The 114,821-nt window shown below is 69.9% G+C and carries 96 protein-coding genes and 10 pseudogenes (2 of these 106 running past the window's edge); 59 read left to right on the top strand and 47 right to left on the bottom strand.

The features are described 5' to 3' along the window. Together QF027_RS38155 and QF027_RS38150 are read left to right on the top strand one after the other, a co-directional pair. A pseudogene (locus tag QF027_RS38155) lies at window positions 1-366 on the top strand (Gfo/Idh/MocA family protein); it begins 775 nt to the left of the window's first position. 27 nt (window positions 367-393) lie between these two features. Further along, window positions 394-2,526 (top strand): alpha-galactosidase, encoded by a 2,133-nt coding sequence (locus tag QF027_RS38150; RefSeq protein ID WP_306974417.1) that lies wholly within the window; start codon window positions 394-396, stop codon window positions 2,524-2,526. 93 nt (window positions 2,527-2,619) lie between these two features. Here QF027_RS38150 and QF027_RS49790 read toward each other — a convergent pair whose 3' ends face one another. The 6 genes and pseudogenes from QF027_RS49790 to QF027_RS38115 all read right to left on the bottom strand — a co-directional run. After that, window positions 2,620-3,942, bottom strand: coding sequence for a glycoside hydrolase family 31 protein (locus QF027_RS49790; RefSeq protein ID WP_373432517.1), 1,323 nt, complete (start codon window positions 3,940-3,942; stop codon window positions 2,620-2,622). Between the two features lie 206 nt (window positions 3,943-4,148). Next, window positions 4,149-4,442: pseudogene (locus tag QF027_RS49785) on the bottom strand (TIM-barrel domain-containing protein); the annotation flags it as partial. 265 nt (window positions 4,443-4,707) lie between these two features. Continuing rightward, a complete protein-coding gene (locus QF027_RS38135; RefSeq protein WP_307082638.1) occupies window positions 4,708-4,986 on the bottom strand; it encodes a hypothetical protein in 279 nt (92 codons plus the stop codon). A gap of 311 nt (window positions 4,987-5,297) precedes the next feature. Next, the gene (locus QF027_RS38130; protein ID WP_307079825.1) at window positions 5,298-5,798 is read right to left on the bottom strand and encodes a hypothetical protein; all 501 of its coding nucleotides are present in this window, start codon (window positions 5,796-5,798) and stop codon (window positions 5,298-5,300) included. A gap of 45 nt (window positions 5,799-5,843) precedes the next feature. Further along, on the bottom strand, window positions 5,844-7,370 hold the full coding sequence (locus QF027_RS38125) for an alpha-N-arabinofuranosidase (RefSeq protein WP_306974421.1): 1,527 nt from the start codon (window positions 7,368-7,370) through the stop codon (window positions 5,844-5,846). A gap of 748 nt (window positions 7,371-8,118) precedes the next feature. Continuing rightward, window positions 8,119-8,759, bottom strand: a pseudogene (locus QF027_RS38115) (glycoside hydrolase family 3 N-terminal domain-containing protein); the annotation flags it as partial. Here QF027_RS38115 and QF027_RS38110 point away from each other — a divergent pair. The 3 genes from QF027_RS38110 (at window position 8,679) to QF027_RS38100 (ending at window position 11,251) form a co-directional block, all read left to right on the top strand. Continuing rightward, entirely contained in the window at window positions 8,679-9,071 is a 393-nt protein-coding gene (locus tag QF027_RS38110; protein ID WP_307082796.1) for a hypothetical protein, read from the top strand. The pseudogene QF027_RS38115 and the gene QF027_RS38110 overlap by 81 nt on opposite strands. A 65-nt stretch (window positions 9,072-9,136) precedes the next feature. Next, window positions 9,137-9,646, top strand: a complete 510-nt coding sequence (locus tag QF027_RS38105; protein ID WP_306974422.1) for a hypothetical protein — start codon at window positions 9,137-9,139, stop codon at window positions 9,644-9,646. A gap of 54 nt (window positions 9,647-9,700) precedes the next feature. Further along, entirely contained in the window at window positions 9,701-11,251 is a 1,551-nt protein-coding gene (locus QF027_RS38100; RefSeq protein ID WP_307079823.1) for a glycoside hydrolase family 43 protein, read from the top strand. A gap of 241 nt (window positions 11,252-11,492) precedes the next feature. On the opposite strand, the pseudogene QF027_RS38095 reads toward QF027_RS38100, so the two are convergent. Beyond that, a pseudogene (locus QF027_RS38095) lies at window positions 11,493-11,648 on the bottom strand (IS5/IS1182 family transposase); the annotation flags it as partial. Window positions 11,649-12,013: 365 nt separating this feature from the next. Here QF027_RS38095 and QF027_RS38090 point away from each other — a divergent pair. From QF027_RS38090 to QF027_RS38080, 3 genes are all read left to right on the top strand, one after another. Next, complete coding sequence (locus tag QF027_RS38090; RefSeq protein WP_307079821.1) at window positions 12,014-13,444, top strand: non-reducing end alpha-L-arabinofuranosidase family hydrolase; 1,431 nt, start codon at window positions 12,014-12,016, stop codon at window positions 13,442-13,444. Window positions 13,445-13,634: 190 nt separating this feature from the next. Further along, window positions 13,635-15,146, top strand: coding sequence for an arabinofuranosidase catalytic domain-containing protein (locus QF027_RS38085; protein ID WP_307079819.1), 1,512 nt, complete (start codon window positions 13,635-13,637; stop codon window positions 15,144-15,146). A gap of 439 nt (window positions 15,147-15,585) precedes the next feature. Beyond that, window positions 15,586-17,313, top strand: coding sequence for a family 43 glycosylhydrolase (locus tag QF027_RS38080; protein WP_307079817.1), 1,728 nt, complete (start codon window positions 15,586-15,588; stop codon window positions 17,311-17,313). A 103-nt stretch (window positions 17,314-17,416) separates the two neighbouring features. Here the strand turns inward: QF027_RS38080 and QF027_RS49780 are convergent, their stop codons facing one another. Beyond that, window positions 17,417-18,790 carry a hypothetical protein gene (locus tag QF027_RS49780; protein ID WP_373432516.1) on the bottom strand — a complete coding sequence of 458 codons (1,374 nt, stop codon included), beginning with the start codon at window positions 18,788-18,790 and terminating at the stop codon, window positions 17,417-17,419. Between QF027_RS49780 and QF027_RS49775 the strand changes: the two genes are divergently transcribed. Both QF027_RS49775 and QF027_RS38065 read left to right on the top strand, forming a co-directional pair. Further along, on the top strand, window positions 18,680-18,907 hold the full coding sequence (locus QF027_RS49775) for a hypothetical protein (protein ID WP_373431089.1): 228 nt from the start codon (window positions 18,680-18,682) through the stop codon (window positions 18,905-18,907). The two genes, QF027_RS49780 and QF027_RS49775, sit on opposite strands and share 111 nt — an antisense overlap. A gap of 275 nt (window positions 18,908-19,182) precedes the next feature. After that, a pseudogene (locus QF027_RS38065) lies at window positions 19,183-19,465 on the top strand (IS5/IS1182 family transposase); the annotation flags it as partial. A 596-nt stretch (window positions 19,466-20,061) separates the two neighbouring features. On the opposite strand, the pseudogene QF027_RS38060 reads toward QF027_RS38065, so the two are convergent. After that, window positions 20,062-20,280: pseudogene (locus QF027_RS38060) on the bottom strand (YceI family protein); the annotation flags it as partial. Window positions 20,281-20,388: 108 nt separating this feature from the next. Further along, complete coding sequence (locus tag QF027_RS38055) at window positions 20,389-22,104, bottom strand: LPXTG cell wall anchor domain-containing protein (protein WP_307079815.1); 1,716 nt, start codon at window positions 22,102-22,104, stop codon at window positions 20,389-20,391. Between the two features lie 827 nt (window positions 22,105-22,931). Here QF027_RS38055 and QF027_RS38050 point away from each other — a divergent pair. From QF027_RS38050 to QF027_RS37980, 16 genes are all read left to right on the top strand, one after another. Next, window positions 22,932-24,401 carry a non-reducing end alpha-L-arabinofuranosidase family hydrolase gene (locus tag QF027_RS38050; RefSeq protein WP_307079813.1) on the top strand — a complete coding sequence of 490 codons (1,470 nt, stop codon included), beginning with the start codon at window positions 22,932-22,934 and terminating at the stop codon, window positions 24,399-24,401. 174 nt (window positions 24,402-24,575) lie between these two features. Beyond that, window positions 24,576-25,757, top strand: coding sequence for an NUDIX hydrolase (locus QF027_RS38045; protein WP_307079811.1), 1,182 nt, complete (start codon window positions 24,576-24,578; stop codon window positions 25,755-25,757). A 4-nt stretch (window positions 25,758-25,761) separates the two neighbouring features. Continuing rightward, window positions 25,762-27,243 (top strand): NUDIX domain-containing protein, encoded by a 1,482-nt coding sequence (locus QF027_RS38040; RefSeq protein WP_307079809.1) that lies wholly within the window; start codon window positions 25,762-25,764, stop codon window positions 27,241-27,243. A 40-nt stretch (window positions 27,244-27,283) separates the two neighbouring features. Then, a complete protein-coding gene (locus QF027_RS38035) occupies window positions 27,284-27,547 on the top strand; it encodes a hypothetical protein (protein ID WP_307079807.1) in 264 nt (87 codons plus the stop codon). Window positions 27,548-27,922: 375 nt separating this feature from the next. Then, window positions 27,923-28,099: a hypothetical protein gene (locus QF027_RS38030; RefSeq protein ID WP_306974441.1), complete on the top strand. Its 177-nt coding sequence runs from the start codon at window positions 27,923-27,925 to the stop codon at window positions 28,097-28,099. Between the two features lie 170 nt (window positions 28,100-28,269). Continuing rightward, complete coding sequence (locus tag QF027_RS38025) at window positions 28,270-29,418, top strand: radical SAM/SPASM domain-containing protein (RefSeq protein ID WP_307079805.1); 1,149 nt, start codon at window positions 28,270-28,272, stop codon at window positions 29,416-29,418. A gap of 323 nt (window positions 29,419-29,741) precedes the next feature. Continuing rightward, window positions 29,742-31,874, top strand: a complete 2,133-nt coding sequence (locus tag QF027_RS38020) for a carbamoyltransferase C-terminal domain-containing protein (RefSeq protein WP_306974449.1) — start codon at window positions 29,742-29,744, stop codon at window positions 31,872-31,874. A 3-nt stretch (window positions 31,875-31,877) separates the two neighbouring features. Next, window positions 31,878-32,954 carry a hypothetical protein gene (locus QF027_RS38015; RefSeq protein ID WP_306974452.1) on the top strand — a complete coding sequence of 359 codons (1,077 nt, stop codon included), beginning with the start codon at window positions 31,878-31,880 and terminating at the stop codon, window positions 32,952-32,954. Window positions 32,955-33,102: 148 nt separating this feature from the next. Beyond that, window positions 33,103-34,014 carry a hypothetical protein gene (locus QF027_RS38010; protein ID WP_307079803.1) on the top strand — a complete coding sequence of 304 codons (912 nt, stop codon included), beginning with the start codon at window positions 33,103-33,105 and terminating at the stop codon, window positions 34,012-34,014. After that, window positions 34,002-35,081, top strand: coding sequence for a hypothetical protein (locus tag QF027_RS38005; protein WP_306974455.1), 1,080 nt, complete (start codon window positions 34,002-34,004; stop codon window positions 35,079-35,081). Before QF027_RS38010 ends, QF027_RS38005 begins: the two co-directional genes overlap by 13 nt. Further along, complete coding sequence (locus QF027_RS38000; protein WP_306974457.1) at window positions 35,078-36,325, top strand: MFS transporter; 1,248 nt, start codon at window positions 35,078-35,080, stop codon at window positions 36,323-36,325. Before QF027_RS38005 ends, QF027_RS38000 begins: the two co-directional genes overlap by 4 nt. Before the next feature lie 45 nt (window positions 36,326-36,370). Further along, window positions 36,371-37,045 carry a pentapeptide repeat-containing protein gene (locus QF027_RS49770; protein ID WP_373432456.1) on the top strand — a complete coding sequence of 225 codons (675 nt, stop codon included), beginning with the start codon at window positions 36,371-36,373 and terminating at the stop codon, window positions 37,043-37,045. Next, window positions 37,039-37,764, top strand: a complete 726-nt coding sequence (locus QF027_RS37995) for an MBL fold metallo-hydrolase (protein ID WP_306974459.1) — start codon at window positions 37,039-37,041, stop codon at window positions 37,762-37,764. The genes QF027_RS49770 and QF027_RS37995 overlap by 7 nt, the downstream gene beginning before the upstream one ends. Before the next feature lie 385 nt (window positions 37,765-38,149). Then, complete coding sequence (locus QF027_RS37990) at window positions 38,150-38,458, top strand: transposase (protein WP_307079801.1); 309 nt, start codon at window positions 38,150-38,152, stop codon at window positions 38,456-38,458. Beyond that, window positions 38,455-39,312: an IS3 family transposase gene (locus QF027_RS37985; RefSeq protein ID WP_307079799.1), complete on the top strand. Its 858-nt coding sequence runs from the start codon at window positions 38,455-38,457 to the stop codon at window positions 39,310-39,312. The genes QF027_RS37990 and QF027_RS37985 overlap by 4 nt, the downstream gene beginning before the upstream one ends. Before the next feature lie 23 nt (window positions 39,313-39,335). Beyond that, entirely contained in the window at window positions 39,336-39,695 is a 360-nt protein-coding gene (locus QF027_RS37980; protein ID WP_307079797.1) for a hypothetical protein, read from the top strand. 7 nt (window positions 39,696-39,702) lie between these two features. Here QF027_RS37980 and QF027_RS37975 read toward each other — a convergent pair whose 3' ends face one another. Continuing rightward, entirely contained in the window at window positions 39,703-41,124 is a 1,422-nt protein-coding gene (locus QF027_RS37975; RefSeq protein ID WP_307079795.1) for a PHB depolymerase family esterase, read from the bottom strand. A gap of 413 nt (window positions 41,125-41,537) precedes the next feature. On the opposite strand from QF027_RS37975, the gene QF027_RS37970 reads away from it, so the two are divergent. Beyond that, the gene (locus tag QF027_RS37970) at window positions 41,538-41,936 is read left to right on the top strand and encodes an enoyl-CoA hydratase/isomerase family protein (protein WP_307079794.1); all 399 of its coding nucleotides are present in this window, start codon (window positions 41,538-41,540) and stop codon (window positions 41,934-41,936) included. 215 nt (window positions 41,937-42,151) lie between these two features. Further along, window positions 42,152-43,795: a subtype B tannase gene (locus tag QF027_RS37965; protein WP_307079792.1), complete on the top strand. Its 1,644-nt coding sequence runs from the start codon at window positions 42,152-42,154 to the stop codon at window positions 43,793-43,795. A gap of 72 nt (window positions 43,796-43,867) precedes the next feature. Here the strand turns inward: QF027_RS37965 and QF027_RS37960 are convergent, their stop codons facing one another. The 10 genes from QF027_RS37960 to QF027_RS37915 all read right to left on the bottom strand — a co-directional run bounded on the left by QF027_RS37960 (window position 43,868) and on the right by QF027_RS37915 (window position 57,694). Continuing rightward, window positions 43,868-45,295, bottom strand: coding sequence for a GntP family transporter (locus QF027_RS37960; RefSeq protein WP_307079790.1), 1,428 nt, complete (start codon window positions 45,293-45,295; stop codon window positions 43,868-43,870). Next, window positions 45,292-46,236, bottom strand: a complete 945-nt coding sequence (locus QF027_RS37955; RefSeq protein WP_307079787.1) for an NAD(P)-dependent oxidoreductase — start codon at window positions 46,234-46,236, stop codon at window positions 45,292-45,294. Before QF027_RS37955 ends, QF027_RS37960 begins: the two co-directional genes overlap by 4 nt. 339 nt (window positions 46,237-46,575) lie before the next feature. Beyond that, window positions 46,576-47,439, bottom strand: coding sequence for a class II fructose-bisphosphate aldolase (locus QF027_RS37950; RefSeq protein WP_307079785.1), 864 nt, complete (start codon window positions 47,437-47,439; stop codon window positions 46,576-46,578). Then, on the bottom strand, window positions 47,439-48,887 hold the full coding sequence (locus tag QF027_RS37945; protein ID WP_307079784.1) for a four-carbon acid sugar kinase family protein: 1,449 nt from the start codon (window positions 48,885-48,887) through the stop codon (window positions 47,439-47,441). The genes QF027_RS37950 and QF027_RS37945 overlap by 1 nt, the downstream gene beginning before the upstream one ends. Window positions 48,888-48,935: 48 nt before the next feature. Further along, window positions 48,936-49,634: a FadR/GntR family transcriptional regulator gene (locus QF027_RS37940; protein WP_307079782.1), complete on the bottom strand. Its 699-nt coding sequence runs from the start codon at window positions 49,632-49,634 to the stop codon at window positions 48,936-48,938. A 124-nt stretch (window positions 49,635-49,758) separates the two neighbouring features. After that, entirely contained in the window at window positions 49,759-52,137 is a 2,379-nt protein-coding gene (locus QF027_RS37935; protein WP_307079780.1) for an SWIM zinc finger family protein, read from the bottom strand. Beyond that, on the bottom strand, window positions 52,134-55,001 hold the full coding sequence (locus QF027_RS37930; RefSeq protein WP_307079778.1) for a DEAD/DEAH box helicase: 2,868 nt from the start codon (window positions 54,999-55,001) through the stop codon (window positions 52,134-52,136). The genes QF027_RS37935 and QF027_RS37930 overlap by 4 nt, the downstream gene beginning before the upstream one ends. Before the next feature lie 86 nt (window positions 55,002-55,087). Then, a complete protein-coding gene (locus tag QF027_RS37925; protein ID WP_306974483.1) occupies window positions 55,088-55,672 on the bottom strand; it encodes a sugar kinase in 585 nt (194 codons plus the stop codon). Continuing rightward, window positions 55,669-56,817 carry an ROK family glucokinase gene (locus tag QF027_RS37920; RefSeq protein ID WP_031051879.1) on the bottom strand — a complete coding sequence of 383 codons (1,149 nt, stop codon included), beginning with the start codon at window positions 56,815-56,817 and terminating at the stop codon, window positions 55,669-55,671. The genes QF027_RS37925 and QF027_RS37920 overlap by 4 nt, the downstream gene beginning before the upstream one ends. Window positions 56,818-56,956: 139 nt before the next feature. Next, complete coding sequence (locus QF027_RS37915) at window positions 56,957-57,694, bottom strand: GntR family transcriptional regulator (RefSeq protein WP_306974495.1); 738 nt, start codon at window positions 57,692-57,694, stop codon at window positions 56,957-56,959. Window positions 57,695-57,824: 130 nt separating this feature from the next. Here QF027_RS37915 and QF027_RS37910 point away from each other — a divergent pair, with 130 nt between their 5' ends. After that, on the top strand, window positions 57,825-58,847 hold the full coding sequence (locus tag QF027_RS37910; protein WP_306974496.1) for a Gfo/Idh/MocA family protein: 1,023 nt from the start codon (window positions 57,825-57,827) through the stop codon (window positions 58,845-58,847). Between the two features lie 122 nt (window positions 58,848-58,969). On the opposite strand, the gene QF027_RS37905 is transcribed toward QF027_RS37910, so the two are convergent. The 3 genes from QF027_RS37905 to QF027_RS37895 form a co-directional block, all read right to left on the bottom strand. After that, complete coding sequence (locus QF027_RS37905; RefSeq protein WP_307079776.1) at window positions 58,970-60,157, bottom strand: cytochrome P450 family protein; 1,188 nt, start codon at window positions 60,155-60,157, stop codon at window positions 58,970-58,972. A gap of 38 nt (window positions 60,158-60,195) precedes the next feature. Continuing rightward, the gene (locus tag QF027_RS37900) at window positions 60,196-60,885 is read right to left on the bottom strand and encodes a response regulator transcription factor (RefSeq protein WP_307079773.1); all 690 of its coding nucleotides are present in this window, start codon (window positions 60,883-60,885) and stop codon (window positions 60,196-60,198) included. 81 nt (window positions 60,886-60,966) lie between these two features. After that, on the bottom strand, window positions 60,967-62,226 hold the full coding sequence (locus tag QF027_RS37895) for a sensor histidine kinase (protein WP_307079771.1): 1,260 nt from the start codon (window positions 62,224-62,226) through the stop codon (window positions 60,967-60,969). 169 nt (window positions 62,227-62,395) lie between these two features. Between QF027_RS37895 and QF027_RS37890 the strand changes: the two genes are divergently transcribed. Continuing rightward, the gene (locus QF027_RS37890) at window positions 62,396-62,596 is read left to right on the top strand and encodes a hypothetical protein (protein WP_307079769.1); all 201 of its coding nucleotides are present in this window, start codon (window positions 62,396-62,398) and stop codon (window positions 62,594-62,596) included. 144 nt (window positions 62,597-62,740) lie between these two features. Beyond that, window positions 62,741-63,130 (top strand): ribonuclease domain-containing protein, encoded by a 390-nt coding sequence (locus QF027_RS37885; RefSeq protein ID WP_266557571.1) that lies wholly within the window; start codon window positions 62,741-62,743, stop codon window positions 63,128-63,130. Window positions 63,131-63,768: 638 nt separating this feature from the next. On the opposite strand, the gene QF027_RS37880 is transcribed toward QF027_RS37885, so the two are convergent. Continuing rightward, complete coding sequence (locus QF027_RS37880; RefSeq protein WP_307079766.1) at window positions 63,769-64,689, bottom strand: alpha/beta hydrolase; 921 nt, start codon at window positions 64,687-64,689, stop codon at window positions 63,769-63,771. 503 nt (window positions 64,690-65,192) lie between these two features. Between QF027_RS37880 and QF027_RS49765 the strand changes: the two are divergent. Both QF027_RS49765 and QF027_RS37870 read left to right on the top strand, forming a co-directional pair. Next, window positions 65,193-65,374 (top strand): annotated as a pseudogene (locus tag QF027_RS49765) (hypothetical protein); the annotation flags it as partial. Between the two features lie 42 nt (window positions 65,375-65,416). Further along, window positions 65,417-65,980, top strand: a complete 564-nt coding sequence (locus tag QF027_RS37870) for a CGNR zinc finger domain-containing protein (protein ID WP_306974513.1) — start codon at window positions 65,417-65,419, stop codon at window positions 65,978-65,980. A 394-nt stretch (window positions 65,981-66,374) separates the two neighbouring features. On the opposite strand, the pseudogene QF027_RS49760 reads toward QF027_RS37870, so the two are convergent. Then, window positions 66,375-66,632: pseudogene (locus QF027_RS49760) on the bottom strand (osmotically inducible protein OsmC); the annotation flags it as partial. A gap of 340 nt (window positions 66,633-66,972) precedes the next feature. On the opposite strand from QF027_RS49760, the gene QF027_RS37860 reads away from it, so the two are divergent. Continuing rightward, window positions 66,973-67,755, top strand: a complete 783-nt coding sequence (locus QF027_RS37860; protein ID WP_307079764.1) for a sulfite exporter TauE/SafE family protein — start codon at window positions 66,973-66,975, stop codon at window positions 67,753-67,755. Window positions 67,756-68,257: 502 nt separating this feature from the next. On the opposite strand, the gene QF027_RS37850 is transcribed toward QF027_RS37860, so the two are convergent. After that, window positions 68,258-68,458, bottom strand: coding sequence for a hypothetical protein (locus QF027_RS37850; protein WP_306974517.1), 201 nt, complete (start codon window positions 68,456-68,458; stop codon window positions 68,258-68,260). Between the two features lie 526 nt (window positions 68,459-68,984). Further along, on the bottom strand, window positions 68,985-69,125 hold the full coding sequence (locus QF027_RS37845; RefSeq protein WP_307079762.1) for a hypothetical protein: 141 nt from the start codon (window positions 69,123-69,125) through the stop codon (window positions 68,985-68,987). A gap of 80 nt (window positions 69,126-69,205) precedes the next feature. Here QF027_RS37845 and QF027_RS37840 point away from each other — a divergent pair, with 80 nt between their 5' ends. Beyond that, window positions 69,206-69,952, top strand: a complete 747-nt coding sequence (locus QF027_RS37840; protein ID WP_307079760.1) for an SDR family oxidoreductase — start codon at window positions 69,206-69,208, stop codon at window positions 69,950-69,952. Window positions 69,953-70,048: 96 nt separating this feature from the next. Here the strand turns inward: QF027_RS37840 and alc are convergent, their stop codons facing one another. Together alc and allB are read right to left on the bottom strand one after the other, a co-directional pair. Then, a complete protein-coding gene (gene alc, locus QF027_RS37835) occupies window positions 70,049-71,164 on the bottom strand; it encodes an allantoicase (protein ID WP_307079757.1) in 1,116 nt (371 codons plus the stop codon). A gap of 38 nt (window positions 71,165-71,202) precedes the next feature. After that, window positions 71,203-72,540 (bottom strand): allantoinase AllB, encoded by a 1,338-nt coding sequence (gene allB, locus QF027_RS37830; protein WP_306974524.1) that lies wholly within the window; start codon window positions 72,538-72,540, stop codon window positions 71,203-71,205. 263 nt (window positions 72,541-72,803) lie between these two features. On the opposite strand from allB, the gene QF027_RS37825 reads away from it, so the two are divergent. Further along, window positions 72,804-73,598, top strand: a complete 795-nt coding sequence (locus tag QF027_RS37825; protein WP_306974526.1) for an IclR family transcriptional regulator — start codon at window positions 72,804-72,806, stop codon at window positions 73,596-73,598. Between the two features lie 333 nt (window positions 73,599-73,931). Here the strand turns inward: QF027_RS37825 and QF027_RS37820 are convergent, their stop codons facing one another. Continuing rightward, a complete protein-coding gene (locus tag QF027_RS37820; RefSeq protein WP_266509844.1) occupies window positions 73,932-74,216 on the bottom strand; it encodes a DUF5955 family protein in 285 nt (94 codons plus the stop codon). Between the two features lie 203 nt (window positions 74,217-74,419). Here QF027_RS37820 and QF027_RS37815 point away from each other — a divergent pair, with 203 nt between their 5' ends. Both QF027_RS37815 and aceB read left to right on the top strand, forming a co-directional pair. Next, a complete protein-coding gene (locus QF027_RS37815) occupies window positions 74,420-75,019 on the top strand; it encodes a nucleotidyltransferase family protein (RefSeq protein WP_307079755.1) in 600 nt (199 codons plus the stop codon). A gap of 184 nt (window positions 75,020-75,203) precedes the next feature. Then, complete coding sequence (aceB, locus tag QF027_RS37810) at window positions 75,204-76,829, top strand: malate synthase A (RefSeq protein WP_307079753.1); 1,626 nt, start codon at window positions 75,204-75,206, stop codon at window positions 76,827-76,829. On the opposite strand, the gene QF027_RS37805 is transcribed toward aceB, so the two are convergent. From QF027_RS37805 to QF027_RS37795, 3 genes are read right to left on the bottom strand one after another with little or no spacing between them, the layout of a single operon-like run. Beyond that, a complete protein-coding gene (locus QF027_RS37805; RefSeq protein ID WP_307079751.1) occupies window positions 76,819-77,130 on the bottom strand; it encodes a SelT/SelW/SelH family protein in 312 nt (103 codons plus the stop codon). The genes aceB and QF027_RS37805 overlap by 11 nt on opposite strands. After that, on the bottom strand, window positions 77,127-78,032 hold the full coding sequence (locus QF027_RS37800; protein WP_306974536.1) for a HipA family kinase: 906 nt from the start codon (window positions 78,030-78,032) through the stop codon (window positions 77,127-77,129). Before QF027_RS37800 ends, QF027_RS37805 begins: the two co-directional genes overlap by 4 nt. A 22-nt stretch (window positions 78,033-78,054) precedes the next feature. Next, window positions 78,055-79,551, bottom strand: coding sequence for an IucA/IucC family protein (locus QF027_RS37795; RefSeq protein WP_373432455.1), 1,497 nt, complete (start codon window positions 79,549-79,551; stop codon window positions 78,055-78,057). A gap of 92 nt (window positions 79,552-79,643) precedes the next feature. On the opposite strand from QF027_RS37795, the gene QF027_RS37790 reads away from it, so the two are divergent. From QF027_RS37790 to QF027_RS37780, 3 genes are read left to right on the top strand one after another with little or no spacing between them, the layout of a single operon-like run. Continuing rightward, window positions 79,644-81,128: an IucA/IucC family protein gene (locus QF027_RS37790; RefSeq protein WP_307079747.1), complete on the top strand. Its 1,485-nt coding sequence runs from the start codon at window positions 79,644-79,646 to the stop codon at window positions 81,126-81,128. A 45-nt stretch (window positions 81,129-81,173) separates the two neighbouring features. Then, on the top strand, window positions 81,174-82,439 hold the full coding sequence (locus QF027_RS37785) for a VWA domain-containing protein (RefSeq protein WP_306974542.1): 1,266 nt from the start codon (window positions 81,174-81,176) through the stop codon (window positions 82,437-82,439). Beyond that, a complete protein-coding gene (locus tag QF027_RS37780; protein ID WP_307079745.1) occupies window positions 82,439-83,251 on the top strand; it encodes a hypothetical protein in 813 nt (270 codons plus the stop codon). Before QF027_RS37785 ends, QF027_RS37780 begins: the two co-directional genes overlap by 1 nt. Before the next feature lie 173 nt (window positions 83,252-83,424). Here the strand turns inward: QF027_RS37780 and QF027_RS37775 are convergent, their stop codons facing one another. Continuing rightward, window positions 83,425-84,051, bottom strand: coding sequence for a winged helix-turn-helix transcriptional regulator (locus tag QF027_RS37775; RefSeq protein WP_307079743.1), 627 nt, complete (start codon window positions 84,049-84,051; stop codon window positions 83,425-83,427). An 87-nt stretch (window positions 84,052-84,138) separates the two neighbouring features. On the opposite strand from QF027_RS37775, the gene QF027_RS37770 reads away from it, so the two are divergent. From QF027_RS37770 to QF027_RS37740, 7 genes and pseudogenes are all read left to right on the top strand, one after another. Then, entirely contained in the window at window positions 84,139-85,347 is a 1,209-nt protein-coding gene (locus tag QF027_RS37770; RefSeq protein ID WP_306974547.1) for a pyridoxal phosphate-dependent aminotransferase, read from the top strand. A 102-nt stretch (window positions 85,348-85,449) separates the two neighbouring features. Next, window positions 85,450-87,753 carry a hypothetical protein gene (locus tag QF027_RS37765; protein WP_306974548.1) on the top strand — a complete coding sequence of 768 codons (2,304 nt, stop codon included), beginning with the start codon at window positions 85,450-85,452 and terminating at the stop codon, window positions 87,751-87,753. 9 nt (window positions 87,754-87,762) lie between these two features. Beyond that, the gene (locus QF027_RS37760) at window positions 87,763-88,158 is read left to right on the top strand and encodes a DUF5955 family protein (protein ID WP_307079741.1); all 396 of its coding nucleotides are present in this window, start codon (window positions 87,763-87,765) and stop codon (window positions 88,156-88,158) included. Window positions 88,159-88,274: 116 nt separating this feature from the next. Beyond that, window positions 88,275-88,565 (top strand): annotated as a pseudogene (locus QF027_RS37755) (histidine phosphatase family protein); the annotation flags it as partial. Between the two features lie 387 nt (window positions 88,566-88,952). Next, window positions 88,953-89,131: pseudogene (locus QF027_RS37750) on the top strand (histidine phosphatase family protein); the annotation flags it as partial. Window positions 89,132-89,201: 70 nt separating this feature from the next. Then, the gene (locus tag QF027_RS37745; protein ID WP_307079739.1) at window positions 89,202-89,837 is read left to right on the top strand and encodes a hypothetical protein; all 636 of its coding nucleotides are present in this window, start codon (window positions 89,202-89,204) and stop codon (window positions 89,835-89,837) included. A gap of 55 nt (window positions 89,838-89,892) precedes the next feature. Then, window positions 89,893-90,309, top strand: coding sequence for an acyl-CoA thioesterase (locus QF027_RS37740; protein ID WP_306974554.1), 417 nt, complete (start codon window positions 89,893-89,895; stop codon window positions 90,307-90,309). A 1-nt stretch (window position 90,310) separates the two neighbouring features. Here the strand turns inward: QF027_RS37740 and QF027_RS37735 are convergent, their stop codons facing one another. Beyond that, the gene (locus QF027_RS37735; protein WP_123994649.1) at window positions 90,311-90,706 is read right to left on the bottom strand and encodes a winged helix-turn-helix transcriptional regulator; all 396 of its coding nucleotides are present in this window, start codon (window positions 90,704-90,706) and stop codon (window positions 90,311-90,313) included. 110 nt (window positions 90,707-90,816) lie between these two features. Between QF027_RS37735 and QF027_RS37730 the strand changes: the two genes are divergently transcribed. Then, window positions 90,817-92,247, top strand: a complete 1,431-nt coding sequence (locus QF027_RS37730) for an MFS transporter (protein ID WP_307079737.1) — start codon at window positions 90,817-90,819, stop codon at window positions 92,245-92,247. Between the two features lie 43 nt (window positions 92,248-92,290). Here QF027_RS37730 and QF027_RS37725 read toward each other — a convergent pair whose 3' ends face one another. Beyond that, window positions 92,291-93,184 carry an SDR family oxidoreductase gene (locus tag QF027_RS37725; protein ID WP_307079735.1) on the bottom strand — a complete coding sequence of 298 codons (894 nt, stop codon included), beginning with the start codon at window positions 93,182-93,184 and terminating at the stop codon, window positions 92,291-92,293. An 87-nt stretch (window positions 93,185-93,271) separates the two neighbouring features. Here QF027_RS37725 and QF027_RS37720 point away from each other — a divergent pair, with 87 nt between their 5' ends. Further along, window positions 93,272-94,072, top strand: a complete 801-nt coding sequence (locus QF027_RS37720) for an AraC family transcriptional regulator (protein WP_307079733.1) — start codon at window positions 93,272-93,274, stop codon at window positions 94,070-94,072. Continuing rightward, window positions 94,072-94,890, top strand: a complete 819-nt coding sequence (locus tag QF027_RS37715; protein WP_307079731.1) for a chitosanase — start codon at window positions 94,072-94,074, stop codon at window positions 94,888-94,890. Before QF027_RS37720 ends, QF027_RS37715 begins: the two co-directional genes overlap by 1 nt. Window positions 94,891-95,118: 228 nt before the next feature. Here QF027_RS37715 and QF027_RS37710 read toward each other — a convergent pair whose 3' ends face one another. The 6 genes from QF027_RS37710 to QF027_RS37685 form a co-directional block, all read right to left on the bottom strand. Further along, complete coding sequence (locus QF027_RS37710) at window positions 95,119-96,498, bottom strand: 8-oxoguanine deaminase (protein ID WP_307079729.1); 1,380 nt, start codon at window positions 96,496-96,498, stop codon at window positions 95,119-95,121. A 102-nt stretch (window positions 96,499-96,600) separates the two neighbouring features. Next, window positions 96,601-97,503 (bottom strand): factor-independent urate hydroxylase, encoded by a 903-nt coding sequence (gene pucL / locus QF027_RS37705; protein WP_307079727.1) that lies wholly within the window; start codon window positions 97,501-97,503, stop codon window positions 96,601-96,603. A 4-nt stretch (window positions 97,504-97,507) separates the two neighbouring features. Continuing rightward, complete coding sequence (gene uraH / locus QF027_RS37700) at window positions 97,508-97,906, bottom strand: hydroxyisourate hydrolase (RefSeq protein WP_306974573.1); 399 nt, start codon at window positions 97,904-97,906, stop codon at window positions 97,508-97,510. A gap of 2 nt (window positions 97,907-97,908) precedes the next feature. Further along, window positions 97,909-98,421 (bottom strand): 2-oxo-4-hydroxy-4-carboxy-5-ureidoimidazoline decarboxylase, encoded by a 513-nt coding sequence (uraD, locus tag QF027_RS37695; protein WP_306974575.1) that lies wholly within the window; start codon window positions 98,419-98,421, stop codon window positions 97,909-97,911. Window positions 98,422-98,504: 83 nt separating this feature from the next. Continuing rightward, window positions 98,505-98,813 carry a helix-turn-helix domain-containing protein gene (locus QF027_RS37690; RefSeq protein ID WP_062037242.1) on the bottom strand — a complete coding sequence of 103 codons (309 nt, stop codon included), beginning with the start codon at window positions 98,811-98,813 and terminating at the stop codon, window positions 98,505-98,507. A gap of 47 nt (window positions 98,814-98,860) precedes the next feature. After that, the gene (locus QF027_RS37685) at window positions 98,861-99,112 is read right to left on the bottom strand and encodes a hypothetical protein (protein ID WP_306974576.1); all 252 of its coding nucleotides are present in this window, start codon (window positions 99,110-99,112) and stop codon (window positions 98,861-98,863) included. 145 nt (window positions 99,113-99,257) lie between these two features. Between QF027_RS37685 and QF027_RS37680 the strand changes: the two genes are divergently transcribed. The 3 genes from QF027_RS37680 (at window position 99,258) to QF027_RS37670 (ending at window position 101,656) form a co-directional block, all read left to right on the top strand. Then, window positions 99,258-100,097: a TIM barrel protein gene (locus QF027_RS37680; protein ID WP_307079725.1), complete on the top strand. Its 840-nt coding sequence runs from the start codon at window positions 99,258-99,260 to the stop codon at window positions 100,095-100,097. A gap of 27 nt (window positions 100,098-100,124) precedes the next feature. Then, window positions 100,125-101,015 carry a 2-hydroxy-3-oxopropionate reductase gene (locus QF027_RS37675; RefSeq protein WP_307079723.1) on the top strand — a complete coding sequence of 297 codons (891 nt, stop codon included), beginning with the start codon at window positions 100,125-100,127 and terminating at the stop codon, window positions 101,013-101,015. Between the two features lie 401 nt (window positions 101,016-101,416). After that, window positions 101,417-101,656, top strand: a complete 240-nt coding sequence (locus tag QF027_RS37670) for a hypothetical protein (protein WP_307079721.1) — start codon at window positions 101,417-101,419, stop codon at window positions 101,654-101,656. Between the two features lie 228 nt (window positions 101,657-101,884). Here QF027_RS37670 and gcl read toward each other — a convergent pair whose 3' ends face one another. Beyond that, a complete protein-coding gene (gene gcl / locus QF027_RS37665; RefSeq protein WP_307079719.1) occupies window positions 101,885-103,669 on the bottom strand; it encodes a glyoxylate carboligase in 1,785 nt (594 codons plus the stop codon). A 191-nt stretch (window positions 103,670-103,860) separates the two neighbouring features. Here gcl and QF027_RS37660 point away from each other — a divergent pair, with 191 nt between their 5' ends. Continuing rightward, window positions 103,861-104,538, top strand: coding sequence for a hypothetical protein (locus QF027_RS37660; RefSeq protein ID WP_307079717.1), 678 nt, complete (start codon window positions 103,861-103,863; stop codon window positions 104,536-104,538). A gap of 715 nt (window positions 104,539-105,253) precedes the next feature. Here QF027_RS37660 and QF027_RS37655 read toward each other — a convergent pair. Further along, window positions 105,254-106,840, bottom strand: coding sequence for an AMP-binding protein (locus tag QF027_RS37655; protein ID WP_307079715.1), 1,587 nt, complete (start codon window positions 106,838-106,840; stop codon window positions 105,254-105,256). Continuing rightward, window positions 106,837-108,504, bottom strand: a complete 1,668-nt coding sequence (locus QF027_RS37650; RefSeq protein WP_307079713.1) for an AMP-binding protein — start codon at window positions 108,502-108,504, stop codon at window positions 106,837-106,839. The genes QF027_RS37655 and QF027_RS37650 overlap by 4 nt, the downstream gene beginning before the upstream one ends. A gap of 123 nt (window positions 108,505-108,627) precedes the next feature. Here QF027_RS37650 and QF027_RS37645 point away from each other — a divergent pair, with 123 nt between their 5' ends. The 4 genes from QF027_RS37645 to QF027_RS37630 all read left to right on the top strand — a co-directional run bounded on the left by QF027_RS37645 (window position 108,628) and on the right by QF027_RS37630 (window position 114,210). Beyond that, window positions 108,628-109,452, top strand: a complete 825-nt coding sequence (locus QF027_RS37645) for a response regulator transcription factor (RefSeq protein ID WP_373431052.1) — start codon at window positions 108,628-108,630, stop codon at window positions 109,450-109,452. A 162-nt stretch (window positions 109,453-109,614) separates the two neighbouring features. Continuing rightward, window positions 109,615-112,440 (top strand): helix-turn-helix transcriptional regulator, encoded by a 2,826-nt coding sequence (locus tag QF027_RS37640; RefSeq protein WP_307079712.1) that lies wholly within the window; start codon window positions 109,615-109,617, stop codon window positions 112,438-112,440. A 213-nt stretch (window positions 112,441-112,653) separates the two neighbouring features. Next, a complete protein-coding gene (locus QF027_RS37635) occupies window positions 112,654-113,445 on the top strand; it encodes a S1 family peptidase (protein WP_266509784.1) in 792 nt (263 codons plus the stop codon). Between the two features lie 117 nt (window positions 113,446-113,562). After that, window positions 113,563-114,210: a LysE family translocator gene (locus QF027_RS37630; RefSeq protein WP_307079710.1), complete on the top strand. Its 648-nt coding sequence runs from the start codon at window positions 113,563-113,565 to the stop codon at window positions 114,208-114,210. Window positions 114,211-114,228: 18 nt separating this feature from the next. Here the strand turns inward: QF027_RS37630 and QF027_RS37625 are convergent, their stop codons facing one another. Further along, window positions 114,229-114,821: the 3' portion of a winged helix DNA-binding domain-containing protein gene (locus QF027_RS37625; RefSeq protein ID WP_307079708.1), read on the bottom strand. The gene runs 568 nt beyond the window's last position; only the last 593 of its 1,161 coding nucleotides appear in the window; its start codon lies beyond the right edge, outside the window; its stop codon occupies window positions 114,229-114,231.

Genomic DNA, 114,821 nt, shown 5'->3' with positions numbered 1-114,821 from the left:
CTGCCGCACATCGAGATCTACGGAACGGAAGGCTCGCTGTCCGTCCCCGACCCCAACCACTTCGACGGCCCGGTGCGCCTCTTCCGGGCCGGCGCGGAGACCAAGGACTGGGAGGACGTCCCCGTGCGGGGCGGCTACCCGGGCGCCGAGCGCGGCTACGGCATCGCTGACCTGGCAGCCGCCCACGCCACAGACACCCCGCACCGCGCGGACGGCTGCCTCGCCTATCACGTCCTGGAGGCCATGGAGGCGCTGCTCGCCGCGGCCGAAGCCGGACAGCCGGTCCACATCACCAGCACCCCCGTGCGGCCCGCTGCCGTACCGGCGCACGCGGGCCGGGCGCTCGCCGCGCACACCAGCCGCTGACACCGAAGAAGCGAAGGAACACTCATCATGATCGACACCCGCGTTCTCCTCGACTGGGGCCACGACGCCCTGCGCCTGATCATCGACGCCGACCAGGACGGCCGTCCGCGACTCCGTCACCTCGGCGCCCCCGACACCGTGCCCAGGCCGGCCGGTTCGAGGGAGTCGCTGCCGCTGGTCGAGGCCGTCGTGGGCGCCCAGGACCCGGACTCGTCGAGCCGGCGCCTGGTCGACAGTGTCGGCGCACGGCTGCGCTACCTCAGCCACGACGCCCGGCGCGACGGGGACTGGCACCAGCTGACCGTCCGCCTGCACGACCCCGAGACGGACCTCGCCGCCGACGTGGTCTACCGCTCGCCCGACGGCATCCCGGTCCTGCGTGCACACGTGGAGCTGCGCAACGGGGGCAGCAACCCACTCGACCTGGAGTCGGTCACCTCCCTCGTCCTCGGCGTCCTCACCACGGACCCCGCGCAGCTGGAGACCGCGGACCTGCTGTGGGCGGAGCACGACTGGATCAACGAGCACCGCTGGCAGCGGCGCCCGTTGCGCCAGGCCGTCCCGCACATCAACGGCCGCGTCCACCAGCCCTACCGCATGGGGACCCTCACCATCGCCGGGAAGGGTTCCTGCTCCAGCGGCGGTCACCTGCCGATGGGCGCGCTGAGCGACCGCGAGACGGGGCGGACCTGGCTGTGGCAGCTGGAGACCAACGGCGGCGGCTGGCAATGGGATTGCGGGGAGAACATGGACACGGGATTCCTGTCCCTGTCCGGCCCCACCAACGTCCGGCACGGCTGGTCGCACCGTCTTGAGCCGGGGGCGAGCTCCACGACCGTCCCCGTGGCCCTCGCCCTCACCGAGACCGGCGGCATCGACGAGGCGTTCGCCGCCCTCACCCGATACCGGCGGGCGATCCGCCGCCCGCACCCCGACCACCAGCACCTTCCCGTCATCTTCAACGACTACATGAACTGCCTGATGGGCGACCCGACCACGGCCCGCCTGCTGCCGCACATCGACGCCGCCGCCGAGGCGGGCGCCGAGTATTTCGTCATCGACGCCGGCTGGTACGACGACGGGGACGGCGGCTGGTGGACCACCGTCGGCGCGTGGGAGCCCGCCCCCTCCCGCTTTCCCGGCGAGGGCGGCCTGGGGGAGGTCATGGATCGGATACGGGAGCGCGGCATGGTGCCGGGACTGTGGCTGGAACCCGAAGTGGTGGGCGTGCACAGCCCGATCGCCACCGCCCTGCCTGACGAGGCGTTCTTCCGCCGCCACGGCGCCCGCGTCAACGCCAACGGCCGCTACCACCTCGACCTGCGCCACCCCGCCGCCCGCGCCCACCTGGACGAGGTGGTGGACCGGCTCGTCGACGGCCTGGGCATCGGCTACTTCAAGCTCGACTACAACGTGGACGCGGGTTCCGGCACCAGCAGTCACCCCGGTGAGTCCCCGGCGGACGGCCTGCTCGGCCACAACCGCGCCTTCCTCGACTGGCTGGACGGCGTGTTGGACCGCCACCCGGGCCTCGTCCTGGAGAGCTGCGCCTCCGGCGGCAAGCGCTCCGACTATGCCCTTCTCTCGCGCGTCCAGCTGCACTCCACCAGCGACCAGCAGAACCTGGAGTTGTACGCCCCGATCGCGGCGGCCGCACCCACCGCGGTCACGCCGGAACAAGGGGCGGTGTGGGCCTACCCGCTGCCCGACGACTCCCTCGACGAGGTCGCCTTCACCATGGCCAGCGCCCTCCTCGGCCGCATCCACCTCTCCGGCCTCCTCCCCGAACTCGCCCCCGACGCTCTCGCCCTGGCGCACGAGGCGGTCGCCGTCCACAAGACGATCCGCGGCGACCTGGCAACCGCCGTCCCCGCCTGGCCGCTGGGCCTACCCGGCTGGTACGACCCGTGGATCGCCCTGGCCCTGCACACCCCCGACACCACGTACGTCACCGTGTGGCGCCGTCCCGGTGACGACTCCGCCGAGTCGGCCGTTCTCCCGTTCCCGACCCTTCGCGGCGCCCGGGTCGGCGTCGTCGTGCTGTACCCCTCCACCACCAAGGCGCAAGCCACGTGGGACCCGAAGGCCGCGACGCTCGACGTCTCCCTCCCGTCGGCCCCTTCGGCGGTGCTGCTCCGTCTCTCCACCCGCCCGGAGTGAACCGACAGAACACATAGCGACGGCTCCGCACCGGGGAAGTGCGGAGCCATTCATTCTCGGTACGGACAGGGGGACGCGGGGCAGCGCCCCCGGTCAGGACCGCCGCGACGACGATCGCGACGGTCGCAAGGGAATCCGCAGCTCCTGGCGCTGCTGCTCGGCAGTGAGCCACAACGCCGATGCTTCGGCCCAGCCCCGGCCGGGCTCGACCAGCCGGGCGCGTACCACGCGACGGACCGGGCGCCCGGGGTAGTCGCGCACCGGGCGGCCGACGGTCAGGGTGCCGTTCGCCTCGTCCCAGCGCAGCTCGGTGCGGGCGCCGGCGCCCTGCTCGTAGCCCCAGCCGTCGCCTTCGTCCTCGTACAGCACGAACGAGCCGTCCGCGCCCGGGAAGACGAGGTCGAAGGCCAGCGGACGGAACATCGTGCTGTCCTCGGAGTGCACCTGCCAGGCGAGGGAGTAGAGGTAGGGGACCAGAGCCTTGCGCAGGCGGATGAACCGGACCAGCGTCTCGTACACAGGGTCACCCGGCTCGCCGTAGTGCCAGATCTCGCGCGGCGTGCCGGTGCCGTGCGTGCGCAGCATCGGCAGGAAGGTGGCGTACTGGAACCAGCGCAGGAACAGTTCGCGGTAGCCCAGGTCTTGTGCTCCCGCGTCGAAGTCGCCGCGCAGGAACGACGCCCCGTCCAAGCCGGGGCAGACCTTGCCGGGGAAGAAGGCTCCGACGCCGGTGGTCCAGTACGGCAGGCCGGAGGCGGCGAAGCTCAGCCCCTCGGCGACCTGCCGGCGCAGTGACTCCCAGGTCGCGACGATGTCACCGGACCAGCTGTACGTGCCGTAGCGCTGCCGGCCGGGATAGGCGGACCGGGTCAGGTTGAGCACCCGCTTCGGGCTGCCGGTGGCCCGCTGCCCCTCCCAAATTCCGCGGCTGTGCAGGAGGGAGTAGGCGTTCCTGCGGTCCGGACCCAGGTAACGCTCCACCTCGGTGGTGTTGATGCGCATCCGCTCCTCGGGGGACGGCTCCCTCGCACCGTTCCAGTCGGCCTCGAAGGGTTCCGAGCAGTCGGTCCACCAGGCATCGACCCCTTTGGCGAACAGAGCCGTCTCGGCCTGCTTCCAGTACAGGGCGCGGGCCTTCGGGTCGAAGGCGTCGTACGTGGTTCCGTTCGCCAGCATCGCGTCGGCCGCGGCGAGTTCGAGCCGGTCGGTGCCGTCGCCGTGAACGTGCGGCCAGATGGAGACCATCAGTTTGGTGCCCATGTCGTGCATACGGCGGCACAGGTCCTCGGCGTCGGGGAAGCGCGCGGGGTCGAGGGACTTCTGTCCCCACAGGCCGTCCGGCCAGGACATCCAGTCCAGCACGATCCCCTCAAGGGGCAGCCCCAGTTCGACGTAGCGCCGGGCGACCGCAAGCAGTTCCCCTGGTCGTGGTAACGCTCCGTGGACTGGATGAAGCCGAAGGCCCAGCGTGGCGGCATCGACGCGGCCCCGGTCAGCCGCCGGTAGCGGCGGACCACGTCATGGAGTCCGGGTCCCGCCAGCACTAAGTAGTCCAGTTCCGGTACGCATTCGGCTTGGAGCCGGCAGCCCGCCGCGTCATCCTGGAAGATCATCGCGCTGTATCCGTGCCACAACAGACCCCAGCCGCGGGTGGATGCCAGAAAGGGGACACTGACCTTGAGGTTGTGCTGGTATAGGTACTGCGTCGTGCCCCGCCGGTCCAGCCGGCCCTCCTCGTGCTGGCCGAGGCCGTACAGCGCTTCGCCATCGGTGAGCCGCAGTCCGAGGCGGGCACGGTAGCCGGGAGCGGAGTCGGTCGCGCCGGCCGGCGTGCGGCGCTCCAGCTGGACCGCGTCCGCCTCCAGCTCGCTGAAGAGTGGTTCCCCGGACGGGCCGCGGTAGCTGAGCCGTCCGGTGGCGAGGTCGACACGAGGGTCAACGAGCCATCGGACATGACCAGTTCATCGTCCTTCTCGATGAGCGTGAAGGTTCCGGGTCGTCGTCGCTCGCGCAGCGGATCGAGCATCGGGCCATCGGCCAGGACGGGGCCGCCGTCGGACGCGGGGCGGGCCGCGACCCGCAGGATGCCGGGCCCCTCCCAGACCGCCCGCATGGACAGTCCGCGGCAGGTCAGCCGCACTCCGTCCGCCGACTGCTCCCACCGCACACGGCGACTGCCGGTCACCGTTCCGCTCGCACGTCGACGATCTGCTCGAAGAAGAACTCGTGCTTGAGGAAGGAGACGTCGTACTCGCCCCCCGGACAGGGCGGGATCAGTTGGGCGGCCTGGATCAACCGCCAGCCGTCGCGAAGGGCCTCCACGCCCGACTCGTACGGCGGCTCGTCGCTGTCTCCCGTGGTCGGGGAGGTGCGGCCGGTCCCGTCGTAGCGTGCCCAGCCGACGACCGGGGAGTCCAGGGCCGAGGTGGACAGGTACAGCACCAGCACCCGCTGCCGCAGCACCGGGGCGCTGCCCGCCTGCGCGGCGGGTAGCCCGACAGGTTGTGCTGCTGTCTGAGGCCGGGCAGCGGACCGATGGTGTCCACCACCGGTACATGTTCGCCAGGCAGCCCCGTGCGCCACACAACCGCCGGGAAAGCGAGCGAATTTGGGCTTCAGATCAGCGATAGCCTCGGCCAGGTCGGCGCGCAGTCCGCCCGGTCAGCCCCAGAACGTCGCCTGGGGGAAGAGGGAGACCAGGTCCGCTTGGCCGGTGCCGACACCGGTCGACGTGGGAGTGAACCGGGCTTCCGGGTCCGTAACGGCGCAGGTCAGCACGCTCGCATGCCGCTCCCAAGATCCGTCGACCGGACGCACCCCCCCTCTGCGTATGCCCGTTCGCCGTCACGGCTCTCGATCACCGCCACCAGCCGGACCGCCGTGCCGTCTGACGAGCCTGGCGTAGACACTGACGTCGTAGTGTGCACCTTCCTGGACGGGGATGCCGTCGAAGCCCTCGTTGCGCAGCCCGGCGCCGAGGCGGCCGTGCCGGTGGCCGTGGTGTGCAGGACGGCGTGCTGCGGGTTGGCCGAGTGCAACGGAGCCTCAGCCGACACGGCGACCGCCCCGGCGGCGCCCTCCCGCTCCAGTACCTCCCACGCGGTCAGGGCATGCCAATCAAGCCGGTCGGCGCGGCTGTACGCGAAGGAACGGTTCTGGATCAGCTCGGCGTACAGACCGCCGTCCGCCGCATGGCTGAGGTCCTCGAAGAACGCCCCGAAGAGATCGGGCGAGATGGCGGTGCCGGACGCCACGGTGTCGCCGTGGATCACCGTCCCCACAGCGATGTCGGGCGTCCGGCTCGTTATGTCGGCTCCTCAGTGCGTGCGGGCCACGGGGGCCTGGACGGTGATGAACGAGTGGGGAGGCAGCGTCAGAACGAGCCCCTGACCTGTTGGCTTCACGCCGTCGAACGGGCGCGGAACCACCGCCTCGGGTGAGTCCGGGGAGTTGTGGACCTGGAGTCTGTCCGCGGTCAGCAGACGAGCGGTCGGCTCGCCGACCGCTCCCCCGCGCAGGTCGAGTGTCACCTCGACCGGTTCCTCGGCGTCGAGGTTGGACACTGAGATCAGCACCGTGCCGTCCTTGATGCTGGCCGAGGCGGACAGCGTGTCGAGCTCGGCGTCCCCCACCCGGCGCCGGGCATCCTCGGTGCGCAGGTGCACGGCGAGTGAGGTGGCGTCCTGATGGCCCTTGTTCATCTCGAAGACGTGGTAGGTCGGGGTGAGGACCAGCGCGTCGCCGTCGGTGAGGAGCATGGCCTGCAGGACGTTGACGGTCTGCGCGATGTTCGCCATGTACAGACGTGCGGCGTGCTTGTGGAAGATGTCGAAGTGGGTGCTGGCCACGAGCGCGTCGCGCAGCGTGTTCTGCTGGAACAGGAAGCCCGGATTGGTGCCCGGCTCGACGTCCCACCAGGTGCCCCACTCGTCCAGGACCAGGCCGACCCTGCGGCCCGGGTCGTAGATGTCCATGACGGTGGAGTGGCCGGTGAGGATACGGTCGATCCGCTGGGCCGAGGCCATGGTGCGGTAGTAGTCGTCGGTGTCGAAGTCGGTGGCGCTGCCCTTCGCCTCCCAAGTGCCGGACATCGTGTAGTGGTGGACGGATATGCCCTGGAAGAAAGTGCGCGGGGTGGCCTCGCAGCCGAAGCAGTTGATCTGCTCCATCAGGGTGCGGGTCCACTTGTAGTCGTCGCCGGTCGCGCCCGAGGCGATGCGGTACAGCTTGTTGTCGCCGTGGTCGCGGCAGTACGTGGCGTACTGCCGGGCCAGATCTGCGGAGTACTCGGCGCGCATGTTGCCGCCACAGCCCCACGTCTCGTTGCCGATGCCCCAGAACTTCACCCGCCAGGGCTCGTCGCGGCCGTTGGCCCTGCGCAGCCTGGCCATGGGGCTGTCGCCGTCGCGGGTCAGATACTCGACCCACTCGCTCATCTCCTGCACGGTGCCGGAGCCGACGTTGCCGCTGATGTAGGGCTCGGTGCCCAGGAGTTCGCACAATGCCATGAACTCGTGGGTGCCGAAGTGGTTGCTCTCCTCGACGTCGCCCCAGTGGGTGTTGACCATCCGGGGGCGCTGGTCACGGGGGCCGATGCCGTCCTTCCAGTGGTACTCGTCGGCGAAACAACCACCCGGCCAGCGGAGGTTGGGGATGTTCAGGGCACGCAGCGCCTGGACGACGTCAAGGCGGATGCCGCCCTCGTTCGGGATCGTCGAGTCCTCCCCGACCCAGAAGCCGCCGTAGACGCAGCGGCCGAGGTGCTCGGCAAAGTGACCGTAGAGATGTCGGCTGATCGTCGGACCCTCGATGTCGAGGTCGACGATGGCGGTAACGGTGGACATGGGGGCTCCAAGGGGCTCGGGAGAATTCTGTATCGGTAAGAGAGTTGGGGGGTACCTGGAGGGGAGGCCGTCAAGAGACCGGGGTGAAGGGTGGCCGCGCACCTCCCCGTACGGAGCCTTCGAGACAGCTGTCGAGGAACTGGTGGACGCGACCGACCCGCTCGTTGCCGGTGTCAAAGGTGTGTGGTCGGCCCCGGCGTCGCCTGAGGAAGACGCCGGGGCCGGGCGCCGGCGGTTACAGAGCCGCGGCCTCCTCGGTGGTGAGGAAGCGGAGGTTGTGAACGTGCTCGTTGGCGAACATGGGCACGCCGTCCGAGGCCAGGTACCAGGCCGGCTTGCCCCGCTGTCGCGGATGACCCGCCCGTTGGCGACGAGGTTCTCGAACGTGACGTCCTTGATGAGGTGGTCCCCGTCGAGGCCCAGGAGCAGCGACGTACCGGCGTGAGTGCCGGTGTAGGTGAGGTCCTTGATGTAGACGTTCTCGATGCCGCGGCCGGGTGCGGTGTTCCACTTCGGCATGTAGGTGACCCGCATCTGGACGAGCTGGCCCCAGCGGATGTCCTCGACGCGGATGTTGTCGCACCTGACGTCGCGGATGAGGTTGCCGTCGCCGGGGTTGAGGGCGATGCAGCGCTGGGCGCTCACCTGCGGCTCACGGTGGTCGAGGATGTCGATGTTCTCGAAGCGCAGGTTCTCCAGCACCTCGAAGTTGTCGGGATCGGGGTTGCCGTGGATGCCTATGTTGCTCGGGGGGCCACGTCTGCCCAGAGGCTGCAGTTTCCTGGTCCGTCCAGGTCCGAAGGTGTTCCCGCAGGTACGGCGAGACATGGTTCGGCCGCCCGTTGACGAGGTTGTACGCGGGTATCACCCCGGCGACGGCTGCGGCCTCGACGGGGCGGCGGAAGGCGCGCATGTCGTACTCGTGGAGGACCCTCGGCCGTACCGAGGAGGACGAAGTCGACCTGTCCGTCTCGTTGTTGTGGGCCAGCCAGTGCTTGAGGACGGGGGCCGTCATCCAGTACGCCGGGTCGTCGCCGCGTAGGCCGCGGGTGTACGCCGTGGCGATCGCCGCCGTCAGGTGCGGGTCCTCGGCGTAGCCCTCCTCGTTCCTGCCCCACAGCGGGTGCCGCAGCAGACTGATCGTCGGCGCCCACACGTTGAGCCCCACCCGGTCGTCGCGTGCGCGCATCGCCCGCGTCTCCTGGGCGACGGCGTCGCCGACCCGGCGGACGAGGCCGTCGTTCCAGGTCGCGCCGAGGCCGACCGCCTGCCGGGAAGACCGTCGCCGGGCCCCATCCAGGCCACACCGTGCAGTGCCTCCTGCCCGGTGCGGAAGGCGGCGAGACCGAGACGGTCCACCGCGGGGGTGAACTGGTGCAGGAATGCGATGCGTTCGTCGAGTGTGAGGCGGGAGAGGAGGTCGTCGACGCGCTGGTCCAGGGCGGCGGTGGGGTCACGGAAGAGGGGCGGCGAGCTTTCGGTCACGTACTCAGATCCCTTGAGGAGGAGAAGCAGGATGCGAAGCAGGAAGAAGACCTGGAGGCCGAGCTGGAGGTGGTGCGGGAGCAGATGCGTCGAGGTTCGAAGCGCTTCGATGTTCCGTCACCCCGACCCAGGCGTCAAGGCGTTCACCCAAGCTCACGCAGACCCGCAGAAGACCCCGTCGACCTCCCACTCTCCAATGGTCTCAGGGAAAGTTGACGCGAGCCTTGTGGCCCCACAGGTGGCCCCTTAACCTCACTGCAATATCGAAGCGCTTCGAAGACTTGTACTCCTGCCCGCTCTGCTCGTTCCGCAGTGTCCCGCCACGCATCACCACCCGCGAACGCGCCGGCCACCTCACCCTGCACGCCCTCGGCCGGAGCCTCGACGCTCCCGATGTCACCTTCCTCGGCCGCCGCCAGGCGCACCTCTCCTGCCGGACCAGGGCCGAACTCGACGTCTCCGGCGGAAGCGGCGACCTCGCCGTCCGCCTCGACGAAGTACGCGTCATCGCCCGTATCGGCCCGCTGCGCAGCGTCGTCGCCCGGTCCGACAAGGCGCCGGGCCCGTCGTCCTCGGCCTCGACATCACCGCCCGCACCGCCCTCGACGACGCCCGCACCGGACCCGACGTCGTACGCTTCGGGACCTGCCAGGAGGACGGCACCTTCACCGAACTCGCCGCCCTGGACGGCCGCTACCTCACCACCGAGGTCGCCGGCGGATTCACCGGCCGCGTCATCGGCCCCTACGCCACCGACGGTCGCGTTCACCTACGAGCCGCTCACCCCCTGACCCCTCTCGCCCCTTCGGCTCTCGGTCGCCCACACGTGAGGAAGCTGATCTCGAATGTCCCGGCTCCAACACCCCCACAGCCGCCGGAAAGACACGACGGCCCAGCAGGAGCAGTTCACCAACCCGGTGATCTGGCAGGACTTCGCCGACCTGGAGGTCATCCGCGTCGGCGACACGTACTACTACACCGGCTCGACCATGCACTACTCGCCGGGCGCGCCCGTCCTGCGCTCCTACGACCTGGTCAACTGGGAGTTCATCGGCCACTCGGTGCCGGTCCTCGACTTCGGCGACGCGTACGACCTCAACGGCGGACGGGCGTACGTCCAGGGCATCTACGCGTCCTCGATGCGCCACCGCCCCAGCGACGAGACCTTCTACTGGCTGGGCCAGATCGGCAACCAGCGGTCGTACGTATACAGCGCCACCGACGCGGCGGGCCCCTGGACCCGGCACGCCGAGATCGGCAGCATCTACTACGACGCGGGGCTGCTCTTCGACGACGACGGCACCCCGTACGTGGCGTACGGCGCCAACGAGATCCGCGTCGCACAGCTCTCCCCGGACATGCGCACCGAGGTCAGGTCCGAGTACGTGCTCACCAAGCCCGACGAGTTGCACCTGATGGAGGGCTCCCGCTTCTACAAGATCAACGGGAACTACTACATCTTCGTCACCCGCCCGCCCAACGGCCAGTACATCTGGAAGTCCACCTCAGGCCCCTTCGGCCCGTACGAGATGCGAGAGGTGCTGTTGAACCTGCCCGGCCCGATCCCCGGCGGCGGCATACCGCACCAGGGCTCGCTGGTCGACACCCCGAACGGCGACTGGTACTACATGGGCTTCATCGACGCCTATCCCGGCGGCCGCGTCCCCGCCCTGGCCCCGGTCACCTGGAACGCCGAGGGCTGGCCCGAGCTCCAGACCGTCGGCGGCACGTGGGGCGAGACATACCCCTACCCGGTCACCCCGCACCCGCTCCCGCCGATGACCGGCGCCGACACCTTCGAGGGGGCGGCGCTGGCGCCGTACTGGGAGTGGAACCACAACCCCGACACCGCCGCGTTCACCGTCGACAACGGGCTCACCCTCAGGACCGCCACCGTCACCGACGACCTCTACAACGCCCGTAACACCCTCACCCGCCGCATCCAGGGCCCCGCCTCCACCGCGACCGTCGTGCTCGACTGCTCCGGGATGGCGGACGGCGACCGGGCCGGGCTGGCGATGCTGCGGGACTCCTCCGCCTGGATCGGCGTCACGCGGCAGGACGGCGCCAGCAGGCTGGTGATGTTCGACGGCCTGACCATGGACACCGACTGGAACACCACCGGCACCGGCACCGAGCAGGCCGGCGCCGACCTCCCCGCGTCCGGCAGCCGCGTCTGGCTGCGCGCCACCGCCGACATCAGCCCGGGGCCGGGCCGCCAAGCGACGTTCTCCTACAGCACCGACGCCACCACCTTCACCCCGCTCGGCCCGGCCTTCACCATGAACGAGAGGCCTCATTTCTTCATGGGCTACCGCTTCGCCGTCTTCAACCACGCCACCCAGGCCCTGGGCGGCGAAGTGCTGGTGGAACGCTTCGAGTTGAGCACGCCCTGACCATCCGATGCGGTCCGGCCCTCAGTCGAACAGCGCGGTGTGCACGATGCGTTGCACGGCCATCGCGTCGTGCCGGAACTGCGCCTCGCGGGCCGTTTGCAACTGCAGGCGGGCAGACACGAATGGGCTCTTCTGCACTGAGCACTGTGCATCGTGAAGTTGCTGGTCACGGGGCTGGTGTGTGCGGGGTTCGGGATGCTCGTGCTGGTCGTGGGTGGATGACTTCGGTGAAGATCGTCGGTCACCGGGAAACGTCGCGGTTTGTGAGGACGAGCAGGGACCCCACCAAGGCGGTCGCCCACGTCGGGTTGGTGCGGACCTTGCCGAACACGCGCCAGTTCTTGAGGTGGGCGAAGCCGTGCTCCCCCGGTGCCCGGACCGCTGCCAGTGCGGTGTTCCTGAGTGCCACCGGCCCCGCCGCGAGCGCGGGTCGGGCACCGAGCCGAACCAGAGGCTCAGGTGAGCGACCTGGTCGGGGTCCGTAATGATCACCAAGCCCGCGCCCGCACCGCTACCTGCACCTGACGCCGAAGACCCGTACAACCACGGGACTTGAAGCCGCCTGGTTTCAGCCTGCGAACGTTTCTGCCTGCGGATTTTGCGAGAAGCATTGACGTCTTTCATGGGATGTCTAGCATTCTCTCGATCGGTACTTCGACCCTTGTTCGGTATACCGAACAGCCGGGGTCGTATCACACCGGCATCCGGACAGCCTCTGACGGGGAAGACCGGAGTCGCTTGCTCAAGGATGACGAGGTCCTTATGCGCAGACGTAGTTTCAGCCGCAGACGCCCGCCTGCGGTGCTCGCCGCCGTGGTCGCGGCCCTGGCCGCGTTGGCGGCGCTGCTCGTCGCCGGCCCGGCTCAGGCGGCCACCACCAGCGAGGTGCGCGGTGTTGATTCCGGCCGCTGTCTCGATGTGGAGGGCTTCAGTCAGACCGACGGCGCGAACGTGCACATCTGGGACTGCCACGGTGGAGTCAACCAGCAGTGGACGTTGACGGACAGCAGCCAGCTGACCGTGTACGGCAACAAGTGCCTGGATGTCCGCGGCGCCGGTACCACGGCCGGGACCCCGGTGCAGATCTGGACGTGCAACGGCAGCGACAACCAGCAGTGGCGGGTGAACCCCGACGGCACCATCGTCGGCGTGCGGTCCGGGCTGTGTCTGGAGGTCGCGGGCTGGGGCAAGGACAACGGCACGGGGGTGCAGATCTGGTCGTGTACCGGCGGCGCCAACCAGAAGTGGACCGGCCTGTCCGGGGCAAGCAACGCGTGTGCCCTTCCGTCGACCTACCGGTGGACCTCGACCGGCCCGCTGGCGGAGCCGGCGAACGGGCAGCTCGCGCTGAAGGACTTCACCACCACCACGTACAACGGCAAGCACCTGGTCTACGCGACCACCTCCAACGGAACTAAGTGGGGCTCGACGGGGTTCAGTACCTTCACAAACTGGTCGGACATGGGGGCGGCCACCCAGACCCAGATGAACGACGACGCGGTGGCGCCCGAACTGTTCTACTTCGCGCCCAAGAACATCTGGGTGATGGTGTCCCAGTGGGGTCAGTGGCCGCTCCACTACCGCACGTCCAGCGACCCCACCAACCCCAACGGCTGGTCCGCCCGGCAGCCGCTGTTCACCGGCAGCCTCCCCGACGGCCCCGACGCGAACCAGAAGAACGCCCCGATCGACCCGACCATGATCGCCGACGACCAGAACATGTACCTGTTCTTCGCCGCTGACAACGGCAAGATCTACCGGGCGAGCATGCCGATCGGGAACTTCCCGGGCAACTTCGGCTCCTCGTACACGACGGTCATGAGCGACGCAAGGGACCTTCTGTTCGAGGCGCCGGAGGTCTACAAGGTCCAGGGGCAGAACCAGTACCTCATGATCGTTGAGGCGCAGGGGACGAAGCGCTACTTCCGCTCGTTCACCGCCTCCAGCCTGAACGGTCCGTGGACCGTCCAGGCCGGCAGCGAGAGCAGCCCCTTCGCGGGCCAGGCCAACAGCGGTTCCACCTGGGCCCAGGGCGTCAGCCACGGTGACCTGGTCCGCAACAACCCCGACCAGACCATGACCATCGATCCCTGCAACCTGCAGTTCCTCTACCAGGGCCTCCCCAACAACACACAGGAACCCAACTACCTGAAACTGCCGTACCGGCCGGGCCTGCTCACCCTGCAGCGCTGACCCGCCTGACCCACGGTGATCGCGATGGGGTGCGGTCCGCCGACGCGTGGACGAGCTGTTCACCGCGTGGGCGATTCCACCGGCACTCCACAGTGAAGTCATCCTGACCACCGCAACCAAGCGGTGCCACGATTTCGGGCGCGTCCAGCGCTGAGCCCACTCGGGCTGACGAATCAGAAAGATGGTGAACATGGGCAGTCGAACAACGGTGATCGGCATGGTCACCGCCCTGATGGCCGGTTTACTGGTCGTGATCGGAGCGCCGGCGGCGCAAGCGGCCCCTGTGGACACGAACGCCTGGTACGTCATGGTCAACCGGAACAGCGGCAAGGCGCTGGACATGGCGGACGCGAGCTCCGCGGACGGCGCCGCGATCACGCAGTGGGCCCGGCACGACGGGACCAACCAGCAGTTCCAGTTCGTGGATTCCGGCGGCGGCTACTACCGGCTCAAGGCACGCCACTCGGGCAAGGTGATCGACGTGTCCAGCTGGTCCACAGCCGACGGCGCCGCCATCCACCAGTGGACCGACCACGGCGGCGCCAACCAGCAGTTCCGGCTCGCCGACTCCGACAGCGGCTACGTCCGGCTGATCAACCGCAACAGCAACAAGGCGGTCGAGGTCCAGAACGCGGCGACCAACGACGGCGCCAACGTCGTGCAGTACAGCGACTGGGGCGGCACCAACCAGCAGTGGCAACTCGTCCAGGTGGATGCGGGCACCGGCTCCGGCCCGTGCGACATCTACGGCGCAGGTGGTACGCCCTGCGTGGCGGCGCACAGCACAACGCGCGCCCTCTACAGCGCCTACACCGGAGACCTGTATCAGGTCAGACGCTCCTCAGACAACACAACCCGCAACATCGGCGTACTGACCCCTGGCGGCGTCGCCAACGCGGCGGGCCAGGACTCCTTCTGCGCAAACACCACGTGTATCATCACGGTCCTGTTCGATCAGTCCGGGCATGGCAACGACCTGTGGTACCAGGGTTCCAGCGTGGTCCCGGGCTCACCACAGACCCGCCCGGCCGTAGCGACCACCGAATCGCTGACGGTCGGCGGCAGCAAGGCCTACTCGCTGTACATCAACCCCGGGACCAGCTACTGGCGCGACGGCCACCTGACGGGTGTCCCGACGGGCAGCGCACCCGAGGGCATGTACATGGTCACCAGCGGTACGCATGTCAACAGCGGCTGCTGCTTCGACTACGGCAACAGCGAAACCACCCGCAAGGCCGACGGGCCAGGTGCCATGGACGCCATCTACTTCGGGACGAGCTGCTGGTTCGGCGGCTGCTCCGGAACCGGACCCTGGGTGCAGGCCGACCTCGAATGGGGCCTGTTCCCAGGTGGCGGCAGCACGTGGAACCCGAACCAGCAGGCGTTCAGCAGCAAGTTCGTCACGGCGACACTCAAGAACAACGGGACGTCGCGATTCGCGATCAAGGGCAGCAATGCCCAGTCCGGAAGCCTGAACACCCTATGGGACGGCGCGCTTCCCAACGAGCCCAACGTATACAGCCCGATGAAGAAGCAAGGCGCCATCGTCCTGGGCAGTGGCGGCGACTGCTGCTCACCCGAGGTAGGCAACATCAACGACAGCGCGGGCACGTTCTACGAGGGTGCCATGGTCTCGGGCTACCCGTCGGACGCGACCGAAAATGCGGTCCAGGCGAACATCGCCGCCGCCGGCTACCGATGAACCAGACCCGGCCGCCGGCCTGACGGGTACAAGCGGTGCCGCCGCTCCAAGGCGGCGGCACCGCTTCGCCCAGATGTGCTGATGAACCCTGCGCAGGTTGAACCACGCGGAAGGGGTCGGGCGCGGACGTTTCTGACCCCTTCCGCGTGGAGGGTCTTGGGGCGGCATCCTTCCGCACAGCGGCCATACCGGGCGCACCTATGCGGAGGTGGCCCGACCATCACCGCCTACCGGCCGGGCGTGCTGACACTGCAGCGCTAGAGGTCCGGCTGCTGGCGGTCCCCGCCGACGCCAACCCCTTCGTATCCCAACCGAACAAGGGACTCAAACAGTGAAATTCACACTTCAGCGGTGGTCGAAACGCGTCCTCGCCTTGGCGATAAGCCTTCTATGCATGATGGCTTTTCTTCCGGCCGCAGCCCGGGCAGACAACCCGATCGTGCAACACATTTACACCGCCGACCCGGCACCGCTGGTCTACAACGGCCGGGTCTACCTGTACACCGGGCACGACGAGGACGGCTCCACCTCCTCCTTCGTGATGAAGGACTGGCGGGTGTGGTCCTCCGCCGACATGGTCAACTGGACCGACCACGGCTCACCGCTCAGCCTGAACACCTTCAGCTGGGCGGGCGCCAACGCGTGGGCGGGCCAGGCCGTCGAACGGGGCGGCAAGTTCTACTGGTACGTGCCGGTGTCGGTCCGGGCGACCGGGCAATTCGCCATCGGCGTGGCGGTGTCGGACAGCCCCACCGGCCCGTTCCGGGACGCCCTCGGCCACCCGCTGGTGGAGAACAGTGAGATCGACCCGACCGTCTTCATCGACGACGACGGGCAAGCCTACCTGTATTACGGCAACCCGAATCTGTGGTATGTGCGGCTCAACGCCGACATGATCTCGTACTCCGGCAGCCCGACGCAGGTACCGCTGACCACCGCGGGGTTCGGCACCCGCACGGGAGACGCGAACCGGCCCACCCTGTACGAGGAAGGCCCGTGGTTCTACAAGCGGAACGGCCTGTACTACATGGTGTTCGCGGCGAAATGCTGCTCTGAGTTCATCGCCTACTCCACCTCGCCCGGCCCGACCGGACCGTGGACGTATCGCGGCACCATCATGCCCTCGGAGGGCAGCAGCTTCACCAACCACGTCGGCGTCGTCGACTTCAACGGCGGCTCGTACTTCTTCTACCACAACGGCGCTCTGCCGGGCGGCGGTGGCTTCACCCGGTCGGTCGCGGTGGAGAAGTTCAGCTACAACGCCGACGGCACCATTCCAACGATGAATATGACGACGGCCGGGGCGCCGCAGGTCGGCACGCTCGATCCTTATGTCCGTCAGGAAGCGGAGACCATCGCGTGGGGCAGCGGCATCGAAACCGAACCCTCCAGCGAGGGCGGGATGAACATCAGCTGGATTGAAAACGGCGATTCCGTCAAGGTCAAGGGCGTGGCATTCGGCGCGGGTGCCGGCTCGTTCACCGCCAGGGTGGCCTCAAGCACCAGCGGCGGCCGAGTTGAGCTGCACCTGGACAGTACTACTGGGCCAACGGTCGGGACATGCACTGTGTCGGGCACCGGAGGCTGGCAGACCTGGAGCACGGTCTCGTGCCCTGTTACCGGTGCGACCGGGACCCACGATCTGTATCTGAGCTTCGCCGGTGGCAGCGGGTACCTGTTCAATATGAACTGGTGGCAGTTCACCTCCGGCCAGCCCACCTTCTCGTCAACGGCCGTCGCCCAGCACAGCGGGTACTGCCTGGACGACCCCAACCAGAGCACCGCCGACGGCACTCAGTACCGGCAGTACACCTGCGGCGCCGGTGCGGAACAGCGGTTCGACTTCCGCCCGGTGCCAGGGGTGGCGGACACCTACTTCCTGGTGAACCACTACAGCGGCAAGTGCCTCGACATCAGCAGCTTCTCCACCGCCGACGACGCGGCGGTCCACCAGTGGACCTGCCACGGCGGCACGAACCAGCAGTTCACGCTGCGGCAGGTCGCCGCCAACGACTACCAGCTCGTCGCGGTGCACAGCGGCAAGTGCGTGGACGTCAGTGAGATCTCCGCCGCCGTCGGAGCACTGGTCCACCAGTGGACCTGTGACTCCGCCAGTGCCCTGGCCACCAAGAAGAACCAGGTCTGGCGCCTGACCGGCAAGAGCTGAACCAACACAGGGTCGGCCCGGGCCGGCAACCCGGCGCCCGACCCTGTCCAGGGCCTTTTGCTGGCCTGGGTAGCCGATATACGCCACTGGACGAGCAGCAGTTTCAGCAGGTCAGGTCAGTTGCAGGCGGTTCTTGGTTCATCGCGCTTGGGTGCGGATCCTTTCCAGGGAGTCTCTGAGCTGGTGGTTTAGGGGTTGGGGCTGTCGGGGGTTTCTTGTGTCTTTGTCCCGCGTCAAGCAGTTGGCAGGTTTTCGGGTTCGGGAAAGCTGGGGACGAGCGGGTCCGCGGCGCCGGTATGGACATCGTGGGGCCGGTTCCAGGCCAGGGCCTCGTGCGGTCGGACGGTGTTGTAGTCGCGCCGGTAGTCCTTGGCGTGCCGGACGAGGTCGAGGGCGTCGGGATCTCCTCGAGGAACAGCTTCTCGTACTTGAGCGAGCCGAAGCCGCGCTCGCGTGAGCCGTTCTGCCCGGGCGTGCGGACCCGGGTGCGGACGTGCCGCAGCTCCGGTCGGGTGACGATGAACGCCTCGAACCGGAACGAGCGGAACGGTCCGCCGTTGTCGGTGACGATGGTGACCAGCAGCTTCACGGTCCCGTCGGCGTCGCGCGGGGCGAGCTCGGCCAGTGGCTTTCCGGCCAGCAACTCCGCTTCCTTGATGGCGAGTTCGACCGCGGCGATGGCGTCGTGCTGGTTCGCGGTGGGCGACACGTGCCAGCCCAGCTCGTACTTCGACCAGTAGTCCCGGCAGCCCGCGAGCCGCCAGGTGCCGCGCCGCCCGAGGCGGTCTCGAACTCGGAGAAGTCGAGCTGCCAGACCTGGTTCGGGCCGGTGGGCTCGGTCGCGAAGGCGGCCTTGCGGCGAGCTGGCGCCGTTCCCGCTGGTAGTTCGCCTCCAGCAGCAGGCCCTCGTCCCGCAGCAGCCGCAGCAGCCGCAGCACGGTCGTCTGGGAGACGCGGTGGCCGTCGTGGCGGCACATCGCCCACACCTTGCGGTGGCCCCAGGCCAGGTGCGCGAGCGCGTGCCGGCGGGCGGTCTCCCGGACGCTCTCGCGGGCCGGGCGCGGCCACGGTCCTCTGGCCTGCGCGCCCCGGCGGGCGCGGGCCTGGTGACGGCGCCAGGTCCGCTCGGGCACGCCGATGAGCCGGCAGAACCTCGCGGTCGGCAGTGTCTGGTGGCCCATCGCCTTCTCGACCAAGGCCGGCTGGCGAAGCCGGGTCCGGTGAAGCACTTGGAGGAGCCGGTCGGTCTCGGCCTCGACCCGGCGCTGGCGGCCGGCCCGTGTGACGGCGGCTCTGAGCCTGCTTCGGGTGAGCCGGGCGGCCTGGTCGGGAGTGGGCGCGATCGCCAGGATCGCGCGGGTTTCACGTGCCAGCAGCCGTCGCCATGCTCCGCGAGCAACCGAAGCAGGTCCTGGAAGCCCGCTGCGTTGTCGTCGATCCTGAGCTTGCCGAGCAGTCGAGCGTCCCGGTCAACCACGGCAACGTCGTGGTGATCGTCAGCCCAGTCGATTCCGCAGGTCACATCCACCGCGCGCTCCTTTCGGGCTTCCCGTCCGTCGGTGTCGGGCCGTGGCAGGACCACCCGGCGACCTAATAGAAGCGCTCGCGGGCGCACCACCCCATCAGCCGTCCGTGGCCCCAGCAGCGTCCAGGGTCCTCGCTCTCGTGAAGAGCTCCACGGCTCCGGCAGATCGGGAGGTGTTCCTGGGAACGGCTCGAACCACGGCACGGTATGACCACCGAGCTCGAATCGGCAGAGGCCGTGCACGCGTCCCTCTTGTCGAAGCACTCCCAGGCGCTGCATACAGCCCAGACGTCTCGCGCGGCCCCTGCCAGGACTGACAACTGCCAACCCACAGTGCCTCTTAGGCATACAGCAACGGACTCTGCCGCGAGTACCTGCGACGACGGGGCATTCGCCACACGATCCCCGAGAAGACCGACAGCCGGGCAGCCCGCCTGCGAAAAGGTTCCCGCGGCGGACGACCGCCCGGCTTCGACGAAGACCGCTACAAGAAACGCAACACCGTCGAACGAGCGATCAACCGCCTGAAACAGTCCCGCGCAGTCGCCCCCCCGCTACGACAAGCGCGGGTACGTCTTCCTCGGCACCACCACAGCAGCAACCCTGCTCATCTGGCTGCGAACTTGATCGCCCCGACAAGTCCTAGTAGTGCTTCGTTAGGTTGCTGTGACGTGCAGGAACGCAGACCCCGCGACTGTCGGCCCGGCGAACCGCCGGGTGGGCTCGCGCAGGTCGACGCTGTGGCCCTTGCCGCCGATCGGCGAGACCGGCGGCAAGGTCCGCAAACCACCCTGACCGGGAGCCATACCTTCAGCTGCTCGCAGTGATCAACAGCTGGTCGCACCCGGAAACCTGGCACCGGTACTCGACTGGTTCCTCCAGGCCTTGCGTGCCCCGGATATCGAGGTAGCGGCCCGGTCGCGACGCGGCGTGGCCGGACCGGTTCACGTCACGCTGCCTTCGCCTGGACGGCGGGTTCTGGGCTGGGCCGCGCCCTGGCGGCAACTTCCGAATGTCGGCGCGGCCGCCGGTACCGCTGGAGGCGATGCCACGCGGCTTGACGTCGACCGGCCCGCCGCAGCCGCAGGACTCCTCCCGATATCACGCTGTACGACAGCCAGGACAGTGTCGACATCCTGCTCAGCCGCCAGGAGGCACCGGCCACGGACGGGGCTCGGCCCCCTGCTTCCCGAGTGAGGCAGGGGGCCGAGCCGTCTGCGCCGTCAGGCGAGCGGCGGAAGCTGTTCGCCCTGGACGGCCTGGAGGTCGATCCCGACGCGAAGCGTGGTGCCGATGGCGGCCATGCCGGCCTGGACGGCCAGGTTGTAGTTCATCGCGAAGTCCTCGCGCGGCAGTTCCACGGTGGCCCGGAACGCGGCCCGTGGGCCGCCCCACGGGTCGGGACCGGTGCCGAGGCAGGCCAGGTCCAGGTCAACGACCCGGGCCTTGTGTGTTTCCTGACCGCCGACGCCGGCGCGGAGGCCGACGGCCCGGCGCGCACGCCACGGGTGGGTGGCGTTGCTGCCGGGCCGTCAGTCACTCACGCGGTCTCACTTCCCGTGCATAGCCCTGCGGCGACGTCCGCGAAGCAGCAGCATGCCGCCGGCAGCGATGACCAGCAGGCCACCGAGGGCGCTGTACGTGACAGCGTTGCTCGCCCCGGTGGAAGCCAGGTCGCCGGATGTGCTGCTCGGGGTCGGCTGGCCGACGGGTGCGCCGAACTCCGCCTGCGCACGGGTGCCGGTCGTGCCGGCGGCGGAGACAACCGGTGTGGCGGCGGGTGGCGTGGGGGCGGGCGTCGGCTTGTCAGCGCTGGCGGTCCCCGACGCGGGCTTCAGCTGAAGGGTCGTGATCGAGTACGGCGGCAGCGTCTGTGCGGCCGCCGTGCCCCGCTTCGCCGTCGTCAGGGCGGTGGCTCCCTTGGCGTACGAAACGGTCGTGACCGCCCCTGCGGCCGGGGTGAACCCAGCGTACGAGAGCGACACCTGCGCCGCGTTCTGCGGGCTCTTGTTGGTCAGCATGACGTTCAGACCACCGTTGCTGTTCCGTACCGCGTGCACAGTGACCGACGGGTTGCCCGAGGACGACTTGACCATGGTGTCGCCAGGCTTCGCCAGTGCGGTCAGCGAGCGGATGCCCCAGTAGGTGGGGAAGGGCGTGTCGCGTGGCGGTTCGCACTTCCCCCCGGCGCAGGTTCCGGCGGAGAGAATGCCCCCGTCCTGGTAGTCGGTCTGGCCGTGGACGGTGGTGGGTGCTTGGTCCGTGCCGTTGTGCAGGTTCCACCAGTCCACGTGGGTGGCGCCTTGCTCGAACCAGGTCATGTAGGTGTCCGGCGCGAACAGGGCTGCGGCCTGGCTGGTCTGGGCGGGCGAGCCGACGGCGCCGTTCTCGGTGACCGCGATCTCAACCGAAGCGGCGCGCGAGCCCGTGTACTTGGCGATCAGCGAGCGCAGCGAGGACCTGACACCGGCGATCCGGGAGGGGGTGTTCAGCAGGTCGGCCGTGGTTTTGCCGCCCGGATACCAGTGGACGATGACGAAGTCGATCGAGCCTCCCGCGATGGAGAGCACCGTGTTGTTCCAGTCGGCGCTGTCACCGGGAGCCTTCTCCGCATCCGGCCAGAAGCCGGGGGTGGTGAGCACCGCTCCGATCTTCACCTTCGGATCCACGGCCTTCATCGCCTTCGCGTAGGCGACAAGGTTCTTCCCGTACTCCTTCGGGCTCTTGTCGGCGTGCGTGTCAGTTTCCCAGCCCTTGCCGTTGCCGTAGTGCCCGTTGCCGTAGACCTCGTTGCCGATCTCCCAGTACTTCACGCCGTAACCCTTGTCGACGTTGGCGTACTTGACCCAGTCGGCGGCCTCCTGGGGGGTGCCGGAACCGTAGTTCGCGGTCAGGATCGGCTGGGCGCCGACCTTCTTCGCGGTGGCCATGAAGTGGTCGAAGTCGGTGTTGGAGGGGATCCAGCCGCTGCCGTCGCCGTAGGTGTGGGTCTTCCAGTGGTATTCGTCCGCGCCGGAGCCGCCGGGAAAGCGCAGCTGCCGAACTCCCGCGGCCTTCATCAGCGATGTCACCTTGGGGGTCCCCATGTGCTCGTCGCCGAAGCCCGTGTTGAGGCCGACACCACTGCTGGGCACCGTGCCCAGGGAGGCACCGGCATCCACACGGATACCGACGGTCGCCGCGGCGCCCGCGCTGGGCGCCAGGGCGCCGACACCGACCGAGGCGGCGAGCACCGCCACCGCCCCCGCGACCAAGCGCCGGCGCATCCGGCTACGGCGCGGCGTGCGAGCCCAAGGCATCGGTTGTTCGGCGGGTCTCGGGTCGTCTGATGACACGTAATGCTCCGATCAGGGTCTTCACACAGAGGGCGTAGCGCCGCTGACCACGGCTCGCCCTCGTCGGTACACCCCTAAGTGGCCACTCAGAGCGGAAAGGTTGCCGTCTCAATCATTTTTCGCCGAGACGCGGTCGCACCGTCTCACCGGACCCGGTGACCCCGTGACCCGGTGACACGCCCAAGGCTCCCTTTCCACCTCGACGGCGCGAACCATCACATGCTTCCGGCCGCACACCGCCCCGCGGTGGCCGAGCGGCTGAAGCCGCACAGGAAGCACAGGAAAAGACAGACGACGGCCGTCGCCACCGCGACGGCCCTGTTCTCGTATAGCTACCGCCAGGTGGTGTGCAGCGCTGAGTAACTACTTGGGGCTGCGGTTGCGCTGCTGAAGGGCGGCGAAGTCGGCGTGTGCTGTCTCGACGGCCTCGGGGTACGCCTGGGCCAGAGGCTCAGGTGAGCGACCTGGTCGGGGTCCGTAATGATCACCAAGCCCGTGCCCGCACCGCTACCTGACACTCACGCCAAAGACCCGTACAACCACGGGACTTGAAGCCGCCTGGTTTCAGCCTGCAAACGTTTCTGCCCGCGCATTTTGCGAGAGGTATTGACGCTGATCACCGGAACCCTATTATCCAGTTGCTCGACACTTCGACCCGCGTTCGCCATGTCGAACACTTTAGGGCCGCACCACACCGCCTCCGGACAGCCCCTGACGGGCCGAACCGGAGTCGCTTGCTCAAGGATGACGAGGTCCTTATGCACAGACGTAGTTTCAGCCGCAGACGCCCGCCTGCGGCGCTCGCCGCCGTGGTTGCGGCCCTGGCCGCGCTGGCGGCGCTGCTCGTCGCCGGCCCGGCCCAGGCGGCCACCACCAGCGACGTGCGCGGTGTTGATTCCGGCAAGTGTCTCGATGTGGACGGCTTCAGCCAGACCGACGGCGCGAACGTGCAGATCTGGGACTGCCACGGTGGAATCAACCAGCAGTGGACGTTGACGGACAGCAACCAGCTGACCGTGTACGGCAACAAGTGCCTGGATGCCCGGGGCGGCGGTACCACGAACGGGACCCCGGTGCAGATCTGGTCGTGCAACGGCAGTGACAACCAGCAGTGGCGGGTGAACCCCGACGGCACGATCGTCGGCGTGCGGTCCGGGCTCTGCCTGGAGGTCGCGGGCTGGGGTAAGACCAACGGCACGGCGGTGCAGATCTGGTCGTGCCACGGCGGCACCAACCAGAAGTGGACCGGCCTGGCCGGGGCGAGCAACTCGTGTGCTCTTCCGTCGACGTACCGCTGGACATCGACCGGCCCGTTGGCGCAGCCGAAGGCGGGGTGGTCCGCACTGAAGGACTTCACCAGCGTCGTCTACAACGGCAAGCACGTCGTCTATGCCACGTCGCACAACAACCTCGCCGGTAACGACGGTCGCTGGGGATTGGCGACCTTCAGCCCCTTCACGAACTGGTCCGACATGGCCACCGCCACCCAGACCACAATCCCCTTCGACGGCATCGCGCCGACGCTGTTCTACTTCGCCCCGAAGAACCTCTGGGTGCTCGCCTACAACGGGGGTTGGCCCTACAGCTTCTCCTACCGCACCTCGACCGACCCCACCAACCCCAACGGCTGGGGCCCGCAGCAGGATCTCTTCACCACCACCCTCCCGGACGTTGTGGATCCCGACGGCACGACCCGGAAGAGGGGCCCCCTCGACGTGACCCTCATCGGCGACGACACGAACATGTACATGTTCTTCGCCGACGATGAGGGCGGCATCTACCGCGCCAGCATGCCCATCGGCAACTTCCCGGGCACCTTCGGTTCGTTCACGAAGATCATGAGCGACTCGTCGCTCGACCTGTTCGAGGCGCCGGAGGTCTACAAGGTCCAGGGCCAGAACCAGTACCTCATGATGGTCGAGGCCCAGAATTACACGGGGTACGGTCGCTACTTCCGCGCGTTCACGGCCACCAGCCTCAACGGCACCTGGACACCGTCACCGCAGGCCAACACCGTGACCAGCCCCTTCGCCGGCAGTGCCAACAGCGGCGCGACCTGGACCAGGGACATCAGCCACGGCGATCTGGTTCGCACCAACCCCGACCAGACCAAGACCATCGACCCCTGCAATCTGCAGTTCCTCTACCAGGGGCGCGACCCCAGCACCGACGGCGGGGACTACGGCACCCTGCCGTACCGGCCGGGCGTGCTGACACTGCAGCGCTAGCTCCAAGGCCGTGAAGTTATGGCTCGGGTGGGGTTGTCCAGAGGGCCTTGAGGTGCGGTTTCGTCGGACATGAGGAGCGGAGCCCCGGTAGAACTGGCAGTCGACCAAGACAAGCCGTTCACAAGACCGGAGGCTCCGCTGTCCGAACAGTGTGCCATCACGCGTACCGTCACGGTGGCCGGAGGCCGGTTTGCGCCCGGTCATCTGGGCGAACTCACCCAGCACGTCACACCGCGTGCCGTCCTGTCTACGGGACAGCACGCCGCATCCCGGCACGCAGTATGGGTCGGCGCCGCCGCGATCATCACCGACGAGGCCAGCCGGGTCCTGCTGGTGCACCCCACCTACCGCAAGGACGACTCGTGGCTGCTGCCCGGAGGCGTCGTCGAACCCGGCGAACACCCGCATGTCACCTGCCGGCGCGAGATCACCGAGGAACTGGGCCTGGTGGACCTGCCCCTGTCGGCCGTGCTCGCCGTCCACTCCTTCTCCCCGCACCACCCTGACCTTCAGCCCGGCACGCCCTGCCCCGGCCCCGACCAGGTGGAGGCGATCCGCCTGCCGCGCGAGGAGCTGTCCGAGTTCGCCTTCCTGGAGACCCGGGACGCGGTGCAGCGGCTGCGCCCCGTTGGCGGGCAGATCATGCTCGCCGCCTACCGCGCCCGGCTCGGGAACACCGCCACCGCTCACCTCGCCGACGGCCGGCACATCCTCGACGTCCCGGCGCTGGACCGCCACGACGTCCACGTCCGCTACCGGCCCTTGTGGGACAGCAGCCCTCTCAACCGCGGCCCCGTCCCCGAGCGGCTGCCCGTGCAGCAAGCCTGGGCGTGGTGCTTCGTCCCCGACGGCCGGGTCGTCCTCGTGGCCGATCCCGGCCCCCGTGGAGCCCTGCCGATGCTGCCCGGCGGCACCATGGAGACGACCGACACGACGCCCGAGGGCACCCTGCACCGCGAAGCCGCCGAGGAAGCCCAGCTCACCCTGGCCGATCCGGTACGACTGGGCTGGGTGCTGGACGAGACCGGCGAGGTCTACGGCGGAGTGGGGCCCAACGCCCGGCTCCGCCTGGCCGCACGGGTCACCGCCATCGGGCCTGCGACCGCCGACCCCGCCACCGGGCGCCCTTTCGCCCGCCTGCTCGCCCCCCCCCGCCCAGGCAGCCGCTCTCCTGGGATGGGGCCCGCCCGGAGCGCGACAAGTCCTGCTCGCCGCGGAGACAGCCCGGAAGCGGTGGCACCTGCCCACGGCTCGCGCCGCCGCCATCGAGGAAGTCCCGCCGGAGGGGATGCGGCTGAGCTGACACGAACGACCACCCCGCCTCGACTCGTCCCGCTCCACGCACCTCTGAGGTAGCCCCATGCCGTTGTCGCACGACCACATCCGCACCACCGTCGAGACCTACCTCGCTCGCCACCCTCACGAGCGCGAGCAGCTCGGCGGCCTCCTGGACGCCCTGGACCGGCCCACCGACATCGCCAGCCGCTCCACCTTCACCGGGCACGTCACCTGCAGCGCGATCGTCGTCGACCCGCTCGGCCGCGTCCTGCACGTGCTGCACCTGGCGAGCGGGAAGGTCCTCGCCCCCGGCGGACACACCGAGCCCGTCGACGAGTCCCTGGCAGCAGCAGCGCTGCGGGAGCTGCACGAGGAGACCGGGATCCCGCCCCAGGCCGTGGCACCGTGGCCCGGCTACGAAGCCGTGCCGTTCGACATCGACATCCACGACATCGACACCCACCCGGGCAAAGGCGAACCCGGCCACCAGCACTTCGACCTCCGGTTCCTCTTCCACCTGCACGCCGCGACCGAGGCGCCGGTGGTGCTGCAGGAAGAAGAGGTCGCCGGCATCGAGTGGCGGCCCGTGGACAGGGTGACCTCCCCCTCCCTACGCGAGAAGCTGCTCAAGCTCACACGGGAGACCGAACCGGATACGGCCAACGCCTCCGCCCTGATCTACAACGACCGCGGCGAGTACCTGCTCCACCTGCGCGACTACTTCCCCGGCCGGATCTGGGAGCCGGGCATGTGGTCCCTGCTGGGCGGCGGCCGAGAGCCCCAGGACGCCACCCTGGAACACACTGTGCGGCGCGAACTGGCCGAGGAAGCCAGCCTCGACATCGCCGACCTGACCCCGTTCGGCACCGAGTACGCCTCCGACGACGCCGGCGCGAGCGTGCCCATCGCCATCTACGCCGGCCGCTGGAACGGCGATCCCCGCGAACTCCGCCTGACGGAAGGGGTGATGCTGGCCTGGTTCGCCCCCGACGACCTCCACCGCCTGCGCATCGCAGACACCACCAGCGACCTCGTACGGCGCCACGCCGCCAGCCTCCCGGCCAGCACCGCGCCACAGAGCGGGCTCTCATCGCACGAGGAGCACCGCCCGACCTCCCCGCACGACACGGTCCTCAACGTCATCGGCGTCCACCTCTACCTGGAACGGCCCGACGGAACGGTGCTGCTCGGGCTGCGCCACCCCGACTCCACGTTCGCGCCCTCCACCTGGCACGTCCTGGCCGGCCACTGCGAGCAGGAGAGCGCCATCACCTGCCTGATCAGGGAGGCACGGGAGGAAGCCGGCCTGCAGATCAAGCACCAGGACGTCGAACTCGTCCACGTCGTCCACCACATCGACAAAGCCGGGGACCGGCCCCGCATGGGCCTGTTCTTCCGCGCCCGGACCTGGACCGGCGAGCCAGACCTGCGCGAGCCGGACAAGTGCACCCAGTGGAAATTCTGGGACCCGACCGCGCTCCCCGACAACCTCGTCCCCTACACCCGGGTTGCCATCGAGGGCATCCGCACCGGACGCCCCTACTCCGAAACGGGCTGGGCATGAGCACGGCCCCGCCGACGCACCCGGACCTCCCCCCGAGGAAGTGCGACAGCTCGCCGAGCAGGCGGTGGGGCGCATCACCACCTGGACGGACGCCTCCTGGGCCCGCGACAGGAGCCGGGTATGGCGAGCTGACGGAGCGCAAGCGGGGGTCTGGTACGTCAAGATCCACCAGAACACGCGGTTCCACCACCGCGAGGTCGACGCTCGTGTACGGGTGGTCACTGACCTCGTTCGCACACTGCGCAACGGGCGCATCGCCCAGTGCATTCACGAGCGAACTGACATATTCCTCGGCGATCTGTGAGACGGCACACCCCTGTACTCGGAGTACGGCACGAGGCAGGCCCGCGGGACGGACGGCCAACCTGTCGCCTTTAACACACCCTATGACTGCTTCGCAATGCCGCTTCATACCCTGCAGCTGCACCCCATGAACCGACGCAACAATTATTCGCCAAAACTGGCTGAACCATGAACCATCCAACGGCACAAATCGATAGACTCCGGACAGATTGGCTGTTGACGCTCGCGATGGTCCATGTTTTCGTCTATTGGCCAGCGGCAGCCTGAAGTAGCTTCTGGCCTCGCGGTCAGTGGCCAGCACAGGTGCTGTTGCTCGACTTTCATTCCGTCGAGCTGAAGGCAAAGAAGGTAAATTCCTCTATGACAGGAGTTTGTGATGTCTTTCAAGCCCGCCTTCGAGGTCACCAAGGTCAAGTCCATGCAGTGGAACCGCACGAAGGTCAACTTCGAGCTGCCGGCGGAGCCGGCCGCCGACGAGGTCTCGATCGACACGCTTCCGAGCGCCGTCCGTGAGCAGCTGCGCAACGCCATCCAGGCGGAAGCCGCTCGCTGAGGCAATAGCTCAGTGAAGAGCTAGGCACACCACACGGAAGTCGGCTGGTGAGGGAATGACCCATCGGATCTGCCTGGGTTCCGTAACCGATCCAGCCGGCTTCTGCTTCTGCACAATGTCTGTGGCCTACAGTGCTTGACTCCCGACTCCTCACCCACCGGACGGTCGCCGTGCCAAGTCTCGTCCATGTCGATTTCAATCTAACAAACGCTTGCAATCTGGCCTGTACGCATTGCCACAGCGCCTCCGGAAAGGCCCTCCCGAGCGAATTAACCACTGCCGAGATCAAAGATGCAGTGAGTCAGGCGCATGAGCTGGGTGCATTAAGCATTGCGTTTGCCGGCGGCGAGCCGTTCATGCGGTCGGACCTGCTGGAGATCCTGCAACATGCCACGAACCTGCCCGGCTGGCGTGTGTCGGCGATCACCAACGGACTGTTCCTGACAGACCGGTCCATCGCGACACTGCTGGAAGCGTGCCCGGAGGTGGGGCTCAACATCAGCGTCGACGGTTCGACCCCCGACAGCTTCGGCCTGCTCCGGGCGCAGCCGGGGGCGACCCCGGCTGCTCGTGCCGCCCTCTTTAGGCGTGTGACAGACGGTGTTCGCCGCGCAGCCAGGGCAGGTCTTGACGTCTCGGTCAATACCACCATGACGAAGGCTGGGCGCAGCGACCTCGTCGCGACGTACGACTTCGCGATCGAAGAGCTCGGCGCTCAGTCCATGGTGGCGATCAAGTTCTTCCCTGCGGGCTTCGGTCGGGAGCACCTGGACCTATACGATTTCTCCTGGCCAGAATGGGCTGAGTTCTTCGCTGACCTGACGCGATTGAGGTTGAGTGGCGGGATTCCTAAGATGCAACTCTCCGTGCCGAGTCCGTGGGAGTTCTACCTCCCGCTTATCGATGCGGAGATAGACATTAAGGAAGCGGAATCCGCGTGGGATTACCGTAGCCCACTCCGAGAGGCTTCCTACGCCAGGTCCCGGGACATTGGTGATGTCGCCGGCTGGGCGGAGCTGTGCATCGCAGGCGACGGAACAGTCTATCCGAGCGTGCTCATGGTCGGAGAGTCCCGTGAACTCTGTGGAAGCCTTCGGGAGCAGTCACTGCAGGAGATCTGGGCGCGGTCGGAACGTCTTTCCGATATGAGGTCCTTGCGTGTCGCGGACATCGGTGGAGGATGCAGGACCTGCAGCCTCCGCAGCATTTGTGGTGGTGGGTCCAGGTCGCGGGCCCTGGCTGACTTTGGTGATGTAAGTGCCACCGACGCCGCCTGTCCGCTGACCACCCCGGTTGCTTCTTTGGAGATCGCGCGTTGAACTCGACCGACCGTGCTGTCATAGGGTCCGGCCCAACAGCGATACGTGTCTACTTCGATAAGCAGACAGCGCAGATCCGCTACGGCACGCTGATAGTGGACCTTAACGCCGACGCCGCCGAACTCGTTCGTCAGGTTGCGGAAAATTCTCCGACAGATATCAAGGCCAACAGTGAAGATCGTTCTCGTATCACCCTATCCCTGATCTGCAGCTTCTTGAACGACCTGGCTGACCATGGCGTACCAACCGACGCGTGGGGAGCGGATTGGTCCAACCAGTGTGCTCGGACTTCCGCAATGGCGCCTACCGAAGGACAGTAGCCGATGCACAAGTACGTATTGGGTATAAGCATGTCCAGCCATGACAGGTCGGCCGCGCTGTTGCGCGACGGAACCGTGGTCGGCGCCGTGGCGGAGGAACGTCTGGACCGTCGCAAACGGTCTCAGGGCTTCTACGAGGGTGACTCGGGCGGCCTTGTATTGCCACCACTGCGGGCGATCGCGAGGGTGCTGTCCGAGAGTGGAATCGGCCTGCATGAAGTGGATCTCGTCGTATGCGGCAGGTCTGTCCGCACTTGCCGGGACGAACTGATCAAGGCTCTTCCGGTGGACCCAGAGCGAGTAGTCGAACCTCCCGCGCCTGGACACCACTTGGCGCATGCCTACAGTGCGTACGCCACAAGTCCGTTCAAGGACTCGGCTGTGCTGGTGCTGGACGAGCAGGGTTACCGCCATGACGACGGCCGATTCGAGCGTGGATCGTGGTTCCTGGGCGAGAGTGGAGTCCTGCAGACATGCCGCCGGTTCACAGGCACCAGGACGAATCTCAGCCTGGGTATGTTCTTCGACGTCTTCGCGGCTCTTACTGGCCTTTCGGAGGCCGGCCTGCCTGCCGCCGGCAAACTCATGGCCCTCGCGTCCTATGGTCGCGCCCATGAGGACTGGCCCGAGCTCGTGTCCCTCGCCGCGGACGGTGACGTCGACGTAAGTCTGGAGGCGCTCGACCATTTCCTGGAATCCGTGGCGGGTGTTCCGGTCTTTCCGGGCCATCGCAATCGGCCGGCCGGGAGCTTGGAAGGGTTCGACAAGAAGTACCGCGCGGTGCACTGGGGGACACCACTTGCCGCGGACCTCGCGGCTCATGCGCAGGCGGAGCTCGAGCGCGGCGTGCTGCACACCGCGGCAACCCTACGGCTTGAGACCGGCGCGAGGCACCTCTCCTACGCCGGAGGCGTCGCCCTGAACTGCACCGCCAATTCCCGCCTCCTTGAAGCGGGATTCGAGGACGTCTTCGTCCAGCCCGCTGCGACGGACGACGGCTGCGCCATCGGACTCGCCTACTACGGATGGATCGAGGTCCTCGGCAGATCCCGAGAGCCCGTCAAGAGGTTCTCCAGTGTGCTGGGGCCCCGCTACACATCGGCTGATAGCAAGAGCGCCTGGGCCGCGTACGGACTCGAAGGGCATGTGTCGAGCGCGGAACCAGCTGCCGTTGCCGGTCTGCTGGCGGAGGGCAAACTCGTCTGCCGTGTCGACGGTCGATCGGAGTGGGGACCGCGGGCACTGGGCCACCGGAGCATCATCGCTGACCCTTGTCGTCCGGGTATCGTCGAAACCCTCAATTCCAGGGTCAAGTTCCGCGAGCCGTTCCGGCCCTTCGGTATCAGTATCGATGCTGATCAGGCGCCGTCGCTACTAGAGCTCGACAGCGTACCGGCGTCGCTCGGCCCCTACATGCTGGCTGTCGCTCGGACGCGGGATGATCGCCTCGGCTCGGTGAGCCATAAGGACGGCACCATCCGCTATCAGCTCGTGGCAGAAGAGGACGGCTCCTATCATCAACTCCTGCGTGCTTTCGGAGACTTGACAGGGCTTCCCGCAGTGATCAATACGTCCTTCAATACGCTCGGCGAGCCATTGGTGGAAACCCCTGAGGACGCTGTCCGTCAGTTTCTGGTCTCCGGCGCGGATGTGCTGGTCATCGGCGACGAGCTGCTGGATCTGACGGCGCTCGATCCTCAGGTGAGCGAGCAATCCATACGGCTTGCGGAGCAGCAGACGGTCGTCGATCCTCTCCACCTGGCTCTCCGGCACGAGGCTGCCGGTTATCCGAAAGCGGCGGCGGAGGTGCTGTCCTTGGCTCCTCCCGTCACCCTCGCGGACGGTGCAGACAAGCTGCGAGAATTTGAGGCTCTGCAGATGCGCCTCGCCATCATCGAGGGGGACACCTCACGGGCGGCAGCGCATGCGCAGCGCGTGTTGGAGCTGTCCGGCATGCCACGAGCGGCAGCCGAAGCCGCGGAAGTGCTCAACAGTGTTTCCTTCAAGGGCCCCCATGTGAATGCGGCAGTTGCGAAGGTGCTGCTGAGTCTCGTGCCTCAAGGCGGTGCAGTCCACACGATCCGAGCTCTGCTCAGTGATGGCGAGGCGCGCCCGGCAGACAGCGTGAAGGAGTAGAGGATGGCTGACGAGATCTTGCTGGACGACATCCCAGACGATGGCGGGACCTGCGTACATGTCGTAGCCGACCTGGATCGGAGCCGGGAAGTGCTCGACGACTCAGGCAACTTCCGGATCGCACGGTTCGACGAGTATGTGCCCGGCCTCTCCAAGAGCTTCTTCCTGGCGGCCGACATGACGGACGGCGCCGCTGCCGCGCGCTGCCACAAGGAACTCGCGGCATACCTCGCGCCGGCCCGTATGCCCGCACTGATCGAAGCATTCGGAGAAGGCGCACGTGAGGTCGTGAGCCTCCTGCCCCAGGGGACTTCCTTCGACATTGTGGAGGAATGTCTGCGGCCGTATGGCCGACGCGTGGCATGCGCCCTGGGCGGGGTCACTCAAGAGGAAGGCAGCACGCTGCTGGCCGCCCTCCGTTACGCCGCGAAGCTCACGGCGGAGGGCGCCGACGAGCACGCCATCCGACAGTTGCAGGGCTGGGTCTGGAACAGGCTGCACGTGGCCGTTGCGGCAGGCGGGCCCTTCGATACCCCAGGGCTGCCCCGGTTCGCACTGGATCGCGGAAACCTCAGCGCCCGAGAGATCGCCCTGCTGACCATGCCGCTCTTCGAGATGGCCGCCTACGGCCGGAACACGTCGATCGCCCACATGGTGCTGTCCGAAATGCACCGAGGCAGGCTCTCGACGGACGAACTCCACGGCGAGAGCCTTCGGTCGGTCGTCTCCCGCGGTGCGGCACTCGTCAAGGACTTGGTGATCACTCGAGTTGCACGCAATGACACCGTTCTCCACGACGCAAAGATCCAGGCAGGCGACCGTGTGCTAGTTGACGTCGTCACCGCCAACCGGCAGTCGCTGATCGAATCCGCCCAAGGCGAAGCGAAACCGCACCTTGCCTTCGGGTGGGGCGCGCACACCTGCATCGCGCGTGAGCTCTCCCTGCAGATTGCCGAAATCATCCTCACGGAAATCACATCGCGGGGCACGCTGACACCGGTCTCCGACGCCGCCGACGACAGGGAAGAGTCACTGCGGTTCATCTTCGAGGCATACCCGGGAAGCCATGCCGCAGCCTGACCAATACACCGAGGACCTCAGCTCGGTCCTTCTGGTCAGCTCCACACCGGACAAGGGTGTGCAATGCGTCCAGCGGCGGCGGAGCCGGCACCAACAGTGGCGTACATCCCCTGGTGTACTGCGGGCTTCGCGGCTAGAACTTGAACCAATGGCCCCGGACGAGGACGAGCTCGCCGCCACGATCAAGCTTGAGATGTACGCCAGCACTCTGGAGCCGGTGCTGGCCTCCACGCCAGTGGCGTCCGGCGAAGTCGACCTCACTCTTGAGATGTGCTTTCGTCGGCGCACCGTCATCGCCGGGAGTGGACGAATCCTGAGTTCGGATGCTGCCACCGACCTTTACCTTGTGGTGTCGCATGCACAGGGCCGGCAACGGAGATGGATACGCAGCCCCGAGCGGCTGCCCGAGCTGGCGGAGGCCCAAGTCAGTCTGGTGCAATCGTTCCGCCCCTCCTCGGAGCCGTTGCACCGGGCAATGACGATGCCAGTAGTCCTCAGTGAGGAGCTTGCGGGAATCGCGGTGCACGAGCTGGTCGGTCACGCCCTGGAAGAGCAAGACCTTCGTGCGGGGGAAAGGGTGCTGCCGGGCCGCGCGCGCGTGACCGCCGGATCATCTGTGGTGATCGATGAAGGTAAGGCGCTCGATGCGTTGAGTGACAGCGTGAAGTGCGTTCATCACCTGCGTGCGATGCACGGTCTCAACTCCATCCTGCGGTTTCCCGAACTGGAAGTGCAAGCAGAGTCCGCAGAGCCTGCGGAGTGTGAAGGGCCTTGGCTGCGCTGTCTTGCGGCGCGCGGAGCGCGCTACTTCGGCCGCGTGGCCCTTTTCGATGTGTTGCATGCTGAGGAGTGGCATGGCGCGGAGCTCGTCTGGTCAGGCCCTGTGAAGTTCACCCTGGATCACGATCGATTGACGGCGGGTCACTTTCAACCCCCCGACGACGGCCCGCTGGCCTGGCAGTTCCTCGGCGGCGAGTGCATCAAGGACGGGGACGCACTGCCCAGCTATGTGGCCTGCCCGGCATTGACGATTCCAGAAGTCCAGGTGTGGCCGGCATGATCCAAACCAGCACCTGGAGCCTCACCCGAATCGACGCCATGTTGTCCGGCTCCCTTCCATACAGCAACGGCCAGGTGCAATACCATGACGAGCAGCACCTACTGTGCCTGACAGTTATGACGGACGACCGGGTGGGCAAAGCTGTCCTGCCCGTCGGCGCGGGCGAGGAACAGATCAGCGATGCCCTGCTCGAGCAGGCCCTGCTCGATGCGGCGCAGCATGTGCCACGAGGTAAGCCAGGGACCGGCCTTGACGAGTCCGATACAGACGGGTCCCCCGCTCTGGGTGACCTGCTCGCACTTGATTGGTTGGAAGAGATCGGCGACTCTTCGGAAAAGGTCGAGTTCTCCGTGCGTCATGCTTCCGGAGACCGGCATCGGGGAAGCTGGCAACGTTCCTGGGTGACGCTGGGGAAAGGGGACAAGCCCTTCGCTCGCGTGCCTGCCTCGGCGGCACTTAACCCCGCGATCGCCGAACCGGACACCAAGGACGGCGAGATGCTGCTACCCCCCTGGATCCTGGGAGAGATATTCCTGGAGACACTCTCGGCCGCTCTCACCTCCCAAGAAGGGCTGGCGAAATGGCCGTCTGCGTCCCTGGTCGACCCCGCGTGGGGACGGGGCGTCGACATGGAAGGCACGGCGAGACGCCCGGTCACTTTCTCCCGGGCAGGCTGCTGGCTGGCCCGCGCCACCGACGCGCGCACACGACTGTCCGCGGCCGGGGAGACCACGGGGCATGCAGGTGCGGGTGGTCCGCACATCCGGGATCTGGTCGTGGGCCCGAACGGGCCGACGGCGCCGTTCCCACGCTCCGCGAAAATGGTCAGTTCTGGTGCCTTGCTCGGCATTGACGCGGGAGGCCGCAACGCGGTCGTTGCGCTGCGGACGGGTGACGGGTCGGGGGCTGGTGAACGAGCGAAGGTGGTCGGCTTTTCTCATCTGGCGGATCTCATGGACAGCGGATCCTGGTGTGGTCCGTGGCAGCGAGGGCCGGGACCGTGGACCTCACGTTGGCTGGCTGTACCTGATGATGTGCTCCGCACGCGAACGAGAGGGCCAGTGTGACCACGGCGGCAGTGAAACGACGCACCACGCTCATCACTAATGCGTTCGGCGTCTCCTCGGTGGGCGAGGGCATCAGAACGGCAGTGTTCCCCATGCTCGCGGTCTCGGTGACCCACGATCCTGTGGCGATCTCCGGCCTGGCAGTGGCGGGTCGGCTGCCATGGCTGGTCATCGCCCTGTTCAGTGGTGCAATCGCAGACCGATACGACCGCCGGCTTCTCATGCTCATGGCCGATGCCTTCCGCGCCGTGGTGCTGATCAGCCTCGCTTCCTTCTTCCTCACAGGCACCGACTACCTGTGGCTGCTCTTCCTCTCCGCCCTCGCTCTCGGCACTGGCGACACGCTCTTCGACACGGCCACCCAGGGATTGCTGCCGCAGATCACCGACGCGGAGAATTTGGGCCGGCTCAACGGACAGATCCAGACGATCAATATGGTTGGCGGCACCTTTGTCGGACCCCTCTTCGGAGGCTGGCTCTTCGCCTTGGGGCGTATTGTTCCTCTCTTCTTCAATGCAGCAACATTCATCATCAGCGCACTCTTCATCACAGCGCACCGGCGACAGCAGGACATTGCGAGCGATGACAAAGAAGCCACGCCGAAGAGCTCGCTTCTCAACGAAGTGACCGAAGGGTTGCGTTGGGTGAGGAATCATGTCCTGGTGCGCTCGCTCATCTTCACTGTCTTCGTCGTGAATCTCACCCAGAGTGCGGCGACGTCCATGCTTGTACTGCTGGCGACGGAAACAGCCGACCTACCTGTTTCCGCCTATGGAGTGCTCCTTTCGGTCAGCGGAGTCGGTGCATTCATTGGCGGGATCGTCTCGACCAAGTTCGGCGACCGTATGGATCTGGCCCGAGTCATTCTTCCCGCCATTCTCTCGATGTGCCCGATCATGCTCGCCATGGGAATCGTCGGAAATGGTTATGTGATCGCGGCGGCTCTCGGTCTTGACTCGCTCATCGGGGTAATCGCAGCAGTGCAGGTCTCGGTACTCAGACAGCGCATGGTTCCCAACACCCTGCTCTCAAGGGTAAGCAGCGTGAGCCAGATGATGACCTTCGGGCTTGCCATACCGTTGGGCGCACTCGGTGCTGGCTTCTTGGCACAGTGGCTGGATGTCCGTGCGGTGTACATCGCCGCAGGTCTTACGGTCGCTCTCTTCTGCGCATTGTTCGGCGGACAGCTCGCCCCGACGAAGATCAGGGCAGCGCTGAAGGCAGTGGAAGCGGAGGCGCAATGAAGACATGGCCGCCTGACCCGATGTTTCTCTTACTGGGATGACCGAATGACAACTCCACGCCCCCCAAGGGGGTTCCGCCAGGACAGGCGAGTTTCAAGATCCGACCCTAACTGTACCGATTTACCTCCTGAGTACTCAGCCCGGAACATCCACATCTCAGACGTTGATTTCTCCTTCAAAGAGTTCGAACTGGTCGACATCGAAACGTGCAACGTATTTGACGTCAAAGTGAATGGCAGCGAATGGGATCGCTGCACGTTGAGTGCACTCCATGTCGAGAGATGCGACCTAGCAAATCTGAAGATGGCCAACTGTGGAGTCCACCGATGCCGATATCTGAGGAATCGAATCACCGGTGCGACTTTGGTTGACGGGTATTGGACGGACGTCCTGCTGCGTGACTGCGTAGCAGATATGAGTAGTTGGCGGTTCACCCGCTTTCAACGCGTCGCCTTCGAAAAGTGCAAGCTCGTCGATACCGACTGGACATCGGCCCAAATGAAGGACGTAACGTTTACCGACTGCGATCTGAGCGACGCGCAGTTCAGCCAGTGCTCCATGGAGCGTGTCCACTTCAGCGGATGCACCCTTGACCGCTTGAAGGGCCTTCCGAGCCTGTCGGGGGCCTCCATGGATCCAACGGATGCCTTGTCGTTGACGTATCAGCTCGCTGCCGCAATGGGGATCTCTGTGCGGGAAATGAGGGCGGATTCATGTTGATCACGAGTTTTTCAGCAGCAGCCTTTGACACCAATTGCCATGTCGTTTCGGCAGGGGCTGGGGAGGAGTGCGTGATCATCGACCCAGGCGTCGGCGTGGTGGAGGTGCTCGAGCAAGTTATCGACTACTACAAACTGCGCCCCACACATGTGTTGCTGACTCATGCCCACTCGGATCATGTCCATTCAGTGACACCGGTTTGTGGCACATACGGCATCGCGACAACTGTTCACGACGCCGATCGGTACCGTCTACATGATCCCTTGGCCGACCTCGAGCCTCACCTACTTCGAATGCTTGAAGAGAATTTCGGGTCAAGGAATTCTTGGCGTGAGCCTGACGAAATCATGACAATCAACCAGGACATGACGCTTGAGCTGGCTGGCCTGGAGTTCAAAGTCACCCACAGTCCCGGCCACACCGAAGGTTCCGTGATCTTTCAAATCAATGACATACCTGAGGAATTGAGTGAGGACGGAAGTTTAATCCAGACCGTATTCACCGGTGACGTCGTGGTGGCCGGGGGGATTGGCAGGAGTGACCTCCCGGGCGGGGATTCCGTGGCCATGCGTCAGACCATTAGTGAAAATATTCTTCCGATTCCGGATCATACATTGTTGCTGCCCGGCCATGGCCCCGCGACCAACATGAAAGTGGAAAGGGGATCCAACCCTGCTCTGCTGACAATTGCCCGCGGGGGCATTGCGGAGAGTACTTGAGCGCTGGTCGACAGCGGTCGAAATCCGTCCCGTCGGCGGGCGGTTACCGGTGACGGTGGGCTGCCGGTCAGGACAGGACCCGGGCAGGTTTGTACTACAGCCTCAAGATCAGTTGTGCTCGGGTGGTGCTCGCCAGGGGCGGAGGCGGGCGGGTAGCGGGTCGCCGCGCCGATTGTAGTGGCTTAGTACTGCAACGGTGCTTGTTCTGATTGCTGGGCAGTTTTCAGGGGCTGTGTCCGCGTCGTTTGTAGTGGCTGATGCGGGCTTGGTGCTGGCGTCGTCGTCGCCAGGTTGACCAGTACAGAATGTCGTCGACTGAGGTTCCCCCGAGATGCGGGGAAAGGTGATAGCAGGTCAGATGGGTCTCATGAGAGGAGCCCAGACGATGCCTGCCCCGAGGAAGTACCCGCTGGAGTTGCGTGAGCGTGCGGTGCGGATGTACCGGACCGCCGAGCCGAAGCCCGTGATCCGTCGCATGGCCGATGAACTCGGCGTGCATCACGAAGCCCTGCGGAACTGGATCCGGCAGGCCGAGGCCGACGCCGGTGAGCGCGAAGACCTACTCACCACCGAAGAGAAGAACGAGCTCGCCCAGCTGCGGCGCGAGGTGCGGGACCTGCGTCGGGCGAACGAGGTCCTGCGGACGGCCTCGGCTTTTTTCGCCGCGCAGCTCGACCCGACCCGGCCCAGGTGAGAGCGCTCCTCGACGAGCACCCGCACCTGGGGGTCGAGCCCGTACTGCGAGAACTGCACATCCCCTCTTCCACCAACTACCGCTGGCGCCAGGCCGAGAAGGACGCCTGCGAGCGGATCCGCCAGGACACCGAGCTGACCGGACAGATCCGGCAGATCCACCAGGATTCCGGCGGGATCTACGGATCGCCCAGGATCCATGCCGTCCTGAAGCGCGAGGGCGTCCATGTCGGCCGCAAGCGGGTCGAGCGGCTCATGCGCCAGGCCGGCCTGGCCGGGATCAGCCCCCGCAGAAGCACACGATGCACCGTGCTCGCCCAGCTGATGCGGGTGCCGCTGCCGCCGCTGGTCACACCCCGGGTGCTCGGCGTGGACGACTTCGCGCTGTACGCCGATACCTACGGCACCCTCCTGGTCGACGCCGAAACCAGACTCCCGCTGACGCTCTGGGAAGGCAGAGACGCCGAACAGCTCAGCCGATGGCTGCGCGGACATCCCGGTGTTGAGATCGCCTGCCGCGACGGCTCGCTCACCTACCGGCAGGGCATCGCCGACGGCGCCCCACAGGCGGTCCAGGTCAGCGACCGCTTCCATCTGTGGCAGGGACTGTCCCGGCGCGTTCAGGAAATCGCCGCCACTCACCGCGGCTGCCTGCCCCACGCTCTTCCTGCCCCCGAGGCAACCGAGCCCGAGCTCGCGAACGCCGCGGCGACGCAACCCGAGTCGGCGGACACTCCGGCCGCCCGGCATGCTCGACGGCTCTTCGAGGCGGTACACGCGCTGACCGATACCGGCCGCTCCTTCAGCTCTGCAGCCCGCCAGCTCGGGCTGGACCGCCGCACCGTGCGCAAGTAGCCCGGGCCCGAACCTGGCACGAGGTGGTCCGCCGACCTCCGCGCCGCCCTTCCACCCTCGACCCGTACCTCGACTACCTGCAGCAACGCTGGGACGAGGGCGAGCACAGCGCCAAGATCCTGCACCAGGAACTCCTCACCAAGGGCTACCTGGGCCACTATCAGCGCGTGAAGATGGCCGTCGCACCGCTACGGCGCGGCCTGCCCCTGGACCGTGGTGGCATGCACTTCCTTGAGATGCGGTACAGCGTGGAGTTGTCCGGCCCCGCCACCTCCTCCCGCACGGGATCTCCGGTGACCAGCACGGATTCCACCGCCTGGACCGGCAGGACCGTCACTGCCGTCCACAGCGGCGACCGCCTCTACAACAGCGGCACCGGCTGAGTCCGGCTCACTTCTTCTTCTGCTCGAAGAGCCAGTCCCGGATTCCTTCGATGGTGTAGGCGGCCCGCCAGGTGCAGACGTGGTTGTCGACGGAGTTCTCCGTCAGGCCGGGCCACACCACCGTGCCCTTCTTCAGCGCCACGAAGTTGACCGGGGTCTTCTTGGCCCGCATCCGGGCGGCATGCGGAGCGAACTCACCCGGTGTCAGCTGGCCGTCCCAGACGGCGCGGCTGATCTTCGCGCCTTCCTTCTCGATGGTGTCCATGATCCCGGTCATGCCGGGGTAGGCCTGCTCGTCCCCCTGCGACACCACGGCCCAGATCTTCTGCTTGGCCAGCGGTTTGACCTGGGAGAGGTCGTCCCACTGTCCGGCCACGAGGAAGGAGGCGGCGAAGAGGTCGGGATAGGTGAAGTCGAGCGCGATCGAGGTGATCGTGCCGCCGGACTGGCCGGTGGTGTACAGCCGCTTCTTGTCGATGCTGTACTCGCCGGCCAGCGAGTCGATGAGCCCCTTGATGGTCTTCAGGGCTGGTGCGTTGCCGTCGCTGCCCTCGTCGTCTTCGCCGGTGAACTGCGGTGCGAGGACGAAGCACTCGTGCTTGGCCTGCTCCGACGGGGCCGCCCAGATGACGGCCCCGAGCCCCTGGGTCAGCGTGATGAGCGGATTCGTACTCGCCGTGCCCCCGTCGTGCATGAACAGCACCAGGGGATACGACGTGGACTTGTCGTAGTTCTTCGGCACGAACAGGTTGTACTGAAGGGACCTGCCGGTGTCGGCGTCCGTGTACTTCAGCTGATGGAAGTCGTCGACGATCAGGTTGTCGACCTTGCTCGTCGTGATCGCCGTGCTGTTCGCGGCGTACGCGTCACCGCCGGTGGTGGTCACCGTGCCGACCTGGGTCACCTCGGCCGACGCCGTCTTCAGCGTGGGACTCTTCATGCCTCCGCCTCCGCCCGGGCCAGCGGACGGAGAGCCCGACGGCGCGGCCGTCGGCGAGGTAGAGGTCGAGGCGGACGCGGAGGGCTGCTGCGAGGAGGACGACGAACCCGAGAAGCCGTCCTCGTACAGGCGTGCCGCCTCGTCAAGGGGCGAGAGCTCGATGATGACGTAGCGACCGTTGGTCCCGTGTCCCGCCTTCGCCGCGGCAGTGTTGGCGTAGACGTTGGTCACGGTCCTGTCGGTGACCTTGAACGTGGCCGGCGACAGCTTCGACGCGTCGATCTCCGTGTCGTACTCGAGGGCCACAGCGGTGAGCTTCTGGCCGTCCCCGAACACCTCGGTGATGACCGTGCCCTCGATGATGTGACCAGAGCTTGCGGCCAGTTGCAGCCCGGCGACGCTGGTACGCGCCGGGCCGGAGGAACACCCGGCCACGGCGGGAACCGCGGTTGCGGCGACGATTCCGGCAAGGAGACTCCGGCGTTTCACTGATCTTTCTCCCTTGATAAACCGACTTGATATGCCGACTCGCACGAGGAGTTCGGCTCGAAAACCCCCGTCTGCACGCGCCACCGGGCCGATCGTCAGCCGTCTCCGGCCGCACCCCGGCCGGAACGTCCGCCCTCGACGGTCACAGCTCTTTCGCGGTGATGGAGACCCTAGGTCCGCTTCGGAAAAATCGTCAACAATATCGTCGACTACTTAGGAGGCTCACAGCGGACACAGAGCGACCCACAGAAGCGCGGGCAAGCCGGCCGAAGGGGTGGAGTTGGACGCCGCGGGTGATCTTGACGGTGGGCGGGTCGGTCACGTCGTCGATCCGCAGGGGGAGTTCGCCGAGGTGGTAGAGAATCATCCGGTCGGTGGGCCGGACCCGGCGGCTGTCCGGATACAGATCGGTCATGGTCTGCGTGCGGCCCAGTGCCTGCCGGACCTGGCGGCGCCATACGGCTGATCTGCGGCCCTCAAACACGGCTGGTGGGGACGAGTCGAGCAGCCGATCTCGTCCCCACCAACCGTGTGCCGACCGCGGAGCAGGCCGAACGCTGGGGTCGGTCTCGCGCCTGGTACCGGACCCCGACCTGGACAGCACCGCCCTCGCCCTCGCCGTCGAGTTCGCCGAGGGGCCGACGAAAGTCTTCACCGCGGCGAAACGGCTGTGGTCCGCCGGCGGGCGGAACGCCTTGCGGCAGCACCTCGAAGAGGAGGCCAGGCTCATCGCGGCCCTGACCGACGGCGAGCCGGCCCGGACCCGCCGCACCACGTCGTTCCTGCCGGCGCGCACCGCGGGGGGAGTGTGAATCCCGCACATGGCAGCCAGGCCTCGCTCCGGAAGTTCTCCTGTGTACCGGGCGGGACGTCTCTGTGAGCCGCCCATGAGGTCATATGGGTCCCCCATGAAACGAGCAGGATCGTTGGCATCATCGTCAACAATTCCCTACGTTCGCAGGAGCGGATCACTCGGTCCGCGACCATCTGCGAGCACCGGCGGGACACTTCCGGAGAGGGCATCAAGTTGAAGCACAAGGCAATCAAGCGTAGGTCGGTCGTTCTGGGGATCGGTGCGACCGCCGGTGTCACGGCGGTCGGCGGCATCGCCGTCAGCGCGCAGGCGTCCAGCGAGACCGCCTCCGACTCGTCGTCTTCCTCGTCCTCCTCGGACGGCCTGGTCTTCGATCCGGACGGCTACACCGAGATCACGACGACTCTCACGGACACCGACGGCACCGCCCACGACGTGACCTACCACTTCTGGAAGGCCATCACGTACGTCTCCAAGCCGGTCGACGAGAAGTACCAGAGCCTGATCGTCAGCGTGCCCGTCGAGATCGACGGCAAGGCCGTGGACGCCTCGAACGCGCCCATCGTCCTGTCGAACGTCATCGCCGGTTACGTCGAGTCCTCGGTGGCGGCGGCCACCGGGATCGGTGGCGCCGTGGGGGCCGGAGGACCCCCTGGCGGCGGCAGCTCCTCCGCGTCGGCGTCTCCGTCGCCATCCGCCACCGCGTCGGCCTCCCCTGCCCCGCCCAGCGGCGGCGGGGCGGCCGCCATGCCGCAGACGGCGCTCCTGGCCGGCTACGTCGTCGTCGAGCCCGGGGCCCGAGGCCGCACGACGACGAACTCCGCCGGCGAGTACTACGGCACGGCCCCGGCGGCGATCGTCGACCTCAAGGCGGCCGTGCGGTATCTGCGCGCCAACAAGGGCCGCATCCCCGGCGACACCGACCGGATCGTCTCCGCCGGCGTGAGCGCGGGCGGCGCCCTGTCCGCGCTGCTCGGCGCCTCCGGCGACAGCCCGCTCTACGACAAGCTCCTGAAGGAGATCGGCGCTGCCGACGCCTCCGACGCGATCTTCGCAACCGGTGCCTGGTGCCCGATCACCGACCTGGAGCACGCCGACGGCGCCTACGAGTGGAACTGGGGCAGCAACGCCACCCAGTCCACCGGCAAGGTCGTCGACCAGACGGTGTCCAAGGATCTCCAGTCGCAGTTCGCCGAGTACCAGGCGAAGTTGAGGCTCCGCGGCCTGAAGGGCTCGGGTTTCGGCACGCTCACGGCCCGCAACTACGACGACTACCTGGTCAAGCAGTACCTGGAGCCTGCGGCCACCACCTACCTCGCCGCGCTCTCGGACTCCGGCCGCGAGACGTACCTGGCCAAGAACACCTTCATCACCTGGAAGAACGGCAAGGCGACCTTCACCTGGGACGACTTCCTCACCCACGTCGGCGCCCGCAAGAAGACCGCCCCGGCCTTCGACGCCTTCGACCTGTCGGCGGGCGAGAACAACGAGTTCGGCGCGGGTACCACCAAGGCCCGCCACTTCACGGCGTACGGCGCCAAGAACGACACCACGGGCCTGACCACCAAGCGTGTCGCGAGCGACATCCCCGCCAAGCTCGACCTGATGAACCCGATGTACCACCTCGTGGAGAAGGCCAACCCGAAGCGCACCAAGCACTGGTGGATCCGCCTCGGCACCAACGACACCGACACCTCGCACGTCATCTCCGCGAACCTGGCGGCGGCCGCGGCGGCCCTCGGCGACGACGTCAACCACCTCTACTACTGGGACCAGGGCCACGGCGCCAACATCGACCTGCCCGACTTCGTGGCCTGGATCGCCAAGGTCACCGGCTACCAGGGCGCGAAGAAGTAGCCCCGGCACCAACAGCCGCCCGCCCGGGCCGGTCGGGGCTCGGGCGGGCTTGTCCGTGCGTGGCGCCAGGTCTCAGACCAGCGGCCACAGCGCGGCGGTGAGGGCGAAGCCGGCGCATCCCATGACGGTCGTCAGGACCGTCCAGGTGCGCAGACCGGACGCCACATCGAGACCGGCGAGCTTGGTGAACATCCAGAACCCGGCGTCGTTGATGTGGGACAGGGCCAGGGCGCCCGCGCCCATCGCCAGGGCAACCAGGGACAGCTGACCGGTCGACAGGTCGGCGCGCTGGAGCAGCGGGGTGAGGATGCCGGCGGTCGTGATCAGGGCGACGGTCGCCGAGCCCTGGGCCGCGCGCAGGGCGAGGGCGGTCAGGAAGCCGAGCACCAGCACCGGCAGCCCCGTGCGGTCCAGGACGTCGGCGATCGCGTCGCCGATGCCGCTGGCGACCAGGACCTTGCCGAAGACACCGCCTGCTCCGGCGACGAGGATGACCATCGCGACGGGCGGCAGCGCGGAGCCCATGACCTCGGCGATGTGCGCGCGGTTCCAGCCGCGGCGGGCGCCCAGGAACCAGCCGCACAGGGCGACGTCGATGAGCAGGGCCACCATCGGGGCACCGAGGACGGTCAGGACGGCGCGCAGGGTGGAGCCCTCCGCGAGCGCGTTCTGGCCGATGGTGCCGAGGAGGATCAGCAGGATCGGGGTGACGATCAGCGCCAGGACCATGCCGAAGGACGGCGGGCGGGCGTCGGTCTCCGAAGGTGCGGGCTTGGTGAGTACGGCGGTGGCGTGACCGCCCTCCACGGGAGCCGGCGCGCTGCCACCCTCGGTCCCGGCCTCCGGCTCGCCGTACACCTCGGCGTACACCGCCGGGTCCATCGGGTACTCGCGGCGGGTGAGGCGACGGGAGACGAGGTAGCCGAGCAGGGCGACGACCGCCGTGACGGGGAGGCCCAGCAGCAGCATCAGGCCCTGGCTGGCGCCGATCGTCGCGGCGACCGCAACGGCGCCGGGGTGCGGCGGCAGGAAGGCGTGCACGGTGAGCATCGCGGCGCCCATCGGCAGCGCGTAGATCAGCAGCGGCTTGCGGGCGGCGCGGGCGACGCCGTACGCGATCGGCATCAGGATGATCAGGCCGACCTCGAAGAAGACCGGGATGCCCAGGACGAAGCCGGCGACGGTCAGGGCGAGGGGTGTACGGCGGGAGCCGAACCTGTCGATGAGGGAGTGGGCGAACGCGTGGGCGCCGCCGGAGAGTTCGATGATCCGGCCGATCATCGCGCCCAGCGCGATGATGGTGGCGATGTGGCCGAGGGTGGCCCCCATGCCGTCCTCGATGGTCTTCACCAGGTCGGCGGCGGGCACGCCCGCGGCGAGCGCGACGCCGATGCTGACGACCATGAGGGCGACGAACGGCTGGACCTTGGCTCTGAGGATGAGCAGGAGCAGGGTCGCCACACCGGCGACCGCGATGGTGAGCAGGGCGGTGTGGCTCATCGTCCCTCTCCTTCCGGGGTTGTTTCTGCGGATATTTCCGATGACTTGGGAGACAGGACGGTGACGACGGAGGAGTCGTCGCGGGCGCCGAGCCCCGCGCGCTCACCGAGCAGGTAGAGCTGTTCGGCCGCGGCAGCCAGGGGCACCGGGACGTGGGCGTCTCTGGCGATGCCGGTGACGATGCCCATGTCCTTGACGAAGATGTCGAGCCGCGACTTGACCTCGGGCTCGGATCCCTCCTCGTACGTCTGGACCATGCGCGGCCCTCGGTCGGCGAACATGAAGGAGCCGGCGGCGCCGTGCTTGAGGGTGTCCACGACCGTGCCCGGGTCGAGCCCGAGCTCGCGGGCGAGCGCGATCGCCTCGGCCGCGGCCGCGATGTGCACGCCGGCGAGGAGCTGGTTGACGGCCTTCATGGCCTGTCCGTCGCCGGGGCGCGGGCCGACGACCGTGAGGGTGGAGGCGAGCAGGTCGAGGACCGGCCGGGCCGTCTTCAGCGCCGCGTCCTCGGCGCCGACGACGATCAGCAGATCGCCGTCACCGGCCCGCACCGGGCCGCCGCTGACCGGTGCGTCCACCGTCAGCACACCGCGCTCGGCGAGGCGCTGGGCGGTGGAGCGTGCCGCCTCGGGACCGACCGTGCTGGTGAGGATCACGACCGTGCCCGGGCGGAGGGCTTCGGCGGCTCCGTTCTCACCGAACAGCGCGCCCTCGACCTGCACTTGGTCGCGTACGGCGAGCACGACGACGTCGGCGTCACGAGCGGCCTCGGCCGGGGACGCGGCGTCACGGGCGCCCTCGGAGGCGGCGATCGCGGCTCGCCGGTCGGCGGCGATGTCGTAGACGGACACGGGTAGTTCACCGGCCAGGCGGCGCGCCATGGGAAGTCCCATGGCGCCCAGGCCGATGACGGCCGTGCGGGGACGGGGGTGCGGAGACATCTTTGTCCTCCTGGGGAGAGACGAGGAGCGTGCGGATGGGCTGCCCGGGGGCGGGGAAGTCCCCGGGCAGGCAAAGGAGATGTGCGGATGCGGCTCGTGCGAGGGATGGCGCAGGGAGCGGCGGCGCTCGGCGACGCTCGCGAGGGTGTCGCGATGCGCCGAGGCGTCGTACGGCGATCTCGTGCGGTACGGCGCGGTGGTGCGGTTCTTGATCAGCGGGGTGGGGCGGTGCTCGGGGCAACTCGAGCGAGGGTGACGCGATACGGCGAGGCGTCGTACGGCGATCTCGTGCCGTACGGCGGGCTCGTGCGGTTCTTCGTCAGCGGGGCCGGGGTAAGGTCACACGGCCCCTCCCTCGGCGCGGTGGATCAGACGGCCGATGACCTCCAGCGCGGCGTCCCGGACCGCGTCGCGGCCCGCCGCCCACACGGAGACGACGTCGGAGCCGGGCAGTGCGGCCGGGAGGATCGCGTGGACGGCCTCCAGGTAGGCGCGGCGGAGTTCGGCGTTCACGTTGACCTTGGCGACGCCGCGCGCGAGGGCGCCGTGCAGTTCCTCGACGGGCAGGCCGCTGGCGCCGTGCAGGACGAGCGGGACCGGTACGGCCGCGTGGATGGCGGCCAGCCGGTCCAGGTCGAGGCGGACCGGGTCCTTGGTGAAGCCGTGGACGTTGCCGACGGCCACGGCGAGCGCGTCGACGCCCGTCGCGGCGACGAACTCGGCCGCCTGGTGAGGGTCGGTCATCGTCGCGGTCTTGGCGACGGCGTCGGTGGAGACGTCCTCGTCGCCCGGCAGGGCACCGAGTTCGGCCTCCACCCAGGCGCCGTGGTCGCGGGCCCGCCGTACCGCCTCCTTCGTCAGCGCGACGTTCTCGGCGAACGGCAGGTGGGAGCCGTCGACCATGACGGAGGTGTAGCCCGCCTCCAGGCAGACGGTGATCTCGTCCAGGTCCCGGCTGTGGTCGAGGTGCACACCCAGGCGGGCGGCGGAGTCCTCGGCGGCGTCCAGCGCCAGCCGCATCAACGCCTCGCGCCCGGCGTGCTTGAAGGGGCCCGCGCCCGCCTGGATCAGGACGGGCCGTCCGGCGGACTCGGCGGCGGCCGTGATGCCCTGGACGGTCTCCAGGTTGTAGGCGACGAACCCGGGCAGGGCGTGACCGGCAGCCGCGGCCTGCTTCAGGGCCTCGGTTCCGTGCAGCAGCATCAGGCGCTCCGGAGCAGGTCGAGGGCGTCGGCGAGGGCGTCGGGGCCGCCGACGTTCCCGGCGAAGACGATGTAGGGGACGCCGGCCGCTGGGCCGTCCACCGGCTCCCAGAGGGAGACGATGCCGGGCAGCAGCGTGCCCCGGGCCCAGGCGCGGCGGATCTGAAGGCCGTGGGTGGCGGTGTCGCTGGAGGTGATGCCGCCCTTGGCGACCACGAAGGCGGGCCGCCGGGCGGCGTTGACCTGCCGTACCGCCTCCACGAGCGCGGCGGAGACCCGGCGGGAGATCGCCAGGCTGTCGTCCGCGTCGGCACCCGTCACCAGGGTGCGCGAGGTGCGGATCACGGCGTCGGCCGTGTCCAGCGCGTCGGCGGCCGCGGCGGCGACCTCGGCGATGTGGGCGTCACGCCGCTCCTCGTCGAGCAGGAGGGCGACGTCGAGTTCGTACTCGGCGATCCCGCCGCGCTCCCGCAGCCGGTCCAACTGCCGGGTCGTCAGGGAGACATGAGATCCCACGACGATCAACCCGTGCGGCGCGTCGCCGCGTAGCGGGCGCAGTTGTGCGGGGGTGAGCGGTGCCCGTGCCGCCTGTCCGGCGCGGGCCCTGACGAAGGACGGCCCGACCCGGTACAGCAGCCGTGTGCCGTTCTCCTCCGCCTCCGCGAGGGCGAGGGCCAGCACGCGCAGATCGTCGTCGCACACCGCGTCGACGACGGCCGTACGCTCGCCGCGCAGGGAGCTGAGCATCCGCGCGGTGTGTGCCGGGCCGCCGCCGCGCAGGTCGTCGAGGGTGATGCGCAGGACCTCGCTCACGGGCACCCGCCCGCCCGTCTTCTCCTGGACCCACTCGGGCAGCGAGGAACTGCGGTAGCCGAAGGTGGCGTCGCGGGCGAACTCGCTCTCGCCGACCGGCAGTAGGCCGTCGGCCGTCCGCATCCAGTGGCGGGAGCCGACCGTCAGACGGCCCGCCTCGATGTAGGCGGGGACCAGCACGACCCCGTCCGGAGCACCGGCGCCCAGCTCGGTGAGCTCTTCGGCCAGGACGTCGGTCTCCAGCGGGAAGTGGCCGCGCAGGGTCGAGTCGCCGCGGCTGGCCAGGACGTAGTCGGTGTCCTCGGCCGCCGACGCCTCGTGCAGGGAACGAACCACCTCGCGGTTGCGGGCGTCGGCGTCCTCGGGCGACAGGCTGCGGGTGTTGGTGAGGACGAAGAAGGCGGCACTGTCCTGGCGCAGCGCCCAGCGCAGGTCGTCCACCGTCCAGGAGGTCAGAACCGGCACGTCGGCGACCGTCTGGGTGCCGGTCGGGTCGTCGTCGAGGACGACGAGACGGGGGCCGCCGGAAATGCGGGCGGCCACGTCGGCGGCGCTCACCTCGCGGACGGGCGGGAGCCCTTCCAGCACCGCGGCCTCGCTGACGGGTCCCGTCTGGGCATGGAGGGGTAGGGACATGGCGAATTCCTGGTCTGTGACGGGGAGTTGGGGGAAAGTTGGGGGGCGTCAGTCGAGGTCGCGCTTGATCACATGAGTGCGCAGGTCGTCGGCGGTCTGGTTCATGTGGCCGTCCATGGCGACTCGGGCGGCCTCGGGGCTGCCGGACTCCAGCGCGGCGAGCACCGCCTCGTGGTGCGCGATGGCGTTCGTGCGGATCTCCGGGACGGCCGAGGTCTCCCGGCGCCCCTCGACCAGCAGCGGGCCGAACGGCTCGAAGAGCAGCGGGACGAACAGGTTGCCCGTCGCCCGCATCACCGTGTCGTGGAAGTCGATGTCGGCCTGCACGAACTGCTCGGTGTCGCCCGCGTCGGCGGCCTCCCGCATGACCGCCAGGTGCTGGCGCAGCACCTCCAGGTCATCGTCGGTGCGGCGGGAGGCGGCCAGCTCGCACGCGCCGTTCTCGATGAGCCGCCGTGCCTCGATCAGCCGCTCCGACAGGGCGCCGCTCGAGGTCCGCGAGGCCGCCCGCACCACCGGCTCCAGCGCGGTCCACCGGTCCGGCGGGTTGACGTAGGTGCCCCGGCCGCGCACCACCCGGACGACGTTCTGCGCGCGCAGCTGCTTGACCGCCTCGCGCACGGTCAGGCGGCTGACCCCGCCCTGCTGCGAGAGCTCTCCCTCGGGCGGGAGCGCGGAGTCCGGCGGGTACTGGCCGTCGATGATCGCGGTGAGCAACTGCTCGGCGAGGTCATCGGAGAGCGACATGGCGGAACCTCTTCGTTCGGCGATCACATCTGACGTCAGACATCTGATGTCTATGTGCCGGAAACGATGACACCGGAGGTAGGACTCGTCAAGACCCCGGCCGGGAACGATCGAGCGATCATGGTCAGAGGTCGGTCGGTGTGCCCAGGCCCGTGAGGGCACCGACCGGGTCCAGGTCGGGGGTGCCGCGGGGCCACCAGTCGTCGTGGCCCGGTTCGGACTCGTAGGCGTACCACAGGCCGTCGCGGCCGAGGCGGAGCTGGATGTGGCCGCGGGGATGAGTGAGGTGGTTGTGCCAGGGGCGGAAGGCGGGGAGGTCTGCGGCGAGGAGGAGGGGGCGGGCGCGGTCGAAGCGGCCGGCCGGTGGGTCCCAGGGTTCTTCGAGGACGGCGAGTCCTTCGATCCCGCCCTGCCTCCAGGCGGCGACCGCGCGGGCCAGATCCGCCGGGGTGCGGTCGGTGGCGGCGGCGAGGGAGGCGTAGAGGGCTCGGGTGCCGGCGGTGAGGCCGGAACCGGGGCGGGCGGCGGCGAGGCGTACCGCGTCCTGCCACAGGGTGAGTTCGCCCACCGGGTCGCGGCCGGTGCCGAGCAGAGCGTGGGCGCGGGCGGCGGCGTCGGTGGCCAGCTGGTCCAGGGCGAAGGGGTCGGGGCCGCCCGGAGACGCGGGGTAGGCCGGGGGCTGCTCGGGATGGGCGGGGGCGGGCAACGGGGCGGGAAGCGGCGGGAGTCGGCGCGGAGCGAGGGCTTCACTGGCCCTTACGCCGGGCAGTGGCGCCGGTTCCTGTTCCTGGGCGGCACGGGCCGCGCGGGCGGCGCTGAGGCGGGACAGGGCGTCGAGCAGTTCGCGTTCGCCCCGGCCGCGCAGCAGGAGCAGGACAAAGGGATCGGCGTCGAGCAGGCGTGCCGTCTGGTAGCAGAGGGCGGCGGCGTGCTTGCAGGGGTGACCGCGGTCGGGGCAGCTGCACTGCGGTTCGAGATCGCCCGGACCAGGGAGCAAGGGCACTCCGCACTCGGCCAGTGCCTGAGGCATCTCCTTGTCGAGGAGTGCGGCGATGTGTCCGGTCCGGTCGGCGGCGAGGTCCAGGAAGCGGTCCCAGTCGGCGTCGCCGAGCGTCCGCAACCGCACCTGCACGCGGTACGGCCGGGGGCGGCTCCCCTGCACATAGGCGAGCACCAGCCCCGGCGTCACGGTGATCGCGTCCACATGCCCCTGCTCGGCATAACTCCGGCCCCGGGCCAGCCGCTTGGCGTCCAGCGCGCCCTCCTCCAGCGCGGAGACCCAGGCGTTGCCCCACCAGGTGGCGGCGAACCGGGCGTCCTCGGAAGTCCGGGGAGGGAAGGCCGGGAAGGTGCGACGCAGGTCGTTGTCCCGGTTGGGGGCGGCCATGGAGTGCGGGCGGTGGGGGGAGGCCTGGGTTGTCGAGGACGCCGGTGCCGGGAGGAGCCGGTTCTTGTCGGCGCCGGTGTCCGTGGGGGTTTCGCCGGGCAGTGGCGGGGAGTTGGTGTCGGGGCGTGCGGAGGCGCCGCCCAGCGGGCTCGACGGAGCCGAGCCGGCTCGGTTGCCGGTGCTCGGAGAGCTGTCGTCGGCGGCGGATGGCCGTGGAACGGAACTCCCCTGCCGCGTACCGTCGTTGTCCTCGGGGTCCTCGGGGTCCTCCCCCGGCAGGGCCACATCGTCGGGCATCCGGAACGCGTCGGCCAGCAACTCCCGTACATCACGCGCCCGGGCGCCGGCGGCTGGACGCGGTGCGGGGCTTCGGTCCCGGGATGCGGCCGGGGCGGTACGACGCGACCGACCCGCGAGTGCGGCCTCGGCGGTCGCGGCGGCCGCTCGCCTCTTGCGTGCCGCACGCAGCGCTTCGCGGGCGGCATCCGCAGGGCGCGCCTCAGGACTCCCGGCCGTGGCGTCGTCGACAGCCGGAGCGGGCGGGGCCGGCTCGACGACCTGATGCGTTTCCCCACCCGGGGAGTCGGCGGAAGCCGCGGAGGGGGCGCCCGTGTCGAACCGACCTGAGTCGACGTCCGTACCCGCACTTGGGGCACGCCGGGCCGCGACAGCTCCCCGCAAGGCCGCGCGGGCCGCGTCACCTGGCCGAGACTCGGACGGGGCCGGGTCGGGCACGGCGTTCTCGGGCGCCGCCCGCTCAGTGTCCTGCCCGCCAGGTGTCTTCGGCTCATCGGCCTCTGCGTGCGCTCGGTGAGCCGTGCTCTCGGCCGTCGAGCGGTTCGCCCCTTCGGCCACGAAGCCACCAGCGTCCTTCGCCGCGGGACCGCCGGCCCTTTCGCCCTCAGGGCCCCCGCCGCCCCGCACCGCGGAACTACCGACCGCCTCGGCAGCGAGACCCCCCGTACCCTGCGCCGCAGAGCTGCCCGCCTCCTGCGCTTGCCCGCCGTCCGCCCCGGTGACCGTCTGCCCGCCCGCATCCCCCGTCCCCTCCCGGCTCGCCCGCTCCCGCGCCGCCCGCAGGGCACGGCGGGCCTCGTCGGCGGGGCCGGGGGTCATGACGGCCTCCGGAGGGAGACCAGGTCGGACAGGTCACGGTCGGTGAGTTCCGTGAGGGCGGACTCACCGGAGCCGAGGATCGCGTCGGCGAGAGCGCGCTTGGACTCGAGCATCTCGGCGATGCGGTCCTCCACGGTGCCCTCGGTGATGAGGCGGTGGACCTGGACGGGCTGGGTCTGGCCGATGCGGTAGGCGCGGTCGGTGGCCTGTTCCTCGACGGCCGGGTTCCACCAGCGGTCGAAGTGGACGACATGGCCCGCGCGGGTGAGGTTGAGGCCGGTCCCCGCCGCCCGCAACGACAGGACGAGGACCGGAATCGCGCCGCTCTGGAAGCGGTCCACCATGCGCTCGCGCTCCGGCACCGGCGTACCGCCGTGCAGCAGGTCCACCGGGACCGCGCGAGCGGCGAGGTGGGCGGCGATCAGACGGGCCATTCCCACGTACTGAGTGAAGACGAGCGCGGAGCCGTCCTCGGCCAGCAGGGTGTCCAACAGCTCGTCCAGCAGGGCCAGTTTGCCCGAGCGGGCGACCAGCCGCTCGCCGGCCGTCGGCGGGACCTCCTCCTTCAGATACAGCGCGGGGTGGTCGCAGATCTGTTTCAGCGCTCCCAGCAGCTTCAGCACCAGACCCCTGCGCGCGATGCCCTCCGCCGTCTCGATCGCCAGCATCGACTCGCGCACCACCGCCTCGTACAGCGAGGCCTGTTCGCGTGTGAGGGGGACCGGATGGTCCGTCTCCGTCTTGGGCGGCAGCTCGGGGACGATGCCGGGGTCGGACTTCTTGCGGCGCAGGAGGAAGGGCCGCACCAGCCTCGCCAGCCTGGTCACCGCCTCCTCGTCCTCGCCGTTCTCCACCGCGCGCGCGTGCCGGGCGCGGAAGGACTGCAGGGGACCGAGGAGCCCGGGGGTCGTCCAGTCGAGCAGTGCCCACAGTTCGGAGAGGTTGTTCTCGACCGGTGTGCCGGTCAGGGCCACGCGTGCGGGCGACGGGATGGTGCGCAGGGCCTTCGCGGTCGCCGAGTAGGGGTTCTTCACGTGCTGGGCCTCGTCCGCCACGACCATGCCCCAGCGCTGCTCGGCCAGCCTCGCCGCCGCCGCCCGCATGGTTCCGTATGTGGTGAGGACGAAGCCGCCGTCGAGGTCGTCCAGGCTGCGGTCGGCGCCGTGGAAGCGGCGGACGGGGACGCCGGGCGCGAACCGGGTGATCTCCCGCTGCCAGTTGCCCAGGAGCGAGGCGGGACAGACGACGAGGGTCGGCTCACGGCGTGCCCGGCGCAGGTGCAGGGCGATGACGGTGATCGTCTTGCCGAGTCCCATGTCGTCGGCGAGGCAGCCGCCGAGGCCCAGGGCGGTCATGAGGTCCAGCCAGGCCAGACCGCGGAGTTGGTAGTCGCGGAGGGTGGCGTGCAGGCCCGCGGGCGGTTCGGCGGGGTGGACTCCGGTCGTCAGGCGGTCGCGCAGGGCGGCGAGCGCGCCGACCGGGACCGCCTCCACCGTCTCGCCGTCGATCTCGGCGCTGCCGGTGAGGGCGACGGAGAGCGCGTCGACCGGGTCGAGCAGGCCCAGTTCACGCTTGCGGGCCTTGCGGACGAGGGCCGGGTCGACCAGCACCCACTGGTCCCTGAGGCGTACGACGGGACGGTGGGCCTCGGCCAGCGCGTCCATCTCGGCCTCGCTGAGCGGGTCACCGCCGAGCGCCAACTGCCAGCGGAACTGGAGGAGTTCTTCGCTCTCGAAGAAGCCGGTGCCGTCGGTCGCCGAGCCCGGCGCGGGTCGTACCACCGCCGCCGCGGTGAGGTCCTGCGCCAGGTCCCGCGGCCAGTGCACCGCGACTCCGGCAGCCGCGAGCCGGGGCGCCGCCACGCCGAGAAGGTCGCCCAACTCCTCGTCGGACAGCGCCAGTACATCGGGTGCGTCCTGCTCGGAGAGCCGGTCCAGGGGCGGCCACACCCGGGCGGCGCGCCGCACCGCGAGGGCCGCGTCGACGCGTGCGCGGGGTCCGAAGACGGCGTCGGCGTCCCCCGCCCACAGGGCCGCCGCGTCGGCCACGAGGGTCGGGTCGGCCAGGCTGTGCACCTGGACGATCGCGGCACCCGCACTGCGCGCACCGTCGGCGTCGGCGTTGAACAGGTTGTACGCCGACAGGTCCAGGCGGAGCGAGATCCGCACGCCCGCGTCCATGCCGGCGGCGACCTCCGCGGCCCAGTCGTGGGCATGCGGCAGCCGCTGCGGTGCGCGGGCCGCGAAGGGCTTGCCGGAGGCGAACGGTGCGGCGGGGGTGCGAGGCAGCGTGTCGGCGACGGCGTCCAGGAAGGAGCGCATCAGTGCTTCCGGTTCCGGCAGCCGGAGCGGGCCGGGGCCGGGCAGCGGGACCGCGTGGCCCTCGTGGGGCAGGGCGGCCGCGACGGCGCGAAGGTGGGCGATGTCGTCCGGGTCCAGCGGCCCCGCCCGCCAGGCGTCGTGGCCGGTGGCGGTGAGTCCGGGCAGCAGGCGGCCGCGGGCGGTCAACCGCAGCGCGTGCAGGGCGGCCGCGCCCCAGCAGGCCGTGGCGGGATGGGCGGCGGGATCGCGCCGGGCCCGGACAAGCAGCGGAAGGGCCGCGCCGACCGGGAGCGAGAGGGCGGGGGCGGTGCGACGTCGGACTCCCGCTCCGTGCGGTCGTACGACAGTGAGCTCGGCGCGCTCGAGGGAGGCGGCGTCGACCTCGGGGCTCCCGGCCGGCAGGGGCGCGCCCTCGGGATCCCAGAAGGCGATCCGCCCCTCTCGGGGAAGTGGTGCGGGCAGGAAGACGGCTGCGAGCCGGACGGGAACGGCCGCCCCCTGCTGCTCGCCCGTGCGCTCGGCCACCACGGCGCTGTCGCTCATACGTCCTGTCACCTCCCGCCCCGCATGTCGGATCACTCGTCTTCGACTCTACGGGCGGGGTCTGACAATCGGCTCCGGCGACCGGGTCAGGGGACCGTGCGCGAGACGACGTACACCTTCGGGGCGTTCGGCACGGTCAGGTTGACCATGACATCCTGCGTGGGCGCCGGGTCCTTCTGGGAGTGGGTCAGCCCCCACCAGGAGCGCGGTCCGTCGAACCGCCAGCCGCTGACCTTCTGGTCGCGTTCGCTGATGGTGACGTCGCCCTTCTTCAGGTCGGCGCGGCTGACACCCATGCCGGTGAGGAAGGCGGCCAGACCGGCGTCGGTCGTCCGGAACTTGACGTAGAGGCGGCTGGTCTTCCAGTTGTTGGTCTCGTAGGAGGCGACCAGGTCCGCGGGGTGCGGGACGGGCACCTGGTAGAGGCGGCGCTGGACCTTGGACGGCCAGTCGGGCGTGAGGCCCGTCGCCGAGTACTTCGCCTCCTTGTCCTTGCCGCTGTCGCGGCTCTGGTTGGCGGAGATCACCAGGTAGCCGGCCGGGACGCCGATGAGCAGACCGATGATGAGCAGCGTGATCGCCCGGCGGCGGATCTTGTGACGACGGTCCTCGGTGGGTCGCTCCGGCTCGCCGGGGGGCGCCGAGACCTGGTGTGGCAGGGATGCCGTCATGCGGTGTCCCGGGACGTACGGCGGGCCTCCACGTACCGTTCGTATCGCTCGTGCCGCTCCACCCGGCGCCGGTTGGCACGCCGGAAGCGGCGGGCGACCAGGCGGGCGAGATCGGCGGCGCCGACCATGCCGGCCTCGGGGCCGAGCTGGGCGCGGGCGATGCGGGCCTCGGGGCGGTAGCCGCGGCCGGTGAGCTGGCGCTTGAAGGCGTCCCGCGCCGGGCCGATCAGCAGGTCGTCGGCCGCGCTGACGCCGCCGCCGATGACGAAGCAGGACGGGTCCAGGGCGGCCGCGAGGTTCGCGATGCCGACGCCGAGCCACTGGCCGATGTCCTGGAGCAGCTCGATGCACATCGCGTCACCGTCGCGGGCCAGCTCGGTGATCATCGGACCGGTGATGTCGGCGATGTTGCCCTTGACGTGCTCGATGATCCCGTACGCCACCGGCGAGTCCGCGGCGGCCAGCTCCCTGGCCTCCCTGACCAGCGCGTTGCCGGAGCTGTACTGCTCCCAGCAGCCGCGGTTGCCGCACGGGCAGCGGTGGCCGCCGGGGACGACCTGCATGTGACCGAACTCGCCGGCGACCCCGTACTTGCCGCGCTTGACCTGGCCGTCCTCCAGGATCGCGCCGCCGATGCCGGTGCCGAGCGTGATCATGACGAGATGGTCCTCACCACGCCCCGCGCCGAAGCGCCACTCCGCCCAGGCGGCGGTGTTCGCGTCGTTGTCCACCAGGACGGGGACCGCGAGGCGGCCGGCGATGCGGTCGCGCAGCGGCTCGTTGCGCCAGGACAGGTGGGGGGCGAACAGCACACGGTTGCGGTCGGCGTCGACCCAGCCGGCCGCGCCGATGCCGACCGCGTGCACGTCGTGGCGGTCGGACAGGTCCAGGACCAGTTCGACGATGGTGTCCTCGACGACCTTGGGACTCTTGGACTTGTCCGGGGTCTCGGTGCGGACCTTCTCCAGGATGTTGCCGTCGGCGTCGACGACACCCGCCATGACCTTGGTGCCGCCGATGTCGATGCCCACCGTCGGCACGCGGGGTGCGGTCAGGTGTGAGCGGCGTTCCCGCGTGCCGACGGTCCGCAGGGCGGGGGCGCGACGGGAGCCTATGGGGGCGCTGAAGTTGCCGTAGGTGCTCATCGGCGTTGATTCTGCCGCACCCCCTGGGTCAGTGCCGAACGGGGGAGCGACGGGAGTGCGCGCGTCATGCCGGGTGCGGGTGGTTCGTGGCTGGTCGCGCCCGCGCGGCGGAGCCGCACATCGGTAGCCCCGCGCCCCTTCAGGGGCGCACCAGGAGCTGGAATTCGAATGAGTAGCGAGTCGGGCGATATGTATGCGTGCCGTATTCGACCGCCCTGCCCGTGTCGTCGAAGGTCACTCGTTGCATGGTGAGGAGCGGGGCGCCCGCCTCCTCGGCCAGGCGTTCCGCCTCCGCCGCTGTGGCCGCTCTCGCGCCGATGGACTGGCGGGCGCTGTGCAGGGTGATTCCCGCCGTGCGCATCATGCGGTAGAGGCCGGTGGCCTCCAGCTGGGCGGTGTCCAGGTCGAGGAGGGCCGGGGGGAGGTAGTTGCACAGGTAGGCCATCGGCTCGCCGTGCGCGAGGCGCAGGCGTTCCACCCGGTGTACGTCGCTGCCCTCGGCGACGCCGAGCGCCGCGGCGATCTCGGCGGTGGCGGAGACGACGGTGTTGACGAGGACCTTGGTCGCGGGGCGCTGACCGGCCGCCTCCAGGTCGTCGTAGAGGCTGCTGAGCTCCAGGGGGCGCTTGACCTGGCTGTGCACGACCTGGGTGCCGACTCCGCGGCGCCGCACCAGCAGGCCCTTGTCGACGAGCGACTGGATGGCCTGGCGCACGGTGGGCCGGGACAGGCCGAGCCGGGCGGCGAGCTCGATCTCGTTGCCCAGCAGGCTGCCGGGGGTGAGCGTTCCGTGCTCGATCGCGGCCTCCAACTGCTGGGACAGCTGGAAGTACAACGGCACCGGGCTGCTGCGGTCCACACTGAGCTCGAGCGTCACGGTCGGGTCCACTCCTGGTTTCGGCACGGGCCCGAGCGTAGCTCCGTGCGCTGTTGACGGGAAGTCGTGTAGTCAGATTGTCCGGACATACAGATTGACAGCAGGGGGTTCTCGACCACACTTTGTTCACATGCGCATCGGGGTCATAGGGACGGGCCGCATCGGCACCATTCATGCGAACACGCTCAGCCGCCATCGGGAGGTCGGTTCCTTAATCCTCACGGACGCGGACGGGGCACGGGCCCAGGAGCTCGCGCACCGCCTCGGGGAGACCGCGGCCCCGGGGGTCGACGAGATCTTCAAGTGGGGCGTGGACGCCGTGGTGATCACTACGGTGACCTCGGCCCATGCCGAGCTGATCGGCCGGGCGGCGCGCTCGGGACTGCCCGTGTTCTGCGAGAAGCCCATCGCACTCGACCTGCCCGGCACGCTGCACGCCATCGCCGAGGTGGAGACCGCCGGGACGGTTCTCCAGATGGGCTTCCAGCGGCGCTTCGACGCGGGCTACAGGGGCGCGCGCGAGGCGGTGCGCTCGGGACGGCTCGGACGGCTGCACACCGTGCGGGCGCTGACCTCCGACCAGGCGCCGCCGCCGGTCGACTGGCTGCCGCTGTCCGGCGGGCTGTACCGGGACGCCCTCATCCACGACTTCGACATCCTGCGCTGGGTGACCGGGCACGAGATAGTCGACGTGTACGCGGCCGGGTCCGACGCCGGGCCGCCGATGTTCCGGGCCGCGGGGGACGTCGACACCGCGGCGGCCCTGCTCACCCTCGACGACGGGACCCTCGCGACGGCCACGGCGACACGGCTCAACGGGGCCGGGTACGACGTGCGCATGGAGCTCGCCGGGGAGCTGGACCAGGTCGTGGTGGGCCTGGACGACCGTACGCCCATCGCGTCCACCGAGCCCACGGGGCCGCCCGCGGCGGACAAGCCCTGGACGGGGTTCCTGGAGCGCTTCGGTCCGGCCTACGAGGCCGAGCTGGCCGCGTTCATCGAGGTGGTCCGGGGCGAGAGAGCGAACCCCTGCGACGGGCGCGAGGCGTTGCAGGCGCTACGGGTCGCCGAGGCGTGCGAGGTGTCCCGGCGTGAGCGCAGGGCCGTGCGGCTGGCGGAGATCCCGGGCGGCGCGAGCGCGGCCGCGTTCTGAACCCTCCCACCCAGCCGGCCTCGCTCGCCGACCTCACTCCGGCACACCCACCGACCTGACCCCGTCAACGAGCAGAGCCCCCGTCGAACCCGCCACGCCGTACCTGCCGGACCCGCCGGGCCCTACCACCGCACCGGCAGGCTCCGCACTCCTCTGATCAGCATTCCTGGCAGCCACTCCCCCGCGGGCCCGGCGAGCGCGAGGGAGGGAGTGCGGTCCAGCAGGGTCCGGATCACCGTGCGGGCCTCCATGCGGGCCAGCGGGGCGCCCAGGCAGTAGTGGATACCGTGGCCGAAAGCGAGGTGGCCGCGCGGGTCGCGGCGGATGTCGAAGCGGTCCGGTGCCGGGTACCGGGAGCCGTCGCGGTCGGCCGCGCTCAGGCAGATCATCACCGGGTCGCCCTTGGCTATGGCCCGTCCCGCTATCTCCAGGGACTCGGCGGCGTACCGGAACGTCGCGTTCTCCACCGGCCCCTCGTAGCGCAGCGTCTCCTCGACCGCGCCGTCGATGAGGCTCATGTCGGCGCGCAGGGCGGCGAGTTGGTCCGGATGGGTGAGCAGGGCGTGCACGCCGTTGGAGATGAGGTTGACCGTGGTCTCGTGGCCCGCGATCAGCAGCAGGAAGGCCATGCCGCGCAGTTCCGACGGGGAGAGCCGGTCGCCGTCCTCGGCGGTGGTGCGGATGAGGTCGCCGAGCAGGTCGTCGCTCGGTCCGGCGCAGCGCTTGTCCTCGATGAGCTCCGTCAGGTACTCACCGAGGCGCAGGACGGCGTCGTACGAACTCTCCGGGCTGGTGGGTGCCACGACCTCCGTGGACAGCTTGCGGAACTCCGTGCGGTCCATCTCGGGCACGCCGAGGAGCTCGCAGATGACGGTGATCGGCAGCGGGTAGGCGAGGGACTGCACCAGGTCGGCGCGGCCGTGCGGCAGCATCGTCTCGAGGAGCTCGTCGGTGATCTCCTGGATCCTGGGCCGCAGTTGCTCGACCCGGCGCACGGTGAAGGCGCGGGAGACGAGCCCACGCAGCCGGGTGTGCTCGGGCGGGTCGCTGCCCAGCAGATGGCGGCCGATCAGCTCCTCGTCGTGGAACACCGCGCCGATTCTGCGGCCGTCCTTGGACAGTCTCGGATCGGCGAGTGCCGCGCGCGCCTCCTCGTGCCCGACGACGAGCCAGGTCGAGTAGCCGGCGTCGGAGCCGGGCGGTCGCACCCGGTGCACGGGGCCGAGGCCGCGCAACTCGGCGTAGACGGGGTGCGGCTCGACACGGAAGGCGTCGCCGTACTCGCCGAGATCGATCACTGCTTCGGTCATGAACTCCCCCTCACACTCTCAACGCCCGGTGACCGTGCCTAGTGCCCGTCCGGCTCGGATTCCGCGGACCCTTCCAGCAGTCCCGCGTCGTACGCCAACAACGCGATCTGCACCCGGTTGTTGAGGTCGAGCTTGGCCAGCACGCGGGAGACGTGGGTCTTGACCGTGGCGACGCTCATGTAGAGGGCGGCGGCGATCTCGGCGTTGGACAGGCCCTGGCCGACGGCGACGGCGACCTCGCGTTCACGGTCGTTGAGGGCGGCGACGCGCTCACGCGCGCGTGCCCTTCGGGTGTCGGCGGCGGAGCCGACCGCGTGCTCCATGAGCCGGCGGGTGACGGTGGGCGACAGAACGGGTTCGCCGGCCGCGACCCGTCGTACGGCGGCGAGGATCTCGGCGGGCGGGGTGTCCTTGAGGACGAAACCGGCGGCGCCCGCGCGCAGGGCCCGTAGGACCTGCTCGTCTGCGTGGAAGGTGGTCAGGACGACGACCTGGGGGGCGTCGAGGCGGCCGCGCAGCCGTTCCGTGGCCGTGAGGCCGTCCACCGACGGCATTCTGATGTCCATGAGGACGACGTCCGGGCGGGTCCGGTCCACAGCCGCCTCGACCTCGGTGCCGTCCGCCGCCTCTCCGACGATCTCGATGTCCTCGGCGCCGCCCATCATCAGGGACAGACCGGCCCGCACGAGGGGGTCGTCGTCGACGAGGAGCACTCTGATCACAGTCATGGGCCTACGTAATCACGCGGAGGCGGAGCGCAATCACCCTTGTGGCCGGGCGAGTTGCACTACCGACGACACCAGGGGACGTCACCCCCACGGCAGCCACGCCCGCACCCCGAACGCCCCGTCCGTCTCCGCCCCGTACTCCAGCCGGCCACCGGCGAGCGTGGCACGCTCGGTGAGGCCGATCAGGCCCTGCCCCGAGCCGGGGACGTGCGGCACCTCGCCCTCGGGCGCGGGGTTCTGCACGGTCACGACGAGGCCCTCGCCCGGGCCGCCGACGACGGTGACCGTGACCTCCGTGCCGGGGGCGTGCTTGCGGGCGTTGGTGAGGCTCTCCTGGGCGATGCGGTAGGCGGTGCGGCCCACGGACGCGGGCACGGCGGCGGGGTCGGACATGCGACTGTCGAGGATGACCTTCATGCCGGCCTCGCGGGACTCGGCGACCAGGGTGTCCAGCGCGGCGAGGGTCGGCTGGGGCCGGCCCGTGTCGTCGTGGTCCGCCGCCCGCAGCACCCCGATGATCTCCCTGAGATCCTGGAGCGCCTCGTGCGCGCTCTCCCGGATGACGCCGGCCGCCCGCGCGACCTCCTCCTGAGGCGCGTCCGGCCGGAACTCCAGGGCCCCCGCGTGGACGCTCAGCAGCGTCAGCCGGTGCGCGAGGACGTCGTGCATCTCGCGCGCGATGGCCTCGCGGGCGAGCCGCTGCGCCTGCTCGGCCCGCAGTCGCGCCTCGGTCTCGGCGCGCCGGGCGCGGTCACGCAGGCTGAACATGAGCTGCCGTTTGGCCCGCACCAGCAGGCCCCAGCCGACCATCGCGGCGATCAGCACCACGGAGAGGAGGACCGAGACGAGGTACGGCAGGTCCGCGTCGGGCCGCAGCCGGAAGGTGAGTGGGACCACGGCGATGTTGATGCCGCCCACCCAGGCGACGTACCGGAAGGGGCGGTGTACGGCGAGGGTGAAGACCGCGATCATGCAGGCGCCGCCGGCCGTGTCCGAGAGCACCCCGAGCGGGATCGTGGCCAGGGCGAGGCCCAGCGGCCGGCGGCGGCGCAGCCACACGGCGGCGCAGGCGAGCGCGCCGAGCAGCTGGTCCAGGGTGGCCGCGGTGTGCGACACATGGGGGTTGTTGCCCACCGCGTCCGCGGCCATCAAGCCGATCAGTACGGCCAGGAGGAAGCAGGAGAAGTCGACGATCCAGTCGCGCGCGGTACGCCGGGGCCGCCGTCCGGGCCGAACGGCGGACGGGTCGAACTCGTGGATCACCGCGGACGGCAGCAACCAGCGTCGGCCGGGGAAGGCCGGAGGTTCGGGAACCGTCTTGTCACCGCTCACGGTCGACAAATCTACGCAGCGTGGGCCCGCCGCACCCGTCCGTGGACGGCATCCGCGACCAAAGTCGCGACACCGCAGACTTTCGGCGTGGGCGGCCCCGTGGTTCCGATGCTTTCGCGCGAGGAGGCTCACCCCGCGGCCGATGCCCGTGGGGGGTCCGCGGGGCGAGGGTCCCTCCATGAAGCAACTCCTGGAACTGCTCGGTCTTCTCGCCCTGGTGCAGGGCGGGACGGGTCTGCTGCACGAGTTCACCGACTGGCACATCGGCCTCGTCCAGCGCATCGGTCTCCTCGACGGTTACGAGGTCTACGCAAGCGTCGCCCTGATCGTGCTGGCGTTCGCGCTGTTCGCCGCCGCCGGGAGCCGGCGGTCCGGCTGAACGACCCCGGCCCCCTCGAGCGGCCGGAGACAATGTGGTGACGCTGGGTCGCAGGTTAACTCCGCGAAAACTCCTCGGACTTGACGGGAAAATCCCTCGAGTTGTCATTGACATGCCACTGTCTACGCGCGTCATCATGTGGTCATGAGATTCCCCCCACGAATCGCTCGTATCGGTACGGCAGCCGCCGTCCTGTCCGCTCTCCTCGTCGGCGGCACCGTCGCCACCGCCACGCCCGCGGCCGCCGCGGTCGGCAGCATCTGCTACAGCGACCTGCCCTCCCAGGCGTACGACACGCTCGACCTGATCGACGCGGGCGGCCCCTACCCGTACTCGCAGGACGGCACTGTCTTCCAGAACCGGGAAGGCGTCCTGCCCTCACAGTCCTCTGGCTACTATCACGAGTACACCGTGATCACGCCGGGCTCCTCCACCCGCGGCGCGCGCCGCATCGTCACCGGCGAGGAGACCCAGGAGGACTACTACACCTCCGACCACTACGCCACGTTCGATCTCGTCGACTTCGGTTGCTGAGGTCTGACACTCCGGTTCTCCACCAGCACGGGCCAGATCATGATCCGCGTGTTTCCTGGCCAGGGACGCTGTCGGCGTTACACGAACCACCCAGCGTGCGGTTCCGTGCGCGCGCAAGGCGGTTCGCTGTCGGCTACGTCCGTTGAACGCCCAGCCCCTCGCCCCGCGCACCCCACCCCCCACGCCTTGGGTCGCGGGGCGAGGCAGTTCGGCCTGGAGCCACCCGCAGTGGCGTCGCCGCCCGCCGCCCGTGAGGCTCGACGGCCGGGGACGTGTCGTCGGGTGCGTCCCAGGAGGCCCGAAGCCCTGGCCCGTCGCGTAGGGCGCGCAGGCTGACGCGTGTCCCTTGCCCGTCGTCGATGTGCCACGTGTCCATGTCCTGGCAGGTCTTCATCCGAATCCGATGAACGGACCTACGGGTACTTCCTGGACCAAGGACCTGTGACACCCGAGGGCGACGGCACCCGGGGCGACATCGAGCTGACGCGGCAGCCGAGCACAGTCAAGGGCAAGATGCTCGCCGCCTGCTCCCGGCCACTGATCCGCGGGGCCGTCGGTGCGGCACGACCCACACGACGAGGGCCGACAGCGTGACTGGCGGCCCCTTCGTCATGTCTTGCGTACGTGGCCCGGGTCGATCACTTGTCGAGGTGGGTGGTGAAGTGGTCGGTGAGCTTGTCCACGGCGGGGTCGATGTATTCGCGCTTGTCGTAGAGGTCGACGTGGCTGGCTCCGGGGATGCGGTGGAGTTCCTTGGGGCCGGTAGCGGCCTGGTGGGCCTCGAGGGCCATCCAGGCGGTGACGGCGCGTTCGCCGATGATCTGCAGCATGGGGCGGGGGCCGATGAGGGGGACGGCACGGAAGACGTCGCTGGAGGCCATCCTGTCGATGCTGTCCCACGCGAGGTACTTCGCGGAGCGCTCGTGGTGGCCGCGGGGGCCGCAGTAGTACTCCCAGCCTTCGACGCCGTGTTCACCGCCAAGTGTGCCCGCCTGTTCGGCGGTCTCGGGGAACATCGTCATCACGCCGGGGTCCTCGCCGCGGGCGGCGCGGGTGCGGGCCTGGGCGGCGGCGTCCAGGAGGGCCTGGAAGACGGCCGGGTCCTGGGAGCCGTCGGCGCCGTAGCGGAACTGGCGGGCGGGTTCGGCGGTGCAGACGGTGGCGACGGCCTTGACCCGGTGGTCGCCGCCGGTGGCGGCCAGCGAGTAGCCGCCGGAGGCGCAGATGCCGAGCAGGCCGATGCGGTCGGGGTCGACATCGTCGCGGGTGGTGAGGTAGGACACCGCGGCCTTGAAGTCCTCCACGCGCTGGGCGGGGTCCTCCAGCCCGCGGGGCAGGCCTCCGGACTCACCCTGGTAGGCGGCGTCGAAGGCGAGGGTGACGAAGCCGCGCTCGGCCATCAGCTGCGCGTAGGTACCTGAGGTCTGCTCCTTCACCCCGGTCCCGGGGTGTCCGACCACCAGCGCCGGACGGCGGCCGGCAGCCGGTCTGTCGGAGGTGTAGAGGTGTGCCGCGATCTCGATACCGGCGCTGTCGAAACTGACACGGGTCCTGGCCATGAAAACAACACTCCCTGAAGGCGGTGACGGACGATGCCGTGGAACACCCGGTCCGGGCCGGGCACACATCCACCATCCGCCGCCCGCCCGGTCCGCGGGAGAGTCAGATCTCTGCCTGGGAAAGAACCTGCCCCCCCCCCCCCCCCCCCCGCACATGTGCCGCCCCCGGTGCGACGGCATGGCACTGAAGAGCATGCGGTCAGCGCGGCGAGGCCGTCGGCCGCGCCGTCACCGCCGTTGAGACCGCGGTGGCTGGTGCCCGGGGCGAGGAAAAGGCGGCAGAAGTCGTCGACCCGCGTGGTTACGCCCAGCTCCCGCTCGACCTGCTCGCGCTACTTCACGGTGCCCTGGCGCGTGGATGTACCGGTCGGCCAGCCCGTGCCAGGTCAGCAGCGTGCCGCCGGACCCACGGAAGCCGGACAGGTCCGGGTCGTTCCGTGCCGATGACCTGGTCGTACTCGGCCTGTGACCTGGAGCAGCTGCGTGAACCCGCTGTAGGTGACGACGAGTTGGAAGCCGCCTTCGGCCCAGGCCCCGGCGCGATCGTCGTGGCGAGCCACGACCGCTGGCTGCGCCGACGCCGGCAGGCCGCGAGCTCCGCCTGGAACCGGGACGCGGTCGGCAGAAGTGGGTCCCGTACGATCTCGAGCCTGCCGTGACCAGGGAGAACCGTCTGAAGCGGTGACGCTCCTTGCGTTCGACTCGAGTCACCTGTCAAGATGGTGATGTGAATCCTGACCATGTATTCGTATGCGGACACCCTGCTCTCGATTTCGCGGCCACCCTCCGGGCCCGGCGCTCGACGCGGTTCGAGATGTTCGTGACGCCGGAGCGGCTGAATGCCTGGTACGTGGAGTCCGGGCTGGTGGACACGATCACTCCCGGCGAGGAGGACGACGTCCGGGCGGCGACGACCGTACGCGAGGCCGTCTACCGGCTCGTCACGAACCGCCGTCTCGGTGAGGAGTTCGACCGGGAGGCGCTCGCCGTGGTCAACGCAGCCGCCCGCAAGCCTCCCGTGACGCCGCAGCTCACCCTGGCCGGACGGCACACCGAGGCGACGCCGGAGCAGGCACTGGCGACCGTCGCCCGGCAGGCCGTGGAACTGCTCAGCGGTCCGGACGTCCCCTTGATGAAGGAGTGCGGCAACCCCGAGTGCACCCGGGTCTACATCGACCGCTCCCGGGGCATGCGGCGCCAGTGGTGCGGCATGGAGTCCTGCGGCAACAAGATCAAGGCCGCCGCGTACCGCGCACGCAAGAAGACCGCGCCGGCGGCAGCCGCCCGCTGATCCCTCACCTGGGCGGCGCGCGGCTCCGGCGAAAGTGGGGCTCGGTCGGCGGCGGGGTCCTTGAGGTCCTGCGGAACTTGCTCCTCCCCGCCAGGTCACCATCCCACCGGGCCGGAGCACAGGCTGGCACTACCACGAGGGAACCCTCCTCGGCTTCGTCCAGCAGGGCACACTCAGCCACTTCGGCTCGGACTGCGCATCCGATGGCGTCCACCAGGCCGGCAGCAGTCTCACCGGGCCGTCCGGCGCCGACCGCGTCCACCTCGGCCGCAATTTCGGCACGACCGATGTCGTGCTCGACGTCCTGTACGTCTGCCGCACGGCGCACGACGCTCCCCGCCGACCAAGGCCACTCCGGCCGCCAAAACCGCAGAGACCGGCGCGAAGGGAATGTGGTCAGGGTGATCTCGGCAGTGACGGTGGTGCTGGTCAGCCGTAGCTTGCGGAGGGTGGCGGCACGGCGCAGGGCGCCGGGGAAGCAGGCGGCCCAGCCCGCGCCCAGGAGCTGCTCGGCGTTGGTCGCGGTGCCGGCACCCCCGAGCTCCTCGGGGAGGGCGAGGCCGGTCTCCAGAAGACCGTCGGAGGAGCGGACGTGACCGCCGTTGCGGCCCTCTCCGTCGACGTCGGCAACGGCGGTGCAGGGGACTGCCATGACTGTGCTCCCCATCTGGATCGAACGTCTTCGGGCACCTGCCGACCAGGACACCTTCGCATCACCGGTTGAGACGGTGACGCAAGCATGGCAGCCGCCACCGTCACCCGTCAAGCAGGTGACTGGCGACTTTGCGGGTTACCCGTATCCCTTGTCGCTCTTGTGACGTGTCCCAGCTGTGCCAGTGGTGTCGAGTGACGCCTGCCCGATCCTTTGACAGCAGTTGTTCACCGTCTCGGGAGGCGGTTGGATCGGGGCGGGGTCGACGTTCACGAGAACGGGAGGCACCTGAGGCAGAGCCTGTTACGGGTGTCGGTTGAAGAGTGCTGAGGGGATTGTCGTGGAGTGGTCGACGGGGTTGCTCGGGTTCGCCGCCGGGCTGCTGATATCGGTCACCACCGCGCCCGTCGGCGTCTCGGGGGCGGTTTTCCTGCTGCCCATCCAGGTCAGCGTGCTGGGCGTGCCGAGCCCGGCCGTGACGCCTACGAACCTGCTCTACAACGTCATGGCCGGCCCCGGTGCCCTCTTGCGGTACCGGCGAGCCGGGCGACTGGGTGGGCCGCTGACCCGCTTACTCGTCGCGGGCACCGTTCCCGGTGTCGTCATGGGCGCCGTCATCCGCGTGTTCGCCGTTCCCGGCCCACGCATCTTCCGCCTTCTCGTAGCGGCGCTGCTCCTGCCACTCGGGCTGTGGCTGTGGCTGCGGACCGTACGCCCGGCATCACCCGGCACCCACGACCAGCCTTCGCCCCGCGCGACTACGTCGCTGGCCCTGGCCGTCGGTGTCCTCGGCGGCATCTACGGGATCGGTGGCGGCTCCCTGCTCGGGCCGATCCTCGTCGGCCGCGGCGCACCAGTCGCCCTTGTCGCACCCGCCGCCCTGGCCTCCACCTTCGTGACCTCCATCGTCGGCGCGGCCACCTACGCGCTGCTCTCCCTGGCCGCCACGGGCGACGTCGCTCCCGACTGGCTGCTGGGCCTGTCCTGTGGAGCCGGAGGCCTCCTCGGCGGATACCTTGGCGCACGCCTCCAGCCGCACCTGCCCGAAACCGCGCTCCGGCTCCTGCTCGGCACCCTGGCTACCAGCGTCGGCGCGCTGTACGCAGGTCAAACCCTTCGCTGACCGTACGGCGTCCAGTCGCTCCGTAGCACCAGGTTGCTGTCGAAACTCGTGAACGCCCCCCGACGCCAGCCTCCGAATGCCCCCCAAACCGGTGTCAAAGCACTGTCCGTTCTCACACACAGCCAGTCGAAGGACCGTCCAGCGCCGCATCCAGCGTCTGATGGAACGTGCCGGGGCAGGGACGTGCGTGCAACTCGCCTGGCAGGCCGCCCGCCGCGGCCGGCTCTGACAAGGCGGGCCTGCGGTTCAACTCCCCCGCCCCGGAGGTCCGTTACGGCAGCGGGAAGCCGAACTGCTTGGCGGCGTGCGTAAGGCGAACAGTGCGTTCAGGCGCTTGCCGACAGGCCGGACGGCCGGCACCACCCTCGTCGCGTGTGTTGTTCGCGCTCCAGCGGGGGGGCATTTCCACCGGAAGGGAGCAGGAAAGCCCCGCCGTGGATCGCGGGGCCTTCGAAGTCTGGGGCCGTATGAAGTCGAGGCCGGGCTGGAGTGTGCCGGGTGTCTACAGCCCCAGGTCCAGGGCGAGGCACGAGTAGAACTTCCACGAGCCCTCGGGGTCGTACGACGACGCGTTCACCCCGCCGGCCGGCGCGGCCTCCACCTCTGTGGTCATGTCGTCAAAACGTATGCGCTCGGGGAGGCTGCCGAATCGCGCGTTGCGTACTGCCGCTTCGGCGGCTTCCGTGGTGAGCCCCTTGTGCATGACCGTGCTCCACTTCGTCGATCGTGGATGGCGTCCTGTCTGTTGCCTGGACGACCATCAGCATGCCCCGACATTCGTCACCTGTCAAGGCGGTGACGCAGGTCGAGTGTGCGTCGCCCACGGCGGTGAAGGCGTCGGGCCGGGCCTGAGGGAGGTTGCGGCCGGCCCCCGGGACAACGTCACGGCGGCCGGCCCCGGGACAACGTCACGGCCGCAGATCGCGCGGGACAAGCGCGGCGCGCGGCGGCGACCTCGGCACTGCGGGGCCCGCGGGCGAGCGCACTCGTGCGAGGGCCACGGAACAGGTCCAGGCGCCGTACGTACTGCACGGCATACGCGTGCCTTCAGGACACGCACACCCGTGTGTGAGGCGCGCGGAGCCTCGCCGCGGCTCGCCGGGTCAGCGCACCGGAGATGTTCCCCCACACCCCCGAGACCCGCAGCCCCCGGAGCGCACCGCCGAGGCGGTCCACCAAGCCGAGGGCGGCGGAGACGACGCACTCGGGCAGGGAGTTGAGCTTGGCGGCTACGGAGTTGGTCGGGTTCGCCCCGGTAAGGGCGCCCCGATACGGGCCGGGCCGAAGACCTCGTCGACGAACCGGCCGAAGACCTCGTCGACGAACCGGCCGAAGTCCTCGTCGCCGTACGGGAAGACCCCGCAACTCATCGGTGGGGCCGTCAACCTGGCCGACGTCCGTGTCCGTTGGCCGCCAGCGGTCCTCGCTCCTGGCCGGTGGAATGGGTGTCATGACAACGACTGACGGAACTCTGAACGGCAAGGTCGCGCTCGTCACCGGGGGCAGCCGGGGGATCGGGGCCGCTACGGCGCTGCGGCTGGCGCGGGAGGGCGCGAATGTGGCCGTGACGTATGTGGACGGCAAGGAGGCGGCCTCGGACGTCGTACGGCGGGTAGAGGCGCTGGGGCGGCGGGCCGTCGCCCTGCGGGCGGACTCCGCGGACGCCGAGGACGCGGCGGGGGCGGTTCTCCGCACGGCGGAGGCGCTCGGTGGGCTGGACGTACTGGTGAACAACGCGGGTGTGGGGGTGCTCGGTCCGCTGGGCGAGCTGTCCCTCGCGGACGTCGACCGGGTGCTGGCCGTCAACGTGCGCGGGGTGTTTCTGGCCTCTCAGGCGGCGGCCGCGCGGATGCGGGACGGCGGTCGCATCATCACGATCGGCAGCTGTATGACCCAGCGGGTGCCGGGCCCCGGCGGGACCCTGTACGCGACGAGCAAGTCGGCACTGGTGGGGCTGACGAAGGCCCTCGCACGTGAGCTGGGGCCGCGGGGGATCACGGCGAACATCGTGCATCCCGGGCCCACGGACACCGACATGAACCCGGCGGACGGGCCGTTCGCGGCGGGGCAGGCCGCGATGACCGCGGTGGGGCGGTTCGGGACGGCGGAGGAAGTGGCGTCGATGGTCGCGTATGTGGCGGATGCGGCGTACGTCACCGGTGCGGAGTTCTCGGTGGACGGGGGGCACGCGGCGTGAGGTAGCCGCACTGTCCTCGCCCCGTACCTCCGCTCCTCAGACGCCGGAGGGGCTGAAACCCGCCCTTCCGGCGTGCAGGTACGAGGAGACCCCGCCTCAGCCGCCCAGTTCCTGGTGCCTCGCCGAGAGCGCCGCCGTGCCGCCGTCCGTCAGCGAGCCGAACAGCCGCAGTCGCGAGATCCCTCCGTCCGGGAAGATGTCCACGCGCGCGTGCGTGCCCACCGCCGGCGTCGGCAGCACGAAGCGGTGGTTCGTGTCGGGTTGCAGGCGCGTGCGCGGGAGGATCTCCTGCCAGTCGCCGTCCTCACCGTCGCGGACGGACACCGATGCCCAGCCCGCGCTGTTCCCCTTGAGATACGCCGTGTCGATCTCGATCGCGCGGATCCGGGACTGGGCCACCAGCCGGTAGCGGATCCAGTCGTTCCCCCGGTCACGACGGCGGCGGGTCTCCCAGCCGTCGTCCATCTTGCGGGAGCGCCCCGGCTGGATGGTGTTCGACGCCGGCGAGTAGAAGAGGTTCGACGCGTCCTCCGCCTGGCCGCCGTTCTCCAGGGCGACCACGTCGAAGGTGCCGAGGATCTCCAGCCACGCGGGGTCCGGGACGACCTCGCCGTACACGCGCAGGCGGGCGATGCCACCGTCCGGGTGCTGGTTGACCCGCAGGTGCGTGAACCGCTGTTCCAGCGACACGGAGAAGCCGTTCGCCGCATGGCCGCCGACCGGCGTCCGGGGAACGAGCGTCGTCCACTTCACGTCGTCGCCCAGCAGTTCCTCGGGGGACGGGGAGCCTGCCACGGACGTGCCTTCGACCGACACCGCCTGCGGGTAGTTGCCGCGGAAGTGGGCCGTGTCGACCACGATCCCCCGGATCACCCCGGGCGCGCCCAGGCGCACCAGCGCCCAGTCGTGGTCCTCCGCCGTCGGCCAGGGGTGCTCGGCCGAGGCGCCCCGGCGGCGCCGCGTCTCCCAGCCGTCCATGATCTTGCCCTTGTGCCCGAAGTGCTCGGGGTCGAACTCGGCCCGCTCGGGCATCAGCAGGTTCTCGCGCTGGGCGAAGAACTCGTCGTTGGCGGCGATGACTCCGGCGCCGAGCGTCCGTGCGGCGAGGTTGGCGTACTGGGTGAAGGGGAAGTCGGCGGTGCGGTAGTCCGCGTACGGGTCACCTCCGCCGTACGGGTTCGCGTCGCCGGTGAAGCTGGGAATCGCCGTCACGTACATGTGCCTTTCTGGAGTTGGCCGGTGCGGGTGGCTCAGGGCGTACGGGTGAGCAGTTGACCCTTGGGAGCCGTGAACTCGCCGTCCGCCACGATGCGTTCGCCGCGCAGCCAGGTCGACTTCACGACGCCGCACAGGGTCTTGCCCGCGTACGCCGTGACACGGTTGCGGTGCTGGAGGGCCGCCGGGTCCACGGTGAAGGTCTCGTCGGGGGCGAGGACCGCGAAGTCGGCGTCGCGGCCGGCCTCGATGGCGCCCTTGCGGTCCAGGCCGACCAGTTGGGACGTCCGCGCGGACATCCAGCGGACCACGTCCTCCAACGAGTGACCGCGCTTGCGGCCTTCCGTCCAGACCGCCGCCAGACTCAGCTGAAGGCCCGAGATGCCGCCCCACGCGGTGGCGAAGTCGTCCGTCTTCAGGTCGGCCGTGGACGGCGAGTGGTCGGTGACCACGCAGTCGATCGTGCCGTCGGCCAGCGCCTGCCACAGCAGGTCCTGGTTGGCGGACTCACGGATGGGCGGGCAGCACTTGAACTCACTGGCGCCGTCCGGGACTTCCTCGGCGGTGAGGGTGAGGTAGTGCGGGCAGGTCTCGACCGTGATGCGGACACCCTCGGCCTTGGCCCGGGCGATCAGCGGCAGGGCGTCGGACGACGACAGGTGGAGCACGTGCACGCGCGCGTCCAGCCGCTTCGCCTGGGCGACGAGCTGGGCGATCGCCGTGTCCTCGGCGTCGCGCGGACGGGACGCCAGGAAGTCCGCGTACCTCGGACCGGCCTGCTGCGGGGCGGCCTCCAGGTGGTGCGGGTCCTCGGCGTGCACGATCAGCAGGCCGTCGAACGACGCGATCTCGGCCAGGGACCGGGCGAGCCCGTCCTGGTCGAGATGCGGGAACTCGTCCACACCCGAGGGGGACAGGAACGCCTTGAAGCCGAAGACACCGGACTCGTGCAGCGGTCGCAGGTCCTTGACGTTGTCGGGCAGGGCGCCGCCCCAGAAGCCGACGTCGATGTGGGCCTTGTCGGCGGCGACCTCCTGCTTGGTACGGAGGTGCGCGACCGTCGTCGTGGGCGGGAGGGAGTTGAGCGGCATGTCGACGAGGGTGGTGATGCCGCCGGCCGCCGCCGCGCGCGTGGCGGTCCAGAAGCCCTCCCACTCGGTGCGGCCGGGGTCGTTGACGTGCACATGGGTGTCGACCAGGCCGGGCAGCAGGACGTCGTCGCCGAGGTCCTCCAAGCGGGCGCTCCCGGAGACGGAAGCCTCGTACGGCAGCACGGCCGTGATCTTCCCGCCGGCCACCGCGACCGACGCGGCGCGCGTCCCCTCGGGCGTGATGACGCGCGTGGAGCGCAGCACCAGTTCAGTGTCGGACACCCGGACCCCTCTCTGCCGCCGTTAACTTCCGCGTAACGGAATTCAACTTTCTGTTGAAGGAGTCTTCACTCCCGGTCGAGTGCCGTCAAGGGCACACTTCTCCACAGTGCACCTTGCGCCGACACTCTGGACGTTTCCACAAAGCGGAATTACAGTTTCGGCAAGCAGAACGTAGCTATGCACCAGCGGGGAGTCAACCGACCGCCGGGTAGGCTTCTGCCCTCCTGCCCAGACCCGAAAGGCAGCTCCGAAAGGAACGCGCCGTGCCGACGTCCAGCGCCAGCACCACCGACTCCGCCAAGTCCGCCGGCGGCGGGGTCCAGTCCCTCGAGCGCGCCTTCGATCTGCTGGAGCGGATGGCGGACGCGGGCGGAGAAGTCGGACTGAGCGAACTGTCCGCGAGCAGCGGGCTGCCGTTGCCCACCATCCACCGCCTGATGCGGACGCTCGTGTCCTGCGGATACGTCCGCCAGCAGGCCAACCGGCGCTACGCCCTCGGCCCGCGCCTGATCCGCCTCGGCGAGTCGGCCTCCCGGCTGCTCGGCACGTGGGCCCGCCCCTACCTCGCGCGTCTGGTCGAGGAGACCGGCGAGACGGCCAACATGGCACTGCTCGACGGGGACGAGATCGTCTACGTCGCCCAGGTGCCGTCGAAGCACTCGATGCGGATGTTCACCGAGGTCGGGCGGCGCGTCCTGCCGCACTCCACGGGCGTCGGCAAGGCCCTGCTCGCCAACACCCCCGACGACGAGGTCCGCGCCCTTCTCTCCAGGACCGGCATGCCGGCCGCGACGGAGAAGACGATCACCACGCCGGACGGTTTCCTCGCGGCCCTCAAGGAGGTGCGCGGCCAGGGCTACGCGGTCGACGACAACGAGCAGGAGATCGGCGTCCGCTGCCTCGCGGTCTCGGTGCCCAACTCCCCCACCGCCGCCGCCATTTCGATCTCCGGACCCGCGGGGCGGGTCACGGAGGCGGCCACGGAGAAGATCGTCCCGATGCTCCAGCAGGTCGCGTCGGAACTGTCGGAGGCGCTGGCCAGCCAGAACCCTGCGTGACGGCCCTGCACCGCCGGCCGGGAGCTGATCCGTACGACGATCAGAGGCGTCCGCTTCGAAGGCGAGACGATGGACACGCTCGGCGCGTCGACCGGCGAGTTGCCTGACGGCCGTGGTCGCGGGCCAGGGTGAGCGGATCGCGACGCTGCACTGCGCGCTGCGGCTCGGCCGTCCCACGGACGGCGAGGAGCTGACCGTCACCCCCGCCTCGACGGGGACGAGTTCCGCGCCCGGCATCCGGACTGTGCGCCTGGTCCGACTACCACTCGGTGGGCCGGCCCGATGACCCGGCCGGCCTGTTTCCATGACACGAAGGCCTCACCGCTGGATGACCTAGCGCCGCGGCTCCCTGAACAACTCCACCGCGTCGCGTACGTCGGTCAGTCCCCGCGACAGCGCGCTCACCGACCCGATCGCCCCCGCGATCAGCAGCAACGACCGTCGCAGGCGCGGGATTTCGGGCGTTCCGTCGATCGTCATGGCGGCCAGCGCGGCGAGTTCGTCCTCGGCGATGCCCCGGTCGGGGAACTCGGCCGGGTGCGCGGCGAGTTCGCGGCGCAGCCGGGACACCGCGGTCCGCAGTTCCGCCACTCTCGGATCGTTGTCGCTGCCGGTCACTGGCCTCTGCCCCAAGCTCCGCAACACAGCTCTCTCCCCCCCGACACCTTCGTGCGCCGGCACCGTGAAGCCCCGTCGGCGTTGGTCGGCCCCCGGGGACGCGGGTCAGTAAACGCCACGCAGGGCGCCGCGCGCCACCGTACAGACCGAAATTCAGCCCATGGAAACCCGGCGCACGCCGGCGCGTCAGGTATGCAGGACGCATGACGGAGAACGAACAGCAGGTCGCCGGACTGCTCCTGGCCGCGGGCGGCGGACGACGGCTCGGCGGGCGGCCCAAGGCACTGCTCGAACACCGGGGCCGCCCGCTCGTCGAACACGTGGTCGGCGTCCTGCGCGCGGCCGGCTGTACCCGCGTGCACGTGGTCCTGGGGGCCGCCGCGGCGGTCGTACGGGAGCGGGCGGAGCTCGGTGACTGCGTGCTCGTGGAGAACCCGGAGTGGGCCGAGGGCATGGGGTCGTCGCTGCGGGCCGGGCTGGACTCGCTCACCGGAACGAAGGCGCGGGCCGCACTGGTCTCGCTCGTCGACCAGCCCGGTATCGGGGCGGCGGCGATGCGCCGGGTGCTCGCCGCGTACGAGGGCGAGACCTCGCTCGTCTCGGCCGCCTACGACGGGGTACGCGGCCATCCCGTCCTCCTGGGCGCCGCACACTGGGCCGGGATCACCGCGACTGCGACCGGGGACCGGGGGGCACGCGCCTATCTGAAGGAGCACGAGGACGCGATCACGCTCGTCGAGTGCGCGGACGTGGCCGAGCCCTACGACATCGACACGACGGCCGACCTGACGCACCTCGAGTGAGCACACTGGCACTGAGCGCCACACTGGCTCGACTCGGAGAATCTCGACATCAACAAACCATTGAACTTCCACGATGAGGAAACTAGTATCCACTGTTCAGAAGCGTCCGCCTCCCGTGCAGGGCGCCGCTCGCGTACCCGGTTCGACTGGCACCCGGTGCCACCGCTGAAGGAAGTGACAGCTCATGTCCGCACCAGCGCCGTCCCCGCTGGCCATCGTCGACGCCGAGCCCCTGCCACGGCAGGAAGAGGTCCTCACCGAGGCGGCCCTCGCCTTCGTGGCCGAGCTGCACCGCCGGTTCACGCCACGGCGTGACGAGCTCCTGGTCCGCCGCGCCGAGCGCCGCGCCGAGATCGCCCGCACCTCCACGCTCGACTTCCTCCCGGAGACCGCCGCGATCCGCGCGGACGACTCCTGGAAGGTGGCCCCCTCCCCCGCGGCCCTGGACGACCGCCGGGTCGAGATCACCGGCCCCACCGACCGCAAGATGACCATCAACGCCCTGAACTCCGGCGCCCGGGTGTGGCTCGCGGACTTCGAGGACGCCTCGGCGCCGACCTGGGAGAACGTCGTCCTGGGGCAGGTCAACCTGGCCGACGCGTACACCCGGAACATCGACTTCACGGATGAGAGGTCCGGCAAGTCGTACGCGCTCAAGGCCGACGAGGAGCTCGCCACGGTCGTCATGCGCCCGCGCGGCTGGCACCTGAACGAACGCCACCTGGTCGACGCGAACGGCGCCCAGGTCCCGGGCGCGCTCGTCGACTTCGGCCTGTACTTCTTCCACAACGCCCAGCGTCTGCTGGACCTCGGCAAGGGCCCGTACTTCTACCTCCCGAAGACGGAGTCGCATCTGGAGGCCCGCCTCTGGAACGACGTGTTCGTCTTCGCCCAGGAGTACACCGGCATCCCCCAGGGCACCATCCGCGCGACCGTGCTGATCGAGACGATCACGGCGGCGTACGAGATGGAGGAGATCCTCTACGAACTCCGCGACCACGCCTCGGGGTTGAACGCCGGCCGCTGGGACTACCTGTTCTCCATCGTCAAGAACTTCCGTGACGGCGGCGCAAAGTTCGTCCTTCCGGACCGCAACGCGGTCACCATGACGGCCCCGTTCATGCGCGCGTACACCGAACTCCTCGTCCGCACCTGCCACAAGCGCGGCGCGCACGCGATCGGCGGCATGGCGGCCTTCATCCCGTCCCGCCGGGACGCCGAGGTCAACAAGGTGGCCTTCGAGAAGGTGCGCGCCGACAAGGACCGCGAGGCCGGCGACGGCTTCGACGGCTCATGGGTCGCCCACCCCGACCTGGTCCCCATCGCCATGGAGTCCTTCGACAAGATCCTCGGCGACAAGCCCCACCAGAAGGACCGGCTGCGCGAGGACGTCCACGTCGAGGCGGCCGACCTCATCGCGATCGACTCGCTTCAGGCCAAGCCGACGTACAACGGCCTCGTGAACGCCGTCCAGGTCGGCATCCGTTACATCGAGGCCTGGCTGCGCGGTCTCGGCGCGGTCGCCATCTTCAACCTCATGGAGGACGCGGCCACCGCCGAGATCTCCCGCTCGCAGATCTGGCAGTGGATCAACGCGGGTGTCGAGTTCGAGAACGGTGAACTCGCCACCCCGGAGCTGGCCCGCAAGGTCGCCGCCGAGGAGCTGTCCACCATCCGCCAGGAGATCGGCGAGGAGGCCTTCGCGGGCGGCCACTGGCAGCAGGCCCACGACCTGCTGCTCCAGGTCGCCCTCGACGACAACTACGCGGACTTCCTCACCCTGCCGGCGTACGAGCAGCTCAAGGGCTGACATCCTCCTGCGAGACCTTGTCCGAGTGGCCCAGGGACTTCCCGGGGGCCACTCGGTCGCGTACGGCCTGCTTGACCGCCGTCGGCTCCGGGAAACCCTGCTCGTGGCGGTCCCAGACGACCTCGTCGTCGACCCGGACGACGAAGATCCCGCCCCTGCCGGGCTTCAGTGCCAGTTCCGTCAGCTCGGTCTCGAAGGTCGTGAGCAGTTCCTGGGCCAGCCAGGCCGCGCGCGGCAGCCAGCGGCACTGGGTGCAGTACTCGATCTCGACCCGCCGAGAGTCCGAAGAAGGCTCCGTCATCCGAGGTGCACCGACCAATCCTGTTCCGCGGCCGGTTTGCCGTGCAGGTCGGGGACCCGCTTCAGCCAGTTGGGCCGGCCTTCCTGTGTCTTCGCCGCGCGGAGAGCCTCCTCGGCGGCGAGTTCCTCCCGGGTGGGAAAGTCGGTGGGCAGCCATGCCTCGGAGGCCCGCACGCGCGCGTGGAGGTACGCCACATAGGCCTCGCGTGCCTCGTCCGGGGTCGCGAAGCCGGTGAGCCAGGCGTCGGGGACGGCCGCCGTGACCTCGTGCAGGACGTCGAGAGTGACCTTGGGCGCCAGTTCCGCGTCGGCGGCGCGGACGTCCGGGCCGTAGTGACCGAGGGCGTGGTGGCGGAAGTCGTAGGACTTCGACGGGTCCGTGCCCTCCCAGCGGTGGTGGAAGACGAGCGCGGCACCGTGGTCGATCAGCCACAGGCGCGGGGGTGCGATACCGAACGTCGGCCAGACCATCAGGTTCGAGCTGTGGACCGTACGGTCGACGTTCACGGTGAGCGCGTCGAGCCAGACGATCCGGCCGGCCTCCACCGGGTCGACCGGGAACGTCCTGGCCACCTCGGGCGTGAAGTCGCGGGCGCCCGGCAGGTAGTCCATGCCGAGGTTGAGGCCCGCGCTGGCGCTGTGGAGCTCGCGTACCTCCTGGTGCGGCTCGCTGTCGGCGATCTCCGGGTCGAAGTGCACGAGGACCAGCTCGGGAAAGCGCAGCCCCAGCGCCCGCGCCAGCTCACCGACGATCACCTCGGCGACCAGCGCCTTGCGGCCCTGCGCGGAACCGGTGAACTTCACGACGTAGGTGCCCAGGTCATCGGCCTCGAAGACGCCGGGGACGGAGCCCCCGGACCTCAGCGGGGTCACGTATCGAACAGCAGTCACATCGCGCAGCACACCGGCCAGGGTATGTCAGCGCTCACCCGGCCAGCGGATTCGGCAGCGGCAGGTAGCGGGCGTCCGCGCCGTCCGCGCCCGTCCAGCGCAGCAGCAGGTTCGTCTTGCCGGGGAGGGTGGGCGCGGTGAGCAGGGCGGCGGCTTCGGGGAGGTCGTGGCGGGCCAGTTCCCGGCGGACGGCGGGCCAGGGGGCGAAGCCGGGATGGCGTTCGGCGAGGGCCGCGGCGACCTCGCACAGGTGGTTCACGACCAGGCAGTACACCAGCCGCTCCCAGCCAGCCGCGCGCGGCACGTCCGGCAACAGCTTCACGCCCTCGGCGTCCCGGAACAGCGCCTGCACGGGCGTGCCGTCGGCGTCCACGGCGACCAGGGTGTTCTGCAGATGCGCCTCGAGTACGACGCCGTGGTCGGCGAAGGCCGCGAGGGCGGGCGGGACGACCACGCCCAGATAGGCCTCCCACCAGGCCGCCGGATCCGCGGTGCCGTCGAGCGGGCTGCCCTCGAAGCCCTCCACCAGGGCCGCGGCGAGCAGCGGGGTCGCCCCGGGCCGCACATGGTCGCGCAGGCCGTCACGGACCAGGACGGCGAGTTCCTCGAAGGCGAAGTCGGCGGTGCGGTAGCCGCGGTCGCTCAACCAGGCGGCCGAGCCGGGGCTCGCGGCGAAGGCGCGCACGGCCGCTTCATCCGTACGGCGGAGTTTGAGCAGGTCGTGGCGCCAGAGCCGCCGGATGTCGTTGGTGATGCGGACGTCGAGACTGAACTTGAGGAAGAGATCCTGAGTGGGCGCGTACACCGTGCGGACCGCCGCCGTCGGCCAGGCCTCGAAACCGGTCGTGCCGAGCCGGATGAGCCTGCCGTCCTCGAAGGCCTCCGTGCAGGAGACCAGGTCGAGCTGCCAGGGGTGGGCGGGCAGCAGCCGGTAGCCGGGCGGTGCCTCGCCCAGCGTGTCGAGGGCCGAGGTGTCGCCCTCCTCGACGACGGTGTCCTCGCGCAGCCCGAGCAGGACGAGCGGGAAACGGGCGTGGGCCTCGGGGGCGTACGGCAGCCAGGCGGCGACGGGGCCGCCGCCGCGGGCCTTGGGCGCGGGGTGGTACGGGTGGCCGGTGACGAGGCACTGCTCGGAGCGCAGATACGGGTCGCCGGGCGCCGTGACCCGGTCCCGGGCCGTGAGCAGGGCGGCCACCGTGTCCCGGCTGTCGATCATCTCGGCGGGCAGTTCGTGGTTGGACACTCCGGTGTACCGGGTCAGTTCCTCGGCGACGAGCTTCACGAGTTCGGTGTGTCCGACGCGCCGCCAGCCGCCCGCGGCGTACATCTCGGGGTCGGCGGGCCGCCGGTCGCCCCGCACCCTGAGCAGTCTCCCGCCGGGGAGCCGGTACACCGGGCGCTCGCCGGGTTCCGGGAGCGCCTCGGCCACCTCGCGCAGCAGGCAGTTGAGCAGGGGTGCGGCCGCGTACGCGTCGGCGCGGTGCGCGACGTCGGTGCCGGCCGGCGGGGGCGGGAGGTCCACGCGATCCACTCGTTCTCTACGGTTCATCTGGGGCGATGACGATCAGTATGTCTGTTCTCGCCGCCCCACCGTGACACCGGTCGTACCCGAGGAGCCCGCCCGTGCACCGTCCCTCCGCCGCCGAGGCCGACTTCGCCCAAGAGCTGGCCGTCCTGCGCCCCGACCTCGTGGCGCGGTACACGGCCGAGCTGCCCGGCGCCCGCGCGGCCGTGCTGTCCCGGCTGTGGCGTGGGCTCGCGCACGAGCCGCTGCCCTGGGTCACCGGCCGGGAGGCGGGCCGGGAAGGGCTCACCCTGCGTCTCTCGGACGGCCGCAGGATGCACGGCCCGCACCCGGACCCGTTCGCCACCGCCGCCCACACCGCCGTCGTGCGGCTCGACGAGGTCGCCCACGACGATCCGGCGCGCCTGATGACCGCGCTCGGCGTACCGCACGGTGCGGATTTCGCCGGTGAACTCGCCGGCAGTGTCGCCTCGTTGGCGCTGTCGAGGGCGGGACAACCCGCCCGCGAGGAAGCCTGGCCGGTGCGCGAGTGGGAGTGGGAGCAGCGGGTGGTCGACGGGCATCCCTATCACCCCAACTGCCGTTCCCGGCCGGGCTTCTCGGTGGCCGAGCAGCTGGCCTACGGGCCCGAGCACCGGCCGCTGGTACGGCTGGGGTTCGTGCCGGTTCCGGCGGACGAGTGCCTGGTGACGGGCGCGTGGCCGTCGCACCTGCGGGACGGGGAGCGGCTGTTGCTGCCCGTGCATCCGTGGCAGTCGGAGCATGTGCTGAAGCGGCCGGTCGCCGAAGGCGTCGAGGCGCACCCGCTGATGTCCCTGCGCACCCTCGCCCTGGCCGACGGACCGCACGTCAAGACCGCGTTGAGCACACGGCTCACGTCCTCGGTGCGGGACATCTCCGTCTACTCGATCAGCACGTCGGCGACCCTCTCACGGTTCGCGGAGACGGTGGCGGAGCGCATGGACGGCCTCCTGCACTTCACCCGCACCCTGGGGGCGGTGACGGCCAACTCTCCCGATCTGGCCGCCGTGTTGCGCGAGTCCCCTCAGGTGTACGGGGAGCGGGTCATCCCGGTGGCCGCCCTGGCCACCACCGAGCTGCCCGAATCCCCCGTCTGGCTCGCGGAGTTCGCCCGGCTGTCCCTCACGGTCGGACTGCGTCTGCTGGAGTTCGGCATCGCCCTGGAGGCGCACGGCCAGAACCTCCTCGTCGTCCTGTCCGACTCGGGCGCACCGGAGCGGCTGGTCTACCGGGACCTGGCCGACATCCGGATCAGCCCGGCCAGGCTCGCGCAGCACGGCATCCCGGTCCCCGCACTGTCCGGGCGGCTGGTCACCGACGACGTGACGACCCTGCGGCGCAAACTGTTCGGCTCGCTGGTGGCCGGAGCCCTCGCGGGTACGGCGGGTTCGGCCACGGCGTTGCGAGGTGCGCTGGAGACGGCCGTGCGGGAGCTGCCGCGCACCCCGGATCTGGCCGCGCTGCTCGAACAGCCGCTGCCCGCGAAGGCGTTGACGTTGATGCGGCTGTCGCCGGAGACGCCGGGCGACCGGTGGACCGAGCTGCCCAACCCCCTTGCCTGAGCGGCCGTTTTGGAGCCCGGCACACCTGATCAATAGGATCCGGCGATGATCACAAGAAAACGGCGGGTGGCAGGAGTGTGCGCCCTGCTCACCGCCCTGACGGCGGGGATCGCCTTCCCGGTCGCGGCGGTCGCCGGTGAACCCACCGGCCAGGCCACGCCCCAGGTCGATCTCGTCCTCGACGTGAGCGGCTCGATGCGGACGGCGGACATCGACGGCGGCACCCGGATGGCCGCGGCGAAGCAGGCCTTCAACGAGGTGCTGGACGCGACGCCCGAGGAGGTGCAGCTCGGCATCCGGACCCTGGGCGCCAACTACCCGGGCGACAACCAGAAGACGGGCTGCAAGGACACCGCCCAGCTCTACCCGGTCAGCACGCTGGACCGCACCGAGGCCAAGACGCAGGTGGCGACCCTGTCCCCCACCGGCTGGACACCGATCGGCCCCGCGCTGCTGAAGGCCGCCGGCGACTTCACCGACGGCGCCTCCTCCAAGCGGATCGTGCTGATCAGCGACGGCGAGGACACCTGCGCCCCGCTCGACCCGTGCGAGGTGGCCCGCGAGATCGCCGCCAAGGGCATCGGGCTGACCATCGACACCCTCGGCCTGGTCCCGAACACGAAGATGCGGCAGCAGCTGAGCTGCATCGCGGAGGCGACCGGCGGCACCTACACCTCGGTCGAGCACGCCGACGAACTCACCGACAAGGTCAACCAGTTGGTGGTCCGCGCGGCCGACCCGGTGGTGACGCCGGTGGCCACCGAGGGGGCCGGCTCCTGCGCCACGGCGCCCACGCTGAAGTCGGGTCTTTACACCGACCGTGAGGAGTTCACCCAGCAGCGCTGGTACCGGGTGGACGTCGAACCGGGCCAGGAGCTGCGGGCCTCGGTGAGTGTGGGAGCCGACCGGGCCGTGAACCCCTCGTACGGGGTGCTGCTGCGGGCGGTCACCGTGCACGGGCGCGAGATCGTGCGCGGCGAGGCCGGCGGCAACGGCCGTACGGATGTGATCGCCACGGGACTTCGCTACCCCAAGGCGGACACCGATGACGAGGACGCGGCCGCGGAGACCGTCTGCCTCCAGGTCACCAACTCCTTCTCGGCGGCCTCCGGGGTGAAGACCACTCCGGGTCTGCCGCTGGAGCTGACCGTCGACGTCGTGGACGGACCGTCGAAGGCGAGTGACGTGGCCTCCTTCGGCCTGGGGCGCGGCTGGTGGCTGCTCGGCACACTGATCCTCGCCGGTTTCGTCGCCGGTCTGCTGTGGGGCTGGCTGTCACGCTGGCGGGTCGCGGTCTGGAGGACCAACTGATGCGGATCACACGCGCGTTGAGCGCTTCCCTGCTGATGCTCGGGCTGGCCGTCGCGCCGGCCGCGGCCGACTCCTCGCCGACACCGACGGATTCCGCCTCGGCGGACAGCGACGCGCCCACCCAGGCGGGCACGTCCTTCCGTACGGCGACGGAGATCGAACAGGACCAAACGGCCACGGCGAGCGGCTCCGCGGGTGACTACCTGTACTGGTCGTTCCCCGCGGACGCCGGCCAGCGGCCCACCGTCGAGGCGACGGTGAAGCTGCCCGGAACCCACGCCGCGCAGACGTGGCAGATCGACGTGTACGACGGTCTGCGCCGCCGCCAGTCCTGCCAGTACGGCGCGCAGACCCGCACCGCCGCCGCCGACTCCTCCTCGGTGGAGCTGGCCTGCACGCTGCGCACGGTCCGCGCCTGGTCGGAGATGTGGGCGGGCGACCCGTTGCCGGGCACGTACTACATCCGGCTGACGGCCGTCGGTCTCACCACGGCCGACCTGGGTCTCCCGGTGAGCACCGAAGTCCGGGTCGGCTCCAAGGACATCGGCGGCTCGGCCGCGGTGGACGGTTCGCTCGCGGAGCCGCTGGTGCCGGGCATCGCGGTGAAGTCCGAGGCCGGGGACGGCGGTTCGGAGGACTCCTCCGCCGTGCTGTCCGCCATCGAGCCCGAGGACGGCTGGTCCTCGGGCTGGTGGTCCGACCGGTGGGTGTGGACCGCAATCGGCGGTGCGCTCGCCGCGCTGGCCGGGGTCGGCGGGTATGCGCTGACCCGCGGGGCGGGGCGGCCTTCCCAGGTGCCGCCGGGCGCCTGACGGTTCATCGAGAAGGCCCGCTCCGGCGGGCCTTCCTTCGTTCACGCCTCCCGCAACGCCCTCGCGATCGCGCCGTCCCGGCCACACCCACCAGGTCGAGGTGACCTCCCCAGGCTGCCCGCCCGGCGCCTGACGGCCCGGCGAGAAGGCCCGCTCCGGCGGGCCTTCTTCGTTCACGCCTCCCGCAGCACCTTGGCGATCGCGCCGTCCCCGGTCACCTCGACACGGCCGTCCCGCACCGCGTCCGCCAGGCTCAACTCCCCGCGGCCGACGGCCCCCCAGACCTCCGAGTCCAGGACCAGCCGGGCGTCGGGCTCCTGGGGTGCCGGCCCCTCGCCGTACGCGGGACCGTCCTGCGCGCCGACGTACACGTGGAAGTCCCCCTCCTCCAGCCGCACTTCGACGAGCCCCTCCCCCTCCAGCGCGCGCAGCAGGGGCAGCGCGAACCAGTGCGCGCGTACGGCGTCGGTGGGCCGTCGGGCGCCGAGCTCGGGCCCGCCCCAGGTGCCGAGGGCCTGGAGCACCGGCAGCAACTCGCGTCCGCGAGCGGTGAGTTCGTAGACGAAGGCCGCGCCGGGCGGGGGGAGCCGACGCCGGGTGGTCAGTCCGTCGCGCTCCATGTCCTTCAGCCGTGAGGCGAGTACGTCCGTGCTCACGCCCGGCAGGTCGGCGTGCAGGTCCGTGTAGCGGCGCGGCCCCGACAGCAGTTCCCGGACGATCAGCAGCGTCCATCGGTCGCCCACCACGTCGAGGGCGCGGGCCGCGGAACAGTACTGGTCGTAGCTTCGGCGAGGTGACATGCGACGCAGTCTAGACAAGTTGTTGGACTTTCCAAGCTCCTGCTTGGTAAAACCAAGCAACACAGGAATCCGGAGAGGCAGCAGCGCATGGAGTTCCGGCAGTCGAGCAAGCTCAGCGAGGTCTGTTACGAGATCCGCGGCCCGGTGATCGAGCACGCCGACGCACTGGAGGAGGCGGGCCACAGCGTGCTGCGCCTCAACACCGGCAACCCCGCGCTGTTCGGCTTCGAGGCGCCGGAGGAGATCCTCCAGGACATGATCCGGATGCTCCCGCAGGCGCACGGCTACACCGACTCCCGCGGCATCCTCTCCGCCCGCCGCGCGGTCGCCCAGCGCTACCAGACCCTGGGCCTGGAGGTCGACGTCGACGACGTCTTCCTCGGCAACGGCATCTCGGAACTGATCTCGATGGCCGTACAGGCGCTGGTCGAGGACGGCGACGAAATCCTCATCCCCGCCCCCGACTTCCCCCTCTGGACGGCGGTCACGACCCTCGCGGGCGGCAAGGCGGTGCACTACCTCTGCGACGAACAGGCCGACTGGTACCCGGACCTGGACGACATGGCGTCGAAGATCACGGACCGCACCAAGGCCGTGGTCATCATCAACCCGAACAATCCCACCGGCGCGGTCTACCCGAAGGAGATCATCGAGGGCATCCTCGACCTCGCCCGCCGGCACGGCCTGATGGTCTTCGCCGACGAGATCTACGACCAGATCCTGTACGACGACGCCGTGCACCACTCCGTCGCCGCCCTCGCCCCCGATCTGGTCGTCCTGACCTTCTGCGGCCTGTCGAAGACGTACCGGGTGGCCGGCTTCCGCTCGGGCTGGCTGGTGATCACCGGCCCCAAGCAGCACGCCAAGAGCTACCTCGAGGGCCTGACCATGCTGGCCTCCATGCGGCTGTGCGCCAACGCGCCCGCGCAGTACGCCATCCAGGCCGCGCTCGGCGGCCGCCAGTCCATCCACGACCTGACCGCGCCCGGCGGACGCCTGTACGAACAGCGCACCGTGGCCTGGGAGAAGCTCAATGAGATCCCCGGCGTCTCGTGTGTGAAGCCGAAGGGCTCGCTCTACGCCTTCCCACGGCTCGACCCCAAGGTCCACAAGATCCACGACGACGAGAAGTTCGTCCTGGACCTGCTGCTGCGGGAGAAGATCCAGGTCGTCCAGGGCACCGGCTTCAACTGGCCGGCCCCGGACCACTTCCGCATCCTGACGCTGCCCCACGCACAGGATCTGGAGGCGGCGATCGGGCGGATCGGGCGGTTCCTGAGCGGGTACCGGCAGTAGCGGGTGGTGTGGATGGGGTTCACGGTCGGACAGAGCGGGGATGCCATGGAGTGCGGCCCCTGATCCCGGGGCCGGGGGGATCGGGGGATGGGGGAACCCCAGATGTACTTGCCTCGTCGGCGTGCGCCGGGCACACGCTCGTCCTTACGCGGCCGTCTCGCGCTGCTGGTCCTGCTCGTGGTGCTCGCGGGCAGCCCGTGGGTGCAGCGGCCGCTCTCGGACTACTACACCGAGAAGTTCTCCATACAGCTGTCCGACAACAAGATCCTGCGCTGGCTCGTGGAGGCCGCGTTCCTGCCCCGCTGGGAGGTCTCCTCCGAACGGTACGGCGGCACGTCCTCGCTGGTCGTGAACGACCTCGCTGTCCTGGTCCTGCTCGCGGGACTCGTCTTCTTCGCCAGGCGGCTGTCGGCCCGCGGAGCACCGGGCCGGCTCCGCTGCCTCGCCGCGGGTGTGCTGGCATCGGCGCTGGCCAACCTGGCGTGGTGGGGCATGCACGAGGCCTTCGTCGACAACGTGGTGCTCACACCGGTCGACACCCTGGTGAAGGACCTGTTGCGCAGCGCTCTTCTCTTCGGCCTCGCGGTCGGCGCGCTGCTCGCCCTCCTGACCGCCGGTCCACCGGGAACAGTCTCCGTCGGCGCCATGAGGGCGCCGCTCCGCCGCTGGAGAGAGGGAGGACCCGGCATGACGACCGCGCCGGTCCACATGCCGGTCGGGAGCGCTCCGGGCGACGTCACCCGGTATCTGTGCGCCGCGGCCTACGTGGACGAAGGATTCGCCGACCGCGTGGTGGAGGACGTCCTGGCCGACGAGGCGGGCGCGGTGGCCGCCTCTCCCGACGTCGACCTGGTGACAGTCGTACGGCACTGTCTGACGGCACAGGAGATGCGGCACCGCAGGGATCAGCGCCTGACGGGCGCGTTCGCCCTCGTGGCCGTCTTCGCACCCCTGTGGCTGCTGTTCGTCGCGTTGTTCCTGTCGACCACCCGGCAGGCGGGCGGCCGGCCGAGCCTGGCCACCCGCGGCCGACACCAGCCCGAGGGCAGGGTGCTGGTGGGCACGGCTGTCGCGGCGGGCATCGCGGTGCTCTTCGCCTTCGGTCTCGGTGTCGCCGTCTCTTCGCTGCCCACCCCCGCGTTCGTGACCTGGCTGCTGGGCTCCTATCTGGCCGGGGTGCCGGCCGCCCTGGTGTCCGTCACGGCGGTGGCACTCGCGTACGTGACGGTCGTACGCCATGATCTCGCCGTCGACCGGCTGCTGCGCACGACCATGACCCGCGAGGCGTTCTCCCGGCAGCCCCGCCCGACCGTGCCGCCGCGGAAGTGGATGGCCGAGCGGCTGGCGGCCATCCGGGAGGCGCAGGACGGGAACGTCACGGTCTACAGCGGGTACACACCCTTCCTCGGCTATTCGCCGGCCGCCTCGCAGTGGTCGCTCGCCGTGCCACTGCTGCCCGCCGGCGATCGCGTCGGAGGGGTCTCGCGTCCCGGCGGGCCTCAGCCGTTCACCGTCACCGAACTCGTCGACCACGTACGCGCGCGGCTGTCGGCGACCGCCACGCGCGGCGTGACGGACGCGGCGGCGGACGGTGAGGCGGCCCTCGGGTCCCTCGTCGTGCAGGACCGGATCTTCGCGAGCGGCACGGCCGTCGGTGACGACGAGCGGTTCATCAGGGCCACGAGTCTCGCCCCGGCCGCCCGACTGTCGGCCGATCAGGTCGAGCGGATCATGGAGCGTCCGACCGGTGCGGTCCGGCACTGTCTGGCGGTCCACGTGCCGCTGTGGGGCGGGGACGTGGTGCCGACCGTGTTCCTGCACTTCTCGACCGAGGGCAGAACACTCCACCTGCACTGCACCAACCACGTGCTCGGTCCGGTGAGAGCCGACTACCACGTCGTGGACCGGCTGCGCGGACCCCTGTCCCCCGCCGCGCGCCGGGGGCTGCTGCTGGACGCCGTCCCCCGCACCGGCGGTGCTTTCTTCGCCGCCCCGTTCCAGGCGCTGCGGCAGGCCCGCTTCGAGGAACGGCACAGCAGACGCATGGGGGACGAGCTGAAGGCCCTGGAACAGGACCCGGTCTACGACTTCGGCGCCCGGCTGAGCGTCCGGGAGCTGGCCGTGAGCCCGGACTACCAGAACTACTTCCAGGTCGTGGACGCCGCACGGATCACGTCGCTGGTGCAGCGCCACACCCTCGCCGCGATCCGCGAGTTCCTCGACACGCGCGGGTACGACATCACCGACTTCCGCGCCCAGCAGCAGACGATCCTCAACCAGGGCCTGATCCAGCAGGGCGGCATGAGCATCATCGGGAACCAGGCGATCGGCAAGGGCGCGACCGCCACCCAGAACGTCCCGCAGCAGTCCGGCGCGGCCGCCCCCGTCGCCGGTTCCGGAAAGTAGGAGGCCCTCATGACGGGCAGCGACGACCGGCGACAGGACCCTCCGGTCAACAACGGCCTCATGATCAGCGGCGGCACCCACTACGTCGGCAACCAGGCCGTGGGGCACGGCGCCCAGGCGTTCTCCGGCGCGGTCTCCTTCCAGCCGCAGGACACCGAGCGTACGGCCGAGCTGCTCGCGTACGTCGAGCGGCTGCTGGAGGAGCACCGGGCGGCGCTCGCCGATCCGGACGCGACCAGCAGGGAGCTGCGCCGCCTGCGCGAGGAACTGGACGAGGCCGAACCGCAGCCGACGGTGCTGCGGCGGGCCCTCGACCGCCTCAACGAGTTCGTGCAGCCGGTGACCCCGCTCGTCGTCGCGGTGGGGCAGCTCGCGCAGTCGGTGCAGGGTCTGCCGGGGCTCTGAGAGTTTCCAGGAGGTTTGGGGGCTCCCCAGGTGAGCGGCCGTCCGGCCCAGTCCGCCCTGCGAGCCCTCGGGGCCGTGTGGCACGGTGCTGGGAGTCGAGCGGGAAGGGCGCGCGCATGGGTGATCTCTTTCTGGTCCGGCGCGGTGAGACCGAGTGGTCGCGGTCCGGGCGGCACACCGGCTGGACGGACGTACCGCTGACCGGGCGCGGCCGGGAGGAGGCGCGCCGGCTGGTGCCGCTGATCCGCTCGCACCGCATCGGCGCCGCCTTCGTGAGCCCCCTGCAGCGGGCCCGGGAGACCACGGAGCTCATCGGGCTGCACGACCTGCGGGTCGACGTCGATCTGCGCTGGGGGCACCCCCTCTGGGGGAGGGACTACGGCGGCTACGAGGGCGTCACCACCGTACCGAGGGGCTGTAGCTGCTCGCCGGAGTGTGTGCGCGAGGTCGAGTGAGCTCGATCGTGTGATGGTCGACTTCCGGGCTTGCGGAGTCCTGGGCCGATCGGGCTAACGTGATCGTGCGACCTGGGACACCAGGTATGGCGTCAGCGTGCGGGGCCCCTGCTCCACCAGAGGATGGTTCAGGGCCTCCCCGTCGCCTCTGGCCGTACCCAACTGGCCAGGTCGCGCAGGGCGGCGTCCAACAGCGGCCTCCGGCCGCGGGGGCCTCCCGGGCCCGGACCGCGCACAGGATGCGTGTCGCCGCCCCGGGGTCGAGTACGCCGGGGACCAGCTCGCCCAAGACCGTTCGGGGCGCGCGGCTGAACGGACTCACTCCCGCTCAGTCCACAGGAACGGTGCGTGGTGCTGGTGGCGCACGGCCTTTCCTGCGGGTCCTCACCACCCGCCGGTTCGGACTGCCGCCGTCGGCCGGTGCGCTGTTCCAGCTGGCGACGGGGACGGTGTGCCGGCTGGGGACGGAGCACGGGCGGCCGGTGATCGCGGGGTGGAATGTCAGACCCGGGTCGTAGTCTTCGAATGGGCTGCTCGCGGGAGCGTTCCGGCCCGTCGACCAGGCCGCTTTCCGGGGAGGTGTCCGTCATGGCCCGACCGCCCACCGCCGCGCAGCGGCGTGTCATCGACGCCGCCGATCCCGTCACCGGTCGGCTGAGGGGTACCGAGGCCCAGTTGGACGCGCTGGTCAAGCGCGGCCTGGCCTTCCGGCATCCGCGGCCACCGCACGATCATTTCCTGACCCCGACCGGTCACCGCATACGGGAGACGGTTCCGGAGGAGCCCGAGCAGTCCGCCGAGCAGGCCGCCGACTCGACCACCGGTGTGTTCACCGCGCGGGTCGGCGGCCCGCAGGAGGCCGCGGACACCGGTCCGGCCCGGGCGCGTGAGGTGCACAGCGCCTGGCAGGGGTTGCTGGAGCTGCGCCGGATGACCAACCCCGACGCGGCCACGGGCCGGCCCTGTGGCTGGGAGCGCACACATCTGGTGCAGGCGGCCGCGCTGGCGCTGGAGGCTGCCGGGCACCCGCCGGAAGCGGGGGGCTCCTCCGGCTACCGGGTGCGCGCGACCCCGCAGCCCGAGGCCGTGGCCGTGCACGCGCCGGACGGCGAGGCGCTGCGGGCCTGCGCGAGCACCCTGGAGGGGGCCGGCTGGCAGGTCGGCGAGTACACGGAACCACGGACCAGGGCCCGGTACCTGCTGGCCTCGCCACGCCGGGTGTAGGAGGCACATGTCAGGATCGGGTCCAGCAACTGCCGTGCAATGAGAGGGGATTGACGTGAGCGAGCCGTTTTCCGTGCCGGTGACCGTCCGCGGGTACGAGACGGACGTGCAGGGCCACCTCAACCAGAGCGTGTACCTCAACTACGCGGAGCACGCCCGCTGGTCACTCCTCAAGGCCGCCGGGATCACCCAGGCCGGACTCATCGGCAGCGGGGTGGGTCCGGTGGCGCTGGAGACCACCATCCGCTACCTGCGCGAGCTGCTGGCCGGTGACGAGGTGGAGGTGACCTGCGCCTTCGAGTGGGGCGAGGGCAAGACCTTCCGCATACGGCAGACCATCCGCAAGCAGGACGGCACCGTGGCGGCCGAGATCACCGCGGTCGGCGGGCTGATGGACCTCAAGGAGCGGCGCCTGGTCGCGAACGCGAGCGAGGTTCTCAAGGGGCTGGCCACGGAGCCGGGCCTGTTGTAGCTCAGGCCGGCTCCGGTTCGCGCTCGGCGTCGTAGCTCGCCCGCGCCTCGGCGATGTAGACCCTGTTGCGCTCGGCCCAGTCGGTCAGGCGCTGCAGTGTCTCGTGCAACTCGCGGGCGACCGGCGTGAGTTCGTATTCGACTTTGGGCGGCACCGTCGGGTGCACGGTGCGGGTGACGAGGCCGTCGCGCTCCAGGTTGCGCAGGGTCAGGGTCAGCATGCGGCGGCTGATGCCCTCGATGCTGCGCTCCAACTCGGTGAAGCGGATGGGCCCATGGGCGGCCGCGACGAGGATCTGAACGCTCCATTTGCCGGAGACCCTGTCAAGAACCTCCCGCACCGGACACGCGTGCGCGTTCACGACCTGGACGGTAACACCGGTGTTCCTCTGGGACATCGAACTGCCTCCTTACGCCGTCCTCCATGGTCACTGACGATGTTCCCCGTTACAAGTCGTGCACCTAGCCACTTGTCGGAACCCACGGAGAATGCAGGAGGCCCGCCGCCATGACGGCCGTTGTCGAGACCCCGACGCGAACACCGCACCGAACGTACTCCCGCTGGACGGCCCTCGTCGTCCTGTGCGCGGGAACGCTCATGACGATCCTGGACGGCAACATCGTCACGGTCGCCATGCCGGCCATCCAGAGCGACCTCGGCTTCTCGGGGCCGGGCCTCGCCTGGGTGGTCAACGCCTATCTGATCCCGTTCGGCGGGCTGCTGTTGCTGGTGGGCCGGCTCGGTGACCTGGTCGGCCGCAAGCGGATGTTCGCGGCGGGGCTGGCCGTGTTCACGGCGGCCTCCGTGCTGTGCGGGGTGGCCACGAGCCAGGGCATGCTGATCGCGGCGCGTGCCCTTCAGGGCGTGGGTGGGGCGATGACCTCGGCCGTGGTCCTCGGCATGCTGGTCGCCCTGTTCCCCGAACCACGTGAACAGGCCCGTGCGATCGCGGTGTTCAGCGCGGTGGGAGCAGCGGGCGGGGCGCTGGGCACGTTCCTCGGCGGGGCGCTGACGCAGGCCCTGAACTGGCACTGGATCTTCCTGATCAACCTGCCGATCGGGATCGTCGCCCTGCTGGCGGCGGTCCGGGTGCTCGGTGCGGAGGACGGCGAAGGTCTTGGCAGGGGTGCGGACTATCCGGGGGCCGCGCTGGTCACCGGGGCGCTGATGCTGACGGTGTACGTGATCGTCGGGTCCGGCGACCGCGCGGTGACCACGACGCTCCTGCTGGCCTTGCTCGCCCTCGCCCTGTTCACGGCGTTCACCGTCCGGCAGGCCCGGGCCGCCCGTCCCCTGCTGCGGCTGCGCCTGTTCGGCTCCCGGCTGCTGTCCGGCGCGAACGCCGTCCAGATCCTGATGATCGCCACGATGTACGGCTTCCAGTTCCTCGGGGCGCTGTATGTCCAACGCGTCTTGGGGTTCGGCGAGTTGCTCACCGGCACGGCGTTCCTGCCGGCGCCGATCGTCATCGGGGTGCTGATGCTCGGGCTGTCGGCACGGACCATCGGGCGCTTCGGGGCGTACCGGGTACTGCTGGCGGGGCTCGTGCTCATCGTCGCCGGGATGGCCCTGCTGAGCCGTGCGCCTGCCGACGGCTCGTACGTGGTCGACGTCCTTCCGGTGCTGCTTCTGCTCGCCACCGGGTTCGCCGCCGCGATGCCCGCACTGACCGGGCTCGCCATGTCGGGGGCTCGCGAGGAGGACGCGGGGCTGGCGTCCGGGTTGTTCAACACCACGCAGGTGGTGGGAGGTTCGCTGGGGCTGGCGGTGCTGTCGGTGCTGGCGGCGGGTCGGACGCAGGGGTTGCTGGAGGGCGGGGCGGGCCTGGTCGCGGCGACGGCGGAGGGGTATCAGGTGGCGTTCCGGGTGGGGACGGGGATCGCGGTGGGGGCGTTGGGGTTGGCTGCGGTGGTGCTCCGGCCGCGAGGGAGGGTGTGAGCCGCCTTCGGATGTGCCGCGCTGTGCCGTCTCGCGCCCGCGCTCAACCCCCGCCGGCCCGCGGGCCAAGTACCCCGCCGAACGCCCCTTTGTGGTCTTCCGCCCACTCCCGATACGTCCGCGCCGGACGCCCCAGGACCTCCTCCACATCCCCGGTGACCACCGCGTTTCCGCCCTCGGCCACGAAGCGGACGCTCCGCAGCATCCCCTCCGCCGACTCCTCGCTCCAGCCCGAGGCGACCAGCAGTTCACGCGTCTGAGACGGGGTCAGGTCACGGAGCTCCACACGGCCGCCGAGCACCTCTGCCAGCGCGGCCGCCTGGCCCCGGGGACTGAGCGTCTCGGGGCCGGTCAGGGTGTACGTCCGCCCCACGCACCCCGGACCGACCAGCGCCGCTACCGCGATCTCGGCGACATCCCGCGGGTCGACGACCCCCTGCCGGCCCGAGCCCAGCATGTTCGGCACCGGCTCACCCGCGCGCAGCGCCTCCGCCCAGCTCAACGTGTTCGACGCGAAGACGGACGGGCGCAGGATCACCCATTCCAGCCCGCTTTCCCGGACCGCCTCCTCACCGTGTCCGTGCGCGATGCCACCCAGGCCCGTCCTGGGATCACCCGCCATGATCGCCGAAAGCTTCACGATCCGCCGGACCCCCGCCGCCCGCGCCGCCTCGACCATCCCACGGTCGCTGTCCCCGTCCTCCGGGCCGAAGACGCCCACGAGGAAGGCGCGGTCGACGCCCGCCATGGCCGCCGCCACGGAACCGAGGTCACGGTGATGGCCGCGCACCGCCTCCACGCCGGGCGGCAATTCGGCTGCGGCCCTCTCCGGATCCCGGGTGAGCGCGCGCACCTTCTCTCCGCGCGCCACGAGCTGTCGTACGACCTCACTGCCGATGGTGCCGGTGGCACCCGTAACAAGGATCATGACCACCACCGTGCGCCCCGCGGGGCACCGGACGATAGGAAATTCCGGCACGTTTCGTGCGCCCGAACCCCCCGGCTCCACGCTTACGGTGGACGCGTGACCAACTCCGTTTCCGGGCGTGCCCTGCGCACCCCCGACGAGCTGCGTCCGTGGATCGCCGGGATCAAGGCCCTGGCCGTAGAGGAGGCGGATCCGCGGAAGCCGTTCGTCCAGCTGCCCGACCCCACGACCAAGGTGATCGTCCGCAGTGAGGCGCGGGGCCGGCCCACCCTGCTGGTCTCCGGGCCCCGTGTCCGGGCCGCGTACCACGCGGGCAAGCGACAGGTGTCCTGCACGGAGGTGCGGCTGGCGCCGGGAGCCGTCCGGCCGCTGCTCGGCGTCCCGGCCGTCGACCTCGTCGGGCGGATCGTCCCGCTGGGTGCGCTGCCGGGCCGGGCCGCGCGGCAACTGGCGTACGAACTCAGGTGGCTGGAGCCCGAAGAGGTCGTCGCCCGGCTCGCGGACGTCCTCCCGGGCCTGCTGCCCACCGCGGCCGGCGGGACACGGACCGAGCTGCTGCGGGCCGCGGTCGCCGCGCTGTCCGTCCGCTCGGGTCACATACCCGGTCACGTAAGAGAAGTGGCTCGTGAACTCGCCGTCAGTGAGCGTCAGTTGCGCAACCTGTTCAGCGAGGGTGTCGGCCTCTCGCCGAAGCACTACGCCCGCATCGACCGCGTCCGCGCCGTGCTCGCCCATGCCACCGAGCTGGCCTCGGCCGAACTGGCCGCCGTCACCGGCTACTACGACCAGTCCCACATGACGTCCGACTTCCGCACCTTGATGGGCGTCCCGCCGCGCTCCTACTTCACGGGACGGCTTCCCGCTCCCCGCTCCTGCCAGGTGATCGACAGACAGTGATGCGATATCACAGTGACCCGCCCAGAACCGCCGCCCGCCGCACCCTGCTCGCCGTCCTCGGAGCCGGGGCGTTGAGCACCCAGTTGCCGTCCGACGAGGCCGCGGACCCGACCGGGCTGGACGACCCGGACAAGAAGGACCTCGCGATGCAGCTGGTGTCCAGCGCGGAGAACTCCTCGCTGGACTGGCAGGCGCAGTACACGTACATCGAGGACATCGGGGACGGCCGCGGCTACACCGCCGGCATCATCGGTTTCTGCTCCGGTACGAGCGACATGCTGGCGCTGGTCGAGCTCTACACGCAACGGGTACCCGACAACCCCCTGGCCCCCTATCTGCCCGCTCTGCGCGCGGTGGACGGCACCGACTCGCACGACGGGCTGGACCCGGGTTTCCCTTCGGCCTGGCGGAAGGCGGCGCAGACCTCCCCATTCCGCCGGGCGCAGCGGGACGAGCGGGACCGCGGCTACTTCGATCCGGCGGTCGCGTGTGCCAAGAAGGACGGCCTCGGCACGCTCGGCCAGTTCGTCTACTACGACGCGATGGTCATGCACGGCCCCGGCACCGATGCCCTGAGCTTCGGCGGCATCCGGCGCCGGGCCCGCGAGAAGGCGGACACCCCGGCGGACGGCGGCGGCGAGATCGCCTGTCTGCACGCCTTCCTGGACGCCCGGGTGTGGGCGATGAAGCAGGAGGCGGCGCACAGTGACGTGAGCCGGGTCGAGACGGCCCAGCGGGTCTTCCTGGAGCAGGGCAATCTCGGCCTGGACCCACCGCTCAAGTGGAAGGTGTACGGGGACAGTTACGAGATCGGCTGAGCAGGGACGACGGTCTCCATGGGGTGGGCGACGTCCCGTGCGTCCGCCCTGGCCGAGATGGTGTACATGGAGGTGGTGCGAGTGGTCGTGCGGGACCGGGACGGAGACCGTTCCGGGGCGCGTGCGTCCAACACGCGCCCCGGGCACGGCCGCCGTGGAGCCCCGAACACGGGTTCCACGGCTGCCGGCCGGGAGCCGTCCCTCCCGGCCGGAGCACTGGTGAAGTGATCAGCCCTGCGCGGCGATCCGCGCCAGACGCTGGGCCTGTTCCCGTGTGGAGCGTGCGATGGCGTCCTCGTCGACGTGCAACAGGCGGCTGTCCTCGACGATCTGACGGCCGTTCACAAAGGAGGCCGTGACGGGTGCCGCCGCACCGAAGACCAGCGCGGTCACCGGGTCGGCGATCGAGGCATGCGCGAGGGTGTCGAGCTTCCACAGCACCAGGTCGGCGAGCTTGCCCGCCTCCAGGGAGCCGGTCTCGGCCGCGCGGCCCAGGACCTGGGCGCCGCCGTGGGTGCCCAGGCGCAGCGCCTGCCGGGCGTTCAGAGCCGCTTCCCGGTGCACGCCCAGGCGGTTGATGAGCAGGGCGTTGCGCAGCTCGGTGTGGAGTTCGCCGGACTCGTTGGAGGCCGTGCCGTCGACGCCGAGGCCGACCGGGACACCGGCCGCGAGCATGTCCGGGACCCGCGCGATACCCGCCGCCAGACGGGCGTTGGACGAAGGGCAGTGGGCCACACCCGTCTTCGTACGGGCGAAGGCGGCGATGTCGGAGTCGTTCATGTGGACGCAGTGCGCCATCCACACGTCCTCGCCGAGCCAGCCGGTGGACTCGAAGTAGTCGGTCGGGCCCATGCCGAACAGCTCCTTGCAGAACTGCTCCTCCTCGACGGTCTCCGAGCCGTGGGTGTGCAGTCGTACGCCGAGACGGCGGGCCAACTCGGCGCCTTCCCGCAGGAGTTCGGTGGAGACGGAGAAGGGCGAGCAGGGGGCGACGGCGACCTGGGTCATCGCGCCGAAGGAGGAGTCGTGGTGTTCCTTGACGGTCGCCTCGGTCGCGGCGAGGGCGCCCTCCAGGGTCTCGACGGCGAAGTCCGGGGGCAGGCCGCCGTCCTTCTCGCTGCGGTCCATGGAGCCGCGGGCGAGAGTGAAGCGGACGCCCGTCTCGCGGGCGGCGCGGATGATCGCGCCGGACAGGTCGCCGGAACCGGCGGGGAAGACGTAGTGGTGGTCCATGGCGGTGGTGACGCCACCGCGGGCCATCATCGCGAGCGATCCCTGCGCCGCCGCGTAGACCATGTGCTCGTCGATACGCGCCCAGGTCGGGTACAGCGCGACGAGCCAGTTGAAGAGGTTGTGGTCGGTGGCCAGGCCGCGGGTGATCCACTGGTAGTAGTGGTGATGGGTGTTGACCAGGCCGGGGGTCACGAGGTGGCCGGTGGCGTCGATACGGCGGTCGACGTTCTCCAGGCCGTCGGGTGCCCTGCCCGCGCCGAGCGACTCGATGCGGTTGCCGGCGATGACGACGTATCCGCTCGGGTACTCGGTGTCGTGCGCGTCCACGGTCGCGATCGAACAGTTCTCGATGACGATGCGCCGGTCTGCTGCCATGGTTCGTCCTTTGCGCAGAGGGGGAGAGGGCACGGCAGGACCCCGGGAGTTTGAGTGCCGCGGCCCGCCCTGGCGGGCCGCGGGTGCCGCAGAGGGAGTTGTTCAGAGGTTGGTGAGATCCACGGGAATCCTCGGCTCGCAGCCGTCCCGGAGGACGGTCGCCTCGATCAGGCCGTAGGGCCGGTCGGCGGCGAAGTAGACGGCGCCGTCTTCGGTGGCGTTCTTCAGTCCGAACGGCTCCAGGTCCACGAGGAAATGGTGCTTGTTCGGCAGCGAGAAGCGGACCTCGTCGATCTCGGCCCGGTGGTCGATGATCCGCGAACCCATCTGGTACAGGGTCTGCTGGAGCGAGAGCGAGTACGTCTCGGCGAAGGCCTCGAGCATGTGTCTTTTGACCTGCTCGTAGGACGTCTCCCAGTCGGGCGTCTGCTGCTCGTCGTCCGACCAGTTGAAGCGCCAGCGGCTGGACACCTCGGTCGCCAGGATGCGGTCGTACGCCTCGGGCAGGGTCGTGTACTTGTCCTTGACGTAGCCCCAGAACTCGGAGTTGGTCGAGTTCATGACGGTCAGGTCCTTGAGCCCGGAGACGACCTCCCAGGAGGAGCCGTCGTAGGTGATCTGGGTCAGGCGGGTCTCCTGGCCCTGGCGGACGAAGGAGTGCTCGCCCTCGCCGGCCGTCCCGATCCGCTCCCAGGCGTACTCCTCGATGCGGATTCGCGCGGTCCTGATCGGTTCCTGCGAGGTGACGAAGTGCCGGGCGAGGTGGATGCCGAACTGCTCGGCGGATGCGATGCCGTGCTCCTTGGCGAACGCGTACACCGTGTTTTTGGTGGTGTCGGTCGGCAGCACGTGGGCGTTGGAGCCGGAGTAGTGGACCTCGTCCATGTCGCCGCTCAGCGACACCGAGACGTTGAGGTCCTTGATGTTGTGGGTGGCGCCGTCCCGCGTGATCTTCACGACTCGGTTCTCGGCCTTGCCGTACTGGTTCTGTCCCAGGATGGGCATGTAGCTAGCTCCCTCGGTAAACGGAGTAGCCGAACGGGTTGAGCAGCAGCGGTACGTGGTAGTGCTCCCCGGGGTTCACGGCGAAGGTGATCGCCACCTCGGGGAAGAACACTCCGGTCGCACCGCTGTCCCGATTCGCGGGGGCGTCCTGCTGCGCATCGGCTTGCTTCTTCAAGAAGTACGGTTCGACCTCGAAGTCGAGCCGTACGTGGGTGGTCCCCTCCGGCAGCACCGGCAGGTCCTTGCACCGCCCGTCCGCGTCGGTCGCCGAGCCGCCGAGCGCCTGCCACTCCGCCTCGCGCCCGGGGCGGGCGGAGAGCCGGACGGCGACTCCCCCGGCGGGGCGGCCGACGCTGGTGTCCAGGATGTGCGTGGACACGGAGGCGGTGGTGCTCGTACTCATGGTCAGGCGTCCTCTTCGACGATGCGGGCGAGCCGGATACGGTTGATCTTGCCCAGCTCGGTGCGGACGATCTCGCGTTCCCGCTCCGGCGCGTTGCCGATCCGCTCCCTGACCGCGTCGCGCATCTGCTCGCCGGTACGGCCGGTCGCGCAGATCAGGAAGACATGGCCGAACCTCTCCTGGTACGCCAGATTCAGTTCGAGCATCTCCGCCTTGAGCTCCTCGGAGGCGCCTGCCATGCCGCGCTGCTCGCGGGCCGAGGCCGGGTCGCCCGGCTTGGGGCGGCCGATCGGCGGGTGGCCGGCCATCGCCTCGGCGAGGTCGTCGGGGGTCAGCTCGGCCATGGCGGCGTCGCTGGTGGCGTAGAGGTCCTCCGCGGTCGCGTAGGGGCGGGCGGCGAGCAGACGCCGAGCCCACGCCGTGGAGGCACACGCCTCGAGGAGCACCGCGTGGGCCGCGTGCTCCTCCAGGACGTTGAACCGGGCCAGGCCGGGGGACGTGGAAGTCGAAGTCACGAAGTCAGCTAACGCCCCCACGCGACAACACGTCAACAGTTTGTTGAAAATTCGGGGTTACGAAACCCGCCGGGGTTCTTTCCCTACGCTTTGTCCCGGTTCAGATAGTTGTAGACCGTGAAGCGGCTCACCCCGAGCGCGCTCGCCACGGTCTCCACGCCGTGCCGTACGGAGAAGGCGCCACGCGCCTCCAATATCCGTACGACCTCCTGCTTGGCCTTGCGGTCCAGGTCCGCGAGCGGCTTGCCCTGCTTGCGCTCCATGGCGGCCAGGATGTGGTCGAGCGAGTCCGCGAGCTGAGGCAGTCGTACAGCGACCACGTCGGCACCCTGCCAGGCCAGTACGACGTCGTCGGGACCGGCCTCGTCGGGCGGGAGCATCTCGCCGCCCATGGCGTCGACCAGCGGCTTGACCGCCGTGATGAACGGTTCGTCGGCGCTCACGCGTCGGCCTCCCCGAGGACGTTCACCTGGAAGGAGATCCGGGTGGCGCCGGAGGCCAGGGTCCTGCGCAGCAGGGCGTCCACGGCGGCGAGCACCTCGTCGGCGCCGCCTTCCGCCGTGTTGCCGAACGGGCCGACGTCCACCGCGTCCAGTTCGGCCGCCTCGATGACCTCGCGGGCCACGAGCGCGTGCGCCGGGGCTTCGTCGAGGTCGAACGGCTCGGTCGTGAACTCCACTCGCAATCGCACGCGCACAACCTAACGCGCGGTGCCGTTTTCCGCCGAGCCCTCTTGACAACGCCTTCAACCCGACGGCAATCTTCCAATAAGCAGAAAGTAACTTCCACATTACGGAAATACACGGAACCTCGACACGGAAGGGAGCGCCCGCGACATGCCAGGTTTTCCATGGGACACAGCCGCAGAGCAGCGCTTCAACGTCAACCTGTCGATCCTCTTCACGGAACTCCCGCTCCTGGAGCGCCCCGCGGCAGCCGCCGCGGCCGGATTCACCGCGGTCGAGCTGTGGTGGCCCTGGATCGACACCCCCACCCCTGCGCGGTCCGAGCTCGACGCCCTGAAGAAGGCGGTCGAGGACGCGGACGTCCAGCTCACGGGCCTGAACTTCTACGCCGGCCGGCTGCCGGGCCCCGACCGCGGCGCCCTGTCCGTCCCCGGCGAGGAGTCGGAGCGGTTCCGCGCCAACATCGACGTGGCCGCCGGCTTCGCCGGATCGCTCGGCGCCACGGCGCTCAACGCCCTGTACGGCAACCGCGTCGAGGGCGTGGACCCGGCCGAGCAGGACGCGCTCGCGCTGGAGAACCTGGTCCTCGCGGCCCGCGCCGCCGACCGGATCGGCGCGATCCTCCTGATCGAGGCCCTCAACAAGCCGGAGTCGCCGCTGTACCCACTGGTGAGCGCGCCCGCGGCGGTGGGGATCGTCGACAAGGTCAACGACGCGACCGGCCTCGGCAACGCGAAGTTCCTGATGGACCTGTACCACCTGTCCATGAACGGCGAGGACCTGCCGGCCGTGATCGAGGAGTTCACCCCGAGGACCGGCCACGTGCAGATCGCCGACAACCCGGGCCGCGGCGCGCCCGGTACCGGCTCACTCCCCCTCGAAGACCTCCTCGATCAGCTGAGGAAGGCGGGCTACGACGGCTGGGTCGGCCTCGAGTACAAGCCGGGGGACCGCCCGAGCGCCGAGGCCTTCGACTGGCTGCCCCGCTGACCCCTTCCCGGAAAGGCACCCCCGATCATGAGCAACCTCCCCAAGATCGCCTGGATAGGTCTCGGCATCATGGGCTCCCCCATGTCCGAGAACCTGGTCAAGGCGGGTTACGACGTCACCGGCTTCACCCTCGAACAGGACAAGCTGGACCGGCTGGCCGCCGCCGGCGGCACCGCCGCCGGTTCGATCGCCGAGGCCGTGCGGGACGCCGACGTGATCATCACGATGGTGCCCGCCTCCCCGCAGGTCGAGGCCATCGCGTACGGCCCCGGGGGCATCCTGGAGAACGCCCGCTCCGGCGCCCTGCTGATCGACATGTCCTCGATCACCCCGCAGACCTCGGTCGACCTGGCGAAGGCGGCCGAGGAGAAGGGCATCCGCGTCCTGGACGCGCCCGTGTCCGGCGGTGAGGCCGGTGCGATCGAGGCCGTGCTGTCCATCATGGTCGGCGGTGAGCAGGCCGACTTCGACGAGGCCGAGCCGATCTTCGAAGCACTCGGCAAGACCATCGTGCTGTGCGGTCCGCACGGCTCGGGCCAGACCGTGAAGGCCGCGAACCAGCTGATCGTCGCCGTGAACATCCAGGCGTGCGCCGAGGCCGTGGTCTTCCTGGAGAAGTCGGGCGTGGACCTCAAGGCCGCCCTGGACGTCCTGGGCGGCGGTCTGGCCGGCTCGACCGTGCTGACCCGCAAGAAGGACAACTTCCTCCAGCGCGACTTCAAGCCGGGCTTCCGTATCGACCTGCACCACAAGGACATGGGCATCGTCACCGACGCCGCCCGCAACGTCGGCGCGGCCCTGCCCGTCGGCGCCGTGGTCGCCCAGCTGGTCGCCAGCCTGCGTACGCAGGGCGACGGGGGCCTGGACCACTCGGCGCTGCTGCGGGCCGTGGAGCGCCTGTCCGGCGCCCAGGTCTGATCCCGACTTCCGGTCCGCGGCGGCGCTGACATCTGTCCTGTCGCGCCCAGGCGCTGCCGCGGACCGGAAACCCATGACCTCGCGCTGCGCGAGGAGTGAAGCACCCTGACCGCACCCGAAGCGCCCGGCGACCCGGATGAGGGGTGGTCGCCCGGTACCGGGCACGGACAGGGGAGGACCGCGGCGGCGTGCGAGCCAGTGCGGTGGTGAAGGTCCCAGGCCCTCCTTCTTCGACCTGAGGGAAGGAGCGCGCCCCGGTTCCGTCGCGGCCGCCGCGGTCCCGGCAAGACCCGCAGGAAAGCAGAGCGCCGGACACGGACGATCCCGTGTCCGGCGCTCCGCCATGCAGCGGGGACCGTCACCGGGGTGCGGATTCCGGCCGACCACAGCACGCTGTAGGCATGGCAGCACATCCGACACAGCATCCGCATGTGGTGGTGCACGCTCCGGCCCTGGACGGATCGCGGCGGGTCACCGTGGACGACGAGAGTCTCGGCGTCGCCTCGCACCTGGACGACGTCGTGGAACTGCTCCGGCTCGCCGACCTGGATCGGATCGAGGTGGAGGACGACGACATCGTGGAGTGGCAGGGCGGCGGTCCGGACGACTGGCCGGGGCTGTCCGAGCACCACGAGCCGTGAGCGGGCGTACGGCAGCGGTCGTAGGCCGGATACGGAATCCTCAAATCAACCTCTGAACATGATTCAAGGGGCTTCAACCCGGCCCCGACTCGGGCACATTCTCTACGGGTGAGGCCCGCCGGCACGGGGGCGGCGGGCCCCGCGACGGGGGCCGGCTTCGGGGGAGCCGGGCACGGGAAAGGGCGGTCCGACCATGACGGTGGGACCGCCCTTCAGCTGTGTGCGGTGTCAGACCTTGAGCGGCTTGATCGACGTCGGCGCGTGAGCCGGCTCCGTCGCGATCTCCTCGAACTCGACCACGTTGCCGATGTCGTTCGTCGTCGACATCGAGATGTTGGTGACCCGCTCCAGGATGGCCTCGACGACGACCGGGACCTGGAACTCGGCGGCGAGCTTCTTCGCCTGCTCCAGGGTCGCGCCCAGTTCCGCCGGATCGGTCACCCGGATCGCCTTGCAGCCGAGACCCTCGGCGACCTTGACGTGGTCGACGCCGTAGACGCCCAGTTCCGGGGAGTTGACGTTCTCGAACTCCAGGTTGACCTGGAAGTCGAGGTCGAAGGCGCGCTGGGCCTGGCGGATCAGGCCCAGGTAGGAGTTGTTCACGAGAACGTGGATGTACGGAATCCTGTGCTGGGCCCCGACGGCCAACTCCTCGATCAGGAACTGGAAGTCGTAGTCACCGGAGAGCGCGACGACCTGCGCCTCAGGGTCGGCCTTGGCAACGCCCAGCGCGGCCGGGATCGTCCAGCCGAGCGGACCCGCCTGGCCGCAGTTGATCCAGTGGCGCGGCCTGAAGACGTGCAGCATCTGGGCGCCGGCGATCTGGGAGAGGCCGATTGTGGAAACGTACCGGGTCTCGGGGCCGAAGGCCTTGTTCATCTCCTCGTAGACACGCTGCGGCTTGATCGGGATGTCGTCGAAGTGCGTACGGCGCTGGAGGGTCGCCTTCTTCTCCTGCGCGGAGGCCGCCCAGTCCGAACGGTCGGGGAGCCTGCCCGCCGCCTTCAACTCCCTTGCCACCTCGACGAAGAGCTCCAGGGCCGCCTTGGCGTCGGAGGCGATGCCGTAGTCCGGCGCGAAGATCCTGCCGATCTGGGTCGGCTCGACGTCGACGTGGACGAACGTCCGGCCCGCCGTGTAGACGTCCAGCTTGCCGGTGTGGCGGTTGGCCCAGCGGTTGCCGATGCCGAGGACGAAGTCGGACTCCAGGAAGGTGGCGTTGCCGTAGCGGTGCGAGGTCTGCAGGCCCACCATGCCGGCGTTGAGTTCGTGGTCGTCGGGCAGGACGCCCCAGCCCATGAGCGTCGGGACGACCGGTGTGCCGGTCAACTCGGCGAACTCGACGATGAGTTCGGCGGCGTCGGCGTTGATGACACCACCACCGGCGACGATCAGCGGGCGCTCGGACGCATTGAGCAGACCCAGCGCCTTCTCGATCTGCGCGCGGCTCGCGGCCGGCTTGTAGACCGGGAGCGGCTGGTACGTCTCCGGGTCGAATTCGATCTCCGTCAGCTGGACGTCGATCGGCAGGTCGATGAGGACGGGGCCGGGGCGGGCGGAGCGCATGAGGTGGAAGGCCTGCTGGAAGACACCGGGGACCTGGGCCGCCTCCAGGACGGTGACCGCCATCTTCGTCACCGGCCGCGCGATGGAGGCGATGTCGACGGCCTGGAAGTCCTCCTTGTGGATCACGGCGGTCGGGGCCTGGCCCGTGATGCACAGGATCGGGACGGAGTCGCCGGTCGCGGAGTACAGGGCGGTGATCATGTCGGTGCCGGCGGGTCCCGACGTGCCGATGCAGACACCGATGTTGCCCGCCCGGGTGCGGGTGTAGCCCTCGGCCATGTGCGAGGCGCCCTCCACATGGCGGGCGAGGGTGTGGTGGATACCCCCGGAGGCCTTGAGCGCCGCGTAGAAGGGGTTGATCGCCGCGCCGGGGACACCGAACGCGTCCGTGACACCTTCGCGCTTGAGGATCTCAACTGCCGCGCGGGCAGCGGTCATGCGAGCCATCGAGTACTCCTGCTTCGACTGCTTCGGCTGTCGGATGCGTACTCCCGTCGCGCCCCGCGGCGAGCACTTCCGTATTACGGAATAACTTTTCTACTATCTGGAAGCAATGTAAGTGGGTGTGTCCGAGCCGTCAAGACACGAAGGTGGCCAAGAGACGGACAGGCGCAGGCCTCCTGGAGGACGATGAGGCCATGTCCGAGAGCGTGTCGGTGCGCTGTCCGGTCTGCCGGCGCGAGCACCTCTACGCGGCGCCGTCGTACCCGTGCGAGTGCGGCGCGCCGGTCTGCCCGCCGCTGGACGGGCACGGCGCGCCCACGGCCGTCACCCACCAGGTGTGGGAGGAGGCGTGGGTCGCCGTGGAGTGCGCGGTCTGCGGCCGCAAGGCCGAGTGGCCGCAGCCGGAGCTGGGCTGTGTCTGCGGGACGGTCCTGAGGATTCCGGTGACCGGGGGCACCTGCCCCGAGACGGGGCCGGACGGGGACGCCTCCGCTCCCCCGCGTCGTGCCTTCCAGCCGATCACGATCCGCACCGCGCGCGACGCGGTCACCGTCACCGCGCTGTATCTGCGCTGGCTCGGCTACCAGGACATCCGGCGCGCGGACCAGCGTCCGCCGTCCGGCATCGGTCTCGCGGCCCGCGGGCTGCTGGCCCAGGTGGACCCGACCGTACGGCCGGCCTCGCTGCGGGACGTGGAGTGCCTGTGGCTGACGGCCATGACGGAGTCCGCGCACTGTGTGTACTTCTCACTGGCCGGCTACACCACCGAGGCCCGCGCCCGCGCCGACTCCCTCGGCGTCCCGCTGTTCGTCCTGGACCTGACCGGCACGCCACAACCGGTGAACAGCCTGGCCGACGAACTGGGAAACTAGGCCGCCGGGGGTTCGGGCCGACTCGGCGACTGCCGCGCCTGATGAACGGCCGACTGAACCCGGCCGCCCGGGACCTCACCCCCGACCGGGAGCGGCTCGCACCATGCCGTGGATCTCGACGGCGCGCTGCCGGCGCACCGGATGCCCTGACCCCGTGCGCCGCCCCCGGCCCAAAGGGGAAATACGGCCGCCGCCGGCCGCACCCGGCCAGAACCACCGCCAGGCACGCGGCGCGACCTGCCGGACGCAACCACCGAACTCCGCCACACCAGACCCGACCACCGAAGCCGACGTGCGGCCGGTGGTGGCTGCACCCGGCCCAGCCGGATAGGACCACCGCCACGCACCCGGCACCCACCCGGCACACAAGGCACGCGGCGCGACCCGCCGCGTGCGGCCACCGAACTCCGCCACACCAGACCCGACCACCCAAGCCAACATCCGGCCACTGCCGCCGACCACACGCGACCAGAACCACCGCCACGCACCCGGCACGCAAGGCGCGGCGCGACCCGCCGGACACAACCACCGAACTCCGCCACACCGGGCGCAGCCACCGAAGCCGACGTGCGGCCGGTGGTGGTGGCTGCATCCGGCCCAGCCGGACAGGACCACCGCCAGCAGTGCGGCAGCCAAGGCACACCGGTGCCCGACAGTGCGTGGCCGGTGCGCCGCAGACGCGTCGGCGAGGGCGGCGGCGGCCGGCGCGGCGGGCTCACTCCTGCGCGTACGTCTCCCGCAGTTCGACCTTGCGCACCTTCCCGGACACCGTCATCGGGAAGGCGTCGAGGATCCTCAGCCGGCTCGGGATCTTGTAGTGGGCCAGCCGACCCTCGCAGAACCCGCGCAGATCCTCCAGGGTCGGCGGGTGCGCCGGGTCCCGTGGGATGACGCAGGCCAGCACCTCCTCGCCGTAGCGCTCATGAGGAACGCCGACGACCTGGACGTCCGCGATCTTCGGGTGACCGTAGAGGAACTCCTCGATCTCGCGCGGGTAGATGTTCTCGCCACCCCGGATGATCATGTCCTTGATGCGGCCGACGATCTCGACGTAGCCGTCCTCGCGCATCGTCGCCAGGTCACCGGTGTGCATCCAGCGTCCGGCGTCCACGGCCTCCGCCGTCTTCTCGGGCTCGTTCCAGTAGCCGAGCATCACGCTGTAGCCGCGCGTGCACAACTCCCCTGCCCTGCCACGTGGTTGGGTGACCCCGGTCGCCGGGTCGACGACCTTGACCTCGATGTGCGGCAGGACGCGGCCGACCGTGCCGGTCCGGTGCTCGAGGTCGTCGTCCCTGCGGGTCTGCAAGGACACCGGGGACGTCTCGGTCATGCCGTAGCAGATGGACACCTCCGCCATGTGCATCTCGGCGACCACCCGCTTCATCACCTCCACCGGGCAGGGCGAGCCCGCCATGATGCCGGTGCGCAGGGAGGAGAGGTCGTACGTCGCGAAGTCGGGGAGGTTCAACTCGGCGATGAACATGGTCGGAACGCCGTAGAGCGAGGTGCAGCGCTCCTGCTGGACCGCGCGCAGGGTCGCCGCCGGGTCGAAGGACGGGGCCGGGATGACCACGCAGGCGCCGTGCGAGGTCGCCGCCAGGTTGCCCATCACCATGCCGAAGCAGTGGTAGAAGGGCACCGGGACGCAGACCCGGTCCTGCTCGCTGTAGTCGATCAACTCGCCCACGAAGTAACCGTTGTTGAGGATGTTGTGGTGGGAGAGGGTGGCCCCCTTGGGGAAGCCCGTCGTGCCCGAGGTGTACTGGATGTTGATCGGGTCGTCGCAGGACAGTTCCGGGTACGCCGCGTCACGGCCGCCGCGCCCCAGCAACTCCCCCCAGCTCGGGTGGCCGAAGTACACGACCTCCCGCAACTCCCTGCACCTGCCGCGCACTTCGTCGACCATCGCCCGGTAGTCGCTGCTCTTGTGGCTGAGCGAGGCGAACAGCAGGGAGACCCCGGCCTGGTTGAGGACGTACTCGACCTCGTGGGTGCGGTACGCCGGGTTGATGTTCACCATGACCGCGCCGATCCGCGCGGTGGCGTACTGCACGAGCACCCACTCGGGGCAGTTGACCGCCCAGATCCCCACCCGGTCGCCCTTGGCGACCCCGGAGGCGAGCAGCGCGGACGCCAACTCATCGACATCGGCGCCGAATCGGGCGTACGTCCAACGCCGCCCGGACGGCACGTCGACGAGCGCCTCGCGCTCCGGCCAGGTGGCCACGGCCCGGTCCAGGTTGTCGCCGATGGTGTCGCCGAGCAGCTGCGTCGTGCTCACACCGTGCGTGTGCGAGTTCACCGGAAGTCCTCCTCGCGGTACTCGGCGTCCGACCCCGCCGCCGTCGCCTCACGCAGTTCGATCCGCCGGATCTTGCCGGACACCGTCTTGGGCAGCTCCGCGAACTCCAGCCGCCGGATCCGCTTGTACGGCGCCAGCGACTCCCGGGAGTGCTCGAACAGCACCTTGGCGGTGTCGGGACCGGGCTCCCAGCCCTCCGCCAGCACGACGTACGCCTTCGGGACCGCGAGCCGCAGCTCGTCCGGCGCCGGTACGACGGCCGCCTCGGCCACCGCTTCGTGTTCCAGGAGCGCGCTCTCCAGCTCGAAGGGGCTGATCTTGTAGTCGGAGGCCTTGAAGACGTCGTCGCTGCGCCCGATGTAGGTCAGGTACCCCTCTTCGTCCCTCGACGCCACGTCGCCGGTCCGGTAGTAACCGCCCGCCATCGTCTCCGCCGTGCGGTCCGGGTCGCCGTGGTAGCCGGTCATCAGGCCGACCGGCCGGGCCGACAGGTCCAGCGCGATCTCGCCCTCGGCCGCCCCGGGCGCGCCGGACACCGGGTCGAGGAGCTCCACCTTGAAGCCGGGGCTCGGGCGGCCCATGGAACCGGTCTTCAGCACCTGCCCAGGGCTGTTGGAGACCTGGACGGCCGTCTCGGTCTGGCCGAAGCCGTCCCGGATGGTGATGCCCCAGGCCCGTCGGACCTGCTCGATGACCTCGGGGTTCAGCGGCTCGCCCGCGGCCACCACCTCGCGCGGCTTGCGGCGCAACTGGGTCAGGTCGGCCTGGATGAGCATGCGCCACACGGTCGGCGGTGCGCAGAAGGTCGTGACCCCCGCCCGGTCCATCTCGGACATCAGACGGCCCGCGTCGAACCGCGTGTAGTTGTGGATGAAGACGGTCGCCTCCGCGTTCCACGGCGCGAACAGGTTGGACCAGGCGTGCTTGGCCCAGCCCGGCGAGGAGATGTTCAGATGCACGTCGCCGGGCTCGAGGCCGATCCAGTACATGGTCGCCAGGTGCCCGATCGGGTACGAGGTGTGCGTGTGCTCGACGAGCTTGGGGCGGGCCGTCGTACCGGAGGTGAAGTACAGCATCAGCGGGTCGTCGGCGAGGGTCGGGCCGTCGGGGAGGAACTCCTCGGAGGCGGTGTACGCGTCCTCGTACGGCTGCCAGCCCTCCGGTACGCCGCCGACGGCGGTGCGCGTGTAGTCGCCGGACACCTCGTCGAACTTGCCGGTGTCCTCGGCCCGCACCAGCACGTGTCGCACCCGGCCGCGCTCGACGCGGTCGCGCAGGTCGGCGGGGCCGAGCAGCGGGGTCGCCGGGATGACGACGGCGCGCAGCTTCATGGCCGCGAGGGCCGTCTCCCACAGCTCTGCCTGGTTGCCCAGCATGACGAGGATCCGGTCCTCGGCCTCCACCCCGCGCTCGCGCAGCAGATTGGCGACCCGGTTGGACCGTTCGGCCATCTCGGCGAAGGAGAGGCGGATCTCACTGCCGTCCTCCTCGACGATGTGCAGGGCCGTGCGGTCGTTGCCCTCGGCGATGACGTCGAACCAGTCGAGCGCCCAGTTGAAGTGCTGCGGGCGGGGCCAGACGAAGCCCTCGTACGCCGTCGCGTAGTCCTCGCGGTGCTGAAGCAGGAAGTCCCGCGCCCCGCGGAAGTCCTCCGTAGCCGTCATCTTGCGTCCTCCTTGGTGCCGGACCATTGCCGGGCGGCTCTCTGCCATCGTGTAATCCGTGATGCAGGTCTCACTACCCCCGAACGGGGGTGTGTGCCGCAGTGAAGGGGCGAGCGGGTGTCAGTGAACGCGGGCGGAGCGGTGGAGATCCGGCGTGCACTCGTGCGGCTGCGGCGCACGACGGGGCTTCCGGTCGCCTTCGGCGGTCTGGTCGAGCCCGACCGGTCACGGATCCGGATCAGCGAACTGAGCGGCACGGCCACCACCTCGCTCCTCGCGCTCGCGGTGACCTCGGGCAACGGACTCGGCGGCAAGGCGGTCGCGCTGGCCCGCCCGTGCGCCGTGGCGGACTACTCCATGTCCCGCCAGATCAGCCATGAGTACGACGCCGCCGTCGCCGCCGAGGGGCTGCGCTCGGTGCTGGCCGTGCCGGTGGTCGTACGGCGCCGGGTGCGGGGTGTCCTGTACGGCGCTCTGCGGGACGCCCGGCCGCTCGGCGACCGCACGCTGACGGCGGCGGTGGACGCGGCGCGGGACGTGGAGCAGGCGCTGGTCGTCGACGACGAGGCGCGGGACGTGCTGGTGGCGGCGCGGGCCGAGCCGCGGCGCGACGACACCTCCACGTGGGAGCAGGTCCGGGAGGCGCACGCGGCGCTGCGGGCGCTGGCCCCGCGGATCGGCGACCCGGCGCTGCGGGCCGACCTGCTCGACGCCTGTGCGCTCCTGACCCCGGATGCCGCGACCGCGAAAGGCATCGCTCTGGCACCGCGCGAGCTGGACGTCCTGGCCTGCGTGGCGGCCGGGGCGACGAACGCCGCGACGGCGGACAGGCTGGGCGTGCGAGCCGAGACGGTCAAGGCGTACCTGCGGTCGGCCATGCGGAAACTCGGGGCCAGGACCCGTGGAGAGGCGGTGGTCGCCGCACGCCGGGCGGGACTGCTCCCGTGACAACCCGGCTCCTCCCGTAACATTCGTAGACATCTCATTCATTCACGGGTGCTTTGAATTTTCTCATGCGGAACCGTTGTTATTTCCCTCACCACCTCTTCCCGCCGAATTTCAAAGCACCTTGCCTAATATTGGCCAGGACACGACCCAGGGAGGGGAGCGGTGACCGTGCCACGCGACTTCCAGGAGCCTGCGAGATGCCGCCCTGACCTGGTCATCGGCCGGGACGAGCTGTTCGGCCAGGCCCGTGAGCAGCTGGCCCGCGGCGGCAGCGTGCTCCTGCACGGCCCGGCCGGAATAGGAAAGTCGACCGTCCTGCGGGCCCTGGCCGCGGAATACGGCGAAGCGGCCCACACCGTGTTGCGCTGCTCGGCCACCGAGTCGGAATCCCACCTCCCCTTCCTGGCCCTGGCCGACCTCTTCGGTCTGGTCCTCGACGACGTCTCCGACAAGCTGCCCGCCGCCCAGCGCACCGCGCTCGAGTCGGCGCTGACCGGACGCGGCGAGTCCACCCTCCAGCGCGACGGCCTCGCCCTGCGCCTGGCCGTGCTGTCGGCGCTGCGCGCCCTCGCCGCCGAGGGGCCGGTCCTGGTCGTCGCCGACGACGTCCAGTGGCTGGATCCCGCGAGCCTGGAGCTGCTGGGCTTCGCCGCCCGGCGGCTCGGCGACATCCCGGTGCGGATGCTGTGCGCGGTCCGGACCGACGGTCCCGAGTACGACCGCCATCTACGCGCGTTGCCCCCGGACGCTCTCGCCGTCCGCTTCAACCCGCTCACCCGCGCCCAGGTGGCCGCGCTGCTCGACCACCGCGGCTACACCGGCCTGCAGCGCTCCACCGTCCGGGACATCCACCGCACCAGCGGCGGCAACCCGTTCTACGCCCTGGAACTCGGCCGGGCGCTCTCCGAGAACCCGACCCCGCCCCGCCCCGGTGAGCCGCTGCCGGTGCCCACCTCGCTGCGGGCCCTGGTGCTCAGCCGCCTGGAGATGCTGTCCGAGGAGGCCCGCCGCACCCTCCTGGTGGCGAGCGCGGGCGCCCGCCCCACCCCGGCCCTGCTGCACGCGGCCGGCCGCAGGGACGCCGAGGCGGAGATGGCCCAGGCGGCCGCACTGGGCCTGCTCGCGACGGAGGCCGAGGGTCCCGCCGTACGCTTCGCGCATCCGCTGATCTCGGCCGCGCTGTACGCGGAGGCGCCCGCGCAGGACCGGCGGGACGCGCACCGGGCGCTGTCCACGGCCGCCTCCGACCCGATCGAGCGGGCCCGCCATCTCGCCCTCGCGACCATAGGCACCGACCCGGAGGTGGCCGCCCGGCTCGCCGAGGCCGCGGCCCTGGCCCGGGACCGGGGCGCACCCTCGATGGCCGCCTCCCTCGGGCTGCTGTCGGCCCGGCACACCCCGGCCGACAGTGTGCCCGCTCCTGACGTACGGCGGCTCGCGGCGGCCGAGGACGCGATCACGGCCGGTGAGCTGGACCTCGCCCGGGACATCGCCCGGGACGTGCTCACCCGGGCCACCGTGCCCGCGGACCGGGTGCGGGCCTGGATCATCGTGATCGACACCGCCGGTCACGCCATGACGGAGGTCGACGCGGTCTTCCCGCAGGCGCTGGCCGACGCGGGCGACGACCCCGAACTGCTCGCCCTGATCCGCTACCAGCTGGCCTGGCGGGCCCTGCTCGTCGAGGGCGACTTCGACGAGGCCCGCGGGGAGGCCGCGCACTCGGCGGCCCTGGCCGCGCGGGCGGGCGACCGTTACAACGAACTGATGGCGCTGTCCTTCCAGGCCCAGCTGGAGACCCTCATGGGCCATCCGGACGCCCCCGCGACCATCAAGCGCGCCCTGAAGGAGCCCCAGGACCCGCGGGTGGCCTGCCATCACAACGGCGCCGGGTACTCCCGCTTCCGCTGGCTGATCATGAGCGACCAGCTGCCCGAGGCCCGCGCGACGGTCACCGCGCTGCTGCGCGAGGTGCGGCGGCGCGGTTCGGTCGAGAGCGAGGTGCACTTCCTGCGCGGGGTGGCCGAGACCGAACTGCGCTCAGGACACTGCGGGCGGGCCCTCGACCTGGCCCGGGAGAGCCTGATGATGGCCCGGGACACCGGGATCGGCGAGGTGGCCTCGGCCGTGCTCGCCTCCATCGCGGAGGCCTCGGGCGGCAGTGTCGAGCGGGCGCTCGAACTGGCCCGGGAGGCGGTCGATCACGCCGAGGAGAACGGCGACCAGATGTACGAGTCCCGGGGCCTGGCCGTCCTCGGGTACGCGCAGCTCGTCGCCGGGGACGCGCAGGGCGCGGTCCGTTCACTGCGCCGGGTGCGCGAGCTGGAGCACGGGCTCGGCATCACGGACCCGGCGCGCGGCCGCTGGCAGGGCGACCTCGCCGAGGCCCTCGTACGCATCGGGGAGACCGGCGAGGCGCAGGACGTCATCGACGTGACGCGGGTGAACGCGCTCCGGCTGGGCCGGGAGAGCGTGCTCGCCGTACTGGACCGGGCCGAGGCACTGGTGCGGGCGGCGCGCGGTGAACACGAGGCGGCGCTGGTCCAGTTGACGTCGGTGCAGGATCGTCTCGCCAAGCTGGGCTACGGCCTGGAGGAGGCGCGCGCCGCCTTCGTCCTGGCCCAGCTGCGCACCCGGCGGCCGGGGCCGACGTCGTACGACGAGGCGGCCCGGCTCTTCAGGCGCTGCCGGGCGCTGCCCTGGCTGCGCCAGGTGGAGGCGGCCGCACTGGCCCGGCCGGAGGAGCCGGAGCCCACGCCCACCGCTGCGCCGGACGGCCTGGAGGGGCTCCAGGGGCTCGAAGGGCTGGCCGCGATGGAGCGTCAGGTGGCCGCGCTCGTCATGGAGGGCGCCACCAACCGGGAGATAGCCGCGCGGTTGTTCATCAGCGTGAAGACGGTCGAGGCGACCCTCACCCGGGTCTACCGCAAGCTCGGGATCCGCTCCCGGGTGGACATCGTCCGGCTGGCGGCGGGGCGCCGCCCGTAGCCGACGGGCCGTCAGGAACGCTCTCCTCAGGGCTGACCGAGGGTTTTCCCTGCCCAACTCCCCTAGGGGGTTCCCTCATTGGGAGGGGGAACTTCCACGTTCTAGCTTATGAACGTGCCGCTCGCCCGGGCATACGGGGGTCGGTCCCGCGACCCCCGTGTACACCCCCACACCCGCGCGACCCCCCACCGGCAACCCTGAGGAGACTCACTGATGTTCGGGCTCACTCGTGCGAAGAAGGCCACCGGCGTCGCCCTGGCGACCGCCGCTGCCGCCGCCACCGCGTTGCTCGGCGCCCCCACCGCCGTCGCCGCTCCCCAGCCCATCGTCGGCGGTACGACGACGACCACGACCTCGTACCCGTTCATGATGCAGATCACGGACGCCTCGCAGAACCAGTTCTGCGGCGGCACCCTGGTCTCCGCGACCAAGGTCGTCACCGCGGCCCACTGCATGGTCGGTGAGACCACGAGCAGCGTGAGAGTCGTCGGCGGCCGCACCTACCTCAACGGCACCAACGGCACGGTCAGCCGGGTCAGCAAGATCTGGATCAACCCGGACTACACGGACGCCACCAACGGCGACGACGTGGCCGTGCTGACGCTGTCGACGTCGATGCCGTACACCACGGCGTCCTACGTCTCCTCGTCGCAGACCAGCGTGTACGCGGCCGGCACCACGGCCCGCATCGTCGGCTGGGGCACCACCTCGGAGAGCGGCAGCTCCTCCAACCAGCTGCGGACCGCGACCGTGCCGATCGTGTCCAACTCCAGCTGTGCCAGTTCCTACGGCTCCGACTTCGTCGCGAGCGACATGGTTTGCGCCGGATACACATCCGGCGGCGTAGACACCTGCCAGGGCGACAGCGGCGGTCCCCTGCTCATCGGGGGCGTCCTGGCAGGTATCACTTCCTGGGGAGAGGGGTGCGCTGAGGCCGGTTACCCGGGTGTCTACACCCGGCTGACCACCTTCTCCAGCCTCGTGACCGCGCAGGTCAACTCGTAGGTCCCCAGAGGTTCTCCTGAGCATCCCTCAGGTGAGAAGCCGGGGGCGTTGCGGGCCACCACGAGCGGCCCGCAGCGCCCCCTGTCCATGGGTGCGATCCGTGTTTGAATGACCGCCATGGTGTCAACGGACCGTGTCCTCACCTTCGCCGCGATGTCCCTGCTGGTCATCGTCATCCCCGGGCCCAGTGTGCTGTTCGTCATCGGCCGGGCCCTCGCGCACGGCAGGCGTACGGCGGTGGCGACGGCGATCGGCAACGTCTTCGGTTCCTATCTGCTCGTCGTGGCGGTCGCGGTCGGGATCGGTTCCCTGGTGGAGCGGTCGGTGGCCGTCTATCTGGCGGTGAAGCTGGCGGGCGCCGCGTATCTGGTCTTCCTCGGGGTGCAGGCCTTCCGCCACCGGGGCGAGCTGAAGGCGTCGGCGATCACCTCCCGGCCCGCGGGGCCGGCGCGGGGCGATCTGCGGACCGTGCTCGACGGTGCCCTCGTCGGTGTCACCAACCCGAAGGGCATCGTCTTCTTCGCCGCCGTGCTCCCCCAGTTCGTGGACCACTCGGCGGGCAGCGTCCCCGTCCAGATGCTCCTCCTCGGCCTGGTCCCGATCACCATCGGCTTGGTCACGGACACCCTGTGGGGCCTGACCGCGTCGGCCGCCCGCACCTGGTTCGCCCGCTCCGACCGCCGGCTCTCGATGATCGGCGGCGCGGGCGGGTTCACGATGATCGGGCTGGGGCTGACGGTGGCGGTGACGGGGCGGGCGGACTGACGGCGGTTCTCTGAGTCGTCACTTCTCCACGACCGTCCCGAATCGGATGTCGTACGGCGTCCCCGGGTGCAGCGTGGCGAGCATCCGTTGCCCCTCGGCGGTGACGTCCTTCTGCTGGGCCTTGGTGAGCCGGTCGAAGGGCTGGACGACGAGCGCGTCCTGGGTGAGCTTCCAGACGCCCGCGAGGAAGCCGTCGACGAGGAACGTGCAGTAGGCCTGGTTGCCCTGCCAGCTGCGGCCCCAGTACTCCTTGGGCACCACGCGGGTGCGGTCGGCGTGGGAGAGCAGCAGGTTGTCGAACTCCGGCAGGAAACGCGGCGGGGCGGGCGTGCCCTCGGCGGGACGGGACGCTTCGGGGAGGTCGAAGAGTTCGACGCCGTTCTCGTCGCGGAAGATGCGCAGCCGGGGTCGGAGCCGCTCGAAGGCGTCGCGCAGGCGGGTGAGTCCGGCCCAGGTCTGCATGTCGTTGACGGAGGCGGGGCCGAAGGCGGCGAGGTAGCGCAGGACGGTGGCGTCGGGGGTGGGGCCGGTGGGTGCCGGTTCAGTGCGGGTGGGTTGGGTGGGCGTGGGTTCCGTGCGGGTGGGTCCGGTGGGACGGCCGAGCCAGTGCT

The organism is Streptomyces canus (assembly GCF_030816965.1).
Lineage (GTDB): Bacteria > Actinomycetota > Actinomycetes > Streptomycetales > Streptomycetaceae > Streptomyces > Streptomyces canus_E.
The sequence above is the reverse complement of the archived record's forward strand: the minus strand, read 5'-3'. Positions and strand labels throughout refer to the sequence as shown.

Excerpts from the sequence above, each read along its gene's own strand:
- QF027_RS38100 (WP_307079823.1), top strand. The coding sequence starts at position 9,701 with ATGTCCCGGCTCCAACACCCCCACAGCCGCCGGAAAGACACGACGGCC.
- QF027_RS37935 (WP_307079780.1), bottom strand. The coding sequence starts at position 52,137 with ATGACCCCCGGCCCCGCCGACGAGGCCCGCCGTGCCCTGCGGGCGGCG.
- QF027_RS37945 (WP_307079784.1), bottom strand. The coding sequence starts at position 48,887 with ATGTCCCTACCCCTCCATGCCCAGACGGGACCCGTCAGCGAGGCCGCG.
- aceB (WP_307079753.1), top strand. The coding sequence starts at position 75,204 with ATGTCCGCACCAGCGCCGTCCCCGCTGGCCATCGTCGACGCCGAGCCC.
- QF027_RS37890 (WP_307079769.1), top strand. The coding sequence starts at position 62,396 with ATGAAGCAACTCCTGGAACTGCTCGGTCTTCTCGCCCTGGTGCAGGGC.
- QF027_RS37735 (WP_123994649.1), bottom strand. The coding sequence starts at position 90,706 with ATGTCCCAGAGGAACACCGGTGTTACCGTCCAGGTCGTGAACGCGCAC.
- QF027_RS38015 (WP_306974452.1), top strand. The coding sequence starts at position 31,878 with ATGGCTGACGAGATCTTGCTGGACGACATCCCAGACGATGGCGGGACC.
- QF027_RS37690 (WP_062037242.1), bottom strand. The coding sequence starts at position 98,813 with ATGGGCGGCGAGATGCTCCCGCCCGACGAGGCCGGTCCCGACGACGTC.
- QF027_RS37840 (WP_307079760.1), top strand. The coding sequence starts at position 69,206 with ATGACAACGACTGACGGAACTCTGAACGGCAAGGTCGCGCTCGTCACC.
- QF027_RS38010 (WP_307079803.1), top strand. The coding sequence starts at position 33,103 with ATGGCCCCGGACGAGGACGAGCTCGCCGCCACGATCAAGCTTGAGATG.
- QF027_RS37990 (WP_307079801.1), top strand. The coding sequence starts at position 38,150 with ATGCCTGCCCCGAGGAAGTACCCGCTGGAGTTGCGTGAGCGTGCGGTG.
- QF027_RS37775 (WP_307079743.1), bottom strand. The coding sequence starts at position 84,051 with ATGTCACCTCGCCGAAGCTACGACCAGTACTGTTCCGCGGCCCGCGCC.
- QF027_RS37900 (WP_307079773.1), bottom strand. The coding sequence starts at position 60,885 with ATGACTGTGATCAGAGTGCTCCTCGTCGACGACGACCCCCTCGTGCGG.
- QF027_RS37925 (WP_306974483.1), bottom strand. The coding sequence starts at position 55,672 with ATGACGGCATCCCTGCCACACCAGGTCTCGGCGCCCCCCGGCGAGCCG.
- QF027_RS38020 (WP_306974449.1), top strand. The coding sequence starts at position 29,742 with ATGCACAAGTACGTATTGGGTATAAGCATGTCCAGCCATGACAGGTCG.
- QF027_RS37955 (WP_307079787.1), bottom strand. The coding sequence starts at position 46,236 with ATGTCTCCGCACCCCCGTCCCCGCACGGCCGTCATCGGCCTGGGCGCC.
- QF027_RS38125 (WP_306974421.1), bottom strand. The coding sequence starts at position 7,370 with ATGTCCACCGTTACCGCCATCGTCGACCTCGACATCGAGGGTCCGACG.
- QF027_RS38040 (WP_307079809.1), top strand. The coding sequence starts at position 25,762 with ATGCCGTTGTCGCACGACCACATCCGCACCACCGTCGAGACCTACCTC.
- QF027_RS37970 (WP_307079794.1), top strand. The coding sequence starts at position 41,538 with ATGGTCTGCGTGCGGCCCAGTGCCTGCCGGACCTGGCGGCGCCATACG.
- QF027_RS37710 (WP_307079729.1), bottom strand. The coding sequence starts at position 96,498 with ATGGCAGCAGACCGGCGCATCGTCATCGAGAACTGTTCGATCGCGACC.
- QF027_RS37680 (WP_307079725.1), top strand. The coding sequence starts at position 99,258 with ATGCCAGGTTTTCCATGGGACACAGCCGCAGAGCAGCGCTTCAACGTC.
- QF027_RS37960 (WP_307079790.1), bottom strand. The coding sequence starts at position 45,295 with ATGAGCCACACCGCCCTGCTCACCATCGCGGTCGCCGGTGTGGCGACC.
- QF027_RS38090 (WP_307079821.1), top strand. The coding sequence starts at position 12,014 with ATGCGCAGACGTAGTTTCAGCCGCAGACGCCCGCCTGCGGTGCTCGCC.
- gcl (WP_307079719.1), bottom strand. The coding sequence starts at position 103,669 with ATGGCTCGCATGACCGCTGCCCGCGCGGCAGTTGAGATCCTCAAGCGC.
- QF027_RS37780 (WP_307079745.1), top strand. The coding sequence starts at position 82,439 with ATGCGGATCACACGCGCGTTGAGCGCTTCCCTGCTGATGCTCGGGCTG.
- QF027_RS49770 (WP_373432456.1), top strand. The coding sequence starts at position 36,371 with ATGACAACTCCACGCCCCCCAAGGGGGTTCCGCCAGGACAGGCGAGTT.
- QF027_RS37715 (WP_307079731.1), top strand. The coding sequence starts at position 94,072 with ATGCGATATCACAGTGACCCGCCCAGAACCGCCGCCCGCCGCACCCTG.
- QF027_RS38055 (WP_307079815.1), bottom strand. The coding sequence starts at position 22,104 with ATGCGCCGGCGCTTGGTCGCGGGGGCGGTGGCGGTGCTCGCCGCCTCG.
- QF027_RS37760 (WP_307079741.1), top strand. The coding sequence starts at position 87,763 with ATGACGGGCAGCGACGACCGGCGACAGGACCCTCCGGTCAACAACGGC.
- QF027_RS37905 (WP_307079776.1), bottom strand. The coding sequence starts at position 60,157 with ATGACCGAAGCAGTGATCGATCTCGGCGAGTACGGCGACGCCTTCCGT.
- QF027_RS37930 (WP_307079778.1), bottom strand. The coding sequence starts at position 55,001 with ATGAGCGACAGCGCCGTGGTGGCCGAGCGCACGGGCGAGCAGCAGGGG.
- QF027_RS37845 (WP_307079762.1), bottom strand. The coding sequence starts at position 69,125 with ATGAGTTGCGGGGTCTTCCCGTACGGCGACGAGGACTTCGGCCGGTTC.
- QF027_RS37770 (WP_306974547.1), top strand. The coding sequence starts at position 84,139 with ATGGAGTTCCGGCAGTCGAGCAAGCTCAGCGAGGTCTGTTACGAGATC.
- QF027_RS37885 (WP_266557571.1), top strand. The coding sequence starts at position 62,741 with ATGAGATTCCCCCCACGAATCGCTCGTATCGGTACGGCAGCCGCCGTC.
- QF027_RS38050 (WP_307079813.1), top strand. The coding sequence starts at position 22,932 with ATGCACAGACGTAGTTTCAGCCGCAGACGCCCGCCTGCGGCGCTCGCC.
- uraH (WP_306974573.1), bottom strand. The coding sequence starts at position 97,906 with ATGAGTACGAGCACCACCGCCTCCGTGTCCACGCACATCCTGGACACC.
- QF027_RS37630 (WP_307079710.1), top strand. The coding sequence starts at position 113,563 with ATGGTGTCAACGGACCGTGTCCTCACCTTCGCCGCGATGTCCCTGCTG.
- QF027_RS37805 (WP_307079751.1), bottom strand. The coding sequence starts at position 77,130 with ATGACGGAGCCTTCTTCGGACTCTCGGCGGGTCGAGATCGAGTACTGC.
- QF027_RS37765 (WP_306974548.1), top strand. The coding sequence starts at position 85,450 with ATGTACTTGCCTCGTCGGCGTGCGCCGGGCACACGCTCGTCCTTACGC.
- QF027_RS37675 (WP_307079723.1), top strand. The coding sequence starts at position 100,125 with ATGAGCAACCTCCCCAAGATCGCCTGGATAGGTCTCGGCATCATGGGC.
- QF027_RS37650 (WP_307079713.1), bottom strand. The coding sequence starts at position 108,504 with ATGACGGCTACGGAGGACTTCCGCGGGGCGCGGGACTTCCTGCTTCAG.
- QF027_RS37910 (WP_306974496.1), top strand. The coding sequence starts at position 57,825 with ATGCGCATCGGGGTCATAGGGACGGGCCGCATCGGCACCATTCATGCG.
- QF027_RS38085 (WP_307079819.1), top strand. The coding sequence starts at position 13,635 with ATGGGCAGTCGAACAACGGTGATCGGCATGGTCACCGCCCTGATGGCC.
- QF027_RS37880 (WP_307079766.1), bottom strand. The coding sequence starts at position 64,689 with ATGGCCAGGACCCGTGTCAGTTTCGACAGCGCCGGTATCGAGATCGCG.
- QF027_RS37670 (WP_307079721.1), top strand. The coding sequence starts at position 101,417 with ATGGCAGCACATCCGACACAGCATCCGCATGTGGTGGTGCACGCTCCG.
- QF027_RS37660 (WP_307079717.1), top strand. The coding sequence starts at position 103,861 with ATGTCCGAGAGCGTGTCGGTGCGCTGTCCGGTCTGCCGGCGCGAGCAC.
- QF027_RS37940 (WP_307079782.1), bottom strand. The coding sequence starts at position 49,634 with ATGTCGCTCTCCGATGACCTCGCCGAGCAGTTGCTCACCGCGATCATC.
- QF027_RS37815 (WP_307079755.1), top strand. The coding sequence starts at position 74,420 with ATGACGGAGAACGAACAGCAGGTCGCCGGACTGCTCCTGGCCGCGGGC.
- QF027_RS37950 (WP_307079785.1), bottom strand. The coding sequence starts at position 47,439 with ATGCTGCTGCACGGAACCGAGGCCCTGAAGCAGGCCGCGGCTGCCGGT.
- QF027_RS37635 (WP_266509784.1), top strand. The coding sequence starts at position 112,654 with ATGTTCGGGCTCACTCGTGCGAAGAAGGCCACCGGCGTCGCCCTGGCG.
- QF027_RS37730 (WP_307079737.1), top strand. The coding sequence starts at position 90,817 with ATGACGGCCGTTGTCGAGACCCCGACGCGAACACCGCACCGAACGTAC.
- QF027_RS37850 (WP_306974517.1), bottom strand. The coding sequence starts at position 68,458 with ATGCACAAGGGGCTCACCACGGAAGCCGCCGAAGCGGCAGTACGCAAC.
- QF027_RS38030 (WP_306974441.1), top strand. The coding sequence starts at position 27,923 with ATGTCTTTCAAGCCCGCCTTCGAGGTCACCAAGGTCAAGTCCATGCAG.
- QF027_RS37785 (WP_306974542.1), top strand. The coding sequence starts at position 81,174 with ATGATCACAAGAAAACGGCGGGTGGCAGGAGTGTGCGCCCTGCTCACC.
- QF027_RS38150 (WP_306974417.1), top strand. The coding sequence starts at position 394 with ATGATCGACACCCGCGTTCTCCTCGACTGGGGCCACGACGCCCTGCGC.
- QF027_RS37995 (WP_306974459.1), top strand. The coding sequence starts at position 37,039 with ATGTTGATCACGAGTTTTTCAGCAGCAGCCTTTGACACCAATTGCCAT.
- QF027_RS37920 (WP_031051879.1), bottom strand. The coding sequence starts at position 56,817 with ATGAGCACCTACGGCAACTTCAGCGCCCCCATAGGCTCCCGTCGCGCC.
- pucL (WP_307079727.1), bottom strand. The coding sequence starts at position 97,503 with ATGCCCATCCTGGGACAGAACCAGTACGGCAAGGCCGAGAACCGAGTC.
- QF027_RS37745 (WP_307079739.1), top strand. The coding sequence starts at position 89,202 with ATGGCCCGACCGCCCACCGCCGCGCAGCGGCGTGTCATCGACGCCGCC.